This is a genomic window from Litorimonas cladophorae, from assembly GCF_014652455.1.
Taxonomy (GTDB): Bacteria; Pseudomonadota; Alphaproteobacteria; order Caulobacterales; family Maricaulaceae; genus Litorimonas; species Litorimonas cladophorae.
This window is the reverse complement of sequence record NZ_BMYV01000001.1, coordinates 1,038,088-1,153,430: the sequence shown is the minus strand read 5'-3', so window position 1 is coordinate 1,153,430 and position 115,343 is coordinate 1,038,088. Positions and strand designations below refer to the sequence as shown.

Genomic DNA, 115,343 nt, shown 5'->3' with positions numbered 1-115,343 from the left:
AACTTTCCAAAGCCCAACTCAATTGGTCCAAGGTTACCATTAGTCTTGTCGACGAGCGCTGGGTGGACTCTGGTGAGTCAGGGTCGAACGAAGACTTTATCCGAACTAACCTTATTCAAAATGAAGCGAAACACGCGAACTTTTTTGGGCTAAAGACACCCCATTCTACGGTAGCGGAAGGTTTGGCCGCCGCGGAGGCGAGGTTTGAGAAAATTGCAAAGCCTTTTGATGTTTGCGTGATGGGAATGGGCGGCGATGCGCATACTGCGTCATGGTTCCCAAACTCTAAGGGGCTAGAGAATGCTTTGTCTTCGAATAATGAAGATATTCTTTGTGAAATTGATGCCACGGGTTGCCCCGTGGCAGGGGAGCATCCCTCCCGTATTTCGTTGACTTTGAGCGCCGTTCTTGGCTCGCATACTATAATATTATTTATCCCGAGCGCTGAGAAACGCGCTGTGTTTGCGTCAGCGGGTGACCGCCCCGTATTGGACGCCCCAGTCAAAGCCCTGCTTCAGGCAGGTGACAAATTACATGTCTTCACGAGCCCTGAATTATGACCCACGCCGTTATCAAAGACATCACCGCCCGTATTACGGAACGATCCAAAAAAAGCAGGGCAGGCTATTTAGCCGCCTGTGAAATGCAAATGCGGGAGGGGCCGCGCCGAAGACGTTTGTCCGAAGGGAATATCGCACATGCGTCTGCTGGTTGCGCTGTCTTAGAGAAGGCAGAATTGCTGGGCGCAAAGTGGGCAAATATCGGCATAGTGACCGCTTATAATGATATGTTATCTGCGCATGCGCCTTTCGAAAAGTTCCCTGAATTGATCCGTCATGCCGCGCGCCGCAATGGAGCAACAGCGCAAGTTGCGGGCGGTGTTCCAGCTATGTGTGACGGTGTCACTCAAGGGCGTGACGGGATGGAATTATCGCTATTTTCACGGGATAACATCGCTCAAGGTGCGGCCATCGCGCTGTCACACGATATGTTTGACGCTGCGATCCATTTGGGAGTGTGTGACAAAATCGTTCCTGGTTTGATGATCGCCGCTTTGCGATTTGGCTGGATCCCGCAAATTTTTGCGCCGGCTGGGCCGATGCCGTCGGGTATTCCTAACCCAGAAAAAGCGCGGGTCCGCCAAGCATTTGCTGCCGGCGAAGCGACGCGCGAAGAGCTTCTGGCAGCTGAGGCAGCGAGTTACCACGCGCCCGGGACATGTACGTTTTATGGCACCGCCAACACGAACCAAATGCTGATGGAAGTCATGGGCATGCAGCTGCCCGGATCAAGTTTCGTGCATCCTAACACGCCGCTGCGTGACGCGTTAACGGCGCAGACTGTACGCCGAGCAACACAGATCACGAATATGGCTCAAGGTGATGACGCGGCGTTCACGCCCGCCTGCAAGGTGATTTCCGAAAAGAGCATTGTGAATGGCATTGTCGGATTGATGGCCACGGGTGGATCGACCAACTTGACAATTCATATGGCTGCGATTGCTCGATCTGCTGGAATTATTATAAATTGGGATGACTACGCCGCGATCAGCGCCGCCGTTCCACTGATCTGTAAAATTTATCCAAACGGAATTATGGACGTTAATCACTTCCATGCAGCGGGTGGTATGGCCTTCCTAATCGGAGAACTTCTGAGTGAAGGATTACTGCAAGGCGATGTGACAACAATTGCTGGTGGCGATGGATTGCACGCCTATACAAAAGAGCCTGTCAAAAACATGCATTTGGAAGTCGACAGTGTGATCTGGCGCGACGGTCCAACGAAAAGTCTGGACCCCGAAATCCTTACCACTGTGAAAGAGCCTGTTCGTGAAGATGGAGGCCTTGCCTTGATGGAAGGCAATTTAGGCCGCGCTGTTATGAAAATTTCTGCGGTCAAGCGTGAGAATTGGTTCGTGGAGGCTCCAGCGATTGTGATTGACGATCAAAATGAGCTGATAGAGATGCACAAAGCGGGCGAGTTGGAGCGTGACTTCGTTGTTGTTTTAAGGTTCCAAGGACCGCGTGCGAATGGCATGCCTGAGCTACATAAATTGACCCCTATTTTAGGTCTGCAACAGGATAAAGGCTTTAAGGTCGCCATGGTCACGGATGGGCGAATGTCTGGTGCTTCTGGCAAAGTTCCGGCTGCAATACATCTTCACCCTGAGGCCCTGATGGGCGGTCCGATTGCACAGGTGCAAACGGGAGACGTTGTTCGCTTGGACCCAGCTAATCACACAGTTGAAGTTGTTGGGACGGACCTAGCGGGTCGGGATCTGGCGACCCAGCCATCGCAGCCTCAATTGGCTGCGCTGGGCATGAATATGTTTGCCGCCCAACGTGCCATCGCGACTGATGCGGAAAGCGGGGCTTCGACGCTGGGCGATATGCCGTGGTTCATCTGATGCAAATGCCAGAGCCGCAAACCGTCGACCTTTCACAAGAACTAACATTGGTTGGCGATGTCGGTGGCACAAACTGCCGACTAGCTCTGGCGCAGCGCACAGCTTCAGGGAACATCGAATTACATCATTCAGAACGTTACGCCGTTGCAGAATATGAGCATTTCAATGACGTCGTCGCGAGTTATTTGAAAAAATACGACATCCGTGCCCAGCGGGGGGCCTTTGCGTTTGCGGGTCCAAAATTTGATGACGAAATCCGCATGACAAACATCAATTGGATCGTTTCTGAGGATGAGTTGCGCCGGACCTTCGCCTTGGAGACTGCGGTTGTTTTGAATGATTTTGTGGCTATGGCAAATGGCGCGACGGTTATTCCAGATGATGGTTTTGACGTCCTTATTCCCGGTAAGGTGAACTATAACAAACCTGTGTCGGTACTTGGGCCAGGAACAGGAATGGGGTTATCCTGTATATTGCCTGGTCGGCCGTTGAGGATAATCCCAACCGAAGGTGGCCATACAGCGTTCGCACCAGGAGATGAATTGGAGCGTGACGTCCTGAGATATTGGGCTAATCGAATGCCCTTCGTTTCTGCTGAGTCGCTGATTTCAGGTCCAGGACTCGAACGATTGCACACGGCGATTTGTGCGATCATGGATAAACCGTCCAATGACTTAACTGCTCCAGAAGTTGTCACAGCAGCTCAACTGGACAAAACCTCTACGGCGCGAATTACCGTGACACAATTCTGTTCAATGCTAGGCGGGTTTGCAGGCAATGCCGCAGTAACCCAAGGCGCATCTGGCGGCGTGGTGATTGGTGGTGGTGTGTCTCGGCATATTGCGCCCTTCATTCAATCTTCAGATTTCATTGAGCGTTTTAAGAACAGAGGGCCAGGAAGCTGGTATGTTAAAGATATCCCTGTGCGTCTGATCCGCGCTGACTTTGTGCCTCTTTATGGCGCTGCTGCTATGGTTCTTGATGCTCCAAATTAAAGGTGTTGCTATGCTTAGATTGACCACGACCATGACATGTGTCGCGACGCTTTTGATGGCCTGTAATAGCGCCCCCTCCACTCCCACTACTGTTCTTGACACTCAGATTGAAACCTTGGGGTATGTTGAATCATCGCGTCCTGATCTCATTCAATCCTCTGCCCAAATAGAAAATTTAGGCGGGAATTTTGGCTGGTCTGAAGGCCCTGTTTGGGTAGAAAAACTGGAGGCTGTTCTTTTCACAGATGTTCCTGGAAACACGATTTGGAAGTATAAAGACGGGGAGGGGCTGACGACTTATATGTCCCCCTCCGGCGCGACGCCGCCTCTACCCGAGTACACATCTAGTCCGGGTGCGAATGGTCTGATCTTGTTAGATACGGACACCTTAATCGTACCAGATCATGGAAATCGGACATTGTGGCGTCAAAACATAACGACGAAAGACCGTACGGTCTTAGCCGATAATTTTCAGGGGAAGCGATTAAACAGCCCCAATGATGCCGCTTTGCATAGCTCAGGCATAATCTTTTTTACGGACCCGCCTTATGGGTTGAAGGGGCAAGATAGCGATGCGGCCAAAGAACTCAATTTTAATGGTGTGTTTGCATTGTATCCAAATGGAAGCCTTCAGCTTATCGATGACAGTCTGGCGCGTCCAAATGGCGTCATTTTATCTCCAGATGAAAGAACGCTTTATGTTGCGAATTCTGATCCAGCGACAGCGAACTGGACGGCCTATGATGTTGGTGTGGGCGGCGGGGTCTCAAATCCAAGGGTCATCGCCGAAGCCTTTGAAGAGCTAGCTGCTGGATTGAGAGGAAACCCAGACGGCATGGCAATGGCCGCAGACGGCACTATTTTCGCCACGGGGCCTGGTGGTGTCTGGTTGTTATCTCCAACAGGCGAAAAACTGGGCGTTATTTCGACAGGGTCATCGATTGCGAATGTGACGTTTGGCGGCGCAGATGGCCGCGACCTGTACATGACATCTCACAAAAATTTGGCGCGAACCCGTACCAACATTAAAGGTCACGGATTTTAAACGCGCCGTGCTTTCCATGCGGACTATCAGCTCAGAAGGGCTCCAGGTCAGTCGGTTAATCCTGAGCCCTGCTCAAATTGAATGTTCGCGAGTCTCGCATAGAGACCGTTTTTAGCTTTAAGTTCAGCGTGGTTTCCGACTTCTACGACTTGGCCGTCTTCTAGGACGACAATTCGGTCAGCGTTCAGAACAGTGGAGAGACGATGGGCAATGACCAAAGTTGTTCGATCTTTGGATGCTGTTTCAAAAGCTTTCTGGACGGCCTGTTCTGATTCAGAATCGAGCGCTGACGTCGCTTCATCTAGCAAGAGAATTGGTGCATCCCGCAAAACAGCGCGAGCAATTGCGATACGTTGACGTTGTCCACCGGATAGCATCGTACCTTGTTCTCCAAGGTCCGTTTCATAGCCGTCTGGTAATGCGACAATAAAGTCATGTGCGTAAGCGGCCCGCGCAGCCTTTTCCACGTCATCGCGCGTCGCACCTATTCGTCCGTAGCTGATGTTCTCATAGGCCGTACCAGAGAAAAGCGGAGCGCTTTGTTGAACCACAGCAATATGCGAGCGCAAGCTCTCTGGATCAAAGTTTCTGACATCAATATCGTCCAAGCGAACTGACCCGTTTTGCACATCATAAAAGCGCAATAGCAGTTGGAAAATGGTCGATTTACCTGCGCCACTCGGTCCGACGATTGCGATCGTTTCGCCAGGTTTAATGTCCAAGTTCAAAGACGTCAGCGCTGGTAAGTCTGGGCGTGTTGGATAACTGAAATCCACATTCTGGAACGATAAATTTCCAGTGACATTGGTCAACGAAACCGGAGACTCTGGTGCTTTGATAAGCGGCTTCTCGTCTAAAATTTCTACTAACCGATCAGCTGCACCCGCAGCTCTTAGCAAATTTGTAAAAGTCTCCGTAAGCGAGCTCGCTCCGGCAATTGCCAGAAAGGCTAAAAGAACAAATGCCCCTATGTCGCCTGCTGTCATTCGACCATTTAAAACCAACCAAGCCCCGTAATTCAAAATTCCAATAATACCGAGCAGGGCAATCGTCATCATGAGCGCTGTGAGCGCCGACTGGACAGTGACACGCTTGCGTTGGGAGTTGAAGCTGGCCTCGATTTCTGCGCCAAATTCTCGACGTTCGAACGCCCCCTGCGTGTAGGCTTGAACCGTTTGGATGCTGCCGAGGGCTTCACCTGCGCGTGCGGAAGCGCCTGCGAGGTGGTCCTGGCTTTCTTTTGAATGTTTCTTGATCTTCTTGCCCGTTAATACAAGCGGCAAAATCATTGCGGGTGCGATTGCGAGCACCATCAAAGCGAGTTTCCATGACAAGAAAAACATCATGATCAAGGCGCCAATGATTTGCGCAATGGAGCGCAGCGCGAAACTGACGGATCCAGTAATAACTGTTTCGACAAGGGTGGTGTCTGTCGTTAGTCGCGAAAGAACTTCACCTGTTCGCACTCTTTCAAAGTATGTGGGGGATAAGAAAGTTAGTCGATCAAAAACGGCTTTTCGCACATCGGCGATGACGCGTTGGCCCAATCGCGTAATGAAGAAAAAGCGGAGAGCGCCCGCCAAAGAGAACAAAATTGCAAATAGTCCCGCGAAAACAAAGTAACGGTTGAGCGAGCCCCCCGCATCAGCGGAAATGTATCCGCAAATTCTTATGGTGGAATCACCGTCGCCAAATCCACAATCGATAATCAACTTAAAAATCCACGGCATCATCAAACTGCCAAGTGCGGACAAGATAAGAAATAACAAGAACGCTGAAAGCTGACCGGGATAGTGACTTATAAACGGCCACAATTTTGCCAGTGGCCGTAACGAACGAGCTTTGCTTCGGCTTGCTTTATCTTGGTCAATCTTTGCGATGAAAGCTGCGCCAGAACTGCGGGATGGGTCTGTTGTAGAATTTGCCATATCACGCGCGCTATCGCACTTTGTTGATCAAGTGTAAAAGGGTCATTGTGCCGTGTGCGGAGTGACTTGCACCCTCTGCCAAACCGCGCCACACGCAGTTTATGCCGACCCCGCTAGACATCTTATCAAACCAATTTGGACACAATGCTTTTCGTCCCGGTCAAGCTGACATTGTCGATCATATCCTAAGCGGGAAAAATGTGCTGGCTGTGATGCCGACAGGCGCGGGCAAATCCATCTGCTATCAAGTGCCAAGTCAATTGTTCGAGGGGCCGACCGTGGTTATCTCGCCGCTCGTGGCTTTAATGGACAACCAAGCGGCGGGTTTGCGCGCGAATGGCGTCTCCGTTGCCTCCATTCATTCGGGCCAATCTCGAGAAGAAAATGTCGCGCAATGGAAAGAGATTGCTAACGGTCGTACGAAATTGCTCTATCTCTCTCCAGAGCGGTTGATGCAGCCTCGTATGTTATCTGCCATGCGTGCCCTCAACCCCGCTCTTTTTGTTGTCGATGAAGCCCATTGTGTATCGAAATGGGGCCCTGCCTTTCGCCCTGAATATGCCGAGCTTAGCCAATTGAAAGACTTATTCCCGAATGCCCGTGTCGCCGCTTTTACGGCGACGGCAGATGAGGCGACACGTAAGGATATTGCTGACCAACTTTTCGGGGGCCAGGGCGAAATTATTGTTCACGGGTTCGATCGTCCAAATTTAAGCCTGACAGTCGCACCGCTGTCGAACCGAACCAATCAACTCCTAGACTGGATGGAAAACCAGCGCGGCGCGTGTGGGATCGTTTACTGCCTGTCACGAAAAAACACAGAGAAGTACGCCCAGATACTTCGCGAGAAAGGCTATAACGCTTTGCCCTATCATGCGGGCCTGTCATCCGAAGATCGGTTTGAGAATCAGGAGCGATTTCTAGCCGAACCTGCCGTCGTCATTGTCGCGACAATCGCTTTTGGGATGGGTATTGATAAGTCGAATGTACGTTTTGTTTATCACCTGAATTTGCCAAGCTCACTTGAGGCCTATTACCAAGAAATTGGCCGAGCAGGGCGTGACGGCGCCCCGTCCGAAACAGGAATGATTTTCGCGTTAGATGACATTCGAATGCGGCGACAATTTATTGCTGATGGAGGCTCCGCTGCCGAGCATCAGACGCTCGAATACCGTAGGCTCGACGCCCTGTTGGGGTATTGCGAAGCTGCGAAATGCCGCCGCCAAATTCTAATGTCCTATTTTGGTGAAACGTCTGAACCTTGCGGAAACTGCGATGTGTGTGAAAATCCGCCAGTGCTTATCGACGCCACTGATGCCGCGAAGGCTCTATTCGGCGCGGTAGAACAGACGGGACAGCGTTTTGGTGCGGGTCACGTGATATCCGTCGCCAGAGGAGACGAGACCGATCGCATTTTACAATTTGGACATCAGGACCTGCCCGCGTTTGGACAAGCGAAACAGCCTAAACCATGGTTTCAGGGTCTTCTGCGGCAAGCCGTCGCCTTACGATATCTCAACGTAAATATGGAGGCCTACGGTCGGTTAGAGCTGCTGCCTAAGGCCCGAGCCGTGTTGGAGGCGGGAGAGTTATTTCTGTGCAAGGATCCGACAGTTAAGCGGTCCGGCGGTAAAAAAGTTATCCGCGCGGCTGACCGATATCAAAGTGATTTAGGTTCAGGCGATAGCGAATTACTGTCTCGATTAAAGGCGCTGCGCATGGATTTTGCGCGGGAGCTTGGCAAACCAGCTTTTGTCGTTTTTTCAGATGCAACATTAATCGATATGGTGGAGCGCAAACCTAAGACGCAGGAGGAGATGTTAGCGGTAAGTGGTGTTGGACCGAGTAAATATGAACGTTTCGGTGAAGCGTTCTTATCTGAGATTGCAGGCTAACTTGTTCCCTCAATGCAGCTGGCTGGTGCGCTGACGGAGTCGACGCCCGCCTTAAAGTCAAAGTCTGGACGCGCTTCTGGCGCATAACGAAACTCAAACACTACGGCTTGTTCCACAGGTGTACCTTCGCGGGCGGCCGTTTTCTTATCAGCGATATAAATAGGCGAGGGGAATCCCGTTGTCTGGCTGCATACCGATTGTCCGCCGGGAATTTGAGCCGCCTCTCCAAACCGCGCGGCACCACTGATGGTGCCACTGCGGTGAACCGAGATGTCTACGTCACCAATTACCCCTTTGGCTTCCACCCCGAACCCTGAGTTTGACGCGACGAGGAATCTCGAAAGCCCCGGCTCGGAGGTTGGAATTTCTACAGCAGTTACGATTGGCCGCACGTCGAAGACAACACGATTCACGATCTGAGCTGCTGCGGGTAAGCTGGCAAGTTCCGCGCAAACTACCGCCATCATGATATATCGTTTTTTACCATTCAGCATGGTTAAAGCTTTGTTACGATTCTTCATGTGGATCACGCTGCAATCGTCATGCCGTTCGCAATAATGGGCTTCTGTTTCTTTCGTGATCGTTCTGCTTGGCCCTGAAACGACAATCCGCTATGTGCCCGCCTATGCAGACGAATTCACAAACAGCGGGCATACTCTTTTCTGGCGGACAAGACTCGGCAACCTGTTTGGCGTGGGCGTTAGAAAAATTTGATCGCGTAGAAACGATTGGTTTCAACTACGGACAGCGTCACGACGTTGAGATGCGATGCCGATTGGAAGTGCGAGTTGCGGTGCGTGAGGAATTCCCAGGTTGGGCAGACCGTCTCGGTGAGGACCACATTATAAATCTAGCCGGTCTGGGACAAATCAGCGAAACTTCCCTCACGCGAGCTGTTGAAATCGGCGTGCATGGAAATGGACTGCCGACAACCTTTGTTCCTGGCCGCAATTTGATTTTTCTCAACTATGCTGCGGCCTTAGGGTGGCGACGTGGTTTCTCCGATCTTGTGGCTGGGATGTGTGAGGCTGACTTCTCGGGCTATCCGGACTGTCGCAAAGAAACTTTAGATACACAGATGCGCGCGATATCGCTGGGACTGGAGCGCGAGTTTACGCTTCATACGCCGCTCATGCATTTGTCAAAGGCAGGTGCGTGGGACCTTGCCGCGCAACTGGGTGGAGATGCCTTGGTCGAGATCGTCCGAACCAAGAGTCATACTTGCTATACAGGTGTCCATAGCGATCTGCACGCTTGGGGTTACGGATGCGGCGAATGCCCAGCTTGCGAATTGCGGGCGCGGGGTTGGGCTGAATATGCGGACGGTGCACCATGACCTATTCAGTCAAAGAAATCTTTTTGACCGTCCAAGGCGAGGGAGTCCGGGCTGGAACTGTATCCGTATTTCTCCGATTTGCCGGCTGTAACTTGTGGAGTGGTTTGGAGCGTGATCGCGCGACCGCTGTCTGTAAATTCTGCGATACAGATTTTGTCAAAACGGACGGCCTAAGCGGCGGGAAATATACCGCCGCAGAATTGTCAGAAAAAGTCCGCTCGCTGTGGCAAGGCCAGGGCGATTTGGTCGGAGAGCCTTGGGTTGTCTGTACGGGTGGAGAACCTCTGTTGCAGCTTGATCAGGCACTGATCAAGGCTATCCACTGCTGTGGGTTTAAAATTGCTGTAGAGACGAATGGAACAATTGCAGCGCCCGAAGGCATTGATTGGCTTTGTGTTTCCCCAAAAGCAAATGCAGAACTTGTCCAAACATCTGGCGATGAATTGAAACTCGTTTTTCCTCAGGACGAGAACATTCCATCTGATTTTACGCACTTAGATTTCGCTAACTTTTGTCTCCAACCTCGTGACGACAGCTATCTCGGCGCAGAAAAAAAGGCGACGCATACCGACGCCGCCTTTCAATATTGTTTAGAAAATCCAATCTGGCGTTTATCAATCCAAACGCACAAGACGATTGGCGTGCCTTAGGTGGTACCAGCACCAGCCGCTGCAAGTTTCTTGCTGAGACGGTTAGAGAAGCGAGAAAACGCTCGGTTTGCATCACTCCATGTCGCGGCTGTCATGCCAGGTCTCTCATTTAATGACGGATAATAGTCGTAACTTGCGGTGCCTAAAACGTCTCCGCCAGCGGAAACAATCTCAACCGAAACCTCCGCGCCGCCTATACCAAAGCTCTGGTAAGATAGAGAAACGTCGTGGCTTAATTGTTCAAAAGTTGGCCGGTTTGGCTTTGCCATTTCGATTGTGACTTTCAGAAGCGTCGGCGCGTCATCCGAAAGCGAAATGTTCCGTTTTGAAAAATCCTGTACCAACTCATCCTGAATATCTTCGATTAAATATTCGATGGCTTTGTCGCCATAACGCCCATTATTTGCAAAGGCCGCATTGAGGCGGGCCCCGGACCCTCTGTGGGATAAACGTTTGGGAAGATGATTTGCGCGATGCGCCAAATCGTCTGAAACGCCAATTTCAAGTTTTAGCGGTCCCGTGATCGTTGTTCCAATATCCGATTTGAAGCCCCGCGCTTCTGCATAGGCGGGTGTAGCGAGTAGGGCCGCGGCTGTTAAACAGGTCAGAAATTTACGCATGGGTCACTCCTTTTCGAAAAAGAGTGTAACACAGTAACGGGGATTTGCCAAAGGCTCGTGTCAGAGCCCCTTTGGAAATTTAGGAAGGTTTGTTCCCGTGCGCGCTAAGCTGCGACGTCGACAAAGACTGAGAGTACATTTTTTGCCGTCTTGAGACTGGCCAACTCTGCGTCGAGACGAGCGGCATTTACATTGCGCGAAACGGTTACAACTTTTCCAGTCAAATCGACAGCTTGCGTGGTGATCGTGAGCACTTTGGATGTTGTGTCCAACGCGGCATCTGTGATCTTAACGGGGACAGATCCTACATAGTAGACGCCTTTGCCGGTTGCCCAGAGGCCTTTTCCGACCATTTTGGTGCCGCCGACGGCTGTCTTGCCGACGAATTTAGTTGCGTGATAGGCCCCTTTAACAGGAGTTGTCACAACCTTGTGGACGCCGCATCCCGACAGCGCAAAGCCTGCGAGTGCAATCACGGTAATCAGCGGGGTTTTGCGCATTCCTAGGATTCCTAATTCTTTTTCTTTGGGGAACATAATCCGAGTTGCCTGAATAAGAGGTGAAGATTTTTAGCTTCACTGCCCTTCGCGACGCCAAGCCCAAATCACAAATACGAAGAAGAAAGCAAACAGAAACAGTCCGGGAGCCAAAGGTGTGCGGCGACTTTGTGTAACCGTATAGGCGTCATGCGCAACAAGTCCAATCCAGTCAGTGCCCGATGTCGCTCTGCCAGAGCTTGGTCGCTGTATCGCGGGTAGGGTGGACGGGTCTGACCCGACGGAAAATACGCCACCGCCTGTCCCAATGGAAAGCGGCTCCAAAATATCAGGGGTTGGCAGCAAATTAGCATATTCTTTCGGATTGAGAGCACCGACCGCCGTTATCGTGGAGATACCGTCATTCGACAAACGATATGCGCCTTGTCCTGAAAGCGGAATTGTCGCGCGATAGAGCCCTGGCGCGACACGGTCCAGCTCGACGCGACTTTGGGTGCCGTCAGGCGCAGTCACATCGACAGGAGCGTCAACATCATCAAGGGATCGGCGCGTGATGATAATGTCATCTCCATCCCTCACTGCCGATAAAATGTCGGCATCCAATTCAGGTTCGCCCATCAACCAATGGGCTGTCCGGCGGAACATTTCGCGATAGGGACCGCCGCCGTTGTGACCTTTCGCCCAAAGCCAAGCTTGATCACTCATCAACATCGCAACCCGTCCTTCGCGAACTTTATCAATCACGAATAAAGGAACGCCATCGGGACCATCCATTAGAACGTCGCCACTAATAGGGTCATTGTCGATCGCGCGATACCACGGGCCCCAAGATTGATCTTCGGTACCGGCAAAATCTGCGGTTATCGGATGTCGGCGGCCCTTCTCATTCAGTTCAGGCCTAAAGGCTCCGGTAAGAATTTCACCCGTCGGCCGAGAGGGTAAAACATTCACCAAAGGCGTTCTATACAGACTGGCTTGGGTCGCAAAAGCAGGACCTGTCGCGAGAAGTAGTGCGCCACCATTTTCAACATAGCGTGTTATATTTTGATAGTATTGCGGCGGAATGGTAGGACGAGATCGGCCTCCGCGTTGAGGTATGGACCGTCGCTCATATTGATCAAAAATGATTAGATCAAATTCGTCGAGGCGCTCTTCAAACAGTTGGCGTGTTGGGAATGGAATTAGCGAAAGCTCATTCTCACGGGCGTTTCTAAACTTGTTACTGCTCGTCAGGATCGTGAATTGAACCAGGTCGAGCGCGGGGTCTGATTTCAGAAGGTTCCGCCATGCGCGACCGCCACTGTGAGGTTCGCCGGTTATAAGCAAAACGCGCAAGCGGTCTCTAACACCTTGAATTTCGGACACGAAGAGGTTGTTATTCAGCGTGAGTTCGCCCTCAACACTTTCCACATTTAGTTCGACGGTGTTACTTCCGCGACGTTCGATTTCTAACGGTACAGAGAGCGCTCGCCCGATGGTAATTGGAAAACGCGCTTTTACGGTACCGTTTAGTTTCAGTTCGATACGAGCGCGCTGGCCTTCATAGCCCGGATCATCGACGAGAATTTCGAATTCTGCTTGTTCTCCAACAACCCCAAATTTAGGCGCTTTCGTTGCAAGGATACGACGATCTCGGGCATCTGCTGCGCCAATAATGAGGCTGTGAAAGGGAACGCCTTCTGGCAGATAGGTTGAAACCGCATCGGTGATATCGTGCGCGCGCCCATCGGTGAGGGCGACTACCCCTGCCAACCGATCGGATGGCGCGGCAGCGAGTGCATCCGTCAGTGCAGCGGCCAGCAATGTGCCATCGTCATTCTGAGGCACGGATATAGAGATTATATCAAGTTGTCCGTCGGCGCGGAATTTTGCCTTTAGGTCGGCCGAAATAGTGTCGCGCGTTTCACTTCGATTACCGAATGTCATGCTATCGCTTTGGTCTTCGATAACAATAACGGTGTCGGGTAGCGTTTTGCGATCTTCCTCTAACGCTTGCGGATTTAAAACGCCGATGAGCAAAAATAGTCCAGCTGTGAGACGCGTGAATTGACTGCGCAATCGCCCTGCGCCAGCGGCAATAGACGCAATGAAAACTAGGATTGCGAGACCATAGATCCATGGCGTTGGAAGCAATGGATCAAATGCGAGATTTCCGAAAAGGTTTTCCACGATTATGGCCCTTCCGGTTCTGGGTTGGTCGAGGTCTCGCCGGGTAAGGGTAGGTTTCCTGCGCCCAAACGCTCAACGAGAGCGGCCGCATGAACTTGATCGGCTTTGTAATTCCCAGACAGGGCGTACATCGCAATATTGACGCCAAATCGTATCGACATTTCCCGTTGACGCGGGATGTCCTTTTCAAGCTCTACCGCGGCGCCATCGGCATTTGTGACGGCCCAACCTGCCGCCCAGTCATTCGACCCGATAATCACGGGAGAAACGCCGTCGCGTCCGCCAGACCCGGCTTCGCCCGCTTGAACATAAACAGGTCCATTCGCCCAGCGTCCGGCGAAGACTTGGAGCAGGTAGAATGATTTTGTAAGTACATGGTCTTCTGGAATTTCGACTAATCGCGGAATGTCTAGACCCTCAGTGACGCGTTGCAGGCCGGGGTGCGGTTGTCCCGCGCGTAAAACACGATCACCTTCGTCGCCCGTGTCGAAAATCACGGTACCACTGGCGGCCATATAGGCATTTATTTTCAGGCGCTCTGCCGGCGTCAGAGCAGGTGTGTCCCGCCTGATAGGCCAATATAGGAACGGGTACATTTCCAAGGCTTCTGCATCGGGGGCGACTCCATGAACGCCGACGGGTTCAATGGTTGTCCGCCCTGTGAGTTGTTCTTTCAAGCCCTCCATGGCCAATCGCGATAGGTCATCTCTACGGGCATCCCCAGTTTCGATATAAGCGAAATGAAGTCCTGTCGCAGCTTCCAAAATACGGTTGTCATCTTGGGCAGACGTATCCGTTGAGACAAACAGACCCATCGCAATAATCACGGCTAAGCCACGCACCGGCCGCAGATAATTAAGCCGTCCCGAAGCGATTAGGGCAAACAATGCGTCTATAGCTAAGGCAAAGAGTGCTAGGCCGAGAAGACGGCCCATGATCGAGGTATCGGAAACCTCACCATAGGCTTGGATACGTGTTCCACTGGGCACAGTAATATCTTTCACGGTTGTGGCGTCCCGAACAACAGGAAGAGCCCGCGTTCGTGTGCCTTGACGATAGGTGCCTGGAGGCGTGTCGGCAGAGGCTGTGGCCGCACCGAACGCCGCACTATCAATTGTGAGCAATCCCGGCGGCGAGCTTTGCAATCGCCCAAATGCATCAAGCTCTCGGTCTAATGTCCAATCTGCAGTCGTCTCCGTCGTTTCCACCGTTCGGCCCTTAGCGAGTGGAAGGAGGCGTTGGAGCATGTCCACATAAAGACCCGAAATCGCGAGATTGGACCAAGCTGGGCCAGCCGTGACATGGAAGAGGACGATGCGACCTTGCCCCAAGGGGGCACTGGTGACGATGGGACTGCCATCCTCTAAACGCGCCCATGTCCGGACATCTGTTTCGATTCCAGGTTCGGCCATGACCTGTTTGGAGACGGTGACATCATCTGGAATGGCCAGGCCTGCAAAAGGTGAGTCTGTTCCGAAGGCCGCTAATTTCTGCGGGGACTCCCAAGCCAATGCGCCGCCAATGGCGCGATCGCCGCCGCGCAAACGCACGGGCAGCAATTCATCTTGGCGTTTCGCCAGTCGCGGTCCGGCAAAACGAATAAGAATGCCACCCTCTTCAACGAAATTGCGGACGGCATCATCGTCACTTCGTTGGCTATCCGGCATTACCAAAATCGAAGGTTGGAGGCTTAACAGCGTATCCTGATCGCCTTCGAACACATCGGCAAAAGGCAGAAGCGCCTGCTTGGCGTAGAATGGCTCCGTCAGCAGCGGGCTAGACGTGTCTGCATTCGCACGCAGAACCCCAACGAGTGGGCGTCCAAAGCTATCGTCGAGAAGTTTGAAGGACGCCGCGGCGCGCAATCCTGAGACCCGCAATCGCGAAACTTTAGACCGCAACTGAGCGGGCAAAACAAATCTAACTGTGGCCAGATCGGCTCCAGGCGAAAACTGCAAAGTTTCAGACGCAATCACACCGCCACCCGCACCTAACGCATCAATCGTGTGCGTGAGGGGCGTCGTTGTAGAAGGGCGATACCAGTCGCTATCAAAGCCTTGAGCGGTTTCACGAATACCGCTGGGCAGTAGGGTAGGTTGCACCTCAGGCGTAAAAAAAATGGAGCCTTCGGGAAAATTAAAGCCATCGTCAACGATCAGACCTGATGACAAAACGTAAGCGTCAGCATCCGCGTAAAATGCAGGATCAACAGCCTCCCGTGTTCCAACATAATTCACGGGTTGCAGAGATTTTAAAGTTTCAAGAGCTTCTCGTGCAGGACGGTAACCAAGAGCTTCGCTTTGCGACGGGATGAGGCTTACGTCTAGATTGTTACGCTGCGCGTCGCGAACAATACGTTCGGCCTCATCAATCATTTCGTCCCAGACAGGCGCTGAAAATACGCTTTGATCAATGAAGATCGCAGGACGTTTTTGCGTTTGGGTCTGAGAGGATTGTAAGATCGGTTGCGCTAGTGCGGCCGCGACTAACGCGACCATCAACAATCGGAAGAGCAGCAGCCACAGGGGCGTTCCTGCGGGTGTTTCTTCTTCGGCGGTGACGCCCTCTAAAATTCGTAAAGGTGGGAAAACTTGGTCACGTGGTCGCGGCGGACTAATCCGCAAAACCCACCAAACGATAGGAAGTGTGAGAAGTCCGAATAGCACGATAGGTGCAAGGAATGTAAATCCCACAAAGCTCATGTTTGGCCACTTAAAGTTTGGTAAAGTGCATTTAGAGCCATCGTGGCAGGTTCATCCGTGCGGTGGCGAATGAGCGTCCAGCCTAGGCGGGAGGCCGTGTTTGCGATTTGCGCGTTGTGATCTGCGAGACGCTTTTGATATTCCTCGCGGGCGGTTTCTGCCCGACCTAGTAAAAACCGTCGTCCGCTAGCTGGTGCACTCATATTAACACGACCTTTATAAGGAAACGCTTCCTCAGCCGGATCGATTATTTGCAGCATAATCCCTGTCACAGGGCGCCCAGACAGGCGCGACAGACGCCTGCGCCAGTCTTCGACGGGATCGAGAAAGTCAGACGCAATAACCAAGCGGGAGTGCGCCGCAATATCGGCATCCAGCGCGCGTTCATCTGTTTGATCCCGCATCATGGCCTCGGCCAGCCGTTCATATCCGACGCGGCCTGATCTCGCGCGGTCTTGTAAACCGATGAGCGCACAACGCTCGCCTGCCTTCATCAGCAGATTCGCGATTGCGAGGCTTAACACACGTCCGCGATCGGCTTTTGTGGGGAGGGTTTTGTCACTCCCCCACTCCATCCCGGGGCGTGTGTCGGGCCAGAGGTAGACTGTATTGGCGGCTTCCCATTCATTGTCGCGTACAAAGACTTGGTCGCCGCGTGCGGACCTGCGCCAGTCAATCTGGCTGGCAGCGTCAGTTGTTTGGTAATTTCTATATTGCCAGAAAGTTTCGCCTTGCCCTGCGCGTCGCCGACCATGCACACCCGATGCAACAACTGCTGCAACACGCTCTGCTTCGGCGAGTAGCGCGGGGTAACCCTGTGAAAGGGACAGGGCCTGTGTACGAATATCGCGGTGTCGGGCGAGACGCGCCATCTTAGCGGATGCGGTCTTTCAGTGTTTCAATGACGCTTTCTACAGATTGCCCATCAGCTCGTGCCGCAAAGTTCAACGCCATGCGATGTTTTAAGACAGGTTGAGCCAGCGCCAGAACGTCATCAATAGATGGCGACAAACGTCCGTCAATCAGTGCGCGCGCGCGGGAAGCCAGCATGAGGGCTTGTCCGGCGCGCGGTCCTGGACCCCAACTCACTTGGTTGCGAACGCTTTCGATTTCGCTTTGCGCGGGTCGGGCATTTCGGACAAGCGATAGAATGGCCTCGAGCACATTTTCGCCGACAGGCAATTTTCTAACCAAGGCTTGCATCTCGATTAGCTGTTTCGGCGTAATAGCCTTCTTCGCTTTGGCGTCACTCGCTCCCGTCGTGCGCACTAAAATATCGCGTTCCGTTTCGAGCGTTGGAAAATTGACGTCGATGCGCAATAAAAAGCGGTCGAGTTGAGCTTCTGGAAGGGGATAGGTGCCCTCTTGCTCTATTGGGTTTTGGGTTGCGAGCACATGAAACGGTTTTGGCAAGCTGTGCGGAACACCCGCAATCGTCACCATTTTTTCTTGCATAGCTTGGAGAAGGGCAGATTGTGTGCGCGGGCTAGCACGGTTGATCTCGTCTGCCATCAGTAGCTGCGTGAAGACAGGGCCGGGAATGAACCGAAATTCGCGTTTGCCTTTGGCCGTTTCTTCGAGGACTTCTGAGCCCAGAATGTCCCCAGGCATCAAGTCAGGTGTGAATTGAACACGTTTTTCATCAAGTCCCAAGACTGTGCCAAGCGTCTCCACGAGCAGTGTCTTCGCCAACCCAGGTACGCCGACGAGAAGGGCATGCCCCCCTGATAGGATCGCTGTAATAGCCAGCTCGACCACTTGATCTTGGCCATAAACAACCGAGCCGATGTTCTCCCGCGCCGTGCGAAGGCGCTCGCTGGCCACCCCTGCGGCATTTTCTATTGTGGCGGTAATGTCTTGCATCGAATTGGTGGCCTGTGAATAGTGTTCGGGACTCATTTAAACACCCGCATGAAAGCTGATAAAACCATTGTCCACCCCAAACACCTTAAATGGCGGTAAGTCGCAGTTCTCTCTCAAAGATTTGATGGACGCCTTGGCCGACACCTCCGACGATCGCCGGCCTGTTGAGCGCTGGAATCCCGAGTTTTGTGGGGAGATCGATATTGTCATCAAACGCGATGGATCATGGTGGCATGAAGGATCCAAAATCACGCGCAAGGGCATGGTCGAACTCTTTGCCTCTGTTTTGCGTAAGGACGAGGACGGCGTGACCTATTTGGTGACACCCGCGGAAAAGCTGTCCATTACCGTTGAACGCGCTCATTTTATCGCGGTTCGTGTTGACGCGAAAGGTAAGGGTGAAGCGCAGAGGTTATTTTTCACGACAAATCTGGGTGATGTCGTCGAGGCTGGAAAGGACACGCCAATTCGAGTTGAGACGGATCCTGTCACAGGCGAGCCTGACCCGTACGTGGGTGTCTGGGGGCGGCTAGAAGCGGCATTATCCCGACCTGTATTTTATGAGCTTGTAAATTTGGCCGTCGAACGAGAGACTGACGATGGTCCGCAATTAGGCGTTTGGGCAGGCGGTGTTTTCTTCCCACTTGGTCCTGCTGGGTCTCATGACCTTTGATGCGGAACTGACGGGCGTCCGCCGAGCGCTTCTACCGCTTTCTATAACCGATGGAACCGACGAGGTTAAACGCGACGGTCAGCGTGTTGCCGCTGTATTATGTCCGCTGGTCATGAGGTCAGAATGGCAGGTGGTTCTGACTCAACGTCCTGAAACAATGCCATCTCATCCCGGGCAGATCGCGTTTCCTGGTGGAAAGGCGGAAGACGACGAGGCGATCGCTCAGACCGCACTTCGTGAAACGGAAGAGGAAATCGGCGTGGCAAACGCTCATATTGAACTTCTGGGGCGTTTACCGAGTTTCAACGCTGTCAGCCAGTACCGCATTACGCCATTTGTTGGGATTATCGACCCCAATGCCACCATAACGCCCGACCCACGGGAGGTCGAGAGCGTCTTTGAAGTGCCCTTGTCGTTTCTAATGAATAAAGCCAACCACGTCCGCAGAGAGGTCTTTTTTGACGACCAAACACATGTGCTTTTCGATATGCCCTATGATGAACCTGACGGTACGCATCGAAATATTTGGGGAATGACAGCCATGACTTTATATCGCCTTTGGCAACGCGGGTTTGAAGAGGGTTCTGATTGATGAATAGAAGGTATTTCTTATGGGGATCAGCCGCTCTGTCGGCCTGCGGCCCTCGCGTTAAAATGGCTGAAACGCCAGCGTCAACTCATGTGAAGCGCATAGCCATCACGATGGATGACTTTAATCAAAATTTTGACATAGGTCTCAGCCTAGCCGCGCGGAATCAAAATATTCTCGCGGCCTTTGATGCCGTCAACCACAAGGCGGCTGGCTTTGTGACGGGATCATTTGTCGATACATCCTGGGGTAAGGCCGTGCTTTCGAGTTGGCGAGAGGGAGGACATCTGATTGAGAACCACACGTGGTCGCACACGCATGCGAATGAGACGACTTCATTTTCCTATCTTGCGGATATTGATCGAAACAGTGAGTTTTTAGCGGCGCAGGGATTTGCGTCCGAATACTTTCGGTTCCCGTTTCTAGACGATGGCAAAGACCGCGCGACACAAGAAGCTTTGTTCGCAGGGCTTAAATTTGCGGGACTTTTGAACGCGCCGGTCACTTTTGACACCGTGGATTGGTACACAAGTAGCCGTCTCGAAGCGCGTCTGCGGGAAGACCCCAATACGGACCTGACGCCTTACCGTGATTATTATGTGAACATGTGTGTTAGGCTTGCCAATCATTGGGACAATGCTGCCCAAGCCCTTGGCTATATCAATTTACCGCACCTCACACTTATGCATCACAATATTCTCAACGGATTATTTTTGAAGGATGTTCTGCTGGCGCTTAAAGATGATGGATGGGCGTTTGTAGATGCGCGTGATGCACTAAGCATGAAATCTTACCATGATGTTCCACCCGAACCGACAAATGGACGAAATTGGCTGACGCTCAAAAGATTAGAGAGTGGCCTCGACCTTGCGCCTTATCCGCAAAAATACAGCAATTTCGGTCGAGCGACCATGGACGCCTTGGGTCTTTAGAGTAAAGCGCAATGATGAAACTCGATCCGAAGCAATTTCCATGGATGCGCGATGCAGCCATAAACGCACTCTTCGATGCGATGCCCGAAGGCAGCCTGCGTTTTGTCGGCGGGTGCGTGCGCAATGCACTCTGGGGTGCGCCTGTGGCCGATACAGATTTGGCATGCCAGTTAGAACCCACAGAGGTGATCGCCGCCCTAAATCACGCCGGCATTCGCAATATTCCAACAGGCATTGAACATGGCACAGTAACCGCTGTGATCGCAGGGCAGCCGTATGAGATTACAAGTTTGCGCCGCGACGTAGAAACGGACGGCCGCCGCGCGACAGTATCATATACGACCATATGGTCTGAGGACGCGCAGCGCCGCGATCTGACGATTAACGCCCTTTATGCCGATTGGGATGGCGTTGTGTATGATCCTACTGGGTTGGGCCTAGAGGACATTCAAACGCGCAAGTTTCGTTTTGTAGGCGAAGCGGCAGCGCGCGTCCAAGAAGACTATTTGCGTATACTTCGCTTCTTTCGATTTTTAGCTTGGTATGGGGGGCAAGAGAAGGTCGACGCCGCGTCCCTAAAAGCGTGTCGCGAGCATCAAGCCGGATTGAAAAAATTGTCCTCCGAACGAGTTTGGATGGAGGTGAAAAACTTACTCTCCGCACCAAACCCAATTCGGGCCTGTCACATCATGTTGACGAATGGGATTTTGGAAACGATTTTGCCCGAAGCTAATAATGTTGACGGTCTGGAAGCCATCATCCGGTTAGAAGCGCGCGAGGGATTAAAGCCCGATCCGCTATTGCGCCTCATGGCCATGAGCCCGCGCGAACCTTTGCAAATGGCTTTACTCACTAAGCGTTTGAAGATGAGCAAGTCAGAGACAAATCGCCTGCGCGGATGGGCTGATGACGGGGCGCAATTGTCAACAGATATGCCGGAACGCGATCGGCTGGCCGCCATTTACCGATCAGGTAAACAGGTCATTTTGGACCGATCGCGTTTGCGTGCGGCCGGCGAAAGTGATCCGATCCAATCTTCGCGGTGGATGGTTTTGGCGGATTTAGCGATGGGGTGGCAGCCCCCCAAATTTCCGATCACAGGGAAAGATCTAGCGCAAGCTGGAGTTCCCAAAGGCCCCGCCATGGGCAAAGCCATGCGGGCTCTTGAAGCGCTTTGGGTGCGGTCTGGCTTCTCAACTGAAAAACCGCAGCTTCTCGCTGCGTTGAAATTTATGGGTTACTAATGTCAAATCTCACACTTTATATCGGCAATTACAACTACTCGTCATGGTCGCTGCGGGCCTGGCAAATTCTCCGGAAAACGGAGTTGCCGTTTCAATCTGTCATGATTGATTTGGATGTTCCGGGCTACAAAGATAAACTTTTGCAAATCAGCGATGCAGGGACGGTTCCCGCCTTGGACGTTAATGGGGCCGTTATCCCGGACAGTTTGGCCATAGCGGAATTTTGCGCAAAAGCTGTACCTAATTTGTGGCCAAAGGACGAAGCGCTTTGGGCCGAGGCGAAGGCTGTCGTGCAGAAAATGCATACTGGATTTGAAGCTATTCGCCGCGAAGCCCCGATGAACCTGCGGCGCCGGACCCAGGGTGTCATGCCTGCCGACTGCCTTGTAGAGGCGGCTGAGATCTCTGACATGTGGGACGAACTATTGGGCCGTCACGATGGACCATTTCTATTTAACGAATGGACAATAGCGGACGCATTTTACCTACCTGTCGCGACCCGCTTTGAGAGCTACGGACTGCCACGAACAACGCGTTCAGACGTCTATATTTCCGAACTGATGAGCGATCCGCACTATTTGGAATGGGAAGCTCTTGCGTTCACCGAAGCGCATATTTTGCCCGAAACAGATGCCGTGAATAGCTAGGGCTCACGTGTTTCGCAGGCTCGCCTATTTTATCATTGCGCGAACCTGAATTTCTGCGGTCGTATCGATTGGAACATCTCCGCCTGAATATCGAATGACGCAAGACGTTACGGCGCAATCTGTGTTAGGCGCTGGAAGGGGAGGAGACCCGAATGCGCCGCCGGAGAACCCAGTCGTCGTTGCAGAAACAAATTTCAAATTTTCTGGAAGCGTATCGCTGATATCGACATCCTCGGCGTCCGCGGTTGCTGCTGCCGAGTTTGTAACCGTGATTTTGTAAAGCACTTCATTTCCAGGTGTCATGTAAAGCCCTAGTGCGCCAGGATCATAAACTTCGACGGTTTTCACTGCGCTCAGATCAGCCACTTTTGCAGGACACATCGTGATCCGCTGGAGCGATATGATTTGCACGGCCAATGTCGCGGTTGTTCCGCTGTTACCGTAAGTGTATCCGACTGTATCGACGGGTGAGGTGAAACTGATAAGGACGTTACCATCGCTTGAGCCTGTTGCGGAGCCTGCTGTTCCGAGAATTGTGTTTCCCGTACTGGTATTGGCTGAACCGGTCGTGATTATGGGGGTGACGTCGGTTCCATTAAACGATCCGCTGACCGTGATACGGTCTGCCCATTCAAAGCCGCTACCATCCGTACCGTTGTCGACGTCTCGGATTTCGAACTCTAATTGGTCAACGCCTTCTCCGAGGGTTCCAACCGTAAACTCGACGTCCACCGTCTCGCCGGTATTGTCCATTTGAACATATTGCAAGACACCAAAATCAGCGCTTCCGTTGGCGAATTGATCCTCGGATGCGGGCGTTGCAAATGTTGCCCCGCCATATGTTCTTGGGATGAAGCGTGTAGTGGCGCCGTCGATTACAAAGTTCATCTCGCGCCCTTCTACAGTGTAGTCTTCCGTAAGCTCGCCCGTTGTCCAGCCGCGTACTGGATCGGTCCTGTCCGTCCAGTTTAATGCAAACTGGTCAGCGGTGGGGCAGGTCAATTGAGATATGAAAAGCGGCGGCGTAGGTGACACTGTAAGCGTGTCATCGTCATCTTCCGTTGTGGAATTATTGCCTGGCGTGGAATCAGGGTCTACCACAGAGCTTGTTTTTATTTCGGCTGTTGTCACGTAACTGCCGCTGGGGTTTGTCAACGTGTTTATTACTGTTTGCACATTTGCACCGCTGGCGACTGTAGATGAAATCGTGACGATTTTTGTGACGGGGTCATAAGTGCCAGGCCCCGTATGAGATATATAGGACAGGCCCGTTGGCAGAGCGACTTCCGCCGTCATGGCCGAGGATATCGGGCCCGCGTTATTGATCTGGGCGGTAAGGTTAAATGATGAGTTTTGTTCCGGCGCTGGGTTTGACGTCGACAGCGCAAGGGACAGGTCGGCGGAAGGCGCCGAGAAAATAAGCTCCCCGCGTATAAAACTTCCCTCTTCTGTCCCGGCACCGTCGCAAATAATCATCTGCCAGGTGCCATTTGGATCCGTACCATTAAAACTGCTAAGCACTCCCGCGGTGCTAGGTCTCACAGTGAATTGATAGGGGGCTATTGCTGTATTGTTCGCAACGTCATGCGAGCCTGTGTTCACTGTTGGCGTTGCCTGATCACTTAGACGGATATTGTAATTATCGTCATTCCCAGCGCCAGAGGTGTCAGACACGAGCAGCGTAACCTGATCGGCGATTCCGCTGGGCGGTCGTAAAATCAACCGAATATCACCTCGCCAAGTGTGAGAAGCGATGAAACCTACGTCCAGATCTGCTACGTTTGGTTCGCCAGCGACAGTAAAACTGCGAACGAGGTTGCCAGTGGTTATCGTTGCACCAAAATCTGGAGCGCCTGCACAAGCGGTCGCATTACCGATAGCGCCTGTTGTGGTATTGGTAAATGTACCCGCATGTGCGGTTGTGGCGTTCAGCGTCGCCACCGACACCAAAGCGAGATACTTCCAAACATGACTCAGCTTTAAATTCATTTTCCCGGAAAACTCGCTTCTACCCACAATCCCACCGCATCATATGCAGCGCGTCGTTTTGAAAGTGTTAAAGCCGCAGGCTTTAAGCAGTGATCTGGCTACTCGACGTCTGGAACTCTCGCGACCGAAGACCGTCGCATAATTTTAGCTGGAATTCGCGCTTTTGAGGGCTTTGCCTTATTGGCCTGCCCAGGGGGTGTGTCGACGGATTTATTGCCGCGGCGATCGGCGGACACGTAAATACCGCCTTTCTGATCAGGTCCGCACATAATGGTTGTAAACGCGGCTTGGTCCGAACGGGGTGTCTCATTGGGGACTTCCCACACCTTCAATCCACTACGCTGTACCACGGGGGTGCCAAACAGCTCCGAAAATTTGGCGTCAATCTTCATCGCTTCGGTTTGATCGATCGAACTTTGCAGTTTGATGTAATCTGACGTTTTTGTAGACGCTGAGAAATCTGACAGCAAATCAAATGCGGTTTGCGCCGGTTCCACCGCGTGAGCGGATGCGGCCGTAGACACGGCTATGAAGGCGGTCAGCAGAAATTTACGCATAGTTTTTACTCGAATAGGGTTCATTCCGAGACTATGACGATTGGACGTTAAAATCGCCTAAACGTTGAATTTGAACAACATGATGTCGCCGTCTTTAACGATATATTCCTTGCCCTCTTGGCGGACTTTACCGGCTTCTTTTGCGCCTGCTTCGCCGTTATTGGCGACGTAGTCTTCATAGGCCGTAGTTTCTGCGCGGATGAAGCCTTTTTCGAAATCGCCATGAATGACGCCCGCACATTTTGGCGCTGTCCAGCCGTCTTGGAATGTCCAAGCGCGGGCTTCTTTGGGTCCGACGGTAAAATATGTTTTTAGGCCCAGTAGCGTGAAACCTGAACGGATAAGGCGGTTCAACCCTGGTTCCGTTAGGCCGATCGCGTCTAGGTATTCGGCTTGTTCTTCATCTTCCAAAACGGCCATTTCGGATTCGATCTGAGCTGAAATCACGACGGCTTGCGCGCCTTCAGATTCGGCGTGGGCCAAAACTTTGGCCGAGAAGTCATTGCCTGTGGCGGCGCTGTCTTCGTCAACATTGGCGACGTAGAGGACAGGCTTGGACGTCAGCAATTGTAGCATGCGCCAGGCTTTCGCGTCATCTGGATCGATTTCCAATGTGCGCGCAGGCTTCCCGTCTTCCAGAACGGCAATCGCCATTTCGATCAAGCGGATGGTTTGCTGGGCGTCTTTATCATTCTGCTTAAGCTTTTTTTCCAGACCTGGCTTGCGCTTTTCAAGGCTTTCCAAATCGGCCAGCATCAATTCTGTTTCGATCGTCTCAAAATCCGACATCGGATCGATACGGCCTTCGACATGGGTGATGTCGTCATCTTCGAAACAGCGCAAAACGTAGACGATAGCGTCTGTTTCGCGGATATTGGCAAGGAATTGGTTGCCCATGCCTTCGCCTTGGGACGCGCCCTTAACGAGGCCCGCAATATCGACAAAGTTCATCCGAGCGGGAATGATGGACGCCGAGCCGCCAATCTTGGCAATAATGTCCAAACGCGGCTCTGGCACGGCGACGTCGCCGACATTGGGCTCGATTGTACAGAACGGATAATTGGCCGCTTGAGCATTGGCTGTTTTGGTCAGCGCATTGAAGAGTGTGGACTTACCGACATTTGGCAGACCCACGATACCGCATTTGAAACCCATCAGGTTCTCCTTTTCGACGCCCGCACATACGGATTGATCAGATTCAGTGCAAGACGTCGTGAGGGCTAGATTGCAGAGATTTTGCCCTTGTTTTTTGGTCGGGTTCTTTCAATATTTTCTCATGGAAACCAAAATTGTCGATATTTCCGATCCACAGGTCCAAGAACTCGTCGAACTTCATCTCACGGGAATGATGGATAATTCGCCGCCGGGACATGTGTTCGCGCTGGATAGTTCGGGTTTGGCAGACCCGCGCGTTACGTTATTTGGGGCGTGGGACGACGAGGTTTTATTGGGTATTGGCGCGCTTAAATTAGTCTCGGATACTGTGGGCGAAGTCAAATCTATGCGTGTTCGTCCAGACGCAATAGGGCGTGGTATTGGTAAAGCCATTTTGGAAGCGATCATTTCCGAAGCGACCGCTTGCGGCTTTAAACGATTGAGCCTTGAAACAGGGTCAGGTGCGGGCTTCGACGCGGCTATCGGGCTCTATGTCAAACGGGGTTTTGAACGCGGTGATGCGTTTGGCGAATATACAGCGTCGGATTTCAATCAATTTTTCCACTTAGATCTTTAGTCTCCGCCTCATCTCGGCCAAATTGCCCCATACCCAAGGTGTCGATACAGTCGTATGAAGGTGTATGACACCTGAAACACTTGTCAGAAATCATCTTTGCTTGCGGGTTTGGCTGCAACGGATTGCGCTGCCGACGATGGTGGTGCTGATCGGATTTCTTGTTGCGTTTTCGATGATATCAGACGCGCCGCGCTTTCGCGATCACAACGCGACGATTGTTGGGTTTTTCGCTTTTTACTTTGTGCTGGTGCGCGGGGGTCACATGTTGATGATCCGATCGATGCATCAAGATATGATGCGTAAATATGAACCCGCCTATCGGTATGAATTGGCCGCGGTGGACCCGATCTTATTTCGTAAGCGGACGCTGGGTTTCACGCTCGCGCAGATCAAACGTCGAATTTTGGAGGACGCCCGCCGCCCGAATGGAGAGCGTTCCAAATACGGGTAAACAAGCGACATCGTTCACAGCCGCTCTCCCGTCTCTTGGGGCGTCTGCCAAAATGCGTGTCCGAAGAAATGGGACTGTCCGCGTGGTTGATATTCGCGATGGAATACCAGAATAGAAATGTTGTTTTACGCGAAAATCAGGAGTCGGGTTGTCATGCCAACTCGCCACGCGGCAGCGGTTTTTGATGAAGCGGCCAGTCATAAACCCCCGAGTTCAGACACTTGGACTGACGGGTCGGCTCTCACTTCAAAAGCCCCGGCACAGTCGAATGTCTCACCATTCAATGCTCAGGCCCACCGTCCTTCAAACCGGCAAGCGAGGCCCCGCCTGTCCCATGTCCGAAAGAACCTAACAAACTTATCATAGGATTTGGCGACGGGGATACGATTGTATGAAAAGGCTTTGTTACAAGGGTTTAGCACACAGAAACGACGGGAAAGACTTTCAAAACCGCCCATTTCATTCTCGTCGTCGCACCCCTGTCTTGACTTAACATACCCCTGTGGCACTCCCGCCCTATGGATGAGACACCTGAAAATACAGTCATGCAAGATTGGGCGGAGATCGAAGCGCTTTTCCCGACGCGGGGGGCTCTGCGTCCCAGCAAGTCGTGGACAAATGGGATCAGTACCCGTGCTGGCGTGGGCCGATTGTCGCGTATGTTGGACAATCGCGGTGCAGGGCCTTTGGCCGCCAAATTGGACCAGATGGATGACGCGCGCGTCAAAGCCTTGCGGACCATCGCTGCCGTGAATTTAGAACAAGCCGCACAAGGGTTTCGTGTCTCCTTGGTCGCCAATGTCACTGTGCCTGTTCTGATTTTAACGATCTTGAACCAGCTGACAGAGCAGGGGATCGGGCATTTCCTCAAATCTGCTTATGGCGAAGCCGCGCTATATGGATTGATTGCGGGGTTTTTGACAACGGTCCTCTTAGTTGGGCTTATGATAGCGTTCACGCTTGCCAGTCTAAACCAAGCCCGCGATATTCGCCACATCATCGATCTGCAAGCCGCCGAGAGAGGCATTTATTTTGGACTGGAAGATGCGGGCGACATGACGAGTGTCTAGGTTTTGCGGTTGCCGCATGAAATTATGGACCTGTTTAGCTTCACCTGCTAACGCGCCCCTATGCACATGAAGGCCTTACGAATACGAATTATTGGCCCGGTCGGCCAAACCCTACTCAAATAGGGTCACCGTCCGGGAACACGCTTCTCTTCGCCTTCAAATTCCTCTCTTATATGAGACATCCATGACAGATTCTAATTCAACAGCGCGCGACTACCGCGAGACGCTGTTCTTGCCCAAAACTGATTTCCCGATGCGGGCCGGATTGCCCAAAGCCGAGCCAAAATGGCTGGAGCGGTGGGACAAGCTCGATCTCTATGGCAAGCAACGCGCCGCCGAAAATGCCAAAGGCCAATGGACGCTGCATGACGGTCCGCCATATGCCAACGGTCACATTCACATGGGCACAACACTGAACAAGGTGCACAAAGACATCATCAACCGCAGTCAGCAAATGGCGGGTCATAACGCGAATTATGTTCCGGGTTGGGATTGTCATGGCCTGCCGATTGAATGGAAAGTCGAAGAAGAATTCCGCGCCAAAGGCCGCAGCAAAGACGATGTCCCCGCCAGCGAATTTCGCGCGCGATGTCGCGAATATGCCGCCCATTGGGTCGATATCCAAAAGGCCGAATTTAAACGCCTTGGCGTGATCGGCGATTGGGAAAACCCCTATCTAACGATGCGTCCAGAATCAGAGGCGCGTATCTGTGCCGAGCTGCTGAAAATCGCTCGCACAGGTCAACTCTATCGCGGATCAAAACCAATCATGTGGAGCCCTGTTGAGCAGACCGCTTTGGCTGAGGCCGAAGTTGAATATGCGGATCGTCGGGCGACGGCGATTTATGTGAAGTTTCCAGTTCGAGAAAGAAGGGGAAGAGCTGTCGACGCTAATATTATCGATAAGATTGTCGGGAACTCGGAGAGTCTTGATCAAGACGAACAAGGCTATGTCGATGCGTTGAAAAACTTCATTTCCTCCGGTCAAGGTCAAATGGAAACGGGCGGAGAGTTCTTACAAGATGCAGAGTTTTCCATTGTTATCTGGACGACTACGCCTTGGACAATTCCGGCCAACCGGGCTGTCAGCTATTCTGCAAAAATCAAATATGGCCTCTATGAAGTCGTCGAAATGGAGGAGAGCGAGTTTGAGCCTTGGTCAAAACCTGGTGATAAACTCATGGTGGCGGACGATCTTTGGACCACCGTCGCAAAAGCGGGTTTGATTAAATCTGCCAAACGCCTTGATGACGTCAATCCTGAAGGTTTAGTTCTCGATCACCCGCTCAAAAATATGACGGACTCCGAAGGCAAATACGACTTCCCCGTTCCACTTCTTGAAGGCTCACACGTCACCGCCGACGCAGGTACGGGATTTGTCCATACGGCGCCATCGCATGGTGAGGATGACTATATCGTTTGGACGTCAAACCAGATGAAACTCGAAGGGCTGGGTATCGACCCTGTCGTGCCAATGACGCTCGACGATAAAGGATGTTACACCGACATCATGCCGACGCGGTTCCAAGGTCTGGATGTTATTCGTACCTCTGGCAAAAAACGTGGCCAAGACGGTAAAGCCAATGGGGAAGTCCTGAAAGCGCTGGTCGAATGTGGGAACTTGCTCGCGCGGGGTGTATTGACCTTGCGTGACGCCCATAGCTGGCGATCCAAAGCGCCTGTCATTCGCCGCGCCACGCCGCAATGGTTCATCTCTATGTCCAAAGCGGGCTTGCGCGATAAAGCGATGGCCGCGATTGAAGAGACACAATTCTGGCCGCCACGTGCCAAGAACCGCTTGTCCACTATGGTTGCGGATCGTCCCGACTGGCTGATTTCTCGCCAACGCGCCTGGGGCGTACCGATCACGCTAATGGTCCACAAAGACGGGGCGTTGCACACCGAACGTGCCGATGCCGACGCGATTGACGCGCGTATCCTCGCCGCTGTCGAAAAAGACGGCGTTGACGGCTGGTTTGACACGGATGCGTCTGTCTTTCTCGGTGAAGATGCGAGTGATTGGGAAAAGGTCACTGACATTCTCGACGTGTGGTTCGACTCGGGCTGTACGCATGCTTTCTGTTTGAAGGAACGCGATGATCTGCCTGATCGCGCCGATCTATACCTCGAAGGCTCCGACCAACATCGCGGGTGGTTCCAATCGAGCCTCCTTGAGAGCTGCGCAGTTTATGGCGAAGCACCCTATAAAGGCGTCATGACCGATGGGTTCGTCGTCGATAAAAACGGCATGAAGATGGGCAAATCCCTCGGCAATGCTGTCAGCCCCGAAGACATCAACAAGCAATATGGCGCAGAAATCCTGCGCCTCTGGGTCGCGTCCTCTGACACAACGAATGATCTAAAAATTGGTGATGAGATCATCAAAACCAATGTCGATGCATACCGCAAACTGCGGAATACATTGCGCTATATGATTGGCGCATTGGATGGTTATTCCGATGCGGACGCCGTGTCTTATGATGACATGCCTGCGCTCGAAAAATGGGTCCTACATCGCCTGTCTGACCTAACAGAGCAGCATAAAGGCTGGGTCGCAGATCACGACCATAAGCGGATTTTCAGCACGCTATTTAATTTCTGCACGACGGATCTGTCGTCCTTCTATTTCGATATTCGCAAAGACGCGCTCTATTGTGATCCGCTGGACAGCACCCGCCGCCGGGCCTGCCGCACTGTTATGAATGAGATTTTCCTGCGCTTGACCACATGGCTTGCCCCGATCATGTGCTTCACCATGGAAGAAGTCTGGCAAGCTCGCTTCCCATCCGAGGATGGCTCTGTGCATTTGGAAGTCTTCCGCGACGCTCCAGCCGCGTGGCAGAATCAGGCGATTGCGGAGGCGATGACCGGCATTCAAACCTTCCGCGACCAAGCCTTCGATTCCATCGAAACGTTACGCCGTGAAGGAGTGATTAAATCCTCGCTCGAAGCCAGTATTCGGGCCAGCAAGTCTTGCCTGTCCGACGAAATGGCCGCCTTGGGCCTGACGGATGCCACAGATTACACTGACCCCGCGAATCCATCCGACGTCTTGGCAGATTACCTGATCGTGTCGAAATGCCAGCTATCGGTGGATAGTGACGACATGTTGGTCACGGATTTGAAAGCCGCCAAAGGCTGGACGAAATGCGACCGCAGTTGGAAATATTTCCAAGGCGAGGGCGATATCACCCCGCGTGATGCCGCTGCAGTCGCCGCCTTTGACGGCTAGTAAATTATCGTTTTTCGATAATTATATTGACGTGCTTAGGTTTCTTTCCTATATCGAATATCGATAAAGGAGAGACTTATGTCGTTTAAAACATTGATTGGAGCCGCCAGTGCCATGGCCGTTCTATTGACTGCCCCTTCTGTCTTTGCGCATGACGTAGAGGTTGAAGTCGAAGAATCCTATGACCTCAAAGGGTTCGACAAAATCACCATCGAGGGTGTCTACCATCTGGACGTGAAGGTCGGCGACGGCTTTTCCGTCGAAACCTCAGGCACCAAAAAAGACATGGATAAAATACATGTCTATGTCGAAAATGGTGCCCTCGTTTTGGGCCGCAAAGACAATGAAGGTCGCAAAAACAATAATAATCACGGCGTGAATGCAGTCGTGACCCTTCCGAGCCTTAAGGCGATGGAAATTGCGGGTGTCGTCTCTGGCGATGTTTCTCGCATTGACACCGATGAGTTCGAGTTGGAGTTCGCAGGCGTGGGAGAATTAGACTTGAGCGGAAAATGCGGCGATCTCGTCATTGATATGGCGGGAATTGGCGAGTTGGACGCGAAAGACCTTAAATGCCGTGACGTCGAAGTGAACTTAGCCGGAATGGGCGAAGCTTCGGTCTATGCCTCTGACCGCGTCGACGCGAATGCGGCAGGCATGGGACAGATCGACGTATACGGTAATCCAGATGTCGTGCAAAAGTCCTCAGCCTTCTTATCCAAGGTCCACATTCGCTAGCGCGATTTCGTTCCTTTTTTAGACGTAAAACGCGCCTGCTTTCGTCGGGTGCGTTTGGCTGCGACTTTCCCGTGGAGTGGCTTGCCCCGCATCAAAAGGCTCGCATCATTCAAGGCCCAAATATCGACGTCGCCGTTCAAAATCCCTTCGCCTAAATCTATTGCAGTTTGCAAGACGGGCAGTGGCGTATTTTTCCATGCAGGCGGTTTTATAACGTCGCGCCAAAATTGTCCGACCGCATTGTCTAAGAGAATGCGCCCAAAACAATGGTTGCGATAAACAGGCCAACCCTGATGCAGATCAGCGGCATCGGGGAGGGTCCGTTCAACCAAAATGCGCCAAGCTTGCCTGATCTCGATCTCATCCGTGTCGGCGTCTTCAAAATCGAAGGCCAGGCTCTCCACAGAAGGCGAGGTATCTGAGGACGTTGTTAAAAACTCTGCGCTGCGTTTATGTCGATAAGGGCGGGCCATGTCGCCTCTATTGGTTGGTTTTCCTTGGATGAAAAGCGGAGAGTCAGGTGAAAATTCAGCATAGGTTAATGATAATTAAGCCTATGGTGCCTCTATTCGGCCCTTAACTTGCTTATAGGGAAGGCTGTAACTGGACTTTGTGGGAGCCTCACATGAAACCTACCTTTAAAAACGCCTTAAATTCGGCTTTAGCCTCTATATGCATCGCGGGATTTTCCGCGCCTGCTTTTGCGCAATCTGCAGACATCAGCCCGATTCTTCTGATCGAGTCTGGGCCTAGCGATAATGCGCAATATCGCCGTATGGTCTTCGTTAAATACCTGGCTGGAAACTATGTCAGTGTGAATTATCGCGCTTACAACCGCGCAGAATTCACCCAAGTTCCAAATACAACACCAACCGATGTGATCGCGGCCTGTGCAAATGGCGCGGCATCTACCCTGTCTGAAATTCGTGCTTTTGAGCGGGCAGAAGCCAAACGCGAGGCGCGCGGGCAAGCGCCTGAAATCAAGCGCTTTTGCATAAAGAATGTTTCAAATTGGGAAGGCGGTGGTCGATCCACTTACCTCGATCCAATCTTTAATGGCATGCCGCATGCGGCGACTTTGAACAACTAAGCTAACCCTTCACGTTCTGAAACTGATTTTGAGCCCGGGCTTTGTCTCGGGCTTTCTATTTTTTCATTTGACTACATCTGTGGTCTTTAATACGACTACATGTGTAATCGATAATCCAGTCGATATCTAAGGATCCGTAGTGAAAGCAAAGATTAGCCAATCTGAACTGGACGTGATGAATGTCCTCTGGCGCGAATCGCCGCTGGGTGCGTCTGAAGTTGCGACGCGATTGGCGACCAAGAAAGATTGGTCCGATCGAACCGTGAAAACGCTGTTATCGCGTTTGGTTGAGAAGGGCGCTTTGTCAACGGAACTGGATGGACGACGTTTCCTCTACACGCCCGCCATCAGTCGGGACAGTTACGCTGGCCCCGCAACCCGCAAATTTGCGGAACGTTTATTTGGCGGCCGCGCCGCGCCATTGGTTGCGCATTTGGCCGAAGGTAACGGTCTAACGGATGAAGATATTGCCGAAATCGAAGCGCTTTTGGAAAAGCTGAAAAAATGATCAGCGCCCTGTCAGACACCGAACCCTTTGTTCGCTGGCTCGTCGAGACGGGGCTGGTCGTGAGCCTTTTGATCTTTGGCATCCTTCTGATCCGTCGGCCCTTTGCACGTTGGTTTGGGGCCAATGCGACCTATGCTTTGTGGAGCCTGCCGCTCATTCGAATGTGCCTACCTGTTTTGGCTATCCCTGAAAGCTGGGTGCCGGCTGCGTTTCGTCCAGCTGCCCAGCCTGCGGCGGCGGTTGATTTGGCAGCGGGCTTACCTAGAACGGTCGGTCAATCCCGTCCAGAGGATCTGACGCCCTTCTTATCGGATGCCTCAGTTTTTCAGGGGTCAGCCTTTCAGGGGAGTGATGTTTCGATCTTGATGGTAATCTTGGGCCTCTGGGCAAGTGTGGCGGTGCTGTGGTTGGGCTATCAGCTTTATCAGCAGCGGCAGTTCAAATTGCGTTTATTCGCCAATAGTGACGTCACCAGTGCTGCGCTTCTCGCAGAAGTAAAGTCGGCAGCAACGCGCGTATCGCTTTCAAAATCCCCAGACGTGCGCATCTCTCATCAGAATGTTGGACCGCTGATCACGGGTGTATTCAATCCCGTGGTGGTCCTGCCCAAAAGTTTTGAGACTGATTTCAACCCGCAGCAACGTAACTTCGCGCTGATCCATGAATTGTCGCATTTAAAGCGCAAAGATTTATGGGTGGCCTGCGGGGTCCTGATGTTTCGTGCGGTGAATTGGCCGAACCCCTTGGTTCATTTCGCGTCTCACCGATTGCGCGCCGATCAAGAAGCCGCATGTGATGCCTATGTGGTCAAAGTGACTGGGCAAGCCACGACCCATTCCTATGCCGAGACATTGGTTAAAGCGGCCCGCCAAACGACTGGAAATAGCGGCAAACTTGGCCAATTGGCTTTATCCTTGGCGGACACACAGGCCGGTGCCGACACTGAAATTTCGAATGGAGACGAAATATGACTAAAGGAGACGAAGAATGAAAAATTGGCTGAACTTCGGGGTGTCTGATCCCCTGACATTGGGCATGGCTCATCCTATCGCCGATCGCTTGGAAACATTGGGTCGTGCCAGACCTGTGACCAAGCGGAGCCGAGCGATGGCCTTGGGCCTGATCGGGGCGGTGGCAATGCTCACCGCGCCGATCACAATAGCGGCTGACCACCCAGACAAAATTATGGGCTTCGATATACATATCGACGGTGAGGCGATGAAAGGTCAAAGCTACGAAATCATCGATGAAGACGGAGAGAAGAAGGCCTATCGCATTCTTGAAGGCGGCGAGCGCCAGCAAGTTGACTTGGAGATGAAAGAGGACGGGTCCTACCAGCTGACCTATGAAGACGGTCAAACCGTTGACATTCCCAACATCGATTTAGACGGATTGGACAGTCTAAAGTCTCTGGAAGGACTGAAAGCCTTAGAGGGGCTAAAAGGGTTAGAGGGATTAAGCGCTCTCAGCAGCTTGGAAGGGCTGAGCGAATTAAAAGGCGTCAGCCGCATTATCCTCAAAAACGGTGAATTCGAAAGTCCTGACTTTCCCGAAAATGTCAAAATCATTGTGGGGAATAAAACGATAGACGTTGCCGGCGACGGTGGCACCCTTGACGGTGACAGTCGTGCGAAAATTCAGGAATTTATCCGGGGCGCAATGACGGGCCGCCTCTCGGATGAGGATGGCGGCTTTGAATGGATTGATGAGCTTAAGTTTGGTGAAAACGGCGATGTGCGACGGTTTATTTTAGACCGTAAGGATGGAGCTGTTCTAAACGACACAATTATATCCGGGTCGTCAGTTGACGCGTTTAGCTTCGGTCCAGCCCCCGAATTTTACGAGGATGTAGACGCCGAAATTGAAGCGCTGATGGCCGACAGTTCTGTCGATATTCGAACCCGCAAAGCCAAAGCGCGCCGCATGAAAGCAGGTGCCTTACAGGCGGAATTCCGTCGCAATAATCCGGCGGCAACCGCTGCGCAAAAGGTTGAAAATTGTATCGCCATTCTTGATCGATTGAACAGGGACTATCGCTATCACAATCAAACTGATCGGGGCGAGTCGGCGCAGGCCAAATGTGAACGTTCGAACGTCTCTGTTCGTTCGTCCTTTGTCTTCTCCTCAACTGACGAAACGGAATAGTTAAAACTGAGAATCCGAACTTGGTCCTGTCATCGCTGGATGTGATTACAATAGGTCAAGATTCTGCGCCCGCCCCTTTGAACCCCGGGGCGGGTGCTCCTATGTTGTGTGCATGAAAAAATTATTGCCCTCTCTTCTTGCCGCAACGGCGCTTCTGACATCGCCATCCGCGTCGGCAGATCAGGTCACGCGAGTCGTTCCAAGTTCCCAAGTCGAAGTTCAGCTGTCCTATTCGCCCGTTGTCAAACAAGCCGCGCCAGCGGTGGTCAATATTTTCACGTCTCGAACTGTGCAAACTCGTGGTCGGTCGTCCTTTTTTGATCAGATGTTTGGGATGCAGCGCGCCCCGCGTAGCCGCGTTGAAAACTCCCTGGGCTCGGGTGTAATCGTTCGCAGCAACGGCATTATTGTGACGAACGCCCATGTCGTCAAAGGCGCGGATGAGCTGAAGGTCGTCTTAAATGACCGTCGCGAATTTGAAGCGAAAGTTATCGCGCAAGACGAAGAAACCGATCTCGCCGTTTTGCGGATTGATACACAGGGTGAGCAAATGCCAACTTTGCTTGTGGGTGGCGAAACCGAGCCAGAAATTGGCGATATCGTTCTGGCTATCGGCAATCCCTTTGGCGTGGGTCAGACCGTGACGTCGGGCATAATTTCGGCGCTGGGTCGAACAAATGTATCTGATATTTCCAGCGCTATTCAAACCGATGCAGCCGTTAATCCTGGCAATTCCGGGGGCGCTTTGGTCAATCTCAAGGGTGAGTTGATTGGCGTGAATACCGCCATTTTTTCACGCTCAGGTGGATCAAATGGGATTGGTTTCGCCATTCCGTCTGAGCTTGTTGAACGGGCGATCGACTCGGCCCTCTCTGAAGGTCGAATAGTGCGCCCTTGGATTGGCGCACGTACGAATAGTGTCGATGCGACCATGGCGGCCGCCTTGGGGCTGGACCGTGCACGCGGCGCGGTGATCAACGAGATCTTGATCGGCGGTCCGGCTGAAAAAGCAGGCTTAGATAAAGGCGACGTTATCTTGTCTGTTGGCGGAACCGATATCAATGACGACAGTGGTTTGCGGTTTAAGCTTGCGACACTGCGACGGGATGAAGTTACGCGTGTTGAATATGTGCGTAATGGGGCCAATCGTGTCGCGCGCGTCCGTGTGGATACACCGCAAGAATCTCCAAAGCGCGACGAACGGGCGCTGGAAGGCGTGCATCCGTTTAACGGTGCAGTGGTCGTCAATATGAGCCCTGCCTTGGGCGAAGAGCTGGGCTTTGATCCCTATTTGTCGGGCGTCATGGTGTTGAAGGTCCGTCGTGGGTCGGCGGCAAATTATAATCGTCTCCGTCCGGGGGACTTTATTCTGAACGTCAATGACAGCGATATATCTTCGACGCGGCAGCTTGAATCCCTGTTGAAATCTGAGCCTTTTGACACAGTTTGGGACGTCCAAGTTGACCGTGATGGTCGTATTGGCGCGCTGCCCATCCGCTATTTGCCACCGCAAGATTAAAAGGGGCTCTCGCCACGTGAGGGCGCTGACGCCAAGGTGAACACTGCGCAGCGCCGACATTGGGGCCCCTTTTAGGTTGGCCTAGCGCCGCCCCGCGGGTAGGACGCGCTCATGAGTTCATTTTTGACAGTTGCGTTGGGCGGCGCCTTGGGTGCCAGTGCCAGACACGGTATTGGCCTTGCGGCATCGCGTTGGTTTGGTGCGGGCTTTCCGGTCGGGACCTTGTTCTGTAACGTTTTGGGTGGGTTGCTAATGGGCCTTCTTGTGGGTTGGCTCATTCGCGACACGCCGGATCATGCAGATACCATACGTCTGTTTGCGGGTGTCGGCATTCTAGGTGGATTTACAACGTTTTCAGCCTTTTCATTGGAGGCGATGCGCATGATCGAAATGAAGGCTTATGGGCCGTTTATTGGATATGTTAGCGCGTCTGTCCTCTTATCTATCCTCGCCGTTGCACTCGGCTTAATTCTAATGCGGGGGACGGCATGAGCGGCGTTCAGAAAATTACGATTCCAGATCATGATGCGGGCGGACGACTTGATCGTTGGTTCAGACGTCAGTTTCCACATATCCCGCATGGGAAAGTCGAAAAGCTGTTGCGAAAGGGCGAAATTCGTCTGGATGGCAAACGTGCAAAAGGCAATGTGCGGATTGAGGGCGGTCAAATTGTGCGCGTGCCGCCGCTGCCTGATCCATCGGATATGGAAGGTCCGCCACCCATCCCTGCTGCTGACGCAGAACTAATCCGCTCGCTTGTCATTTACGAGGATGAGGAGCTAATTGCGTTGAACAAGCCTGCTGGCTTGGCTGTGCAGGGCGGTACAAAGACGGCCCGTCACGTTGATGGCATGTTGCCCGCCTTGGGCGAAGGCTGTCGCTTGGTCCATCGTCTTGATCGCGACACGTCTGGCGTTCTTGTCATTGCCAAAACGGCGGCGGCGGCCAAATGGGCGGGGCGGGCGTTTCAAAGCCGTCGCGCCGAAAAAATCTACTGGGGCATTACCAATGGTGTGCCGCGTCCGATCTCAGGCGAGATTAAAGGTTATATGGCCAAAGGCCGTTTGGACAATCGCTTTGGCAATGTGAACGAAGGCAAAGAGGTCATGATGGCTGTGCGTCACGGTCACGAGGGCGCAAAACATGCGCGGACACTTTATGACGTGCGCAGCCAAGCTGGGCAAAAGGCCGCTTGGGTCGCCATGATGCCCTTGACGGGGCGAACCCATCAATTGCGTTTGCATATGCAGCTCCTTGGCGCACCAATTGCTGGTGACCCGCGATATTTGACCGATCGACCCGCACCAGGCGGCTTGGCACATCGCCTTCATCTTCATGCACGCTCTTTAGAGCTTCCGCGTGAAGGGAAGCCCCCGCTTAAATTCACGGCTGAAATGCCTCCACATATGAAGAACGCTTTCATGACGCTCGGGTTTGATCCCAGCAATGACGTTGTCGACTGGGAAGACTTGATGTGAGCAAGGGCCGACTGAATAAGCGTTTTTACGAGTCTGTCACCGTCGACAAAATTGTCGAAGATGATGCGATTGCTTGGCGGGTGTTGCTGGATGGACGGCAAATTCGGACGCCCGGTAAACTTCTTCTGACTTTCCCAACGAAGACCTTGGCGCAGCGTGTGGCTGGGGAGTGGGAAGCCCAAGACGAACGTATCAATCCGAGCCTGATGCCACTGACCCGTTTATTCAACGTGGCCACCGAACAAACGCCAAGCCGACGTGAAGATTTGTTCGCCGAAGCGCGGCGATATGCGGCGACAGACCTAATTAGTTACCGCGCTCCAAACCCTCGTATTCTTAAGGAACGCCAAAGCGCGGCGTGGGACGTTTGGCAGGATTGGGCGGCAGCGCAGGGCATAACCCTAAATGTAACTGACGCTTTGCAAGCTATCGATCAACCTGAGGGGAGTTTGGACGCTGTCGAGGCATTCGCACGACAGCTTGATGATGTGCGACTGACGCTCTTTGTGCATTTGATCGCGGTTTACGGGTCGGTCGTCTTATCCTTAGCGGTTCTCAAGGGGGTGCTATCTGCTGAGGCCGCATTCGATATTTCACGCGTCGACGCCGATTATCAGATTGAACTCTGGGGCGAAGATGAACAGCAAGCCGACATCACGAATGCGCTGCGGGCCGAAACAATAGCCTTGGGCGGAATTTTGGAGATCTTATAATGGCTTCACCTGTAACAGTCACAGAACGTCCTGGTGGAAAATACACGCTGGATGTCGAAAATGGTCGGCATAAATTATATGCGGATGAACCGCTGAGTTATGGCAGCGCCGATTTAGGACCTTCACCGTTTGAATATCTTTGCGCCTCTTTGGGCAGTTGCACCGCTATCACCTTGCGCATGTATGCGGGACGTAAAAAATGGGACGTTGAGAATATCTCCGTCACAGTCACACATAGCTTGCGCAAAACGACCGATAACGAAACGCACAACGTCTTTAAGCGGGTGCTGTTTGTAAGAGGTGATTTAGACGCGGATGCGCGAAGCCGTTTGGTCGAAATCGCCAATAAATGCCCAGTTCACAAAATCATGGAACATGGGAACATCATTGAAACGACGCTGGGCGAAGTCTGAGCGATCGCATACCATAATCGGAGAATATGATGGGTACTGATCTTTTATTTTCCGTTTTCGTTTTTTTAGCTGCCGCTTGCGTTCTGGTTCCGATTTCCAAACTGACCGGATTAGGGTCAGTGATTGGGTATCTTATCGCGGGTGTATTGATCGGACCTCACGTTCTGGGCTTGATCGCAGAACCTGAGACCATCCTGCATTTTTCTGAATTTGGCGTCGTGATGATGCTGTTCCTCATCGGTTTAGAACTCCAGCCTAAGGCGTTATGGGAGATGCGAACGCGCCTGTTAGGGCTGGGGGGCATCCAAGTCTTTGCGACAGTTGTCGCGATTACAGCGATCGCAATAGCCCTCGATGTACCTACGGCTGAAGCCATTGTGATCGGCATGGCCTTAGCATTGTCTTCCACCGCGATTGCCATTCAAATCATGCAAGACCGATCAATTATGGGGCACCCTGAGGGAAGATCCGGGTTTTCGGTTCTTTTGTTCCAAGATGTTATTGTCATTGCGATGATCGCGGCGCTGCCGCTTCTCGCGGTTTGGGGGGCAGGGGTCGACCTTGGACAAGAGGCGTCACAGGTTCCGAGTTATGCAGGCGATCATGGCGGGGCGTCCGACCATGGGGCTGTGTCTGGCGGCATTCCAAAGCCCGAGGGTATGTGGTTACCTGTCGCCATTTTCGCGGTGTTTGGCGGGATGGTCCTTTCTGGGCGGCTGCTGTTGCGACCCGTATTTCGCTTGATTGCACGTTCAAAGGTCCGCGAAACCTTTACCGCGATTGCTTTGCTGCTGGTGGTTGGCGCCGCACTGCTGATGAATTGGCTGGGCCTGTCCTCAGCTTTAGGGGCCTTTATCGCAGGAGTCGTCTTAGCCGATAGTGAATATCGCCATCAGTTAGAATCCGACATTGAACCCTTCAAAGCCTTGCTACTTGGGCTGTTTTTCATCAGCGTGGGTATGAGTTTAAACTTCGAAACGCTTGCCCAATATCCGTTGGAAATTTTGGGCGTTGTGAGCGGCTTGCTCATTCTGAAATTTGCGATTTTATTCGCAATCGGCACAATATTTAAATTGGATTTGTCGCCTAGGATCCTTTTCGCGGTGCTTCTCTGTCAGGCAGGGGAGTTCGGGTTCGTTTTGTTCCAGTTTGCGATTTCCGAGGGTGTTCTGCGTCCTGAAACAGGCGGTTTCCTCAATGCTGTCGTTGCGATCTCCATGGCGCTGACGCCGATCCTTGTGCTGGCTTATGACAAATTGATCGCGCCGCGATTGCGCACAGCGGCCACGACAGGTGAGGGGCCGCAGAACCATCAAAACCCTGTGCTGATTTTAGGGTTCGGGCGGGTCGGTCAGATCGTCGGTCGCTTGCTACAGACCCAAAATATCGGAACAACCATTATCGATAAAGACGGCGACCACATTGAATTTCTAAAGCAATTTGGTCACAGGGTTTACTATGGTGACGGGACGGATATGGACCTCCTGCGCATCGCCGGCGCCGATGACGCGCGAATTGTGGTTGTCGCGATGGATGACCGCGAGGCCGTGACGACGGCGGTGAAGGCGATCAAGCATAGCTTTCCGCATCTTAAAATTCTCGCACGCGCGCGGGGTCGAACGCATCTTTTCGATCTGTTGGCCGAAGAGGTTGATTACGTTGAACGAGAAACAATTCGTGGGGCGCTGGCGATGGGCGAGAAGGCTCTAACGCTCTTGGATTTCGATGATATCCGTTCCGCGCGTCTGGCCAAAGATTTCCTGGCCTTGGATTTTAAGATGGCGGAGGAGACCTACGAAATGCGCGACGATATCGCGGCTCTGGCAGAGCGCTCTGACAGGCACCGTGCATTGCTCATGGATACGCTCAATAAAACGCAAGACGCGGCTCAAGATACAGGGGGTTAACCGCGGCATTTTCGTCGCGGAGCGGGTCGATACAGGTCGTAGGGCTTGCGCCGCGCGAATTGGGCGGTAAACCGCGACTATGCCAAATTTAATCAAACTTCTGTTTTCCCCCAGTGGACGTATCGGACGCCGAGATTATCTGATCGGTATAGTCGGGCTTGTCGTGATTTTCAGCGGTTATGGTTTACTGATTAATGCGCTGGGCGGTTCTATGGCGGGTTTCTTTGCCGTATTGGCCTTTCCATTTGTGATTTTGCAGATCGCCTATAGTGTTTATGGTAAACGCCTGCACGACATTGGTCGGACACTTTGGCCCGTCACTGGCCTCATTTGCGCGATGCTCGCAGCCATGATCATTGTCATGCTCGTATATGGTGGAGCCGAATATTTTGCCGCCTTTAGCGAATATACTCAGGATAATCCGCCACCCCCAGAAGTCGTAGAACGCCTTAACGCCGAATTTGGACCGCGACAAAAGCAAGGTGAAGCCATCTTGAGCTTCACAATTGTGGCGCTTTTAGCGGGATTCACGCTCTGGTTAGGGCTCGCAAAACCCGATGCAGATACAAATCGCTACGGCGCCCCAATATCGAAATAGGTTCGATTTTTCTTGCTTTTTTGTAAGATTACGTCAATCTCTTATTGCTAAACAATAAGAGGGAGAGATTCTTATGGGTAACCTACTATTTTCACCATCGGGCCGTATTGGTCCCGCCGCCTTCATGAAAGGCATGATGGTCCTTGCCGCCATCAGTGCAATTATATCTTTGACTGGCTTGTTCAGTTTTCAAATATCTCAGCTTTTGGGCTACGTATCGTTTTTACTAATTATTCCGTCTTTCTTCTTACTGATCAAGCGTAGCCATGATGCAGGAAAATCAGGTTGGATGAGTATCGTTTGGTTCCTGCTGTGGCTTGTAATCGTGATCGTTATTTCAATGATCCTTGGCGCGGTGATGCCAGGTGCCGCCGAAGCTGAAATGAAGCTCGCGATGGAAGCCCGTATGGCAGGTGCTACAGGCTTTGGAGAGATTATGGAGATCACCAAAGAGATCACCGACGAGTTTGGCCCCGCTCTCGCAAAGCAAGCTGCTATCCCTAGCGCTATTGCTAGTCTTGTTGCGACAGGTATAGCTGCCTTCTTGATCAATATGTTCAACAAATCAGATGCGCATGACAACCAATTCGGTCCAGCGACAACGGGCGACTCCTAGGTCGCACTTTGAAAAATGATTGCGAAAGGCCCGCCATTCGGTGGGCCTTTTTTTGCGGAAAAATTTGTGATCAGCTTTATCAGCTTGGCCTAGGATTTTGTTGGGCTGAAAATACGCTCAAAGCTGGATTTTAGCGCAACGTCCAATTCTTCCATCGACACGTCACGCCCCAAAGACGCCAGACTCGCCACGCCATGTTCGCGAATGCCGCAGGGCACGATTCCGTCAAAATGCGAGAGGTCAGGGTTCAGATTAATACTGATCCCATGAAAGCTCACCCATTTTTTCAAACGAACGCCGATCGCTGCGATTTTCTCTTCGCGCCCGTCAGGTCTGACAATCCAAACACCGACGCGCCCGCACCGCCGCTCTGCGGATACATCAAACTCCGCCAATGCGTCGATAATCCATTGCTCTAAACCGCGTACAAATGCAGACACATCGCGCCCCCGTTTGCGCAGGTCCAGCATGGCGTAGCCGACGCGTTGTCCAGGCCCGTGATAGGTGTATTGCCCGCCACGGCCAATCTTGTGAACCTCAAACCGATCAGGAGCTACAAGGTCCGCGGGGTTGGCGGATGTCCCAGCTGTATAAAGCGGTGGATGCTCAAGCAGCCAAACCAGTTCATCCGCGTCCCCCGCCGCAATCGCAGCGGCGCGGGTTTGCATACGCTCATGTGCAAATGGGTAAGGGACACGGTCTGACGCGACCTCCCAAACAACGGGGTCGGAGCTGTAAATCGAATTGGTTATTTGAAGAGGTCCAATTCATCGAATTCTTTTTCCAATACGGCACGCGCCTCTGGGATTTCCGAAATTCGCTTCACTTCTGTGATCAACTGGCTTTGCTTTTCTAACATGGCAGGCATCTTCTTTAGCATCGCAATGCTCGCCTTCATGTCGGACATATCCTGATTTTGGAAGGCTTCGAGCGTTGCGTTTAGACGTGGAATTGTTGCGCGGACGTCTGCGATAGCGGCCTCAGCTGTCGGGCCATCGACGACCTTTTTCAAGACGACGGTGATTTCTTCAGCCTCGTCTCCGAAATAATCGATCAGCTCACCCACGTCTTTCGTCGACACTTCATTCGCCGCCTTGGCCTGTATCTTCTCGGCTTTCGCCTTAACGGCGGCCGGACCTTCTGCTTCGAGTGTCGTGGTCTCACTGCACGCTGCCAGGAGTAACGTGCCGCATAGGGCAGGGATCAGAAATAGCGCTTTCATGGGACAGCTCCAAGTTTGTGTTGGGACCGTGTATAAGCCGAATTTTACGGGCGACATAGGATGAATTTCCGGATGGATGTTGACAGAGCCGCTATCCGGCAGCCCATCGCCAAAGGTGCACAGAGCTCGCGATTTGGGGTGATCTAAACAGTTTGCAGTGTCTTGGTATTTTTCGCTTCACATTTGGTGCGGGGCTGTCTATTGCGCGCCAACCTTAATGTGCGGCCGTGGCGGAATTGGTAGACGCGCAGCGTTGAGGTCGCTGTGGGGTAACACCCGTGGAAGTTCGAGTCTTCTCGGCCGCACCAAATTTCTTCTGACAATGGACACGTAAGTCCTTGTAATTGTTTAGGTTTCCTGTGGAAACTTGTAACTACTTTTACTTGTTTTCGTGTCCTGATGCACAAATTGGTACACAATCTGTACCACAAATGAGTGCACCTAACCTCTAACCCCAAGAGGTGCGGCCATCGGGAGAACGCCCATGAAAACGATACGCCGCCCTAACCAATACCTAAAACTTCGCGGGGAGGTCTGGTACTATGTCCGCCGCGTTCCAAACCTTGTAGCTAGTCAAATGGGCCAGACGATTATTTCGCGCTCGCTTGAAACTGATAGTGTGAGTCTGGCTCGGAAGCGCCGTGATATGTGCGTAGAGGCCGACAACGCCAAATGGCACAAGCTGAATCCATCCACTTTCACGCGCCCCAGTGTTGACCGCTCCCTGCGCCAAGCCCGTCAGGATGCAAGCGCGATGGGCTTCACCTACAAGCCCGTAGAAGAGCTAACAGAACCTCACAACTATGAAGAGCTGGCATATCGTTTATTGCACCTAGAGGCGCTACAGACCCGCCAGAGAGTAGATATAGAGCGCGCCGCACCCGTGCTGATTGGCACGGTGAAACCCGATAAAGTGACGATTACCAAAGCACTCGAAATATACTTAACCGAGATTGCCTTGGACGAGGTCGCGGGGAAATCGCCAGAGCAACGCGCCACATACGAGAAGGTAAAGCGGCGCGCCGTGGCTAACTTTGTGAAGCTCAATGGCGACGTCGATATGCGCAAGATTGACCGCGAGCACGGACGCAAGGTCTATAAATTTTGGGCTGACAAGGTGTATCCCAAGAACGGGGCAAAGCCGTTAAGCGGAAGCAGCGCCAATAGAGACTTGGGCAATCTGCGCAAGCTTTACCGAATGTATTTTGAACATGTGGGCGAGGAAGACCGCCAAAACCCGTTCCGAAATTTGCGCTTTTCGGCCAAGAAGATGAAGCAAGTGAAACCGTTTACGAATAGCTTTGTGCGCGAAAGCATCATGAAACCGAATGTCTTTGAAGGGCTAAAACGCGAGGCCGCTTTGCTTTGTTTGGCCCTAATCGAGACAGGGTGCAGGCCCAGCGAACTGGCGAATATCTTGCCAGAAAACATCCGTCTGGACGATGAAGTGCCGCATATTCGCATCCGTTCAACGGCTGAAAGGCAACTGAAATCAGAGGCATCAATTCGAGAAATTCCGCTTTTAGGCATAAGCCTAGAGGCTATGAAACACGCCCGCGACGGCTTCCCACACTACCGAGATCGCGGCTATTTACTTTCGCAAACGCTGCAAAAGGCGTTCAAATCGCGCGGCCTTTTGCCGAGTTCTAACCACCGCATTTACAGCTTTCGGCACAGCTTTGAGAAGAGAATGTTGGAGGCAGGGCTGGACTACGGCTTGCGCTGCACCCTCATGGGACACCGAAACCCACGCCCTTATTACGGCGATGGAGGCTCGCTAAGGTACCGCAGAGACGAGCTGCAAAAGATAACCCATCCCGTCACACCAGAGCTACTCGCGGGCTTTCCTTTTGTTGCTAGTGCATAATCTGCGAATTCCCTTTCGCCTTAGGGTAAAGGTAGTTAACTTACGCAAGCGCGCCAGTAATCAAGCAATATCGGTGACAACTTGGGTCGTAAAATCGTCCACCCAGTAGCGGTTGAGGGTAACCGCCCGACGCGCCTTACTAAATCAAACTACAGCAAGAGACCTATGAAACCATCACTATACTTAATCGCAAACTGTCCTGCTGGATGCCTCTTTATTATGCCAAAACCATCAGGGGAATGGCTGGAGGATGATATTGCACACTATAAAACGGTGGGGCTTACTGATGTTGTTTCTTTGCTGCGAAGTGATGAAATAGATGAGCTAAACCTATTGGATGAAGAGTTTTTTTTGCGCCAAAGCTAACATTGGTTTTACTCGACTTCCGATACGTGATCGCGGCTTGCCTGATCTGAATTTACTTAAACAGTTAGCACTTAAATCAGCGGAGCTTTTGAAAAATGAAGCGAGTTTAGCAATACATTGCCGCGCGGGAATTGGTCGAGCGGGTTTGTTATCGTGCTGCATATTACAAGAGCTAGGAATGGATGCTGCGGAAGCAATCAAGAGCGTAAGTGATGCTCGTGGCGTGACTGTTCCTGATACTGTGGAGCAACGAGAATTCATTTTAAACTACATGAAGCAATAAAATTCATAGTGTTCTTTTGCCGCTATCGCGGCAAGCACGGCGCGCCTGCCTGCACTCGTGTGGGCGGCTCCAGCAGTCCCGCCGTGCGGTTCTATCCGTAAGAGTTTAGTTTGCCGAGAGTGCGTTTTGGAGGCGGTTTTCACGCCCGCGACGGCTCTCCAACTCGCGGTCGAGGCAGTCAAAAGCTGGCCAGTATTCATCACCCAAAGTTTCAACAAGTTGGGCCGCTATTCGGCGGGCATGTGTGAGGTCGGAAAATGAAAGCAGGCGGGGTGTAGCTGTTTTTGTCATGCCCAAACTATAGCATTTTGATTAGAAAATATCATTCGAAAAGCTGGTGGAAGTTCGAAGTTTGCGGGACTTCTAGAAGTTGCGCGATAGGTGCGATGGAGGCAGGGCGCGGGTGGAAGGCGCGGAAGGCAAGATAAAAGGGGGTGGTGTCATCCCCATGCTAACGCATTGTCTGCACATCGTTTTTCGTGACACCACTGCCAAGAGGCCTGGTGTCACCGTTTTGGCGTTATTCCTTGCTATGCTTAGGAAAAATGGGGGTGACACCTTGCATGAGGCCTACGCATTATCTCGGGTTACAACTGTAATTTATGAGAAAATACTTTCGTCTGGCACTGGTTTTGACGCAAATTTGGTTGATAAATGTTCTATATTTGTTCACAGTAAAATTTGTGGGATTGTGAGAAATCAAACCTTGTCAAAAGGGTCAAATCGCAGTCTTTTACAATTGGGAGAAAAACATGGCCAATCGCCTTACATCAATTGAGCTTTTTGCTGGCGCTGCTGGACTTGGCCTTGGGGCTAAACAGTCGGGCGTTGACCCTGTCGCAGTCGTCGAGTGGAATAAAGATTGTCGCAATACAATCGCTCTCAATCGTGACGGTGCAGATGGAACGCTGAAAGCTTGGCCCAAAAAGATTGGCCGTGATGTTAGGGAAGAAGATTTTAGCGAGTTTGAAGGTAATGTTGACCTCGTTACAGGAGGGCCGCCTTGTCAGCCATTTTCGATGGGGGGAAAACACCAAGCGCACGCTGATAACCGTGATATGTTTCCAGAGGCAGTGCGGGCAGTACGGCAGACGAGACCTAAGGCATTTATTTTTGAGAATGTCAGAGGTCTAACACGTGAATCATTTCAGCCCTATTTTGAATACATCACACTCCAGATGCGTCATCCGCAACTGACTGCCAAAGAGGGTGAAGATTGGGCGGAGCATCTTGCCAGGCTTCAAAGCCACCATACGGGTCATTCTGATAATGCCGATGATTACCGCGTTGTGACACAAGTATTAAACGCAGCCGACTATGGTGTGCCGCAGCAAAGACACAGGGTTTTCTTTGTGGGGTTCAGAGCCGACCTAGGAATAAATTGGCACTTCCCTCACGCGACACACAGTAAGCATGCGTTATTGGTTGATATTGCGAGCGGTGCATATGAAGAGCGACACGGCCTTGCTAAGGGACAGCTCGCACTGTCCCCTCAAATTTCTAAGTCAGTAGAGCGTATGCGTGAGCGTGACCTCGAACCCAATTCTTTAGCCGCTTGGCAAACTGTCAGAGAGGCTTTGAATGATTTGCCTAATCCAACACAGAAAGCGCACTCCAGTATCTTGAACCATAAGCTACAAAAAGGCGCTCGCAGTTATCCTGGCCATACTGGCTCACCGCTCGACTTACCTGCCAAGGCTCTTAAGGCGGGAGTTCACGGCGTTCCTGGTGGTGAGAATATGCTTAGGTATGCAAATGGTAAGGTTCGTTATTTTACTGTTCGTGAAAGTGCACGTTTGCAAACCTTTCCTGACAATTTTGAAATCTCTGGAACATGGTCGGAGGCTATGCGCCAACTCGGCAACGCAGTCCCTGTTAAATTGGGCGCGGCTGTGACTTCAAGCGTCAGCACTGCATTAGCTGAGGCAAATACCTAAAATGAGTGGTGGGATTCAACAGCCTGGTTTCAGACAATTTGAATTTGCATTGACAGATGCGCTCATTGCGCAGTTGATCACCTGCCTCGACGGAATGAAAACAGCAGAATTGACACCAAAAATCACTGCAGGAATCCCAAATGGTCAGGGCGTCTATCAGCTCTTTTTAGATGGCAATTTAGTTTATATCGGCAAAACTGATAATGAGGCTGGTTTGCAAAGACGCCTGTTACGCCACGCTAACCTTGTTCTATCGCGCAGCAACTTAACAGGCGGTCGCGTGACATTTAAAGCCGTTCAAGTTCTGGTGTTCTCGGCAATGGAACTGGAAAGTATGCTGATTAAGCATTACATGGTCGATGGAAAAGTGCCACCTTGGAACAATAGCGGATTTGGTTCTAACGACCCAGGACGTCAGCGCGACACGACCAAGTACAAACCTGACCATTTTAATGTTCTTTATCCAATATGTTTGAATGGCCTTGTAGCCACTCCGCTCTCAGCCGGGTTGACAGTAAAAGAAGCGGTTAAACTTTTAAAAAGCGAACTGCCTTTCCTCTTACGGTTTGAAGGAAAGAAACCAAACGTGTCAGACTTGGAAGCCACAGTTTTGACAACTGATATTTCGGGTTTGAGCGTAAGCGATACTTTGAAGGCCTTGATCGCGTTGTTGCCTGCTGGATGGCAGGCAACTCACCTTCCTGGATATATTATTCTGTATAAAGAGGCGCAAAGTTACGCCCACGGCAAGATTATTGCCCGAAGTTAGCTTTTGCTTATTTGGTTCAATAAACTTAAAATCTACCAAGGCTTACACACAGGTTGTCTTTCGGCGGTTTAGTGCAAAGCGGCCATTGGCTAAATTGTTTATTGCCCTTAATTGAAATATGGAGGCAGCACCTCTATCTACAACCATAAGCATAGTCGATTCAATGGTGACAGACTTTTGTGTTAACGTGGATTCTAATATGCATATTGAGAGTATAACTCTGAGAAATTTTCGTTGTTTTGGGAATACCCCAGAAGAATGTACCTTTGAAAAAGACCTAACAGTTTTCGTAGGGTCAAACGGCGCAGGTAAGACGACGATCATAAAGGCCTTGCAACGGCTATTCGGCACCAATTCTCATGACAGGCGATTAACACGGGAAGATGTCCATTTTGGGCCTAAGGAGATTGCGGGCGTCGCTCCGGTAGAGCAACCAACTGACGAAGCCACTCAGCCCACCTTATCATATGTTTCTTCAAAGGAGATCATGATTGACGTAACTTTGGCTTTCCCAGAGTTGTTAGGAGACGGAAGTAACTTAGATTCCATCCCGGATGTATTCAACGCAATGTCAACTGCGGGCGTCGGTGAGCCTCTTAAGGCTAGAATTAGGCTGGAGGCCAAGTGGACCTGTGGGCTAGATGAAGATGACATCGAACAGAAAATTTACTGGATAACTACCTTAGACCCAGTTCCGTTTGGCGAGGAGGACATAGCCAAGATTCCAATGTCGTCTAATCAAAGACAACGTATCCAACTTAGATATTTACCTGCAACTCGCGATGGTGCCGCGATCGTAAGAACCGCTCTGAAAGAACTTTTGAATTGGCTCGAAAAGTTTGGTGACTGGGAAGGTGGCAGGAAACCGATGGAAACCCAATGGAAGGATTTGCAAGGTTTGTTTGACTCCATGCCTGCTATCAAAGCTGTCACAGACCAGTTGTCAGATTACTGGACGCAATTGTTTGATGGGAAACACTTACAATCTGCTAAATTAACGGTTTTATCAAGGGAAATCCAAAAAGCACTACGTGACTTGACTCTATCTTTAGGGCCGGGGCCAGCAGGTAAAGACCACGCTATTGATGAACTGAGTGAGGGGCAGGCCTCGCTGTTTTATATAGCGTTAGTCGCCACTTTGCTGAAAATGGATAGCGCACTGGAAAAAGGCCCAAAGTCAGGGTTCAAAGAGATTGCGATGCTTCGGCCATGGTTCACTATCATTGCTCTTGAGGAACCTGAAAATCACTTAGCGCCATTTTACTTATCGAGAATGATAAATTTAATGAAGAGCTTAGCCTCTCATGATAAGGCCATGGGCATCTTAACATCCCATTCGGCAAGTGCTTTGGCGAGGGTTGAGCCCACCCAAGTGAGGCATGTAAGGCAGGATATAGAGAAACAAGTTTCGTGCATTAAGCCTATAAAATTGCCCGTCACAACCGATGTTGCAAATAAGTTTATTTATGAAGCAGTGAAGAGCCACCCAGAGTTATACTTTGCTAAATTGGTGATTTTGGGAGAGGGGCGATCCGAAGAAATTGTTATCCCTAAGCTCGCTAAGGCGTTTCATAAAGACTTAGAGCTTGACCCTGCATTCGTTTCATTCGTCCCATTGGGAGGGCGTCATGTAAATCATTTTTGGAAATTGCTTTTTGACCTTCAAACTCCTTTTGTAACCTTGCTTGATTATGATCTGGGCCGTTACCAAGCGGGGCATTATCGATTGAAGTATGCTGTCGATCAACTTGAGCAAAATGGCATAACTCACCCGTCCTTTGTGAAGCCAACGGATGCTCAAGCTTGGAAGAACTTGATTGTCCAAAATAAAACTGAAGCGGAAGCGTGGTGGAATTGGCTGCAAGAGAACAACGTCTATTTTTCTTCGCCGTTAGACCTAGATATGATGATGCTGTCCGCCTATCCTAGTGCTTACAGTGGCATTGCATCATTACCAACCCCTTTACCTCCCGGTGGTTATGACAAAAGTGTGTTTGGCGAAAGTGGAGAGGGGGTGCAGGCATATCCCCCAAACCTAGTTCCAACACCAACAGAGTTGGCCATCTACGACGCACTTTTTAAAAAAGGCAGCAAACCTGTGGCGCATATCGAAGCTTTGTCGACTCTGACCGATCAGCAAGTCAAGGATGGATGTCCGCCCCCCTTGAAGACCTTATTCGAGCGTTGCGCGCAAATTTTGAATATCGCTTTGGACGTGCCATTAGTCGTTGACAATCAATCATGATAACGGCGGGCGAGGAATGGACCCCTGCGGACGGAATGCAGCTAGATGCAGCCACTATGAATGCTGTAAAAGGGCAAATGAATGCAGCAATACTTGCAGGGCCGGGAGCCGGTAAAACTGAACTATTAGCTCAACGTGCATCGTTCTTATTGGAGACAAATACTTGCGTCTCGCCTCGTAAAATACTGGCTATTTGCTTTAAAAGAGATGCCGCTACAAATTTGAAAGAACGAGTTGAGAAGCGTGTTGGTGAAGGTTTGAGCGATAGGCTTGACAGTAAAACTTTTGATGCATTTGCTAAAGGCATAGTAGATCGATTTGGCGGAAGTCTGCCTGAATGGTGCAGACCTTCTCGTGACTATCAGATAATGTTTCCAAGTTGGAGAGATTGGTCAGATTTTGGCAATCATTTAAGTCTAGACCCGCCCTTTAGTGAGGAACGGTTTAACGGGGAACAAATTAAAAATTTACATGCTAAGTTTGGCCGTGCCTGTGGGACTTTGCCATTAGTACGACCCGAACCAGAAAATGGCGCACAAGCCGCATCAATTCAGTGGTGGACGAGTTGTATGGATTCTAATCCTTCCAAATTAACTTTTGGAATGATTTCAACTCTTGCGGCCACAATCATCCATCATAATCCGTCTATCAAAGCAGCTTTGCAACAAACCTATTCAAATGTATTCTTGGACGAATTCCAGGATACTACGCCATTACAATATGCACTTTTAAAAGAAGCATTTTGTGGTTCTACGTCCAACCTTACAGCTGTTGGCGACATAAAACAGATGATTATGGTTTTTGCGGGCGCAACGCCATATCGCTTCCAAGAATTCATTAAAGACTTCGCCGCACAGTCAATTCCGCTGACAACTAATTTTCGTTCAAATAGGAGAATAGTTGCGATCATCAACTCGATGGCCCGTATAATTGAACCAACGGCAATGGAAGTGACATGTGCGCGTGTGTCTGACGACCTACCCGAAATAACGGATAGTATAATCAATTTTGACAATAAGGAGACGCAGTCCAAATCATTGGCAACATTTATCGCCAAGCAAACTCAAGAAGGTCAAAACCCGTTAAATCAGAATGACTTCATATTGCTCGTAAGGCAAAAAGCCAACGAATTTGAACCTGACCTTAAAGAAGAATTTGAGAAATCTGGATTAACTCTCAGGAACGAAGCGCGCACTTTCAACGGTATATCCATTCAAGACTTTATGAGTGAACCTCTTGCAGAGCTTGTAGGTGCATTAACTCAGATGGCGGTGGGCGACCGAGACGACTCTCCTTATCAGCGAGTACTAAACCTTATTGGTGTTCCAATGGGATTGCGTATGGGCAGGGAAGCGACAGATTACCAAATTGAACAGTCCGTGAGATCCTCGGTAAAACTCTTTAAGGGCTTTGTCGCTGGTAAATTGCCTAGGGAAGTCGATTTTAGTGAGGTTTTGGAAAACTTAGTCGAATGTTTTGGAGAGGATAACGTTCGTCGTATGTCGAGCGAGTACGCAAACCTTGAAAGATATCGAGAAATTAAGCTAGCCATAAGTGAGTACCTAACTGAATGCGGCCAGAAACCTGTTTCATGGATAGATGTGATAAATGAGTATAGGGGTAAAAACCAAGTTCGCCTGATGACCGTTCATAAAAGTAAGGGCCTAGAGGCTCATACGATAATTTTCTTGGAGTTACAGGATAGCTCGTTTTTCTATAAAGCAAATATGGAAGAGGAAAGGCTCGCTTTTTTCGTCGCCGTATCAAGGGCGCGCGAACGATTGTTTATTACTACGACTTCCAGTGTCCGGTCAAATACTAAACCGCTATTCGATATGTTGGCTGCAGCAGGCGTTGTTGCTAGTTAACCCGAGCGTATCCTAATGGGAGCGCTGGTGATGGGTTGAAGCCTACTCTTAAGTTATTTACATCCTATCCACTGCTACACATTTCATTCCCACATTGCATAACAAATGCCTTGCGCATGGCCATAAGTCATTGTATTCATTGAAAATAATGAAGAGATTTCAGTCTTCTCGGCCGCACCATTTTCCTAGTAATGCTAATGGCTTAAGCCATTGTCTGCACATTGTTTTAGGTATGCACAGGCATGTTTGAGTGTGCACACTAATATTCTTTCTTTAATTTTTCGGTTTGCACAAAGTGCAAAGGAGCTCGGTTTTCTTAGATATCCCGTTTTTATGTAAGGCCGAAGGTCAGAGGAAATTTACAGGCTCTGAATCGTGTTCAGTCGTGTCGAAAGCTAATGAAGAAGTCGGGTTAACTGGATGTTTTCTGATTGCCGGACTGAAGAACTGACAGGCTGTGATAGTCTCAGTCTCGGAGCGTTGATGTAGATACCTGCGTCAGCGCAAATAACGCCATAGACTTGTGCAGCTTGATAAGTTGAGCGCGTGTTGGCTGTTCCCAAAAGCCACGGCAGGATTGATTGGCATTTCTCTTTGTTCCCAGCTTGAGCATGGGCGAGGGCGGCTATGATGCTCAGTTCATGGCGCGTGATGCGCATAGTTCCTGACTCGGATATTTTGATCGTTCGTCTCCCAGTATTTCCCATTTGATGGCAAAAGGTCATCAAGGCTGACAGGGCACGCTTTCCAACTGTTGAGCCTTCTGCCTGCCTAACGGCTTTGTTGTTTGCTACGAAAGCTCGCTCAAAACCGTGTTTGAGTTTGCAGCAATGACCCCGTCCAGATGCGATGGCTCTAAAGCCCCATAGGGAAAACCCGCCTCCAAACCCCAAGTCAGTAATCGACATATTTTCAATGAATGGTGACATCTTTTTCCCTTTTTGCACTTGCGAGTCATTCTTATTTACACTAATGACCGCCTAACACTAGTTGCAAGTAATTCGCAACTGCAGAAACTATGTTGATAAGGATGAGACGATGAACTCCAAATGCGCAGTACTATTAGGGACGGCACTCGCCACAACGTGTGGTCTGCCAACGTCAGCATTTGCCCAAGATACAGATGAAGACGTCATTGTCGTAACGGGGCAGGTTTCAACCTTCGGTGCGGTCAAATCAGAGATACCTATTTTGGAAACGGCGCGCTCTGTCAGTGTTATTACGGATGAGGACTTCATCGATATTGGCGCGCTAACGCTCGACGATACGCTTGGGTATACCGCTGGGGTTGTTGGCGACACATTTGGTTTTTCAACACGCGGCGACTTCCCGCGTGTCCGTGGGCTAGATGTCCCAGAGTATCTTGATAACGTGCAAGTCCTCTTTGGGTTTTACAATAATGCGCGTTCTGATGTTTATACGTTGGAGCAAGTCGAAGTTCTAAAGGGGCCAGCATCTGTTCTGTATGGCTCAGGTTCCCCCGGCGGCATATTAAACACGGTATCGAAGCGCGCGTCTAAAGAGGCTCTTGGCGGCGAGGTCGTTTTCGATATTGGGACGAATGACCGCTACCAATTGGCAGGTGATTACGGCGTCGATTTGTCAGGCGACGGGTCCATTACGGGGCGTTTAGTTGGCGTCTATAGAGATGGCGGTACTCAGGTCGATTTTGTGAATGATGATGCGATAATTTTTGCGCCATCCGTCACATTCGAGAGTGAACGCTCGCGCATTACCGCGTTGGTGAATTATACAAACCGCGAAAGCGACACAGCGCATCAGTTTCTTCCTCTTTCTGTAACGGGATGCCAGTCTGGCGATGTCTCAATTAGTGAAACCAATGTGTGTGCGAATGCCCCCACTGATTCCGTCGGCGAAAGTCTCTATGTGGGTGACCCCAACTTCAACACCTACGATACAGAGAGCGTCTCCGCGACGCTCTTCGTCGAACATAAAATCAACGAGAGCCTGACATTCGAGGCAACTGCGCGCGCACGAGATAACTCTGCTGACTATAAACAAACATGGGTTGCGTTCTTAGGAGCGGGAAACCCTCGCGTTTTATCCAATGGTGATGCGGCGGCGCGCTCTTGGTATGATGCGCCAGCATCCTCCACCCAGTTCGCGATTGATACTCGCATGAGGGCGAAATTTGAGACAGGCGCGTTACAGCATGAGGTTCTTGGCGGAATAAATCGACAAGACGTTAGCACTGACCAAGCCGCCTCATATCTTTACGCATTGCCCACGACCTTTAATCTCTTCAACCCTGTTTACGACGGTTCTGAAATCCCAACAGATACGATTTTTGATGCCGCAAGAGGGGCTACTTCTAGTGATATCGAATTCACTGGTTTTTACTTGAACGATTACATCAGTGTCGGTGACTTAGAGCTGACAGCAGGAATTCGTTTCGATGACCTGAAAAACAACGACGGGACGACCACCCAAAACGACAATGCCGTCTCGCTAAGTTTTGGGGCGCTTTACAAAACAAAGTTCGGTCTTAACCCGTATGTCAATTATGCTGAGTCATTTGAGCCTGTCATTGGTAATGACGGTGTGACGGGTGATGCTCTTGAGCCGCAAGAGGGCGAGCAGTTTGAAGTTGGCCTGAAATACAAAGCGCCTGATCTGCCAATCTACTTCACAGCAGCTTACTTCGATATCGAGCAAAGCAATCTCGCAAACCCCGCAGGTCTCCCGAATGCAGCATCTCAACAAGAGGGCGTTTCGAACGTTCAGGGTTTCGAATTTGAGGGCCGGGCGTTCCTTGGGGACTTTGATGTTCGGGGTAGTTTCAGTACGCTGGACACAGAAGATCCGAATGGTCTTAAGTTCTCATCAATTCCAGAAACACAAGCGGCCGCTTGGGTTGGGTGGAACGCTTCATCCGGAGCGCTAAAAGGTATCCGTCTAGGCGCGGGTGTTCGTTACTTCGGTGGCAACGAGAGCGAAGGCGAAGCGTTCCTTGCCGCCAATAGTTTTGCGCCGACGCCTATTCTAGTTGAGACGAATGGTGCGACATTGGTTGATGGTCTTATTGGCTATGATTTTGAAAAAATCAGTCTGACGCTTAACGCCCGAAACCTTCTCAATGAAAATTACTTCGGCACCTGTTTGACGCGTGGTGATTGTTTTCCTGGCGAGTCCCGCAGCGTTGTCGCCCGCGCAGCCTACCGTTTTTAATTCCCTTAGACTGGTGGCTTTCTCAAATCAGAGGAGGCCGCCCCTTTTTTTATGACCTTATTCGAATTTATACATGGTGTAATCGGCACTGGTCTGAGTGGGCTAGGAGTGTTCGGGCTTTATCGCGCTTGGCGGTCAGCCCAAAAGCGAACCCTGCTAGTTTGGGGGTGTTGGCTCGCCATTGCCTTAGCCTTAATCCTCTGGACATTCTCAGGCGGTAAAGACCGAGGTGTCGCGCTTGGCGTAATGGTCTTCATCATTCAGGCGCTAGGCTTGATCGCTTACCAAGCTTCAAAGGATCGCAAGCCGGCGAAGCCACCAAAGCCCGTTAAACGCCGTGTGCAGGCTAAACTCAAACTGAACAGCCACGTAATTGCGAAACGTATTGGTTTGGCTCTGTGGGTTAGCCTTGGCTGCGGAGCGCTCGCGTTCTTGGTGGCGATGGGCCTTCACGAGGTGTTTTGGCAATCTGGCGTGCACGCATCCAATGCGTTGGTCATTGCGCTGTTCTTGTTTCCAATCCTTTGGGCGGGATTGAGCGCACTGTCTCTCACATCACAAAACAAGACCCTTAAGCTTGTCATGTGCCTAGGGTTAGCACTGCCCAGCCTTGCAATCATCATGATCGGAAATTGAGATTACTATGCTCGACGCAACGCTTACTGAAATCCCGAAAGTTCCGGTTCAATCCTTGGTCAAGAGAGCATTGTCTGCGCATGCCACGCTTGGCATAGCGATCTCCGCCGTACTCTACATCATTTGCCTCTCGGGGACCGTGAGTGTCTTTAAAGATGAAATTCACCGCATCGAGCAACGCGGCGAGCCTAGCGTCAGTTTTCTTTCACCTGCAGCAGCCCAAGTGACAGCTGCCAATGGGATGCTTGCCGAGCCAGAGACAGCGCATCTCTATATTCATATGCCAACCGCGCAATATGACCGCGCGATAGTCGAGACAGACAATAAGGAGACCTATGTCAATGCGGAGGGGGTAATGTCTGGCAAGGCAGCGCACCCGTGGAGCAATTTCCTGATTGATCTACATTATTACCTGCATCTTCCAAAATCCTTTGGCATGATCGTGGTGGCCATCTTTGGCGTTTTCTTATTCGCGATGTCGATAACGGGTTTCATTGCGCATCCTCGCGTTTTCAAAGACGCATTCGCATTTCGGCGGTCCAAGTCGGAACAGATCAAACAGGTCGACTTGCACAATCGCTTGAGTGTTTGGACCGCGCCGTTTCACATCTCAAATTCTCTGAGTGGCGCAATGATTGGCTTGGCCGTATTTTCAATCGCTGCGCTGGCCCCGTTAAAATATGACGGAGATAGGGAGGCTGTCTATTCGCCCGTCTACGGGGCCGAGCCTGTCGTAGATGCAGCGGTCGCGCCCTTAGCACGTATAGACCTCGCACTCGAATATATGGCTGAACAGCATCCCGACAAGCCAGTCGTATATGTGATATTGCACGACCCTCAGACAGCTGGACAATATTTGCAAATCATGGCGGCGCATCCGCGTCGTTTGATCTATGCTGAAAAGTATAATTTTAACGGGCAGGGCGACTTCCTTGATACGACAGGTTCTGCAGATGGCACCATTGGCCAGCAGGTTGCTGATTCTGTTTACAAGGTTCACTTCGGACAGTTTGGGGGAATGCCCGTAAAAATAGCATTTGGTTTCTTCGGGATATGCCTCATGTTCATCATATCGGCAGGTATGAATATCTATTTCCTAAAACGCCGCAATAAAGGCCGCGCGGCGGACGGATTACAAGGTGCCTGGAAAGGTTTCATCTGGGGCGCACCCATACTCTTATTCGGCACATTTGTCGCAGTAGGTTTTTATCCCGCGTTGGCGGGGTATTTGGCTGTAATCTTCTGGATTGGATTGGTAATTAGTGGGCTAGCAGGAGCGTTGACAGCTCTTCGTTGAGTGCAATAGCCCAATGCGTACCTATGTTAGCCGTCGCCAAAACGCCAGGCTGTAAAGCCGCTTGATAACGCGAGGAAACGGGCCGTGTGCTTCAATTTGAGGGGGCATTGCGCTGGGCCCTATAGGCCTAATTTCAGTCCAACAAAATTTCATTGAGACTAAAGTCTAAGGTATATTTCCTTGACCCGCTTATGGTTAGTGGTGAAACTTTGCGTATGAAAGCTCATCTCTTTATTGCTTCAGGACTGCTGATCGCTGCGATATTTTTCGTGCGCGGCCTTGAAGCGTTGAGCGAGCCTGGGTTGGGTCTACGCGAAGTTTACATTGTTGGCGGGTTTTTGCTTGCAGGCTTCTTAATCCATGCGGGTTTGAAAGAACGCAAAGCGCGTCACTAGGTCTTAGACTAAAGTCTCCCTACCTTTCCATTTCCAATTTGGCAGTGTCGATGCGAGTTAAACTCACAACGCTCGCGATTCATAATTTTCGCGAACTAAATGCAATAAATGCAAAAAGGGGAGGTAGATTTGGAACCAACAAATACACATGACGCAGCAGGGTATTGGAAGGCCACCTTACGGCTTACCATATCGCTGTTGGTCGTATGGTTTCTCGTGTCCTACGGCGCGGGTATCATATTTCGAGAGGCGCTAGATAATTTCTCTATCGGTGGCGCACCGCTGGGTTTCTGGTTCGCCCAGAACGGCGCAATATATGTCTTCTTAGCGCTCATCGTGGTCTATTGCCGCAAGATGACCCAATACGAGAAGAAATTCGGGATTGAGGGGTGAATCATGGTTGATCCTTGGACAATTTTTTGGGTCGTCCTGACCTTTGGTATTTATATTGGCATCGCAATTTGGGCTAAAGCCGGTTCGACGGAAGAGTTTTACGTCGCCGGTCATGATGTTCACCCGACCATAAACGGAATGGCCACAGCAGCGGATTGGATGTCCGCCGCGTCATTCCTCTCTATGGCAGGCCTGATCGCGTTTCTTGGCTATGGCGGTTCCGTCTACCTTATGGGTTGGACCGGCGGTTATGTGCTGTTGGCCTTGCTCCTCGCGCCATATCTGAGAGAGTTTGGCAAATTTACGGTGCCGGACTTTGTGGGAGATCGCTATTACTCCAAGGTCGCGCGCGTTATCGCAGTTGTCTGTGCGTTATTTGTCTCCTTCACGTATATTGCGGGGCAAATGAAGGGTGTCGGCGTGGCCTTTTCGGGCTTCCTCGGCGTTTCATACAACGCGGGTATTCTGATCGGTATGGCAATTGTCTTCGTCTACGCTGTTATGGGCGGAATGAAGGGCATTACATATACGCAAGTAGCGCAATATGTGGTGCTGATCTTTGCCTATACGGTCCCAGCAATCTTTATGTCTCTTGCGATTACGGGCAATCCTATTCCGCAGCTAGGTTTCATTGGGAACGCCGCTGGTACCGACGTCAGCATGCTCAATCAGCTCAATACGGTCGTCACCGATCTAGGCTTTACTGAGTATACGTCGACGACGAAATCCAAGTTAGATGTCTTCTGTATTACAGCGGCCTTGATGTTTGGTACGGCGGGTCTGCCGCATGTTATCATTCGTTTTTTCACGGTGAGTTCAGCGCAAGCCGCGCGTAAATCTGCCGGGTGGGCGTTGATGTTCATTGCGCTGCTTTACACAGTTGCACCTGCTGTTGGCGCCTTCGCGCGGATGAACTTCGTCGATACTGTCAATGAAGCTGTCTATATCACGGACGCCGAAAACTATGACCAACGTGCCGCTGAAATTTTAGCGGATGGTAAAAAGCCTGTTCCAGAATGGTATAAAAGCTGGGAAAAAACAGGTCTTCTTAAATATGATGATCTGAACGGTGATGGCGTAATGCAATATCGTGGTCCAGATGCACCAGATGGGATTAAGAACGAAGTCGTTCCAAACCGCGACATCTTTGTGCTTGCTAATCCGCAGATTGCTAAGCTTCCAAACTGGGTTGTCGGCCTTGTTGTCGCAGGTGGTCTTGCTGCTGCGCTTTCAACAGCGGCGGGTCTCCTTATGGTGATTAGTTCGGCGGTCAGTCATGATCTGATGAAGCGAACCTTTAAGCCAGATATGTCAGAGAAAGAAGAGATGAGGGTGGCACGAATAGCGGCCGCAGTGGCCGTAGTCTGTGCCGGACTGACCGGGATATACGCCTCGCAACTGCCCTTTGTAGCGCAGGTGGTCGCCTTCGCCTTCGGACTGGCTGCGGCCTCTCTGTTTCCCGTCATATTCCTAGGTATCTTTTGGAAGCGGATGAATCGTGAAGGTGCCATTGCGACCATGCTTGTCGGTATCATCACGACTTCGATGTACATCGTGTACTTTAAGTTCATGGGCGGTACGGCAGCAGGCTGGTGGTTCGGCGTCTCGCCAGAAGGCATTGGTTTTGCCTTCATGTGGCTCTCGACGGCAGTAGGTGTTGTCGTGTCTCTGATGACAACCGCTCCCCCACAGGAAATCCAAGATCTCGTTCAGGATATTCGTATCCCGGGTCAACGGAAATCCCATGGCATGGCAGAGGGCGGCATGGCTCCCGCCGAATAGGCGTCCTCCAAAAACGCCAACTAACTGCCCGCGTCTCCGAGAGGCGCGGCCTTTTTTTTAGCGTACGACTATCGGCGACATTGCCATCATACCCATTAATGCACATAGTCGAGGTGTAAGGATCAACTATGCCCGTATGGCTCATAATCGCCGTGACAACGGCCTATGTATTGGGGCTGTTTTTTTTATTGCCTGGAAAGGTGATCAGGACGCTCAGCATGGTTCAGCCACATCTTGATGGGCGGAAAGAACTTCTTCCATTCCGCCAGTCGACAGCCTGTGACCCGCAACATTGATGATATCATCGGTTCTGGACATGATGGATATATATCCGTCGTCATCGATGAACCCCGCATCGGCCGTTTCATAATAGCCTGGAAATGTCGATAAGTAGCTCTCTTTAAAGCGCTCATTTTTCTTCCAAAGTGTGGGGAGACAGCCTGGAGGTAATGGCAATTTTATCCAAATCGCACCCAGCTCATTTGGACCTAATTCTGTGCCGTCTTCGGCAAGAATTTGAACGTCGTATCCTGGCATGGCCAGACACGGCGATCCGTATTTCACGGGCAACTTTTCTATCTCCATAGGATTTGATGCGATTGGCCAGCCCGTCTCGGTTTGCCACCAATTATCGATGACCGGAACGTAAAGTTTGCTTTCTGCCCATTGTATGGTGTCGGGGGCCGCGCGTTCACCCGCAAGAAACAACGTCTTCAAGGAAGAAATATCATAAAGCTCGAGATGCTTTCCTCCGGGGTCTTGTTTCTTAATCGCGCGAAGGGCTGTGGGCGCGGTGAATAAAGTGGATACTTTGTGTTCTTCTATAACGCGCCAAAACGTACCCGCATCAGGCGTTCCCACAGGTTTGCCTTCAAACAAAATTGTTGTGCAACCTTGGAGAAGGGGACCGTAAACGATGTAACTATGCCCCACGACCCATCCGACATCCGATGCCGACCAATAGACTTCACCAGGGTCGGTGTTGTAAATATTCCCCATACTCCATTTGAGCGCCACCCTATGTCCACCATTGTCGCGGACCACACCTTTGGGTTCTCCCGTCGTGCCAGACGTATAGAGTATATATATAATGGATCGGTCGCTTTTACCGCCACACAGTCAGGACGAGTGTCTACCGTAGGCGCGGCAGAGACAACGGTCTGCCAACTTTTGTCGCGCATTTTATCGAGAGCAGCGGTGCATTCCGGTCGTTGATATATGATAAAATGATCAGGTTTGTGATCGGCAATATCAATTGCTTCATCCAAAAGGGGTCTATAGGCAATCGTACGCTTTGGTTCTAATCCGCAAGAGGCGTTCATTATGACTTTCGGCTTTGCATCATCAATGCGTGTGGCGAGCTCTTTAGGCACGAAACCCCCAAAAACAACAGAATGAATAGCGCCGATGCGCGCGCAGGCCAGCATTGCAAAGGCGGCCTCTGGGATCATGGGGAGGTAAATGATGACGCGATCACCTTTTACGACCCCTAAGTCTCGTAAAACCCATGCGAGCGCGGTGACTTTATCGAAGAGTTGGTTGTAGCTGTAGGTGAGCTTTCGGCCCGACATAGGGCTGTCATAGATGAGGGCGGCCTGGTCACCGCGTCCCGCAATAATATGACGGTCCAAACAATTGTAACAAGTATTACCAATCGCATCAGGGAACCAACGCTCATACACCCCACAGTCAGGATCGAAGCTTTGCGACGGCGAGGTGATCCAATCAATTTCCTTAGCAGCATTCAACCAGAAATTATCCGAATCCGATTGCCAATCTGAATAAACGTCTTTGTAGTTTTCCATGAGCTCTACCCGATAGTTATACTTCTCCTAAGTTTATACAGTCTGGGAGAAGGACGCCTTGAGACTTTCGGACTATACGGTTTTCAGATGATACGTCCGTGGACAGGATAGCCTTCGCTTTTTCGGATCCTGTACTTTCGATAAAGAATTTTGACTTTGGGACGGGTAAATTGTGTGACTTATCTGAAGGCGTTCCGCGCGAAAGATATGGCGGTATCTTGCTCTTTATAGCTTGCACCGCGACAATAAAGATAATGCAGACGCCGTACTTACTGTCTATAGCAGTCGCGATGCTGAATCGTGTGACTCGAGACACCGCACATCTCTGTGCGAGACTGTTTATTTGCTTGCAGCTCTTGTTGCCGAGCGCACTTTCATATGCAGCGCCCAGCAATCTGCATCTCTCTTCGTTACTATGCTCGCCCTCAGGTCAAACAGTAAGCCCGAGCGCCGCTTTAGCGCTTAAAGAGCTGGCTGAATTGCTGGGGGAAGAAAGTGGCGACGAAGAGCCAAACAGCGGTCAGTGTGATAAATGCACGCTGTCATCTGTTGGGCTTCCATCGCCAGCGCACATCGCTGTCACGCGTATTTCACGGACGCAGTCTACGATTTATGCGGCCTTTGAGATTGGCCTCGTTGAAAAGGCTCAGGGGCCACCCACGGGGTCCAGAGCGCCACCAATCTTCCTCTAAAGTAACTTCCATCCTGCGCGTTTCTGCGCAGCCTTAGGGCTATGTGCCCACTTTAGACCTGAAGAGAATATAATGAAATCCCAACGTATATGCTGCCTCTTATTGGGGGCGGCCACAATTGCATTGGCTATGCCTGCCAATGCTCAACTCTCCGAATCTGCACTTGAAGATGTGATTATCATGACCGGGAAGCGGTCCGATGACGTAAATGAAAGGAAAATTTCGCCTGATAGAGCGCCCTTACAAGGCGGCGATATTACATATCTGACGGCGCGCACGCCTGGTGGTGCGCGCATCGGTAATGGTGAGCTTTCAGGACAAATGCAATATCGCGGTCTTTTTGGCGAAAGGTTAAACCTGCGCGTCGATGGCCAAGGTTTTGCGTCTGGTGGACCAAACCTCATGGACCCTGTTTATCACTATGCGCCCGCGCCTCTGGTTGATACCGTTGTCATTGATCGCGGCGTAAGTCCTGTGTCCAAAGGGCCGGGACTAGGCGGCGGGGCGGACGCCATCTTTAAGCGTGTTGATTATAAAGAGTTAAAAAAAGCTGAGCTGGGCTATGACCTTATGATCGGAGGACGGAGTGTTAATAGCAGCGTCTCTGTTGGCGGTGTCATCGGTGCGTCAACAGAGGTTTGGCGTTTCAACGTCTTAGGCGCGTATGAAGAGGCGACCGATACAAAATTTGGTAACGGAACAATTGGCGGCACAGCTTTTGAGCGCGCAGTCTATGGCCTCTCGGCCGGAGTGAAAACAGATCTGGGCGCGTTTTCGTTCGACCTAAGGCGACAGAATACGGACCCATCGGGTAACCCGCCATTCCCAATGGATATTCAATATTTTGACACTGATTTTGCGAGGGTTGGCTATGAAAATGGTTTAGGCGAAATTCAGTTCAAGGCGAATATTAATTACAGCAATGTCGCTCATTTAATGGACAACTTCTCTCTTCGCCCTGCGCCTGCCGCCATGGGCCAGCGTGCGACCTTTGCAGATGCCAAGACGTTTGGCGGCGATGTATCTGTTGCATTTGATCGCTTCGGCGGGCGTTTGTCTTTCGGTGTTGACGTCCAAGAATCTGAGCATGATGTGGTGATAACGAACCCCAATTCTGCCGCCTTTTCGGTCACGCCCTTTCCAGACATTGCTATGAACCGCATTGGCGGTTTTGGGCAATGGGACGGTGCGACAGGCAGAATCAACATGCAGTTAGGCTTGCGGCTTGATAAGCATAGCTACAGCGCGGGTGAGGCGACCCTTGGGGTCACGCTACCTATCGGACCTCGGGGTCTTGCTGCGGCTTTTAACAGCGCGGAGCGTTCAGGAGACGGCACGACGCTTGACGCTGTCCTGCGCCTATGGACGCCCCGTAAGGCGGGCATAAGCTGGCGGGCGACACTTGCCCATAAACAACAAATGCCAGGCTATATACAGCGTTATGGCTGGCTGCCAATTAATGCCAGCGGTGGTCTAGCCGATGGTAATATCTATGTCGGCAATCTCAATCTTGAAAAAGAATCAGCCTGGATTGCCGAAGGTGGCTTTGATTATGCAAATGAACGCGCCTATTTTCGGCCCACCGCATATATTCGATCTATAGACGATTTTATTCAGGGCACCCCCTTTGACGAGACCGTCGGCGTTATAAACAGCGCTGTCGAGATGATTGCGTCTGTGAACGGTGATGCGACACCGCTGCGTTGGCGCAATGTTGATGCGCATTTAATTGGGATCGATATGGATACGGGCTTTAATGTTCACGGTCCAATCCGCGTTGACGCTGTTGCGAATTATGTCAAAGGCACGCGGCGTGATATTGAGGACAATCTTTACCGCATTTCGTCGCCTAATCTAACCGTTGGTATGTCTTATAAAGGTGAAAATTGGTCCGCGACAATAGAGGGGCGCGCTCACGCAAAACAAAACAATGTCTCCCTTACCAATAGCGAAAAACGGACGGCCGGATATTCTTTACTGAGCTTCTATGGGGATTGGCAGATCAAAGATGGCGTAAAGTTATCTGGAGGTATTGAGAACGTCTTAAACAAAACCTACGCCGATCACCTCTCAGGTTACAACCGCAATGGATTCAGCGATGTCCCAGTCGGGGAACGTATCCCCGGCGCAGGGCGTGGTGTTTTTCTTCGGCTGAGCTATGTGAGATAGGCCCTAAGAAAATGGCGCGGCCAGGTCCGGGCCATTTTTTCGATGTTTGAATTATTCGCCTTATTGACCTCGCCAAACTAGCCAAAGTGGGATCCATATCAGTGTCAAGGTCGTCATGCCCTTGATGCACTGATATGTTATCCAGACCCAAAAAAGTTCTTTTTTATGGTCTTTGATATAGCGAATGGCTCTCATGGGATTAAAGCGAGACTGAGATAATCGTTCGCTCATTTCACGTCCTCAAGAAAAGTTTTATAATTGCCCCGACGATCGTGATTGTGACGAAGCCAAGTGCCCAAAGGGCGACAAACCATAGGAGTTCCTTTGGTCCCGTCTTTTCAATATGGGTGTCTTTTTCTTCCAGAAATTTAAACTTAAGCATTAGTGGTACCCCGCTTCAGGATCGACCTTTCCTCTGAAGACCCAGTAGGCATAGGCCGTATACGCCAAGATCATTGGAAGAAGAATGAGCGCGCCAACGAGCATAAACATGAGGCTCTTATCCGGCGCTGCCGCTTCCGCGATAGTGACGGCGCGCGGCACGATATAGGGGGAGATGCCAATCCCCAATCCAGCAAAACACAAAAGAAATATGCCTATTGTTGCCAAGAATGGAACGTTGTCTTTGCGTTTGATTATGCCCCATCCGAGCACGACAGCCAAAATGAAGACTAATGTCGGTACCGGCAGAACAAAGAGAAGCTGCGGAAATGTAAACCACCTCTCAGCGATTTCGGGTGAGAGAAATGGCGTCCAAAGACTTACAATTCCCATAAAGGCTAAGGTCGCAATCGCCATGGGTTTGGCAATAGCATAAGCTCTGTCCCTCAGAATGCCCTCGGTCTTCATAACGAGCCATGTGGTGCCTAAGAGCGCGTAACCCGCAGTGAGCGCGACGCCACACATCAATGAAAAAGGTGTGAACCAATCCCACCAGCCGCCCGCATACGCACGGCCTTCAACGTCTATGCCTTGCACGAAGGCCCCTAGGACAATTCCTTGGCTAAAGGTTGCAAGAAGTGATCCAAAGAAGAATGAGCGGTCCCACGTCTTCTCATGGGCTTTGTCACGCCACCGATATTCAAATGCGACTCCGCGGAATACCAAGGCTAAAATCATAACGATAAAGGGTGCGTATAGCGCAGGTAGAACGATAGCATATGCTAAGGGAAAGGCTGCAAGCAGACCCCCGCCGCCCAAAACAAGCCAAGTTTCGTTTCCGTCCCAAACGGGTGCAACAGAATTCATGGCAACGTCGCGACATTTATCTGTTTCCAAAAATGGGAACACTAAGCCGATACCGAGATCAAAACCGTCGAGAATAACATAGATGAAAATAGCTAATGCCAAGAGGCCAGCCCAGATTGTTGGTAGTTCAAACATAGCGTCTCTCCTATTCCTCAGGGTTCATAGCATCGGGGTCCAGTGAAGCTGCGGGCGTTATACCCGCAGTTCGCGTGACAGTGCCCGGCAGTTTATCGAGGTGGCCAGGTGTCTTGCTCATCATTTTGATAATGTAATAAGTTCCCGCTCCAAAGAGAGCGAAATAGACAATGATGAAAGCCAAAAGCGAGGCTGCAACTGCGGGGGCTTCTACAGGTGCAATGGACTCGCTGGTCCGGAGTAAGCCGTAGACTGTAAAAGGTTGGCGACCGACTTCGGTCGTGACCCATCCCGCCAGAACTGCGACGAAACCGCTTGGTCCCATGATCAGGGCAAATCTGTGAAATAGTTTGGCTTCGTAAAGTCGTTTGCGCAACCGCAAGAACAGGCTGGTCACGCCGACGAGTAACATCATCATGCCAATACCGACCATAATTCTAAAGCTCCAGAAGACGATGGCCACAGGCGGTTGATCTGCACGAGGAATGGTATCTAAACCCGCGAGCGGCGCGTTTAAATCATGCTTGAGGATAAGCGATGAGGCTTTTGGAATACCGATCGCATATTTGAGCTTTTGGTTTTCTTGGTCCGGAATGCCGAACAAATAGAGCGGGGCGCCATGATCATGACTTTTAAAATGACCTTCCATCGCCATGACTTTCGCGGGTTGGTGCTCAAGCGTGTTAATGCCGTGAAAATCACCCGCAATGATTTGCAGAGGGGCTACAATCGCGGCCATCCACATCGCCATTGAGAACATCTTTTGAGCCTCCTTGTTCGACTTGTCTTTGAGCAGATGCCAAGCGCCGACAGCGCCGACAACAAATGCTGTCGTCAGGTAGGCCGCGAGCACCATATGTGTCAGACGATAAGGGAAACTTGGATTAAATATAATCTCCATCCAGTTTTCGGGGACGAACTGGCCTACCTCATTGATCGAAAATCCCGCAGGCGTTTGCATCCAGCTGTTCACTGACAAGATCCAAGTGGCCGATATTAAAGTTCCGAATGCGACCATGATCGTCGCCATGAAATGTAGCCGTTTAGAGACTCGCCCCATACCGAATAACATGATGCCTAAGAATCCAGCCTCTAGGAAAAAGGCCGTCAAAACCTCATAGGCCATGAGCGGTCCAATCACTGGTCCGGCTTTGTCCGAAAAGACACTCCAATTTGTCCCAAATTGATAAGCCATCACAATGCCAGAGACGACCCCCATACCAAAAGCGACGGCGAAGATTTTCCGCCAATATTTAAATAACTTTAGATAGGTGTTGTTTCCAGTTTTCAGCCACAGGCCTTCCAGCACCATCAGGTAGCTGGCAAGGCCAATCGAGAAGGCTGGGAATATGATATGGAAAGAAACCGTAAAGGCAAATTGAGCTCTTGCTAGGTTTATGGCGAGTTCGCTGACTGAGGGGTCCATGTCAAAATCTCTATTTTAAAGAGTGTGTGGGGGAGTAAGTTAGAAATTGTTTTTATAAATTTTTAGGCTTCATAATTCGCGCCCGATGCCGTCCATGCTGCATAGGAGCCGTAGTAAACGTCGATGTCAGTGATACCAGCTTGTTGCAGTCGTGAGGCTGCGACCGTTGCTCGCGCGCCACTTCCGCACATGACTGTAACAGGTCCGACGAACGTCAACGCCTGAGGATCTTGAAGAATTTCGCCCACGTAGCAATGTTGCGCAGTCCTTATATGCGCAGTCTGAAATTCGTCTAGTGAACGGACATCCAATAATGTCCAAACCTCGTCGGATTGCAGTCGATGAAGAACTGTTTCGGTGTCAATGATGGGCACCGAAGATATCTGAGCACCACCGGCGGCGATTCCGACCATATTCTTGGAAAAGCCAACAATATTTGAATACCCAATACGGTTTAAATGACGCGCGGCGTCGGATGCCTCCTGCTCCGCGTCACATATTAATCCAATCGTATCGCTCTCGTTCATCATCCAGCCTGCGAATGAAGAAATCATGGCAACAGGCAAACTGATGGAGCCTGGAATATGCGCGGCCAAGAAGCTCGAGACAGGACGCACATCAATCAAGTGTTTTGGAGCCTTATTCCGCAAAGTGTCGTAGCTGAGTGCTGGTAGATTTGGCGAAGGATCTAATGCCGCGGCTCCAAAAACATTCCGGCGTTCCATTGTCTTGAAATAGGGCGGCTTGTAATGATGCTCAGTCAATTTGGCTTTAATGAATTTATCGCGAGTTTCTATCTTAAGGCGGTCATTGTTTCTTCGCTCATGTCCAATTGTTGAAAACTCTCTGTCGGCCATTCCCGCACCGCAGACGGAGCCAGCACCATGCGCGGGATAAAGAATAGCTTGATCGCCCAATGCCAAGAGCTTTTGTAGACTATCGTAAAGCATGCCCGCCATTTCTTCGGCGCGCTCGGGGTAAAAGTCTGCTCTGCCGACATCTCCAACAAAAAGCGTGTCGCCCGTAAAAACTCCAGCGGCGCCGTCTTCGTGGGATAAGTCATACAAAGCGATTGAGATCGAGTCATCCGTGTGACCGGGCGTTTCCAAAATCTTGAGCTTTAGGTTGCCCGCAAAGATTTCTTCGCCTTCAAGGACTGTGCGAGCATAGTCAATCGGTTGCTGAGGGTTAGGTCCGTGTAAAGCCTCAGCTCCTGTTTTCGCTGCCAAAGCATAAGCGCCAGAAATGAAGTCTTCATTTCGATGGGTTTCGATTACGGTTTGAATCTGACAATGGTTGGCCCGTGCAATCTCCATATATTTAGTTATGTCGAGTTGCGGGTCGATCACGACGGCGCTCCCGCTATCGCCAACTATATATGAGAAATGAGCAAGCCCATCTGTCTTGATTTTTTCGATAAACATAAATTTATAAACCTCTACTTTTTGTGTAGACCTGCTCGCCCATTAGACGATTTCTTTTTACTAAGTCGAAGACGCCGTCAGACGCGTGTGCCAGCCAGCTAAGATCAGTCGATTTCGGGGGCATCAGAGATGGAACTCAATTTCGGTATCGAAAGCATTGCCACATATTTTTTTAATAGCGTCATGCTGGCTTAAGAATACTTCGCCTGTCAGGTCATGCAGCAGATGTGATTTTTGCAATTTATCCATGACAGGGCCTTTTACCTCAGAGAGATGAAAGGAGATTTTGGCAGATTTGAGCCGTTCATTAATCGCTTCAAGGCTTTCCAAAGCGCTCAGATCAATATCGTTCACCGCGGAGCACATCAGGATGACGTGCTCGACCTTTTTATTTTCCAGCGCGCGTTCGTAAATTGCGTCCTCCAAGAAACGCGCATTGGCAAAGTAAAGCGACTCGTCCACGCGCATTGTAATAACCCGCGGGCTTGTGACCACATCATGACGCTCTACGTTCCTAAAATGCTCCGTATCGCGAACTTGTCCGACTATCGCATAATGAGGGCGGGAGGACCGATATAAAAACATCGCGACGGAGATAATGACGCCGGCCATGACGCCAGCTTCTACGCCAATAGCGAGGGTCAGCAATATCGTTGCGAGCATTGCCGCAAAGTCACTTTTAGAATAATTCCACGCCTGCTTGATATCCGGGATGTTCACAAGCGAAAGAACGGCAACGATGATCGTTGCGGCAAGTGTTGCGATAGGAAGTGAGAACAGTAGCGGCGTCAAAAATAAGGTCGCTAACGCAATGCCGATAGCCGTGAAACCGCCAGCGGCGGGTGTTTCTGCACCCGCATCGAAGTTAACTGCGGAGCGCGCAAAACCACCTGTCACGGAATAACCACCTGAAAAGGCGGACGCGATATTTGACGCGCCAAGAGCAATCAATTCTTGATCTGGTTCGATACGTTGACGTTTCTTAGCGGCGAGCGTTTGGGCAACGGAAACGGATTCCACAAACCCAATAATAGCGATGATGACGGACGATCCTAAGAGGCTTATCCAGAGGCCCATGTCAAATTCAGGCGCGGCAATAGGCGGCAAACCTTTAGGTATATCACCCACAATTTTTACGCCCTTATCGGCAAGATCCAAAACGATCACGGCCAGTATCGACACCACGACTGCGATAACGGGGCCAATGCGCGTTCCGATACCTGCAAGCTTTTCAGATAAGCCGACTTTGATTAGTAGAGGTTTTAAGTTTCCGCGAACCCAAAACAAGAACGCGGTTGATAGCGCGCCAATAATGAGCGTAGGAACATTCGTGTTAGGAACTTGCGAAATCAGGGATTGCCCGATTTCCAATAAATTGTGCCCTGTAACCTTCACGCCTAAAATATGTTTGAGTTGGCTAACCGCAATCAGAATACCTGAGGCGGTAATAAAACCCGAAATTACGGGGTGGCTTAGAAAATTCGCGATGAAGCCCAATTTGAACAGGCCCATGACCAGCAGCATAATGCCCGAAATGAGGGCCAACAGGATGGCGACGGCTAGGTACTCGGGAGAGCCTTGAGCTGCCATTTTACCAGCCGCTGCGGCTGTCATTAATGAGATGACAGCAACGGGACCGACAGCAAGTGTCTTACTTGTGCCAAAAATAGCATAGGCGACGAGGGGCAGTATACTGGCGTAGAGTCCGACTTGGGGCGGCAGGCCTGCGAGTAGAGCGTAGGCCAACGACTGCGGGATGAGCATAATTGTAACAATGATGGCAGCGATGCCATCATTGACAAATGTCTCGCCTTTATATGTGCGACCCCAATCCAAAATTGGGAAATAATTGGAAATTTTCATAGACATCGTCGTCCCGCTTGGCGCGTTAAATAATCGCCTGAAACTAATCTAAGGTAATTTCGGGTTTTGCGAGAAACTCTTTACCTTTGAGCATTTGGTTCCAATATACGCTAGGCAAGAGGTGATCCTTCATGAACCATGCAGCCCGCGTGGCCTTTGTTCCGTTGATCATCCAGACGGGCACAGATGGTAATAATTTTCCACCATAGCCGAACTCAGCGAGTACAACTTTCCCTTTTTCGACTGTTAAAGGGCATGCGCCATATCCGTCATAATTGGCACGCGAGTTGTTCCCCTCCATTTGGAAAATGATATTTGAGGCAACAATTGGCGCTTGTTTACGTGCCGCGGCCATCGTCTTGGCATTAGGTGTCGATCCTGCATCACCCAGTCCGTAAATGTTGGCGTATTTATTATGCTGTAAAGTGTGCTGATCGACATCGACCCAACCAGCATCATTCGCAAGCGGGCTGGATTTGATGAAATCTGGAGCCGATTGCGGCGGACAGACATGAAGCATATCGAACTCGCGCTCCACTTGGCTTTTTTTGCCATCGGCATCTGTCTTCTCAAACCAGGCTGTTTGCTTGGGACCGTCAACTTTCACGAGGGTCTCGCCAAAATTAAGTTCGGCATTATAGCGTTTCACATATTCCATGAGCGCAGGGACAAAGGCTTTGACGCCGAAGATGGCGCCGCCCGTGTTGCAAAATTTGATATTGATCTTGTCCAATACGCCGGTGCGTAGCCAATGGTCGCCCGAGAGATACATGGCCTTTTGCGGCGCGCCCGCGCATTTAATCGGCATTGGGGGTTGCGTGAAAATTGCGGTGCCTGATTTTAAGCCCTGCACGAGCTTCCATGTATAGGGCGCGAGATCATATCTGTAGTTGGAGGTGACGCCATTCTGACCCAGTGTCTCAGTCAGGCCTTCAATTTTTTCAAAGTCGAGCTGCAGACCCGGTGCCGTGACCAACATCTCATATCCAACGTTTCGCCCATCCGCGAGGGTCACCGCGTTATTGTCGGGATCAAAGGTCGCGACCGAGGCTTTAATCCACTTAACGCCTTTGGGCATAAGTTCCTTCATCCTACGGCGCGTTTTCTCGGGCTTGAAAACGCCGCCGCCAACCATCGTCCAGCCTGGCTGATAAAAATGCTCGTCTCTCGGTTCAATAATCGCAATGTCGAGCGAAGGCTTTCGTTTAAGTAAACTGGCTGCTGTTGCAATGCCTGCAGATCCGCCGCCAACAATAACGATTTCATGCGATAGATTTGGAGCGTTCACCCCCGGCATATTCGCCCCCTTTTCCTCTACGGTTTTTGTATTTTGATTGTTGGTGGTTGTGAGGACTGATTTCATTTCCGATAAATCATAGCCAGCGCTCGACGCTATTTTGATGATGGCATCGGCGGGAAGACGTCCTTTTTGCGACTTGGCCCAAAGCGTTGTTGAGCGCGTACCTGTGCGGCAAAACGCTAGAACTGGACCTTCGCTATTTGTCATGACAGTTGCAAAATCAGCAACATTAGCATCGGTCATTCCGCCTGGGTTCACCGGAATGTAATGGTAGCTTAGGCCAAGCTCTTTGGCGCGTTTAGCTAAAGTTTCTGAACGCGGTTGTCCTTTCGTTTCACCGTCGGGGCGGTTGTTAATAATGGTCTTTATCCCATCAGCTGCGATCAGTTTGAGGTCAGCAAGCTTGATTTGTTCCGAAACAGAGAGGGACTCGTGGAGAGGTTTGAGATTCATGACAGTGGCCTAAACAGAATTAAGGGGGATTTTGAGATAGCGGACACCATTCTCTTCCGGTTCGGGCAGCTCACCAGCCCGCATGTTTACCTGAATAGAGGGCAATATAAGCTTTGGCATGCTAAGTGTTTTATCGCGCTCTGTGCGCATTTTGATAAACGCGTCGCGCGTGACGGATGTGTTCAAGTGAATATTGCTTTTCTTTTGATCACCGACCGTAGTCTCCCAAGCATAGTAGTCTCGTCCTTTTGCCTTGTAATCATGGCAAAGAAACATGCGGGTCTCGTCAGGCAATTCATAAAGCTTTTGAACCGAGTCATAGAGGGTTCCTGCGTCACCGCCCGGAAAGTCGCAGCGGGCTGAGCCATAATCGGGCATAAAAAGCGTGTCGCCAACAAAAACGGCATCGCCAACGTGATAAGCGACGCAAGCGGGGGTATGTCCTGGCACGTAAATGATTTCAGCATCAAGGTTGCCAATTTTGAATCTTTCATTGTCTTTGAACAAACGCCCAAATTGGCTCCCGTCTTGCTTAAATTCCTCACCGGTGTTGAACAATCCGCCAAACACCTTCTGAATATCGGGAATATGCTCCCCAATCGCGATTACGCCGCCAATTTGCTTTTGCAGGTAAGGTGCGGCTGAGAAATGATCGGCATGGGCATGCGTTTCCAAAATCCATTGCACGGTCAAACCGCTGGTCTTGATGAAATCAATGACCTCATCCGCAGACGTCGTTTTCGTTCGTCCTGAGCTGGCGTCATAATCCAAAACAGAATCGATAATTGCGCAGGACTTAGTTTCAGGATCTGCAACGATATAGGTGACGGTATTTGTGGGCTCGTCAAAAAAGGAAATGACTTCTGGTTTGTGTGCCATGACTAAACTCCTTGTTTTTTGGTGGAGGCGAAAACGCTGTAGCCGCGATCTTCTGAAGAGGGCGATCCGGATTTTGTGAATTTGGGACGGGGGTTGAAGGCAATCGCTTTTTGGCCCTTCGTGCCTCTTGCTGGGACGCCTAGTTTTTGACGATTTCGCGACCCGCCACCACTTGCTTCGCAAATAGCTTCGATTAAATTGCGCATGGGGGAGCTTGTTAGAGAGTAAAAAACGACTTTTGACTGGCGGCGAGGGGAAATTATCTCCGCATCGCGAAGATGACCAAGTTCACGCGAGAGGGTCGGCTGACGTATTCCCAACTCTTCCTCAATATCGCCGACGGATAGTTCGCCCTCTAAGAGGCGGCAAACAATCATTAAACGATTAGGGTTGGACAGTAATTTGAGTTGGGCCGCGACCTGCGGGGCCTTTGCTATCATGTCCTCGCTAAAGCTCATGAGGTCACCTCATCCTGCTCACCTGTGTCATTTGCAACTTTGCGAAAATACCATGCCTGACCATCGTGTGCTTTAATGGCATCGTTAAAAAGGCAGGGCGCATTGTACAAAACCTCACCGCCCGGCTGCCATTCCGCGGGAATGGCCACGCTCTCTCGTTCAGAAAGCTGGAGGCCTTTCAAGAGGCGCAAAAGTTCATTTACCGAGCGACCGACGGTTAAGGGATAATGCGTAAGGGCTTTCAATATACCGTTGGGGTCAATGATGAACACTGACCTCACCGTTGCCGTGCTCGAAGACCTTTCGTGGATCATGCCGTATGCGGTGGACACGGCCATGGAGACATCTTCGATCACAGGAAACGTGATTTTGACATCAAATTTTGCCTCAATGCTCTCCAGCCATGCAATGTGGGAATACACACTGTCGACGGACAGGCCAATCAAAGCGCAATTTAACGCTTCAAATTCCGGCAACGCGTTCTGAAAAGCAATAAATTCAGAGGTGCAAACGGGTGTGAAGTCGGCGGGGTGTGAGAACAGGACCACCCATTGCCCTCGATAATCCTCGAGAGCGCACGTGCCTAGCGTTGTCCGTGCGGTAAATAATGGGGCAGGCTCGTCGAGCTTAGGTCCCACGTTCGCACTTGGAGCCATACCATCAAAAGGGGCGCGATTTTCAGGTAATGTCACAATGTTCTCCAACGGCTAGTCATATTTCTCCGCTTCTATAAAATACATTATACAAAATCAATAATAAAATTACGTAAAGTGTATATTGACTAAATTCTTTCCACGTCTTAATTGGAGCTGACAATTAGATCGTATCGGTAGCTGAAAAAGGAATTTTACAATGAGTTTGCGTATTGGAGACGTCGCTCCCAATTTTACCGTGGAGACGACAACTGGTGAGATCGATTTTCACGATTGGATTGGCGATAGTTGGTGCTTTTTCTTTTCTCATCCAGCCGATTTTACGCCTGTTTGCACGACTGAAATGGGCCGTACGGCTCAGCTCGCGGACGAATTTGCTAAACGCAACACCAAACCCCTCGGCCTCTCAACTGATGGCGTTAAAGAGCATTTGGCGTGGATTGATGATGTCAATGACACGCAAAATACGACGCTGATATTTCCTATCGTGGCGGATGCAGACACCAAAATTGCGCAACTTTTCGATATGATCCATCCAAATGAAAGCGATACAGCGGCTGTTCGATCGGTGTTTATTATTGACCCTGACAAGAAGGTTCGTTTGACAATGACCTATCCTATGAGCGTCGGGCGAAACTTCGATGAAATTTTACGTGTGATTGATGCGTTACAAGCTGGCGACAAGAATGGGATTGCGACGCCAGCTGATTGGAAAGTCGGCGACAAAGTTATTATTCCCCCGTCTGTCTCAAATGAGGATGCGGTTAAAAAGTTTCCGCAAGGCTTCGACGAAATCCGGCCCTATCTGCGGTATACATCCATCAGCTAACCCCCCTTACAACTAGGCTTCCCCTGACATTTTCCTCTCTGTCAGGGGGCATTTTTTAGGACAACAAATGGAAAATTTTACGCCATATTCAGCCGCCATTGGCGGGGCCATGATCGGGCTGTCAGCCGTTTGGCTTATGGCCAGTGCTGGTCGCATTGCCGGTATTAGTGGTATTTTGGGCGGTGCGCTCAACGCGGACAAAGGTGATAAATCATGGAGGTGGACCTTTCTTGCGGGACTGATACTCGCCCCATTGATTGTTGGTTTCTTTCAACCCTCACGTCTTGAGATAGAATTTCCAACAACGGGGCCGTTGTTAATACTGGCTGCCGTGCTTGTCGGTGTCGGCACGCAATTAGGAAACGGCTGTACGAGCGGGCATGGTGTTTGCGGGAATGCGCGACTGTCCATGCGATCCCTGCTAGCGACGCTCACTTTTATGACCACCGGTATTGTCACGGTCCTCATTATGCGCAGCTTTGGAGGGTTGTAAGATGCGGCTTCCCGTTTCGACTTTCATCGCAGGCCTCTTATTTGGCGGGGGTCTAACAGTGTCCCAAATGGTCAACCCTGAAAAAGTTATCTCATTCTTGGATATCACAGGGAATTGGGATCCAAGTCTTGCATTCGTGATGGGCGGGGCGCTTCTCGTGACCCTTGTCGGTTATCGTATTGTACTTAAGCGCAGCGAACCTCTTTTTGATGAAAAATTTCGTCTGCCAACTCGCAAAGATATCGATGCGCCGCTTCTCGTCGGGGCGGCTCTGTTCGGCGCTGGGTGGGGGCTTGCAGGTCTTTGCCCAGGTCCTGCCTTGGCGGGTGCGAGTTTTGCGGGTCTGAACGCCTATATTTTTGTCGGGACGATGATCGCTACGATCTTCACATATAGATTCCTCAAAGCGAGAACATAATGGTCAGAATCCCCGTGTTTTCTTTGCTGGGTGCGGCAGTTATCTTGGCTGCATGTGCTCCGTCAGGTTTAATGTCGTAAACCCTATCTGCGCCTTGTCAAAAAAAAGAAGCGCTCCGGAGACAGCATTCTCTGATCTTTCTAACTTCAGTTAAGGTTCCCCAGATTTTATTAAAAACTCCTTGCATATAGCAATATTCTCGTCAGAAGCTTGAGGTTGCAATATATTGGGAGCGACAATGACGCGCAGCTTTTTTTCGGGTAATCAGAAAGCATTGAGTGGGTATAAAGCCCGCCTGAGTGGAGTGAGCCTAGCGGCCCTTGCGCTTCTGGGGATTGCAGGGCCAGCGAATGCGCAGGACGTTGGCGTGGAGGTTGTCCCGGATGGTTTCCAAGCTGCTAATTCAATCAAAGATTTCAAGAGCATCACATCCCTAGCTGACGGAACTGTCGAAGTCCTATTGGCAAGCGGTGAAACGGTATCCTTTGCGGCGGCGGAAGTCGCCATCGTCGGCGGACAAGTTTTTGTCGCAGAAGCCGCGATTGCTGCTGCTGGCCTCACAATCGGGTCTGCTGCGATCAGTACGGTTGCGATTGCAGCGGCTGGTGCCGCTGCAGCAGGCACCGGTGCCTTCGCATTGTCGAAAGGTGAGAGTAATGATGCTCCTATTTTCTCTTCCCCGTTAACGACGACAGCTTCAGAAAACCAAACTTCCGCTTTCACAGCGACTGCAACAGACGCCGATAATGACTCTCTGACCTATACGCTCTCAGGCACAGACGCAGGTCTCTTCACAATCAATGGATCGACGGGTGTCGTTACGTTTAATGGTGCGCCCGATTTCGAATCACCAGCCGATGCGAATGGGGACAACACTTACACCGTGACAGTAACGGCCTCAGACGGCGCTGAACAAGTCTCCCAGACTGTCAACATTTCAGTGACCGACGAAAATGAAACGCCTGTCATTTCCGTGGTGGAGGCTACTACCGTCGACGAGAATCAAACTGCTGCTTTCACGGCCACCGCGACCGATGTTGATGGCGATGCGCTGAGCTATGCTCTGTCGGGCGCCGATGCCGCGCTGTTTGCCATTGATGCGGCGACAGGTGTTGTCACCTTTATCGACACCCCAGATTTTGAAGCGCCTGCCGATGCGGATGGTGACAATGTCTATGATGTAACCGTCACCGCAACGGATGGGACACTCTCAACGTCACAAGATGTGGCGATCACGGTTGCAGATGTGAACGAAGCGCCTGTTGTCACCAGTGGTCCAGCTTTCACAGCTGCCGAGAATCAAACCGCTGCTTTCACTGCCAGCGCCACAGATGTTGACGGCGATGCGCTGAGCTATGCTCTGTCCGGCGCCGACGCGGCCCTCTTTGCCATTGATGCGGCGACAGGTGTTGTTACCTTTATCGACACCCCAGATTTTGAAGCGCCTGCCGATGCAGATGGCGACAATGTCTATGATGTAACCGTCACCGCAACGGATGGTGAGTTGTCGAGCTCTCAAGACGTGGCGATTACAGTCACCGATGTGAACGAAGCGCCTGTTGTCACCAGTGGTCCAGCTTTCACAGCTGCCGAGAATCAAACCGCTGCTTTCACCGCCACCGCGACCGATGTTGATGGCGATGCGCTGAGCTATGCTCTGTCCGGCGCCGACGCGGCCCTCTTTGCCATTGATGCGGCGGCAGGTGTTGTCACCTTTATCGAGACCCCAGACTTTGAAGCGCCTGCCGATGCAGATGGTGACAATGTCTATGATGTAACCGTCACCGCGACAGATGGTGAATTAATTAACATTGAAGCCGTCTCCATCTCTGTAGCGGACGTTGACGACACAGCCCCAGATGCGCCCATTATTCTCTCCGTAGGTTTGGTCAACATCTTCACGGCCAGTGAAAACGGCGATGGCGGCTCTGTACAATTCTTGCCGGCCATAACAGGTACGGCAGAGGCTGGTTCAACCGTTGAAATTTTCGATGGGACCACCTCATTGGGGACAGCGATAGCCGATACAGATGGGGCCTACTTCCTCTCCACATCAAGCGCGAGCCTTAGGGGAGATACATTGTCTGCTACAGCGACGGATGCGGCCGGAAACTTATCTGAAGCTGCAATTCTCGCGGAGCAATATGGGTATAATCCTGGGGGGTATTTCGAAGAGAATTCTGCGCCGTTTGTCCTTGAAGACGGCATTGGGGAGGATAGCGGATTTATCGTCTTGCAGATCGACGGACAAAACTTTGCGCCAATCGTCTCAGATGCGGGCGATGTGAACAATGACGGCTTTGACGATATTCTGGTCGGTATTGGTGAAGCGGATGCCAATGGTGAAGACTCAGGTTTAGTTGCTGTTGTTTTCGGCGGGGAGGGCGGCTTTGGAACTTCGGTCGATGGAGTTTCAACCATCAATCTTGATACGTTGGCAGCCGAGGACGGGTTTTTGGTAGCAGGGGAAGCCGGTGGTGATTACCTTCGCCCCGTTTCGTCGGCTGGTGATTTTAATGGTGACGGAATTGATGACTTTGTGATCGGTGCGACGGGTGTAGACCTGTTCGCTCCAAATGCGGGTGCCTCTTACATCATTTTCGGTCAAGAGGGTGACTTTGCCGAAACGGATGAAACCGGTCAACAAATCATCGACTTATCCGCTCTAACGCCGGCGCAGGGACTTGTATTTGTGGGCGGTGAAGACTCTGGTCGACTGGGATATGACGTGTCTGATGCTGGAGACGTTAATGGGGACGGCATCGCAGACCTCCTCCTCTCCGATACAGATTATCTTTCAGACGGTGGCGTTTTTGTCGTCTATGGTACGACTGAGACGCTTGGCGAAACCGCGGCAGATGGACGGCACGTTGTAGACTTATCAAACCTTACGGCAGATCAAGGTTTTCTCGTCACAAATGCTTCATCAGGGTACTTTCTTGGATTCACAGTCGCCGCGGTTGGCGATATTAATTCTGACGGCATAGATGATTTTGGTTTGAGTGATCCAACGGGCCAGGGCGCAGCTTATGTGATCTTTGGTAGTCCTGACGGTTCGGGCACGCCAGACAGTTCAGGCTTATCCGTTCTTTCCCTCGCAGAACTTTCTGCGTCTGAAGGAATTCAAATTATTGGCACGGACGCTAGCCCTACAACTGTTGGCATATCCGTGGCTGGCATTGGTGATTTCAACGGCGATGGGTTTAATGATGTTTTGGTCGGTGCCTCCGACTCATTTGGGAGTGGAACTGGCGAAGCCTACGTTATCTTTGGCGATGAAACAGGATTTGGGTCAGATGACGGCGAAGGGGGATTATTATTAGATGTCTCGACGCTTACAGCTGATCAGGGCGTTCTTTTGAGCGGCCTTCCTGGGAGTTTTGCGGGTTTCCGAGCCGAAGGTATTGGGGATTTTAATAATGACGGATTCGCCGACGTCATCATAACATCCGCGAATTTAAGTTTCTCCACGATTATATTCGGCGGTGACGAAGTCGGGGCCTTAAATGACGACGGCCAATCGGTGGTGAATTTAGGCGATCTTGGCGCGCTAGAGGGTCTAACACTCGTCGGAAACCGTCTAGGAGATGGCCTTTCGGCGGCTGGGGATGTCAATGGCGACGGTGTTGACGATGTAGTTGTTGGCTTATTCGGACAACCCAACGGGTCTGCTTCAGCACTCGTTTTATTTGGCGGACAGCAATTCGAAGGGCTCAGCGAAACACTCGCTTTTGTTGATGAAAATACAACGTCTGCATTTGTGGCGACGTCTCTTGGAGAGGGGACAAGCTATTTGCTTGAAGGCGAGGATGCAGAACTTTTCTCAATAAACCAAGACACTGGTCTCGTCAGCTTCATTGTCGCACCAGATTTTGAAGCAATCTTCAACACAGAAAGCTTAAACGGCGTGCTTGCGGACGCGGATACGGTCGAAGACTTGGAAGCTCTCGGCTATAATGTTTCCGTGGTGGCGATAAATGGCGATTTTGTAACCCATCAGGATGCCTATGTCACAGTCACAGATGTCAATGAATTCGCCCCCTCTATAAATGCGGCGGCAGACTTGGCCAGTTCAAACGGTTTGTTTGCTTTCCGAGCGGCGGATGAAGATGGATCTTACATCAGCATTTCTGGTTTCGAAATTGATGAGAATGGGATCAAGATTCCAACTTTCGCTGAAAACCTCACTTTTGAGATCGTGGGCGGTGCGGATGCTGATCTCTTTGTTGTGGCAAACTCATTTGGGGCCCAATTTTATACGGGATTGATTGGTTTCGCAGATTTGTTCGGTATCGACGCGCCTACGGATGCAAATGGCGACGGTGTTTACGAGGTTGAGATTGCCGTTTCTGATGGCGATTTCACAACCACGCAGATGTTTAATCTGAACTTGGTTGAGGGCGGGGAGAGTCCTGTCTTCACGAGCGACATATCGTTCAACGTCGATGAATTTGAAGGGGAAGCATCTTTTCAAATTAGCGCTATCGATCCAGAGGGTGCGGATATTCTTTATTCAATTATCTCTCCTGACGAGGGTGACGCTAGCTTGTTTTCGATCGATTTGTTGACAGGCGAGCTGATGCTGAATGACGCTTTGTCTTTCTCTACGCCGCTCGACGCTAATCTCGACAATGTTTACAATGTTACGATTGCTGCATTCGACGGGACAAACTTCACGCTTGAAACATTTGACATTGCTGTAACCAACCTCGAATTTGCGCCGACCGTCCCAGTGGGGGCCACGGACCGCAATATTTCTGAAAACAATATAGCTGGCTATGGTGAAGTTATTGTTGCGACGGATCTCGACTTTGATGTTGTGTCGGCAACTATCACAGGGGGCGCAGATGCAGCGTTCTTTTCAGTAACGCCTGAGTACACCACGTCTTTTGGAGAAACAGGTTTCGACCTTAGGATAAATCAATCTTTTGATTTTGAGGCGCCAGACGACTCTGATGCTGACAATGTTTACGAGGTGGAGATCACATTCTCTGACGGATTAAATGAGACTGTGGAATTGATACAGTTTACGGTTTTGGATCTGTTCGAGAGCGCAAATGCGCCAATTTTCTCTACTCCGAATTCGGTAATTGTTGAGGAGGGGCAGACCACGGTCCTGACAATCAATGCGGATGACGCCGATGGAGAAACGCTAACATATTCTCTTGCTAATTCGCAAAATGACGCAAACTTTTTTGACCTCGACTCGGCGACGGGCGAGCTAAGCTTTGCCTATCCCATTGATTTCAATCAGCCGGATAGTTCCTACGACAACATCTACACAATTGACGTTATCGCCGATGACGGTTCGTTTAATCAAACGGTTCAAACAATTACCATTGAAGTTATTGATGTCGACGTTGCCCCGACGATAGACGTGCAAACAGAGATCGTTATTGACGAAAATGAACTGGGTTCATTTACCGTGTCTGCAAGAGAGAGTTTTGACGATCAGCTAATTACTTTGACTTTGCAGGGTGGGGATGAGGCGGCCTTTGGTCTCGTCAACGGTTATACTTCGTTGGGCTACGCCAGCGGGCAAATCGAGTTTCAACCTGTAGACTTCGAAAATCCAACTGATGGTGACGGTGATAATGTTTACACCGTTGACGTGGTAGCTTCTGATGGTGTGAACACTGTTAGGGAGACAATTACGGTCACGGTCCGTGATGTTTTCGAAAGCGAGAATGCACCTGTCTTCACATCCGTTAACGCCGTCGTTGTGGATGAAGGACCAGGGACTGTCCTGACTGTCGTTGCAACAGATGCAGATGGCGAGATACCGACTTATTCGATTACGGGCGGCGAAAATCAGTTCGTATTCGACATAGATGATCAAACGGGTGAGCTAGGGTTCAGTCGCGTTGTAGCTTTTGATCCGATTGGTGATAACACCTACGAAGTTGAAGTAACGGCTGACGATGGTTCCTCAAACCAAACGACCCAGACTATCACCGTTGAGCTTTTAAATGCTGACGTCGCACCTGAGTTCTTTTCCAACGGCCAGACCGACGCGACAATATTCGAGAATGATATGTCGGCGCCATTATCTTTCCAAGTGCGTGATAATTATGACAATGCACAGCTAACTATCTCACTGGAAGGTAATGATGCCGATTTATTCGAGATTCAATTCTCCAGTAATAGCGGCGGATACGCAGCTGGGGCACTCAACTTTATAATTCCACCTGACTTCGAAATGCCGCGCGATGCGAATGGTGATAATGTTTACGAATTAGCTGTTGTCGCGTCGGATGGCGTCAATGTCGTGACGCAAACCTATAGCGTGACTGTGGAAGACCTCTTCGAAAGCGCGAATGCGCCAATCTTTTCGACACCAACGTCTCTGACCGTTGATGAGGCTCAGGCTTTTATTGCCTCTATTAATGCAGATGACGCAGATGGGGAGGCCGTTGCTTACTCAATTACGGGTGGGGCGAGTTCCTATCTGTTCGGAATTGACAGCGAAACTGGTGATCTAAACTTCATATATACCCCGCCTGAATTTAATCCATATTTTCCGGAGAGTAATATTTATGAGGTCGAAATTACGGCTGATGATGGGTCGCAAAACCAGACCGCTCAGATTTTCACGATCGAGGTTTTGGATGTAAACCTTGTTCCGACTCTTACGATACCAGACTTCGTCACAATTATTGAAAATGAAACCTATTCCACTTTTGTGTCTGCGAGTGATCGAGATAGCGATTCACTACTGCAGCTGTCCCTTGGCGGTGCGGATGCAGACCTCTTTTCCCTGACGATTTTTACGGATTATAATGGGTATTCTACCGCTCAATTGGAACTGATTTCGCCATTGGACTTTGAGACCCCATTGGATGCCGATGGTGACAATGTCTACGAGTTGGAAATTTCCGTTACTGATGGTGTGAATATTGTCACGGATACGATTTCGCTCACTGTAGAAGATCTCTTCGAAACTTTGAATGCGCCGGTCTTTACCACGCCGACAGTTCTTTCCGTTGATGAGGGCCAAGACAGCATTTCAACGATTAATGCGACGGATGCCGATGGTGAGCTTCCGATTTATTCCATCACGGGTGGAGAAGACGGATTCAGATTTGCGGTCGACCCTGTTACGGGCGAACTTTCGTTTAGCCAACAAACGAGGTTTAATCAGCCTGACAACAGCTATAACGATAATTTCTATACTGTCGAAGTGACCGCCGACGATGGGTCGGGTAACCAAACAAGCCAATCTATAACTGTTGAGGTCTTAGATGTAGATGTGGCTCCGACGCTCTCGGTTCCCGAAACAAGAGTCGTCGATGAGAATGAGAGTTTATCATTTTCAGTGACGGCCCGTGAGGATTATGACCGCCAAGTGCTTACCCTATCGCTAGGGGGAGACGACGCTGAATTCTTCACTTTGACTGGCGGTTATAATTATTCTGGTTATGCTTTTAGCTCTGTAGAACTGATCGCGCCATTAGACTTTGAGACCCCCTTGGACGCCGACGGCGACAATGTTTATGAGATAGAGGTTATCGTTACTGACGGCGTTAACATCGTCACGGAAATAGTTTCTATTACTGTAGCCGATGTATTTGAGTCTGCTAACGCACCCGTCTTTACGACGGCCACAACCTCCATAGTTGAAGAGACGAACACATTTGTACTTACTGTTAGTGCAGATGATCTGGACGGGGAAACGCCGACATATTCTGTTACGGGCGGCGAGGATCAGTATTTTTTCTACGTCGATTCCTATACTGGCGAATTGAATTTCTATAATCCGCCTCGGTTTAATCAAGCCGACGACTTTGCGGATAATGTCTATACAGTCGAAGTGACGGCTGATGACGGGTCAGGCAATCAGACCACACAGACGATCACGATTGAGGTCACTGATATTGATGTTGCGCCAACAGTTAGCGTCTCTCCAACTTACTCGGGAGATGAGAACGAGAGTTTGTCGTTCTTCGTTTCTGGTCGGGATTTCGATCTAGACTCTGTTACACTCAGTTTGGGTGGTGAGGATGCCGCAGCTTTTGAATTGATTAATAGCTTTGGGTATGATGGGTATTCTCAGGGTACGATTGAATTCATTGGACTTCCCGATTTTGAAAATCCGACAGACTCTGATGGTGACAATATCTACATCCTAGAGGTGTCTGCGTCTGATGGGACTAGCGTTACGACTGAGACCATCGCGGTAACTGTGCGGGATGTATTTGAAAGTGCCAACGCACCTGTCTTTGTGAGCCCGAATTCACTCGTCGTGGATGAAGTCCGCGAAATAGATCTTGATGGAGCTTATGACTTTTTCGTAACTCAGGTGAGTGCGACCGATGTTGACGGTGAAACTCCGACATATTCTCTGCCATATGATCCCCAGACCGCTGGCTTCTATATCGATTATCGGACGGGCGAAGTCTCCCATAGCGGGCCACTTTTATTCGATAACGCGGGTGAACCAGGCGACAATATCTTTAATTTGTTGATCCTGGCTGATGATGGCACTGGAAATGTCACCGAGCAGATTTTGTCTGTCGAAGTCGCAGATGTGAATTTCGCACCTTTCCTGGATCGCTTGGGACAAACAGAGTCGGACGATATTTTCGTTCCGGAAAACCAAGTTCTGACGACGTCCTTTAGCTATTCCGATTATCCTGATTTTGATGACTTAACTGTAACCTTAGGCGGAGAGGACGCATCCGCGTTCGATTTTTCCGCTGTATCTTCAAGCCCAGGTTTTATTACAGGGCACCTAAATCTTGTCTCGCCACTTGATTTCGAGTCGCCAACAGATAGCGATGGTGACGGAGTCTATCTAGTAGAACTAATTGTTTCAGATGGCGTGAACACTTTTGTGGATAGCATTGCGGTCACCGTTACCGATGTCTTAGAAATCGGTGCACCACCAGCGTTCGTAACACCAAGAGCGCTGTCGATAGATGAGGGAATAGCCGTCGTTGGGCTTATAGAAGCGACAGACGTGGATGGGGATGAAATCTCTTATGAAATCACGGCTGGCGGTGATGACCGGTTTGAATTCTCACTTGGCGGTATCGATGGGAACGAGCTATCATTCAATTTTGCACCTGAATTCGATTTCTTAAATGATTTTAATGGTGACGGCGTTTTTGAAGTCGAAATCTCAGCATTCGATGGCGATAATACAACGACGCAACTTTTCGAAATTACGATAAATGACGTGAACTTCACGCCAACATTATCCGTATCAGACGGGTTCACCTATGAGAACGAAGTCGATCCGGCGCTCTTTGTAAACGGTAGTGATTATCGCGATTTCAATGACGTCTTAACCTTGTCGCTTTCTGGCCCTGATGCTTTGCTATTCCAGTTCGTGAATTCATATACCTATCCTGGCACCGTTGAGGCGAGGATTGAGTTCGTCGCCGCACCAGACTTTGAGCTGCCTTTGGATGCGGATGGTGACAATGTTTACGAATTGACGGTTGAGCTTTCCGATGGGGTCAATACCGTTAGCGATAACTTATCGATAACGGTGGGTGATCTCGACGACTCACCGATAAGTGCAAACGCTCCCGTATTTGTTACAGAACCTTCTCTTTCTATCGATGAGGGGCAAACCACGGTGACCTCTTTGTTTGCGACGGATGCCGACGGTGACAACGTGACTTTCGAGATTACGGGTGGTGACGATAACATTGAGTTTGCATTGATCGGACCTGATGCTGACACGCTGGCTTTTGCTTATACGACAGATGCCACATTCTTGACCGACGCCAATTCCGATGGCGAGTATGAAGTCGAGGTAACGGCTTCGGATGGCGGTAACACTACTACGCAAACCTTCTTTGTACGCGTGAACGACGTGAATACACCGCCTGACTTAACTGTAAATAATGGCACTACTCCCGAAGGCGATGTTTTCACTGGTTCAGTCATTGCTGCCGATGATTTCAACGACTTCGGTGACACGTTGACGATCAGCCTCAGCGGCGACGACGCGGCATTCTTTACAGTCGCGACGAGCTTAGACGGCCCTGGTTCATTTTTTGGTGACATTGAATTTGTCGTAGCCCCAGATTTTGAAACGCCCCTCGATGCAAATGGTGACAATGTCTATGACGTCACAGTCGAGGTATTTGATGGTTTGAATACGGTAACGCAGGACATCACGATCACTGTGGATGATATGCCAGAGGATGAGAGTGGAACTGTTAAAACGGGTGATCCTGCGCTCTCAAGTTTTAGCGTAGAAGACGATGATGTGATTGATCTGACAGCAAATGGCCTCGAAACCTTTACTGCCGAAGAAATATTTCCCGCTGAACTGGTCTTCAAGAATGCGCCTACCGCTGAGATAGGGCCGGAACAGGCGTTATTTGAACAAGATATCAACGCTATGGAGATGCAATTCATTGCTGACCTGCTTATGGTTCAAGACAGCGGGGCCGCAATAGACGGATAATCGTGCCTAAATCAGGGTCATGATTGTCTATTGGGTGAAAGTTTACGGGGTTATTTGTGACATTTAGAGTGCTGAATAATGTCGCAAGGCTGGTTTTACTTATCGCATTGGTTTGCCCGCTATCTGCCGGGGCGCAGGATCAAGACGAGTTTGAGCCTGTCGTCCTGACGGGTCAAACATCCTCCACAAGCTCGTGCCTCTCATTCAAAACGGCGCTTCGTTTGGCGGCCGCAAATAACCCAAGCGTCTCCATAGCGCAGTCGGATTTGGAAGCCGCGCGGGCAGGGCTTACGGAAGCCAAGTCATTGCGCCGCCCGCAGATATCCGTTTTTACCCGATCAGGTATCGGGGATGAAGGGCTCGTGAACTCAGCGATTGAAAACCAAATCGGTTTGCGAGCTTCGCAACGTGTTTTTGATTTCGGGGATTCCCGTTTAGCGAAAGAGGCGGCCAAACAAGAGATATTAGCGAAAGAAAGCCTCGTCCTGAGCGCGGAGGCACGGGCAAGACTTGAGGCAGGTTTAGCATACATAGATTGGCTGGATGCATCAGAGCGCTTGATGGCGACGGTTGAACGCGCCGATTATTTCTCCCAAGAACTCTCCGCATTAGAAATTGCGCTTGAGTCCGGAGGTGCCACCCGTTCCGAGGTGGCCGAGATTTCAGCCGAAGGTGCGGATGCTGAAGCTGATCGTTATGAGCTGGAGTTTGAACAGCAGCAGGCGATTTCGCGCCTTCGAATTTCCACACGCTCTGATGGCCTCCCGTGTCCAGATGCACGCGCAAGTGTAGAAAAAGGTGTTGATGTTCTGTCGGGCGGACAAACATCGCAAACATACCTAAGCGATGCGCTTGTCGGCAACGCTCAGGTTCAAGCTCTGACTCGCACTGCGAGTAAACTTGACCTGGAAGCCGAACGCCAAAGTCGGTCGCGCCTGCCGGTGATAGAAATAGTCGGGATTAGCTCTCTGACAACGGACCGTCGTTTTGACGGCTTAGAGGCAAGGGAGCGGATTGGTTTTGATGCTTCAGTACCGATCTTCACGGGCTCAGCCCTTTCAGCGCGAACAAATCGTGCGCGTGCCGAGGCGCGCCGCGCGGAATTTCGGGCCGATGAGGAACGTAAAATGCTGGAGGAACAAGTTACCTCAACGCATAGAAGAGCGTTATTGCTCAGCGCACAGCTGGGGCGGCGCCAAGCTGTTATCGAATTCCGAACTGTCGAATTTGACGCCGCGCAAACGGGGTATGAAAATAATATCCGCACTTTGCCAGAAATGGTCGACATTCGATTGGCTTTGGAAGAAGCGCGATTAGCGGAGATACGTACGCGCCATAATTATTTCCGGCAGGGTCTGACCTTAAAGAGTCTTACAGGGGCCCTCCAATGAGCACCGAAACGTTTTCTAATAAAACTGGTACAGTTGACTGGGCGCTAAATAAGTCATCGGTGAAACCATACATCGTTGTGACGCTCCTGTTCTCACTCGTGGTAAATTTACTGATGCTGGTGTCACCGCTTTATATGCTTCAAGTGTATGATCGCGTGTTGTCATCTGGTTCGGTAGAGACTCTGATTATGGTGAGTATTGCCGCTATCGGGTTGTTGAGCGTCTACGGCTTCGCAGAAGCGGCGCGGCGGAAGACACTGGCGTTGATGTCTGAGCAAATTCAAAACGAGTATGGCCCAGTTGTCTTCATGTCCAGTTTTCGCGATGAAAATTCCCCTCAACTTCTGCCGAAAAAGCTGGCGGATTTGTCGACGGTACAAAACTTCCTGCGACACGGCTTGTTGTTACCGTTTTTTGATTTGCCCTTCACGCCCCTTTTTCTGCTGGCGATGTTCCTAGTTCATCCCATTATCGGATGGATCGGAGTTATTGGGGGACTTGTACTGATTTTGATTACCGTTTTTACCGAGCTATCTTCACGCAAATCGGTCGAGGAGGCAATGCAGGCAGAAACTGTGGCGAATAATTTTGCAAATGAGATTAGCCGTAACCGCTCTGTCATCTCCAGCTTGGGGATGGTGACACCGCTTTTGTCGAACTGGATGTCTTATAGAAAACAGTCGAGTAAGATGACTATGGATGGCTTGGGTCGCTCAACGTTTTTCAGTGCTCAGGCGAAGGGTCTTCGTCAAATGCTTCAAGTCGCGGCTTTGGGCGTAGGGGGCTTTCTGGTTCTGCAATTGGAAATGTCTGCAGGCGCAATCATCGCAGGCTCTATCTTAATGGGGCGTGCTCTAGCGCCAATTGATCAAGCTCTGGGCGCGTGGCGTCAACTCATTCGTGCGCGTAGCGCATGGTTTAGTCTAGAAGATACTATGGCACGATCTGGCGCGTCTGACGGGGATTTCACGCCGATGCTGCGGCCAGACGCCGACTTATCGATAGAAAGCTTGATGATTGCAAGTCCCGGATCGGACGCGGCGCTCCTGCCAAAGTTCAACGTCAACCTTAAAGCGGGCGCGTCGATCGCAATTCTGGGCCCTAGTGGCTCTGGAAAGACCTCCTTGTTACAAACGATAGTCGGGGCGTGGGAGCCATTAGACGGGCGTGTAAGGCTCGGAGGCCGAGACATGCACAACTGGGATGCTGGTGACCGAGGGAAATATATTGGCTATGCGCCACAAGATGTCGAGCTTTTGCCCGGAACGATCGCGCAAAACATTAGTCGTTTCTCGGATGGTACGCCAGAAGACATAATGGGCGCCGCGCAAAAAGCTGGGTTTCACGATATGATTTTGCGACTGCCTGAAGGTTACGACACGCGTGTCGGGCCAGGTGGAAGCCATCTCTCGCAGGGACAACAAAAGGGGGTCGGGTTAGCGAGAGCTATATACCGCGACCCGGTTCTTCTCGTATTAGACGAACCTGGTACCAATCTTGATCGTGCCTCATTATTAGGCCTACAACGCGGTCTCGCAGAGATGAAATCGAATGGTAACATCCTAATTTTTGCAACGCATGATATGCGGCTTTTATCCTTGGCCGATAATGTGCTCTTGCTCGATAACCGGTCCCTGAAAATGGTCTCAACACAAGACTATATGGCGACCATGGCGCACCCACGACAGATCGCGACGAGCGCAAAAGAGGGGGCCGCGTAATGGTGTCGTCGTCTGATATCTATTCTATGCTCTGGAAAAGTAAAACCATCAAATTGGGTGCCCTAATTTGTACATTTGCCTTTGGTGGATTTCTTGTTTGGGCTAGTTTAGCCCCTCTCGCAGAAGGCGTGATCGTTTATGGGACGGTCGCCGTCGAAAATAATCGGAAAACGATTCAACATCTCGAAGGCGGGATCATTCAGGAGATCCTTGTCCGAGAAGGCGACGTTGTTGAGACAGGCGCGCCGCTTATGATTTTGACAGATGTCAGTGTCGCCGCAGGGCGTGACCAAATCGCAAAAGAGCTTGCAAATGCAGAGGCGACAATCGATCGTCTCGAGGCGCTTTTATCGAACAAATCTAAATTGATTTTTCGCGATTTGGAGCAGGATATTGTCCCAGAAAATGTGTTGATGACAACGCGCTCTAGGCAACACGAATTTTTTGCACAGCAAAGAGGCAAAATCAAAGCTGATATCGACGTCTTGGAAAGCCGACGTGCAGGTTTATTGCAACGCGCTGAAAACCATGAGGCACAGATCGAAAGCACACGTAGAGCCAGAGATTTGGTGCAAGCCGACGTTGAGCGTAGTCAAAAATTGCTGGAGCAACGCCTTATCCGCGCACTTGATCTTTCTGGATTGGAACGTGATGAGGCCAGACTCAGTTCAGATCTTGCTCGCTTGAAGTCTGAGCAGAACACAGCCGTTGCGCAGGCCGACGAAATTACCCAGCAAATCATACAGACGCGAGCTCAGTTTACAGAACAACTAAGTGCTGATTTGGTAGCGGCTCGTGCCGAGATATTGAGCAATCGGGAGAGACTGATCTCTGCGCAAGATGTGGTCAATCGTACCATTCTTTACGCACCGCAGTCGGGTGAAATTCTCAATTTAGCGTTTTCAAATGCGGGCGCTGTCGTGCGGCCTGGAGAAACTATTCTAGAAATTGTTCCTGACAATCAGGATTTGATCGCGACGGCCGAAATACAGCCTTCTGACCGAGACTCAGTCTATGAAGGTTTGTCTGTGGAAGCGCGTCTCTCTGGCCTCAAGGCTTGGGATTCACCGCTTCTCGCCGGCACGATTTCCGATATTAGCGCGGACCTGAAAACTTCAGCCGATGGACGGTATTCATATTATGAAGCGCAAATCACGATCGGGGAAGAAAAGCTCGGAGAATTGACCACACCGTTGCTTCCAGGAATGCCTATCGAGGCCTTTATCTTTTCCGGAGAGAAGCGAACTTTCCTCGAGTATCTTCTGGAACCGGTAAACGCGACGATGCGCAAAGCGGCCCGGGAATAATGGCCGGTAGGCTTTCCTGAAACGGGACATATGTCCCGCTTCATGCCTCGGGGAATAGCGGTTTTTCGCTCTTTTCCATTTCACTAGACTCTACGAAAAGACTACAATCTAAACTTCGTCTCATCTAGGACCAGATCCGTTGCAAAAATTTCAAATTGGCATTGAGCCCGACACGGTGATTGGTCAGGTGCCACGCCGCGTTTTGCGGTGGAAAACCACACTTGCGGTCGCTTTGGGTGTATGCCTTTTCATCGGGTCTCTGTTTGTGATCTGGCGTCAGATTCAGACGGTATCCTATGGTGAAACGGTACAGGCGTTGGGTCAGTTAACCTTCACGACGCTGGCCATTTCTTTTGTTTTGATGATTCTCGGATTCGGGATAGCCAGTTTTGAGGACGCCACTGGCGCTCCTGAGCCCTCAAGGATGTCTCGCTCCAGACGCATAGCTTTGGCATTTGTGGCGAATGCAGTTTCCAACATCACCACTATGGGCTCCCTCGCAGGTCCAGACCTTCGAGATCGACTTTTTAGTGCTTGGTCAATGACACCTCTTGATTTGGCAAGATTGGGCCAACGTAATCAACTCTCGATTTTTATGAGCGGAATAGCGCTTTTGGTTCTGTCCTTAATCGTGGCTCAAGGTGAGATCAGTTCTGAATTGAAAGTCAATTCATTCATCGTTTACGTTGTCTGCATGATTTTAAGCGCGACCTCTGTCGCAATCTCAAGGCGGCGTTTGAGTTTTGAAGAGCCGTCCCTTGCGGGGGTTATGTCAAGTTCCTTTGGAATATCGCTCCTGCTTGGATTGGCAAAATGGCTGGCTGCCGCAGGGGCTCTATATGTCTGCCTTGGGAACGGAATCGGTAATAGTCTTTCTTGGTTTCTCGCTGGGTTTGTCATCGCCCATAGCCTTGGCCGGTTGAGCGGGTTGCCGGGCGGTATTGGGGTTTTTGAGGCCACTTGTTTTGTTTTATTTGTAAACACCAACCCAGTCGACCTGATGGTTGCCCTGATCGCTTACCGTGGCCTTTACTTCTTTACGCCGCTTATCTTATCAGCTGTCATAACGGGCTTTATGAAAGCGCGTCCTTTTACAGGGCAAGTCGCGCGTGGCAGTACGAAAGTTCTAGATGTCTTCGAACTTATTGCCCCGCCTCTGTATGCCGTTCTGATTTTTCTAACGGGCGGCGCAATGCTTATCTCTGCGGCGACGCCTAACTCGTTTGCGAGCCTCCCGTTTTTAGGCGCGGGGTTTAGTCTCGCTGTCACGGAATTCTCTCATTTGACGGCCAGTTTTATCGGTAGTCTCTTGTTGATCGTCGCAATGGGCCTAAGGCGGCGACTTAAAAATGCTTGGTCGCTCGCGGTCATTTTTCTATTTGCGGGCGCTATTTTCACCCTGTTGAAAGGCGCTGATCCCAAAGGCGCATTTGTTCTATTTGTGCTTTGCTTCAGTCTTTTCACGTCCAAGGGTGCCTTCTACCGAAAAGGGAGCATTCGCGACATTCCGCTCAGCTTGCCGCGGTTAGGCGTTATTTTAACAACCATTGGGTTTGCCATTTGGATCGGTTTTTTTAGCTATCTGGACCAGCCCTATAAGGCTGATCTTTGGTGGCAGTTTGGGCTGGAAAGTGACGTCTCTCGATTTTTCCGTGCCTTTGTCTTAATTGGCACTCTCTTCGCTTTTTATGGCTTTTGGCGGTTGTTACAGCCCGCACCAAACCTGAGACGCGCCGCATCAGATGACAGTTTGATGGACAGGGTAGGTGCGGTCCTACAGACGGCCGAGAAGGTTGGAAGTGATGCAAACCTTGCTTTGATGGGCGATAAGCAATTTCTGTTTTCAGAGAGTGGAAAATCCTTTCTGATGTATGGTGTTAAGGGGCGGACTTGGGTCGTGATGGGAAACCCTGTTGGCTTGGCAGCCGAGCGCAAAGAGTTGATTTGGACATTCCGTCAGCTGGCGGATCAGTGGGATGCTTGGCCCTGTTTTTACGCGGTGCGCGGTGATGATCTGACCGATTTCATAGATGCGGGCTTAGCTTTGCAGAAAATCGGCGAGCTGGCCCTGATTTCGCTAAATGACTTCACCATGGAGGGTAAAAAGCGGAGTGAGTTAAGAAATTCCAAAAGCCGCGCCCTCCGTGAGGGTTGTGCGTTTGAGATCCTGTATCCTTCGGTGGATAGCGACGATATGGATCGCCTTGAAAGGGTATCTCAAAACTGGCTCGAAACTCATCAAGGGAAAGAGAAGCAGTTTTCGTTGGGTAGGTTTGATCGGGATGTTCTCAGTCGTCAACCTGTCGCCGTTGTGCGTCGCGCAGGTGAGATCATCGCTTTCGCTAACTTATGGACAACCCATTGCAAGACGGAAGTATCCATCGATTTGATGCGCTATAAGGACGTTAAAATTAACGGATTGATGGACTACTTGTTCACCGAAATCATTTCGTGGGCCAAAGCTGAAGGTTACGGTCGCTTCAGTCTCGGCATGGCACCCTTGGCTGGTTTAGAGGGGGATAAACTTGCACCCTTTATGACGAAACTTGGCGCTTTAATTTTTGAACATGGCGGGCGGTTTTACGGATTCAAAGGCCTTCGAGCGTTTAAGCAGAAGTTCACGCCAGAATGGGAGCCTGTTTACATCGCGGCCCCAAGCCAACTCACCATGCCTGTGGCGCTTGGGAATTTAGCGCTATTGAGCAGTGGCGGTATCCTCGGCATTATTCAGAAATAAGGGTGTGGTGCGCCCCTCTCAGCCGGACGATTTCATGATGGCGAAAAACAGACCGTCCATATCTTTATTTAGATCATGTCCACCCGGTAGGCTTATGAATTCGAGGTTTTTGTGAGGTTTGAGATACGCCCGCGCACCGACATAGTCATCCTCTCCGTAGACGTATAGGACAGGTTTTACTTCCGATAATTGCTGGATTTCAGGTGCTGTCGCTTTTGCCTTTTCCGTCGGTTTGTGAAACCAACTTCTGAAGAAAAATTTGAAATCGGCTTGTGCCGGTGGAGCGATTAAAATCACCTTTTCAATATGCTCTTTGAGCCGGGGTGAGAGTAGATTTAGAGCAAAAGGTAGGGTGCCAGCCCCAAAGGAGTATCCGACGAAGGTGAATTGAGCCGTAGGCACACGCTTCAAACGCCGTCGCATATAGCGTTGCAGGTCTTTGGACATGTGTTGGGGAGATCTTTTGTCCCAAAAATACGCGATCGCTTTCACGCGTGCCGCTGCATAGCCAGCCCCCGCGAATCTGACGGCCAACGCTTTCGCGATAGGGTTGAGAAGGCCGTCACCACTGATGATGCAGACGAAACGATCGGTTTCAGTCGTCTGCGTGCGGTGCAATGTAAATTTCATCGATAATTGACCTAGAGAGAGGATTGTCGTGGCGGTCTGCTAACGACGGCGACGCTTCAAATTATATCAGACATTCGGCGTCCACCTATCTCTTTTTTGAGTGCATTCGCTTTCCCGTGAGTATTTTTTCATAAGCGTTAAAAAAAAGCTTGCAGGTTTTTTATTTCTGCTTTAGCGCGCCGTTTGACGATAAAGCGAGCTACAGCGAGCCCTGAACAGTCAGCTTTTTAGCGTGATTGAATGGGAAATCTGTCAGCCGTGATGGTGCCTCAAGTATCATCTAATAGCCGCCGGTAGCGTCTTAGTTTGTTTGCGTACCACCTTTTCACAAAGGGGACGTTCGGGAATTGAGAGTTAGTGGTATGGCCAAGGCCTTGCATCACAGACTTAAGCCTACATCCATCTCACTGCAGGCGCAGTTGGGAGAGGTCTTCCTGTCGTCTAAACATCAAGATTGTCAGGCCGCTATCGCGGAACTCAGTAGTGAGGTGCGGGCTTAAGCTCGCCGACCCAACCTCGCCGCTGACAATCTCACTCCTGATTTTGTCATTTCCTAGAATTTGACCCGTTATTTTTTGAACCGGGCTCTTCGGAAATTCCAATCATGTTGAATACCTATCTCGCTGCTTCAACCGCTCCGTCTGTCGAGCAACCTACGCAACTCCAACCTTACGGATTGCCGACCTATGTTACTGCATCAGACGCTATCGCCGACTTTCGCGGTGACGACCAAATCTATGTGCTTTACCCACGGAAAATTGAGCGGGCTGCGCGGACATTCGTGTCAGGTTTCCCAGGTGAAGTGATGTATGCGGTGAAGGCGAATCCGCATCCGTCTTTGCTCAAAATTCTATGGGACGAGGGTGTCCGTGATTTTGACGTGGCTTCGATCCGCGAGATTGAATTAGTTCGGGATCTATTACCCGCAGCGAAATTATTCTTGATGCATCCGATCAAGTCCCGCGCCACAATTGCTCGGGCATATGAATTGGGCGTCCGAGATTTCTCTTTCGATCACGCGGATGAGGTTCAGAAAATTTTGGACTCCACTGAAGATGCAACAGATCTAAGTTTGCACCTGCGCTTGGCTTTGCCAAAGGGTGATGCAGTGATGCCTTTGTCAGGTAAATTTGGAGCGGACTACGACACCGCTGTCAGCTTACTGATCTCAGCACGCGCGGTTGCGGCGAAGCTGGGCATTTGTTTTCACGTTGGATCTCAATGCCTGGCCATCAATAATTATGACAGAGCCATCGCGTTTGCTCGCCGGGTCGTCGATGCAGCAGGCGTCAAAGTGGATTCCATTGATGTGGGAGGGGGCTTTCCCGTTGCTTATCCAGAAATGCCAATTCCCCCAATGTCGGACTACTTTGACGCAATCGGACAAAGCGTGAAAGCTCACGGGTTCGACGCAATTGCCGTTTACGGCGAGCCAGGTCGGGCGCTGTGTGCCGAAGGCGGCTCAACTCTGACACGCGTGGAGCTTCGAAAAGGCTCAGACCTATATCTCAATGATGGAACTTATGGATCATTATTCGACGCAGGTCAGTTTGGCTGGAAGTTTCCAGTCAAACTCCTCAGAAATCGTCCGCCTGCACCTTGCGCAAACACCATCGGATTCCGCTTTTTCGGCCCCACATGCGACAGTTCTGACACAATGATCGGCCCTTTCCACCTTCCTGCAGATACTTGCGAAGGTGATTGGATCGAGGTCGGACACTTGGGCGCATATGGTCAAGCTCTTGCCACTCAATTTAACGGATTTCACTCACAACACACCGTCATTCTGTTGGATGACTGAAGGTAATATCATGACAAAAAATACAAAAGCACAATTGCTCTCCAATGTAGTGGAGCATTTCGACATTACGAAAATTGACGCCCGCCCAATTATTGAAGCGATGGGCAAAATGTCTTTCACGGCGCGTGATCTGGGTCGGGCGACAGACATTTTTAAACAGGCTGTGAACGATCCCGAATGCTCCGTCATTCTTACGTTAGCAGGGTCAACATCTGCGGGCGGATGTATGCATGTTTACCGAGATCTCGTGAAATACGGTATGGTCGACGCGATCGTCTCAACGGGCGCATCCATTGTCGACATGGATTTCTTTGAAGCCCTTGGGTACAAGCATTATCAAGCTGATAGCCAAGTTGATGACAATGAATTGCGCGATCTTTACATCGATCGGATCTATGACACCTATATTGACGAAGAAGAGCTGCAAGCTTGTGACCATGTCATTAAAGACATCACAGACAGCCTAGAGCGACGCCCCTATTCTTCTCGGGAATTTATCTGGGAAATGGGTAAATGGCTGAAAACGCATGCGGTTAAAAAGGGTAGCCTGATTGAGACATGCTACGACTATAACGTCCCGATTTTCGTCCCTGCGTTTTCGGATTGCTCGGCCGGGTTCGGCTTGGTGAAACATCAGGTCGAAAACCCTGGTAATTACCTTTCCATCGATAGCGTTGCAGACTTCCGTGAATTGACTGACGTCAAGATTAAGGCTGGCTCAACCGGCTTGCTGATGATTGGTGGAGGTGTTCCAAAGAACTTCGTCCAAGACACAGTCGTCTGTGCGGAAATCCTTGGTGTAGAAGCTGAAATGCATAAATATGCGGTCCAGATTTCTGTTGCCGATGTTCGTGATGGCGCGTGTTCGTCTTCAACACTCAAAGAAGCGGCAAGTTGGGGCAAAGTACAAACGACGCTCGAGCAAATGGTGTTTGCAGAGGCAGGTTCTGTCGTGCCATTGCTCGCGTCTGACGCCTATCACTCTTGCGATTGGAAAAACCGTCCACGTCGCGAATATGCAAAGATGTTCGCGAAATGAAAGCGCCATTCCCCCTCTTGAAATCTGAAGATGGCTTCCTCTCCTTGGGAGAGGCGCATTCCGTTTCTTATGAAGAAGCTGGTGCGGTTATCATCCCCTTTGGTTTAGAGGCTTCGGTCTCGTACGGCGGCGGGACAGAAGCCGGGCCAGCAGCTATGATCGCCGCTAGTCACGAAGTTGAGCTCTTCGACGAGGATCTCTGGTGTGAACCGATTGAACGCTATGGCCTTGTGACTGCGCGAGAGCCTGTGATCGATAACTCTGACATTGAAACGACGCTGAAGACGCTCGAAGCGATGACAACTGCGGTGTTGAAAGACGGGAAATTTCCACTCGTTTTTGGCGGAGAGCATTCGATAACGCCAGGCGCTATTCGGCCTTTCTTGAAGGAATTCGATGACCTAATCATTCTGCACTTTGATGCTCACGCTGATCTTCGCGATGGATATGAAGGAGAACATTTTTCGCATGCGGCGGCTATTCGGCGCGTGCTGGATCACCCGACTGTCGCGATTGTATCTTGCGGAATTCGTAATATCTCGAAAGAAGAGATCCCGTTTTACGAGGCGAACAAGCACCGCATCACAATTCATTGGGGCAAAGATCGCGCTAAATGGAATGCGGATGAAATCGTTGCACCGTTAAAAGGGCGCCCGATTTACCTCACTTTTGATTTGGACGGTTTCGATAGCTCGCTCATGCCGTCCACAGGGACGCCTGAACCGGGTGGTTTATTCTGGGAAGATGCCATGGCGATTATCAAAGCGGCCTCTGAAATCGGAACAATCGTGGGTGCAGACATTAATGAGCTGGCGCCGATAAAAAAACTTCATGGGCCAGACTTCTTGGCGGCCAAATTGGCATATAAAATTATGAATTACGCATTGGGCCGGGCTTAATTTATGGCGCAGACACGCGAGAGCGCGCAGCTCACTATTCGTCTTGCAAACATTCAGGATGTGAAAGGCATCGCCGCGCTAGTCGACCGGGCGTACCCTAATATGTCCACATATGCAGTTGGCGTATTGCGCGGACAGATTTCCAATTTTCCAGAAGGGCAATTTGTCGTCGAGTATGAGAGCGAGATCGTGGGCTATGCCGCCAGCATCATGGTGCGCGAAGACATCGCGCTTGCCCCTCACAACTGGTCTGGCATCACCGGCGGTGGCTATGGGTCCTCCCATAACCCAAATGGCGATTGGCTTTATGGCATGGAGGTCTGCGTTGACCCTGAACGCCGGCGCTTGCGAATTGGTGAACGTCTTTATGATGCCCGTAAGTCTTTAGTAGAGGACTTGGAACTCAAGGGCATCGTTTTTGGAGGGCGTCTACCGGGATGGGCGAAACGCAAAAAAGCGTTCCCTGATCCACTGGACTATCTCAATGCAGTTAAGGAGCGCAAAGTCAACGACCCTGTCGTGAACTTCCAATTTCGACAAGGTTTTGACGTGCTTGGTATTCTCGAAAACTACTTGCCTACCGATAAAGCGTCAGGCGGTTTTGCGGCGCATATGATATGGCGAAATGCCTATGCTGTGGAGAGCCGTGATAGTGTTCATTCCGAGACGGCGCAGAAGGATATTGTCCGCGTTGCCACGGTTCAATTGCAAATGCGGAAAGTCACGAGCTTCGACGACTTCATGAGCAGCGTCGAATATTTCGTCGATAGTGTCTCGGCCTATAAATCTGATTTCGCGGTTTTTCCTGAGCTTTTCACATTGCCGCTCCTGGCGCTGGCCGAAACGCGCCTACCGCCATCTGCCGCGATTGAAAAGCTAACCGAGTATACGCCGCGTTTCATCGAAGCGATGCGTAAACTGGCCGTCAGCTACAATATTAACATCATTGGTGGGTCTCATCCGACCCGAGCCGATGATGGGGATATTCAAAACATCGCTTATGTTTTTCTGCGGGACGGGTCCGTTCACGCGCAGGAGAAAATTCACCCAACCCCGAATGAGCGCCATTATTGGAACATTAAGGGCGGAGACGAGGTCAGTACAATTGACACCGACTGTGGTCCTATCGGTATCTTGATTTGTTATGACAGCGAATTTCCTGAACTCGCGCGGCGAATGGCTGATGAAGGCGCTCGAATTCTGTTTGTCCCATTCTGCACGGATAATCGCCAAGGCTATTTACGCGTCCGTTATTGTTCGCAAGCCCGCGCGATTGAAAACCAGTGCTATGTTGTGATGTCAGGCAATGTCGGGAACCTGCCAGGCGTTGAGAACATGGACGTGAATTATGCAGAAAGTTGCATTCTCACACCATGCGATTTCCCATTTGCGAGAGATGGCATCGCTGCCGAGTGCTCAGAAAACGTTGAAACCGTGGCCATCGCGGATTTAGATCTAACAGATCTATCTTGGGCGCGGGCCAATGGGACCGTCCGAAATCTACGAGATCGACGTTTCGACCTCTATCAAACCCATTGGTCCGACCAATAATATGGCGGCGACGGCGCGATCAAAGTCGATAAGGATTTTGCGAATATTTAGCTTCGGTCTGTGCTTGATTATCCTGCTTAGCTTTCTGGCGCAATATTTCGCCTGAGGCAGCCAAATGGGCAGGGGGTTCGAACAAGGTGTCCGTTTCAGAATTGAAACCCGTGCGCCCAGCCTTGCCATAATGGCGCTGAGGCGTTAAGTAATTAACATGTTAACTAGCGAGCAGATTCAACTTTCCGCGCGGATGCACCACGCCGCTGAAAAGGCTAGGAAGCCGTTTGCTGCATTTTCGCAAACCTATCCTAATATGACAATTGAGGATGGCTATGCGGTTCAGGCCGCGTGGATAAAGATAAAAGAGGGTGAAGGACGCAAAGTTATCGGGCGTAAAGTCGGGTTAACGTCCCGCGCCATGCAAGAGGCCATGAAGATTGATGAGCCAGATTTTGGGACGCTTCTTGATGATATGTTGTTCGAAAATGGCGCGATATTGCCAGCGTCAGATTTCATAGATCCGCGTGTCGAGGTCGAAATCACCTTTGTGCTGAAACAGGATTTGTTCGGTGATGACCTGAGCGTCGAAGATGTGTTGGACGCGACAGATTACATCGTACCTTCATTGGAATTAATCGCTGCCCGCAGCCATCGTGTCGATCCTGAGACAGGCTACACCCGCAAAGTTTATGATACCATCTCCGACAATGCAGCAAATGCAGGCATCATAGTTGGGAGTCAAAAGTTTGACCCGCGAGACGTCGACCTGCGATGGGCCGGTGCTATTTTATATCGAAATGACATCGTCGAAGAGACGGGATTGGGGGCTGGTATTTTGGACCATCCCGCACGTGGTCTTATCTGGCTAGCAAAACGGTTTGCGCCGCATGGCGTTAAGCTAGACGCAGGTCAGTATATCATGTCGGGTAGTTTCACGCGGCCAGTTATGGCGAGCGCAGGTGACAACTTCAAAGCCGACTTTGGTCCACTTGGGTGTGTATCGTTGGGCTTCTCATGAGCCTTTATTATGTTCAAAAACTTCTGTTCAATTTGAACCGAGACACGGCGGTCCAAGCGCAATTTAAAACAGACCTTGAGGGTCTTCTTGCGGAATACAGCCTGACGCCTGAAGAGCAAGATTGGTTAAGGAATGGCGACGTTGGAGAGCTGTACATTCACGGCGTGAATGGACAAATACTGATGCATTATGCCGCCTTTATCGGACTGGAATGGGATGAGTATATTCAGGCCATGAAGGACGGATTGTCCGTCCACGGTCAAGTCCGTGACGGTATTTACCGCGCGGTTGATGGCGGAGAAGGCGGAGCAGTTTAATGGCACTCGTATTTGCAGGTATTTGCTCACATGCGCCTGGAATTACAGGCCGCGCGGAACGTGCTGACCCCGCCGTGCGCGACGCTTTCTACGCACAGCTAGACCGAATGCGAAAAGCGATTGAAGACAGCGGCGCGGAAGCGTTGGTCGTTATCGCCGCAGAGCATTTCGCGAACTTTTTCATGAACAACATGCCCGCTTATGCCATGGGCATGGGTGAGGAATATGAGGGTCCAATTGAAGACCCAGAATGGCTCGGCATTCCCCGCACAAAGATCCCGGGAAATCCTGATTTATCCCGACGAATTATCACAGAAGTGATGCAGAGCATCGATGTTGCTTATGCTGAAGAATGGAAAATGGACCATGGGATTATGGTTCCGCTGCATTTCCTGACGCCAAACTATGACATGGATATAATTCCGGTAAATATTAACTGCCAAGGTCCGCCCTTAACACCACTCCATCGTGTGTGGGAATTCGGTCGAGCGCTGCGTCGCGCCTGTGATGAAATGCCTGAAAAAATTGCGGTCATAGGAACCGGCGGGATCAGTCATTGGCCCGCTACACCAAATAGCGGCAAAATTGTCGAAGAGTGGGACCGCGAGTATCTGGATGCTTGGGTAGCGAATGATAAAGAAAAGCTGCTGTCGTATACGGATGAGGACACGCTGAAAGATGCAGGGCAGGGCGGATTTGAGATTCGAACCCTGACCGCAATCAGTGGGCTTTGTGAAGGCGCGAAGGGTGATCTTTGGTTTTATGAACCTATTCCGATATTTTCCGTCGGGTGTACCGCCGCGGTTATGGCTATCTAATCGGAGAGGTCGTTGAGTAACTGGTAGAGGGTTTTTAGTTTCTTTGCGCCAAGTTTGGCTTCAATTTTTTTATATTCTGCCTCGCTGAGAGGGGACATCATTTGATGAACTGCGCGACCTTTGTGGTCCAGTCGAATAAGCTTCCGTCGGTTATCGCCTTCGACCATGGAGCTGGTCACAAACTCGCGTTCCTCCAATGCCTTTAAAATGCGCGTCAGGCTCGGCATCAGCAGCAGGGTTTTGTCCGCGAGCGCCGAGACCTCAAGGCCAGGTTTTCCGTAGAGCGCTCGGATGACGCGCCATTGTTGTTCCGTGATGTCATGCAAACGCAGAAGCGGACGAAAATGTCCCATGACAGTCTCGCGCGCCCGTAAAAGTGCCATGGGTAAGTTTTTTTGAAATGCTCTAAGTTCGGAGTCCATCATGCAAATCTTAGCCTAAACGACTTCGTCTCTAACTTCATTGCGCAAGGTACCGATGCCAGGGCAGGTCACTTCAACGACATCGCCAGGCACCAAATATTTGGGCGGATCAAAGCGAGCGCCTGCACCGTTGGGTGTACCAGTTGCGATTACATCACCGGCTTTGAGTCGGGCAAATTTAGATAAATATTCGATCTGGAATTCGATGGGAAACATCATATTTGAGGTATGGTCGTCTTGGCGGAGTTCACCGTTGACGCGGGTTTGAATTTGCAAATCTTTAAGATCTATATCGTCAGTAAGCGGCACCATCCATGGGCCCAATGCTCCAGATTTTTCGAAGTTCTTGCCTTGTGTCACATTAAATTTGGCGTGGCGTACCCAATCGCGCAGGGTGCCCTCATTCATAACGCAGAGCCCTGCAATGTGATCGCGTGCATTTTCACGTTTAATGCGACGACCCTCTTTCCCGATGATCACAACAATTTCGCCCTCATAATCAAGCTGATGGGATTCAGGTGGGCGTTCAATGTACTGGCCATGTCCGACAAAACTCTCACGCGATCGCATGAAGACAGATGGATTTTTTGGGGCTTCTGAACCGTCCTTATACTCAGCATTTCGGTTGGCATAATTGACGCCAATGCAGAAGTATTTTTCCGCTGTTGTGATGGGCGGCAAAAGCGTCACGTCGGCAAGATTGATCGTTCCTTTTCCACTTTCGACGGCCGTTTTCGCGGCGTCTAATCGGTCTGATTTCAACACACTATGCAGGTCGCTGAAATTGGCTGTAAGGTCGACGATTTTGCTTTCATGCGAAGACGTAATCCCCCCGAAACGTTGCTGCTCATCTTGTAGGAAAGTGACGAATTTCATTTTGGATCCTTGACATTTTCGAGGTGCAATGTACTTAACATGTTAAATAAAAGGGTCAAGGAGATTTCGTGCCACATATTATTGTTGAGCATTCAAAGGGGATCGCAAAGACCCTTTATATCCAGCGTTTGTTGGGACACCTCCATGAAGCGGCCATGGCTATGCCTGCGCTGCCAACAGGGGGTATCCGTACGCGGGCACAATCCTTCGAACGATACCGCGTCGGTGACGGCGTTTTGGGTCGTGAATTTATCTATATTACCGTTCGGATCGGGCAGGGCCGCGAAGACGCGACCAAACGTGAGATTGGCGATGTGTTGTTTAAAGTCCTAACTGATTTTACCAAAGAGCATTTCGATGCGGGAAATCCGTTGTCTCTGGGATTGGAGCTTCAGGAGATTAAGAAAGACTGGACCTGGAAGAAAAACAATATTCACGACATCATTAAAGGCACGTCCAATGGCTAAAGTGACATTTAAAAAAACCGATCTTGAGAAACGGGTTGCTAAAGCCCGCAAACATATGGCGCGGTTCCGCAAGGAACCATTAGGTCATTTCATCAATGGAAGATTGGTGAAGGGTAAATCGAAAGAGACATTCGAAAACATTACGCCTGTCGATAATTCTCGGTTAGGTGATATCTGGTCGGGAACAGCCGCAGATATCGACGCGGCTGCAAATGCGGCGCATAAAGCTTTTCTCGGCGGCTGGCGCGATTTGGATGGCGCTAAACGCCGCGAAATTATGTACGCAATCGCCGACGGAATTGAAGCCCGAGCGGATGAAATCGCGATGATCGAGTCCATGGATACGGGTCAACCGATCCGTTTCATGCAAAAGGCCGCCATTCGTGGCGCTGCGAACTTTCGGTTTTTCGGTGACAAAGCTGTCGAAGCAGGCAAGGGTCTGAGCTTACCCGCTGAACACCACCATAACTTTACAACACGGCATCCTCTGGGCGCTGTCGGTGTCATTACGCCGTGGAATACACCCTTCATGCTGTCCACCTGGAAGATTGCTCCGGCGCTGGCGAGTGGCTGTACAGTCGTTCAAAAACCGGCTGAATTCTCGCCCTACACTGCAATGTTATTGTGCGAGATCGCATATGAGGCGGGCTTGCCAAAAGGCGTGTTGAATGTGGTCAATGGCTTAGGAGAGAGTGCGGGCAAAGCCCTAACCGAGCATGAGCACATTAAGGCGATTGCCTTTGTTGGGGAGAGCTCAACCGGCTCCCACATCCAACGCCAAGCTGCGCCGACCCTGAAACGGTTGCACTTGGAACTCGGCGGGAAAAATCCCTGCATTGTGTTCGACGATGCGGATATGGAGCGCGCGCTGGACGCGGCGGTCTTTATGCAATTTTCGCTGAATGGAGAACGCTGCACATCGTCGACGCGCCTATTAGTACAAGACTCGATTTATGATAGCTTCACAGCGAAAGTTGCCGCGCGGATTAGAAGGATCAATGTCGGACATCCGCTTGATCCCAACACCGAAATTGGTCCGCTGATCCACCCGACCCACCATGAGAAAGTCATGAGTTATTTCGAAATAGCTAAAGAAGACGGTGCGACGGTCGCGGTTGGCGGCGCGCGCAAGGGCAAAGAAGGGTGTTACGTTAAGCCAACGCTATTCACGAATGCGACGAACGATATGAGGATTGCACAGGAAGAAATTTTCGGCCCCGTTCTCACCGCTATTCCTTTCAAAGATGAAGCCGAGGCTATCAAGATCGCCAATGATACGGAATATGGTCTGACGGGTTATGTCTGGACCGAAAATTCTGCCAAAGGGATGCGCGTCGCTAGAGAGTTGGAAGCCGGTATGATCTGGATTAATTCAGAAAATAACCGTCATTTGCCAGCGCCGTTCGGCGGTATGAAAGCCTCAGGCATCGGGCGAGACGGCGGGGATTGGTCCTTTGATTTTTATATGGAAACAAAGAACACCTGTATCGCGTATGGTACGCATAGCATTCCGAAACTAGGCACGTAATCGCGAGACATCTTATGGCATTTGCATCCACCAATCCCGCCACAGGCGAAGTCGAAGCGACATTTGACAATATCTCTGAATCCCAAATCGAGGACGCTCTGGTTGCGTCTTGGGCGGCGCATAAAACCCTCAAGTCTTGGTCTATGGAAGACCGTAAAGCCGCCATGCATCGTATCGCAGATATCCTTGAAGATGAGGCGGATCGTCTCGGCGCTATCATTACGCTCGAAATGGGTAAGACGCTGAAATCCGCAATTGGCGAAGTTAAAAAATGCGCGATGGGGTGCCGCTACTATGCGGACCACGCCGAAAGCATGATGGCCGATGAGGTTGTCGAGGCCACGGATGCACAGACATATAAGAAATACCTGCCGCTGGGGCCGATCATGGTTGTGATGCCGTGGAATTATCCGTTGTGGCAAGTTTACCGCTTCGTCGCGCCTGCGCTGATGGCGGGCAATACGGGGTTATTAAAACATGCGTCAAACGTGCCGCAATGTTCACTGTCGGTCGAAGATGTGGTCCGTCGCGCTGGCTTCCCTGAGGGTTCGTTGCAGAGTATGTTTATCACCACCGATCAGGTCGGTGATATTTTGCGGGATGATCGGGTTCGCGGCGCTACCCTCACGGGCTCAGAAGGTGCAGGATCGTCCGTGGCGTCAATCTGTGGGGAAGTGATTAAACCAACAGTTCTTGAGCTTGGCGGCTCTGATGCTTTCATCGTGATGCCTAGCGCCGATCTCGATAAAGCCGTCGAGGTCGCCGTCACAGCGCGGACGCAGAATTGCGGGCAGTCCTGTATCGCGGGCAAACGGTTTATTATACACGCCGATATTTACGACGAATTCAAAGCCAAATTCAAAGTAGGGTTTGAAGCCCTCGTGGTTGGTGATCCAAACAGTCCCGCAACAGATATTGGACCTATGGTGACGGAGTCCGCACGGGATGAAATTGCGAAGCAAGTCGAAAATGCGATTAAAGATGGCGCGGCGCGCGTGACAGGCGCCGAAGTCATTGACGGCCCCGGATTTTTCTATCGACCTGGGATTTTGGAGCATATCCAACAGTCATCAAACGCCTACCATGAAGAGATTTTCGGGCCTGTCGCATTGTTATTTAAAGTTCACTCTATTGAAGAGGCGATTGAACTTGCCAATGACAGTCCATTTGGACTGGGCTCGTCGATTTTCACCCAAGACTCCGACGAGCAAGCGTTCGCGATTAATGAGATCGAAGCTGGTGCGACCTTCGTCAATTCTATGACGGCGTCCCATCCCGCCTTACCGTTTGGTGGCGTCAAGCGTTCGGGGTATGGTCGGGAATTGGCCGCAGAAGGTCTTCGGGCCTTCTGCAACATCAAGACCGTCTCTATCTCTTAAGACAGCGAAGTTTAATCGTAACGCGGGTTTTAATTTCCGCGTTTCGCAGCTTCGATATCTGCGATCTTGTCGGCATTTCCGATAAAGACGGGTGTTTTTTGATGCAGGTCGGTCACGGGCACATCCAACAAAGATTGGTCACCATCTGTCGAGGCTCCACCCATCGCGCGAATCAAAAACGACATTGGGATCGCTTCATAGACGAGGCGCAAATGGCCCCTTTCATACCCCTTACGATTGGCTGCGGGGTAAGCGAAAATACCCCCTTGCAAGAGCAAGCGTTTTAGGTCCGACACCATAGAAGCAAACCATCGCATATTATACGGTTTGACCGTTCCATTTTTCGTATCAAGCAGTGAGAGATAGTGATCTTGTAACCACTGATCCCAAACCAATTGGTTTGCACCATTAATGGCCAGAATGTCTGCACTTGGCATGGCGTCTGGCAGAGCGATGATCTCCCATGTGCCTGCATCTTGATCGAAAAGACCTTTATAAACGTCAGGTCCGTCGGCAAAATAAGCCTCTAAGTTCATGCCGAAAACGAAGAATCCGCCACTAATAATATTTTGGCCATTAAAGTCCTTGGCGACTTCCGCATTTTCAAAGACCCCAAAAATCGCACCAGAGGGAATCCCAATCAATGCGGCCTTTGACCCATCCAGCGGGTCCAGCGCGATGGAGTAAGGCCCGTCGGATAATTTGCTTAGGCCAGGACGCTCTTCGGAGACGACATAGCGGACGTGGTTGTCTTGGCTTAGGGTTTTGAAGAAAGCTTCATCGGCGATGATGTCGAGTTCGATCTGTTCATCGCCTGACTCATTTCCGCTTGCCGCGAATTTTAACCCTGAGCCTTTTTTCAATTCGGCATAGATGGCTTCACCCGCTGAAAATAGAGCGGCGTAAATACCATCCAGTTCGGAATTACGGCTATTGAATGAGAGAGACATGAAGGAGCTTTCGTAAGATATGGGGGCTCACTAGGCGATGCGCGCCCAAATTCCAATACGGAAGGCGCGGCGGACCTACTTCTTTTGGAGTAAATCCAACGCTGCGAGGACTGTAGCTTCCGTTCCCAATGTGATGGAAGGTTCAGGTTCGACCTTAAAAAAGGGTGAGTGATGGGACGGGGCATCTTCTACGTCTTTTTCGGGTGTTCCGCCGACCCAGAAATAGACGCCTTTGACGCCTGTTTCAGGTGTGATGAAATAGGAGAAGTCTTCCGCCCCCATGCCTTGGCGAGGCTGGCTGAACAGCGTGCCATTTGGTAGCTTCTCCTCAAAAACGGAAATGACCCGCTCCGCTGTGGCGCGATCGTTAATCGTGGGAGGCGTCGTTTGTGTCTTGGATCGAATGACTTCGGGCATCAATTCTTCCGGAACATCCAATGAGATCGCGACGCCCTCGACAACACGGTCGATACCGTCCAGCAACTGCTTGCGAATTTTGGGGCTATCAGAACGGACGGTCAGTTGCATCTTCACTTCATCCGAAATGATATTGTGTTTGTTTCCGCCATGAATCGATCCAACGGTGATCACACCTGGTTCGAGAGGCGCTATAGATCGTGAGACGACAGATTGTAGAGAGACAACAATCTGTGAGGCGACAAGAACAGGATCGATGCCTTTATGAGGTGACGCGCCATGAGCGCCGACACCTTTGACAATTATGTCGACACTGTCAGAGCTGGACATTGCAATGCCTTGGGCAACTTCAACGCGGCCTGAGGGAATGCCTGCCGAAACATGAAATCCGAGCGCGTAATCTGGTTTTGGAAAACGGGTATAGAGGCCGTCTTCCAACATCGCTCGTGCACCGGAAATCAACTCCTCTGCGGGTTGTCCTATCAGTACAAGCGTGCCTGACCATCGATCTTTCCGCGCCGCCATTTGCCGTGCAGCGCCGACGAGAGAGGTAATATGCACATCATGCCCACAAGCGTGCATCACAGGCTTCTCAACGCCATCCCTGTCGATTTGCAGGGCAGTTGAGGCGTATGACAGTCCGCTATCTTCTTTGACGGGTAGGCCATCCATGTCTGCGCGAATCATGACAGTCGGTCCTGCCCCATTTTTCATGACCGCAACGATACCTGTTCCGCCGACGCCTTCGGTGACGTCATAACCAAAAGCTTTAATTTCGCTCGCCAGCCGCGTTGCAGTCTTGCTCTCTAAAAACGACAGTTCTGGGTTTTGGTGAAAATGGGTAAAAAGGGATTCGAGATTGGCGTTATAATCGGCCGCGATATCTTTGCGCAATGTGTCATCCGCAAAGGCTGTGACTGGCAATGTTGCCGCGGTAAGAAGGAAACCCAATGTGATTGATTTAAACGCCATGTCCGACCCCTGAGTGTTTAATATACTAAGCTACGATGCGCGTAGTGGCGCCGCGAGTAAAGTCTATCAACGACATTCGCCCTAAAATTTCCCAATTTTTACTTTGAACCATTGTTGTGGCAGTTTTTAAGAAAACAAATAAGGGGCCGATTAACGCGTGCCTGACAGCCTGTAACAGCAGCCATCGGGTTGCCATTGCGCGGACGTCCCACAGATCAGGCATTGCATAAATGGGTAGGTCCCCATTTTGAAACTTTAGTTTTTACGGGGCTTGAGAGCGTAGGCGCTTGGGTTGATCGGTTCGAAGGCAAAGAAAAACCCGACTTCGAAAAGTCGGGCCAGATGTTTAAAACAGGTTTGGAAGCGCCAATGAAATTTGCGGAACAAATGTGATCAGCAAAAGCGCTGCGACGAGGGCCAGATAAAATGGCCAAATCGTTTTGATCGCCTGTTCGACCGGGATTTTCCCCACCGCAGCCCCAACAAAGAGAACCGCGCCGACGGGCGGTGTCACCAATCCGATACCCAAGTTAATCATCATAATGATCCCGAAGTGCACAGGATCAACACCCACTGCCATTACGACAGGCAGCAGGATTGGCGTCATGATCACGATTAGCGGTGACATATCCATAAAGGTGCCAAGTACCAATAAAATGACATTGACGATCAATAAGACCGCTATCGGATTATCTGTGACCGATGTGATCAGGCTCGCCAGTTGTGTGGGTGCCTCAAGAATGGCGAGGGCGTATCCAAAAGCTGTGGCCGAGGCGATGATGAGCATCACCATCGCTGTGATCTTCACAGACTCTTTCGCCGATTTGAACAGCGTTTTCAGACCGAGCGTGCGGTAGATAAAGAAGCCAATCAGCATTGTGTAAATTACGGCGATAGATGAGCTTTCGGTCGCCGTGAAAATGCCAGACAAAATGCCGCCCATGATAATGATCGCCGTCATCAAACCGGGAATCGCAAACACAATCGCTTTGGCAAACGCGCGCCAGCCTGGGAATTTACCGCCTGGATAACCGCGCTTAATCGCGACGCGCCATGCCACGAACATGAGGAGGCCCGCTGTCAACACACCGGGGACAACGCCTGCAAGGAACAGATCCCCAATCGAGACACCAATCCCGGATGCCGCAGAATAGATAATCATATTATGCGACGGCGGAATAAGGAGGCCAACAATCGCGGCGGTAACCGTCACGTTAACCGCATAATCACCGTCATATCCGCGTTCTTTCATCAGAGGCATCAAAGTCGAGCCCATAGCCGAAGCGCTAGCAATCGCAGAGCCAGAAACGGCGCCAAAAAGGGAAGATGCGCCAACATTGACCATACCAAGACCGCCACGTGGACGTCCGAATGTACCTTCGGCAATCTGGACAAGGCGTTCGGCAATCCCCGATCGATACATCAGGTCGCCGGCAAAAATGAAGAATGGAATGGCCATGAGCGAGAAGACGCTGACCCCCGCCGCCATGCGCTGAAAGGCAACAACAAGTGGAATGTCGAGAACAACAAATGTCGCCATTGCGGAACCTAGAAGGGCGTAGGCAACGGGTACACCCATCATCAGAAGAACGACCAGAACAACTAATAGGACAAGAATTTCCATTATGCGTCTCCCTCTTCAGTTTCGACCCCGAACGCTGACATTTCGCCAATTTTGGCTTTTTCAGCTGGGTCATCAAAGATGCGTTCCAAAGAAAAAATAGTCGTCAATGCGCCCGCGATCGGGATTGCGAGATAGGCCATACCGCGAGGAATACCCAAGGACGGAATAACGTGGCTCCAAGTTCGAACGACAAGTTCGCCGCCCCACCAAAGCATTGCGAGGCCACAAAAGCCTACAACGGCGTTGGAGGCGATCCGCATTTTCTTTCGTGTGGATTTAGACACCATATTTTCGACCGCGATAATGCGGATATGGAACCCATCGCGAACGCCGGCCGCGCCGCCCAGAAAGATAAACCAAATCATCAGTGTCAATGCGCTTTGCTCGGCCCAAGATGGACTGGAGCCCAAAACGTAACGGCCAAAAACTTGCCAGCCAACAATGAAGGTCATCATCAGCAACGCAATGCCAGAAACAATGAGAAGGACGTCAGCCGCTTTGTGCGTGACGCGTGCGAGCGTATTATCGGACATTATAGCTCCATGGACTGGATAGATTTCACGAGCGCTTTCTGTTTGTCAGAGACGATATAACGCTCCCAAACAGGTTTCATCAAATCGCTAAAGGCGGATTGATCTTCAACCTCATTGGCTTCGACGCCTGCAGCCAAAAGCTCAGTCCGTGCTGAATTAACGCGCGCGTCCCAGAGGTCGCGCATCATCGGCACGGAGTCTCTGGCGGATTGCTTGACGATTTCTTGGTCGGCTTTGGATAATTTATTCCAACGGCTGAGTGACATGACGAGGATTTCAGGCGCCATAACATGGCGGGTGAGGCTGTAATAAGGGGCCGCTTCGAAATGGCGTCCTGTTTGATAGGACGGCCAATTATTCTCCGCGCCGTCGATCACGCCTTGGACAAGGGATTGATAGACTTCCCCCAGAGACATCGGTGTAGGATCGGCATCGAGCGCTTTGATCATTGATACATAAAGGTCAGAGTTCTGAACACGAATCTTCATGCCCTTCATGTCAGAAGGCTTCAGGATAGGGCGTTTCGTATTGTAAAAACTTCGTTCGCCTGAATCGTAGAAACAGAGGCCTACCAATCCATGTGGTTGAAGTGCATCCAAGATCATCTGTCCGGGAGCGCCATCCATCGCGCCGCGCATATGGGCCGTGGAGCGGAAAAGGAAGGGAAGGGCGGGGATGATCGTCAAAGGCTCAAACGTATTAAGCGGCGCGATAGCGATACGGTCAATATCAAGTCCGCCAAAGGTTGTGATCTCAAGCGTGTCACGTTCAGAGCCTAGCTGTCCGCCTGCGAACATTTTGATGCTGAGGCGTCCGTCGGTCCGCTCACTCATGAGCTTGCCCATATATTTCACGGCCTCAACCGTTGGGAATCCGTCGGGCAAAATATCGGCCGCCAGAAGTGGTCGGTTGACATCGGCCGCTCCGCACCCTGTCAGCAGAGCGGCGGCGCCACCAGCTGCAAGGACTTGGCGTCGGTTCGCCATTGGCAATTTAAATTTGGGATTAAGTTTTGACGGAGTAGTGGTCATGACACGGTCCAGATTTTTAATTAATTATATGCGTGGCCGAAACCACTCAGCCGCGCAAGAGTACGCCAGAATAAAAATGGGTAGGTAGTTGTTTTAGAGACTAACGCGATAGCCAGCCTCCATCGACAGGAAGCGTAATGCCTTGCACATAGTCGGATCCTGCAGAGGCCAAAAATACAACAGCGCCACTCAAATCGGAAGGCTCTCCCCAGCGTTCACTCGGGATACGCCTCAAGATTTCGCTGTTACGCTTTTCGTCGGCTTGAAGAGCTGCGGTGTTATTTGTGGCAAAATAGCCCGGGGCGATTGCATTGACGTTGATGCCGTGCTGTGCCCATTCATTCGCGAGGGCTTTCGTCAGCCCTCCAACAGCACTTTTGGACGCCGTGTAAGAAGGCACCCGAATGCCGCCTTGAAAAGTCAACATAGACGCAATGTTGATGATCTTACCCGTTTTTTTCTCGTCAACGAGATGCCGAGCAAAGGCTTGGGACAGAAAAAATAATGTCCGCAGATTTACGTTCATTACCGAGTCCCATTCCTCGGGTGTAAATTCGATCGCTTCGTTTCGTTTAATAATGCCTGCATTGTTCACAAGGATGTCGACGGAACCAAATGTGGCGGCGGCTTCGGCAACAATGCCAGCGACGTTGTCCGCACTACCTAGATCTGTCAGGATTGAGTGAGATTTGACCCCTAGCTTCGCGATTTCGATGAGGGTTTCAGTCGGTTCGGACCGTCCGATCAAAACTATATTTGCGCCAGCTCCCGCAAGTGCGAGGGCCATGCCCTGCCCAAGACCCGTATTGGCCCCGGTAACAAGTGCGACTTTACCTGAAAGATCGAACATAGAGGACACTATTGAAGCTGGCAGATATCGCAGACATTGAGATCGGTGTAATCTAAGTTTTCACCGCCCATACCCCAGATAAAGGAGTAAGCTTTCGTTCCCGACCCCATGTGGATCGACCAAGGCGGGGAAATCACAGCTTCCTCATTTTCCATCACAATGTGACGAATTTTGTCCTCTTCACCCATAAAGTGAAAAAGACGGGCGTTTTCATCGAGGTCGAAATAGAAATAAACTTCAGAGCGGCGATCATGAAGATGCGGTGGCATCGTATTCCACACACTGCCTTCGCTAAGTATGGTGAGACCTAGTAGAAGCTGGCAAGACTTGGCCGTTGTCGGGACAATATATTGATAGATGATCCGCTCATTACTTTCAGCCAGTGAACCGCGCTCCAGCGGAACGGCTTGATCGATTGAAATTTTGACTACCTCATATGCTTTGTGAGCAGGTGTCGAAAGTAGGTAGTATTTAGCAGGGTTGGAGGCATCATCTGACGCGAAGACGACGTCATCGCTGCCCATTGGAATGTAAAGACCGTCAAGTTTATTGAGATTATGGGTCGTCCCATCAATCGTAACCGTACCGGAACCGCCACCCACGTTAATTACGCCCAGTTCGCGACGTTCTAGGAAAGGGTGACCTTCGGCAGACGCCGGAACGGTTTGTGCCGGAAGTTTGATCGACTTTGAAACAGGGGCCACACCACCAATGACGAAACGCTCATTGTGCGAATAGCTCATGTTGATCTCGCCCGCTTTAAACAAATCAGGCACGACATAGCGATCACGCAGTTGCTCATTGCTCACGCCATCCATCATGTCTGGATGGGTCGCATGATATGTTTTGTTAAACACAAATCTCTCCCGCACTTTTTCGTCTGTTTACGGTAACCGGTGTCATTTTAAAGGGCTATTTGTAATTTTATTCTTGTTTCATCGTATTTCTGAAACGGGCGCGGTTGTCGACTCGCGTATAATAAGGTCGAGCTCGACGATTTGTGGAACGGTGCGCTGTTGGGCAGGGGGCATCTTATCTGAGTCGATTAAAAGCGTAGCTACGTCGAAACCTAAATCCCGAATAGGAAACCTGACAGACGTCATAGGCGGCCAAATGCGGGAAACGATTGGGGTGTCGTCAAATCCTACAACGGAAAGGTCTTGCGGGATCCGCAAGCCTGCCTTTCTCGCGGCAACGTAAACGCCA

General features: G+C 50.7%; 96 protein-coding genes, 1 tRNA gene and 1 pseudogene (2 of these 98 only partly in view). 62 read left to right on the top strand and 36 right to left on the bottom strand.

Features of this window, described 5'->3' with window-relative positions; genetic code table 11:
- The 4 genes in view from pgl to IE073_RS05455 are tightly spaced (at most 10 nt apart) and all read left to right on the top strand, a layout consistent with a single transcriptional unit that may run on beyond the window.
- Positions 1 to 560 carry the 3' portion of a 6-phosphogluconolactonase gene (gene pgl, locus IE073_RS05470; RefSeq protein WP_189582361.1) on the top strand. It extends 151 nt beyond the left edge of the window, so only the last 560 of its 711 coding nucleotides appear in the window; its start codon lies off the left edge, out of view; the stop codon is at positions 558 to 560.
- Complete coding sequence (gene edd, locus IE073_RS05465; protein WP_189582358.1) at positions 557 to 2,407, top strand: phosphogluconate dehydratase; 1,851 nt, start codon at positions 557 to 559, stop codon at positions 2,405 to 2,407. The genes pgl and edd overlap by 4 nt, the downstream gene beginning before the upstream one ends.
- Positions 2,395 to 3,402 carry a glucokinase gene (locus IE073_RS05460; RefSeq protein WP_189582355.1) on the top strand — a complete coding sequence of 336 codons (1,008 nt, stop codon included), beginning with the start codon at positions 2,395 to 2,397 and terminating at the stop codon, positions 3,400 to 3,402. The genes edd and IE073_RS05460 overlap by 13 nt, the downstream gene beginning before the upstream one ends.
- 10 nt (positions 3,403 to 3,412) lie before the next feature.
- Positions 3,413 to 4,447 carry an SMP-30/gluconolactonase/LRE family protein gene (locus tag IE073_RS05455; RefSeq protein ID WP_189582352.1) on the top strand — a complete coding sequence of 345 codons (1,035 nt, stop codon included), beginning with the start codon at positions 3,413 to 3,415 and terminating at the stop codon, positions 4,445 to 4,447.
- 47 nt (positions 4,448 to 4,494) lie between these two features.
- Here IE073_RS05455 and IE073_RS05450 read toward each other — a convergent pair whose 3' ends face one another.
- Entirely contained in the window at positions 4,495 to 6,375 is a 1,881-nt protein-coding gene (locus tag IE073_RS05450; RefSeq protein WP_189582349.1) for an ABC transporter transmembrane domain-containing protein, read from the bottom strand.
- A gap of 101 nt (positions 6,376 to 6,476) precedes the next feature.
- Between IE073_RS05450 and recQ the strand changes: the two genes are divergently transcribed.
- Positions 6,477 to 8,270: a DNA helicase RecQ gene (gene recQ / locus IE073_RS05445; RefSeq protein ID WP_189582345.1), complete on the top strand. Its 1,794-nt coding sequence runs from the start codon at positions 6,477 to 6,479 to the stop codon at positions 8,268 to 8,270.
- On the opposite strand, the gene IE073_RS05440 is transcribed toward recQ, so the two are convergent.
- Positions 8,267 to 8,791: a hypothetical protein gene (locus tag IE073_RS05440; protein ID WP_189582342.1), complete on the bottom strand. Its 525-nt coding sequence runs from the start codon at positions 8,789 to 8,791 to the stop codon at positions 8,267 to 8,269. The two genes, recQ and IE073_RS05440, sit on opposite strands and share 4 nt — an antisense overlap.
- Before the next feature lie 104 nt (positions 8,792 to 8,895).
- On the opposite strand from IE073_RS05440, the gene queC reads away from it, so the two are divergent.
- Entirely contained in the window at positions 8,896 to 9,606 is a 711-nt protein-coding gene (queC, locus tag IE073_RS05435) for a 7-cyano-7-deazaguanine synthase QueC (RefSeq protein WP_189582340.1), read from the top strand.
- Complete coding sequence (gene queE, locus IE073_RS05430) at positions 9,603 to 10,256, top strand: 7-carboxy-7-deazaguanine synthase (RefSeq protein ID WP_189582337.1); 654 nt, start codon at positions 9,603 to 9,605, stop codon at positions 10,254 to 10,256. Before queC ends, queE begins: the two co-directional genes overlap by 4 nt.
- Here queE and IE073_RS05425 read toward each other — a convergent pair.
- The 6 genes from IE073_RS05425 to IE073_RS05400 all read right to left on the bottom strand — a co-directional run bounded on the left by IE073_RS05425 (position 10,253) and on the right by IE073_RS05400 (position 18,143).
- Positions 10,253 to 10,876, bottom strand: a complete 624-nt coding sequence (locus tag IE073_RS05425) for a hypothetical protein (protein WP_189582335.1) — start codon at positions 10,874 to 10,876, stop codon at positions 10,253 to 10,255. The genes queE and IE073_RS05425 overlap by 4 nt on opposite strands.
- Before the next feature lie 104 nt (positions 10,877 to 10,980).
- Positions 10,981 to 11,376, bottom strand: a complete 396-nt coding sequence (locus IE073_RS05420) for a hypothetical protein (protein WP_189582332.1) — start codon at positions 11,374 to 11,376, stop codon at positions 10,981 to 10,983.
- Positions 11,377 to 11,451: 75 nt separating this feature from the next.
- Positions 11,452 to 13,542: a hypothetical protein gene (locus tag IE073_RS05415; protein WP_189582328.1), complete on the bottom strand. Its 2,091-nt coding sequence runs from the start codon at positions 13,540 to 13,542 to the stop codon at positions 11,452 to 11,454.
- A gap of 2 nt (positions 13,543 to 13,544) precedes the next feature.
- The gene (locus IE073_RS05410; protein ID WP_189582325.1) at positions 13,545 to 16,244 is read right to left on the bottom strand and encodes a DUF4159 domain-containing protein; all 2,700 of its coding nucleotides are present in this window, start codon (positions 16,242 to 16,244) and stop codon (positions 13,545 to 13,547) included.
- Positions 16,241 to 17,116: a DUF58 domain-containing protein gene (locus IE073_RS05405; RefSeq protein ID WP_189582322.1), complete on the bottom strand. Its 876-nt coding sequence runs from the start codon at positions 17,114 to 17,116 to the stop codon at positions 16,241 to 16,243. Before IE073_RS05405 ends, IE073_RS05410 begins: the two co-directional genes overlap by 4 nt.
- Position 17,117: 1 nt before the next feature.
- Positions 17,118 to 18,143, bottom strand: coding sequence for an AAA family ATPase (locus tag IE073_RS05400; protein WP_233349833.1), 1,026 nt, complete (start codon positions 18,141 to 18,143; stop codon positions 17,118 to 17,120).
- Positions 18,144 to 18,174: 31 nt separating this feature from the next.
- On the opposite strand from IE073_RS05400, the gene IE073_RS05395 reads away from it, so the two are divergent.
- The 5 genes from IE073_RS05395 (at position 18,175) to IE073_RS05375 (ending at position 22,192) form a co-directional block, all read left to right on the top strand.
- Positions 18,175 to 18,780, top strand: coding sequence for a DUF1285 domain-containing protein (locus IE073_RS05395; RefSeq protein ID WP_233349831.1), 606 nt, complete (start codon positions 18,175 to 18,177; stop codon positions 18,778 to 18,780).
- A complete protein-coding gene (locus IE073_RS05390) occupies positions 18,770 to 19,372 on the top strand; it encodes a CoA pyrophosphatase (protein WP_189582319.1) in 603 nt (200 codons plus the stop codon). The genes IE073_RS05395 and IE073_RS05390 overlap by 11 nt, the downstream gene beginning before the upstream one ends.
- A 62-nt stretch (positions 19,373 to 19,434) precedes the next feature.
- Positions 19,435 to 20,301: a polysaccharide deacetylase family protein gene (locus tag IE073_RS05385; RefSeq protein WP_189582316.1), complete on the top strand. Its 867-nt coding sequence runs from the start codon at positions 19,435 to 19,437 to the stop codon at positions 20,299 to 20,301.
- A gap of 11 nt (positions 20,302 to 20,312) precedes the next feature.
- Positions 20,313 to 21,545 carry a CCA tRNA nucleotidyltransferase gene (locus IE073_RS05380; protein WP_189582313.1) on the top strand — a complete coding sequence of 411 codons (1,233 nt, stop codon included), beginning with the start codon at positions 20,313 to 20,315 and terminating at the stop codon, positions 21,543 to 21,545.
- Complete coding sequence (locus tag IE073_RS05375; protein WP_189582310.1) at positions 21,545 to 22,192, top strand: glutathione S-transferase N-terminal domain-containing protein; 648 nt, start codon at positions 21,545 to 21,547, stop codon at positions 22,190 to 22,192. The genes IE073_RS05380 and IE073_RS05375 overlap by 1 nt, the downstream gene beginning before the upstream one ends.
- A gap of 24 nt (positions 22,193 to 22,216) precedes the next feature.
- Here the strand turns inward: IE073_RS05375 and IE073_RS05370 are convergent, their stop codons facing one another.
- The 3 genes from IE073_RS05370 to ychF form a co-directional block, all read right to left on the bottom strand.
- The gene (locus IE073_RS05370; RefSeq protein WP_189582307.1) at positions 22,217 to 24,181 is read right to left on the bottom strand and encodes a DUF11 domain-containing protein; all 1,965 of its coding nucleotides are present in this window, start codon (positions 24,179 to 24,181) and stop codon (positions 22,217 to 22,219) included.
- A 98-nt stretch (positions 24,182 to 24,279) separates the two neighbouring features.
- Complete coding sequence (locus IE073_RS05365; protein ID WP_189582304.1) at positions 24,280 to 24,738, bottom strand: hypothetical protein; 459 nt, start codon at positions 24,736 to 24,738, stop codon at positions 24,280 to 24,282.
- A 57-nt stretch (positions 24,739 to 24,795) separates the two neighbouring features.
- Positions 24,796 to 25,893 carry a redox-regulated ATPase YchF gene (ychF, locus tag IE073_RS05360; RefSeq protein WP_189582301.1) on the bottom strand — a complete coding sequence of 366 codons (1,098 nt, stop codon included), beginning with the start codon at positions 25,891 to 25,893 and terminating at the stop codon, positions 24,796 to 24,798.
- 121 nt (positions 25,894 to 26,014) lie between these two features.
- On the opposite strand from ychF, the gene IE073_RS05355 reads away from it, so the two are divergent.
- From IE073_RS05355 to IE073_RS05335, 5 genes are all read left to right on the top strand, one after another.
- Positions 26,015 to 26,470, top strand: coding sequence for a GNAT family N-acetyltransferase (locus IE073_RS05355; RefSeq protein WP_189582298.1), 456 nt, complete (start codon positions 26,015 to 26,017; stop codon positions 26,468 to 26,470).
- 64 nt (positions 26,471 to 26,534) lie between these two features.
- Positions 26,535 to 26,921, top strand: coding sequence for a hypothetical protein (locus IE073_RS05350; protein WP_189582295.1), 387 nt, complete (start codon positions 26,535 to 26,537; stop codon positions 26,919 to 26,921).
- A gap of 518 nt (positions 26,922 to 27,439) precedes the next feature.
- Positions 27,440 to 27,991, top strand: coding sequence for a hypothetical protein (locus tag IE073_RS05345; protein ID WP_189582292.1), 552 nt, complete (start codon positions 27,440 to 27,442; stop codon positions 27,989 to 27,991).
- Positions 27,992 to 28,175: 184 nt separating this feature from the next.
- Positions 28,176 to 31,223: an isoleucine--tRNA ligase gene (ileS, locus tag IE073_RS05340; RefSeq protein ID WP_189582289.1), complete on the top strand. Its 3,048-nt coding sequence runs from the start codon at positions 28,176 to 28,178 to the stop codon at positions 31,221 to 31,223.
- A gap of 78 nt (positions 31,224 to 31,301) precedes the next feature.
- Positions 31,302 to 31,961: a head GIN domain-containing protein gene (locus tag IE073_RS05335; RefSeq protein ID WP_189582286.1), complete on the top strand. Its 660-nt coding sequence runs from the start codon at positions 31,302 to 31,304 to the stop codon at positions 31,959 to 31,961.
- Here IE073_RS05335 and IE073_RS05330 read toward each other — a convergent pair.
- On the bottom strand, positions 31,958 to 32,434 hold the full coding sequence (locus IE073_RS05330) for a hypothetical protein (RefSeq protein WP_189582283.1): 477 nt from the start codon (positions 32,432 to 32,434) through the stop codon (positions 31,958 to 31,960). The two genes, IE073_RS05335 and IE073_RS05330, sit on opposite strands and share 4 nt — an antisense overlap.
- A 152-nt stretch (positions 32,435 to 32,586) precedes the next feature.
- Here IE073_RS05330 and IE073_RS05325 point away from each other — a divergent pair, with 152 nt between their 5' ends.
- The 12 genes from IE073_RS05325 to IE073_RS05270 all read left to right on the top strand — a co-directional run bounded on the left by IE073_RS05325 (position 32,587) and on the right by IE073_RS05270 (position 42,948).
- Entirely contained in the window at positions 32,587 to 33,051 is a 465-nt protein-coding gene (locus tag IE073_RS05325; RefSeq protein ID WP_189582280.1) for a hypothetical protein, read from the top strand.
- Between the two features lie 139 nt (positions 33,052 to 33,190).
- The gene (locus IE073_RS05320) at positions 33,191 to 33,559 is read left to right on the top strand and encodes a BlaI/MecI/CopY family transcriptional regulator (RefSeq protein ID WP_189582277.1); all 369 of its coding nucleotides are present in this window, start codon (positions 33,191 to 33,193) and stop codon (positions 33,557 to 33,559) included.
- A complete protein-coding gene (locus tag IE073_RS05315) occupies positions 33,556 to 34,530 on the top strand; it encodes a M56 family metallopeptidase (RefSeq protein ID WP_189582274.1) in 975 nt (324 codons plus the stop codon). Before IE073_RS05320 ends, IE073_RS05315 begins: the two co-directional genes overlap by 4 nt.
- A gap of 16 nt (positions 34,531 to 34,546) precedes the next feature.
- Positions 34,547 to 35,704, top strand: a complete 1,158-nt coding sequence (locus IE073_RS05310; RefSeq protein WP_189582271.1) for a hypothetical protein — start codon at positions 34,547 to 34,549, stop codon at positions 35,702 to 35,704.
- A 112-nt stretch (positions 35,705 to 35,816) separates the two neighbouring features.
- Positions 35,817 to 37,223: a Do family serine endopeptidase gene (locus tag IE073_RS05305; protein ID WP_189582268.1), complete on the top strand. Its 1,407-nt coding sequence runs from the start codon at positions 35,817 to 35,819 to the stop codon at positions 37,221 to 37,223.
- Positions 37,224 to 37,334: 111 nt separating this feature from the next.
- On the top strand, positions 37,335 to 37,715 hold the full coding sequence (locus IE073_RS05300; protein WP_189582265.1) for a fluoride efflux transporter FluC: 381 nt from the start codon (positions 37,335 to 37,337) through the stop codon (positions 37,713 to 37,715).
- Complete coding sequence (locus tag IE073_RS05295; RefSeq protein WP_189582262.1) at positions 37,712 to 38,701, top strand: RluA family pseudouridine synthase; 990 nt, start codon at positions 37,712 to 37,714, stop codon at positions 38,699 to 38,701. The genes IE073_RS05300 and IE073_RS05295 overlap by 4 nt, the downstream gene beginning before the upstream one ends.
- Complete coding sequence (locus tag IE073_RS05290) at positions 38,698 to 39,414, top strand: ATP12 family chaperone protein (RefSeq protein WP_189582260.1); 717 nt, start codon at positions 38,698 to 38,700, stop codon at positions 39,412 to 39,414. The genes IE073_RS05295 and IE073_RS05290 overlap by 4 nt, the downstream gene beginning before the upstream one ends.
- On the top strand, positions 39,414 to 39,827 hold the full coding sequence (locus tag IE073_RS05285; RefSeq protein WP_189582257.1) for an OsmC family protein: 414 nt from the start codon (positions 39,414 to 39,416) through the stop codon (positions 39,825 to 39,827). Before IE073_RS05290 ends, IE073_RS05285 begins: the two co-directional genes overlap by 1 nt.
- Positions 39,828 to 39,853: 26 nt before the next feature.
- The gene (locus IE073_RS05280) at positions 39,854 to 41,734 is read left to right on the top strand and encodes a monovalent cation:proton antiporter-2 (CPA2) family protein (RefSeq protein ID WP_189582254.1); all 1,881 of its coding nucleotides are present in this window, start codon (positions 39,854 to 39,856) and stop codon (positions 41,732 to 41,734) included.
- A 79-nt stretch (positions 41,735 to 41,813) separates the two neighbouring features.
- Positions 41,814 to 42,332 carry a DUF805 domain-containing protein gene (locus IE073_RS05275; protein ID WP_189582251.1) on the top strand — a complete coding sequence of 173 codons (519 nt, stop codon included), beginning with the start codon at positions 41,814 to 41,816 and terminating at the stop codon, positions 42,330 to 42,332.
- 73 nt (positions 42,333 to 42,405) lie between these two features.
- Positions 42,406 to 42,948, top strand: coding sequence for a DUF805 domain-containing protein (locus tag IE073_RS05270; RefSeq protein ID WP_189582248.1), 543 nt, complete (start codon positions 42,406 to 42,408; stop codon positions 42,946 to 42,948).
- Positions 42,949 to 43,037: 89 nt separating this feature from the next.
- On the opposite strand, the gene lipB is transcribed toward IE073_RS05270, so the two are convergent.
- Complete coding sequence (gene lipB / locus IE073_RS05265; protein ID WP_189583837.1) at positions 43,038 to 43,715, bottom strand: lipoyl(octanoyl) transferase LipB; 678 nt, start codon at positions 43,713 to 43,715, stop codon at positions 43,038 to 43,040.
- Positions 43,697 to 44,170: a hypothetical protein gene (locus tag IE073_RS05260; protein ID WP_189582245.1), complete on the bottom strand. Its 474-nt coding sequence runs from the start codon at positions 44,168 to 44,170 to the stop codon at positions 43,697 to 43,699. The genes lipB and IE073_RS05260 overlap by 19 nt, the downstream gene beginning before the upstream one ends.
- A 221-nt stretch (positions 44,171 to 44,391) precedes the next feature.
- Between IE073_RS05260 and IE073_RS05255 the strand changes: the two genes are divergently transcribed.
- The 4 genes from IE073_RS05255 (at position 44,392) to IE073_RS05240 (ending at position 46,686) form a co-directional block, all read left to right on the top strand.
- Positions 44,392 to 44,478, top strand: a tRNA-Leu gene (locus IE073_RS05255).
- Between the two features lie 176 nt (positions 44,479 to 44,654).
- Positions 44,655 to 46,037, top strand: a complete 1,383-nt coding sequence (locus IE073_RS05250; protein ID WP_189582242.1) for a site-specific integrase — start codon at positions 44,655 to 44,657, stop codon at positions 46,035 to 46,037.
- A gap of 165 nt (positions 46,038 to 46,202) precedes the next feature.
- Positions 46,203 to 46,403, top strand: coding sequence for a hypothetical protein (locus tag IE073_RS05245; RefSeq protein WP_189582238.1), 201 nt, complete (start codon positions 46,203 to 46,205; stop codon positions 46,401 to 46,403).
- Complete coding sequence (locus tag IE073_RS05240) at positions 46,375 to 46,686, top strand: protein-tyrosine phosphatase family protein (protein WP_189582235.1); 312 nt, start codon at positions 46,375 to 46,377, stop codon at positions 46,684 to 46,686. The genes IE073_RS05245 and IE073_RS05240 overlap by 29 nt, the downstream gene beginning before the upstream one ends.
- 105 nt (positions 46,687 to 46,791) lie before the next feature.
- On the opposite strand, the gene IE073_RS05235 is transcribed toward IE073_RS05240, so the two are convergent.
- On the bottom strand, positions 46,792 to 46,977 hold the full coding sequence (locus IE073_RS05235) for a hypothetical protein (RefSeq protein ID WP_189582232.1): 186 nt from the start codon (positions 46,975 to 46,977) through the stop codon (positions 46,792 to 46,794).
- A gap of 461 nt (positions 46,978 to 47,438) precedes the next feature.
- On the opposite strand from IE073_RS05235, the gene IE073_RS05230 reads away from it, so the two are divergent.
- From IE073_RS05230 to IE073_RS05215, 4 genes are all read left to right on the top strand, one after another.
- Positions 47,439 to 48,623, top strand: a complete 1,185-nt coding sequence (locus IE073_RS05230; protein ID WP_189582229.1) for a DNA cytosine methyltransferase — start codon at positions 47,439 to 47,441, stop codon at positions 48,621 to 48,623.
- Between the two features lies 1 nt (position 48,624).
- On the top strand, positions 48,625 to 49,392 hold the full coding sequence (locus IE073_RS05225) for a GIY-YIG nuclease family protein (RefSeq protein WP_189582226.1): 768 nt from the start codon (positions 48,625 to 48,627) through the stop codon (positions 49,390 to 49,392).
- Between the two features lie 199 nt (positions 49,393 to 49,591).
- Positions 49,592 to 51,637: an ATP-dependent nuclease gene (locus IE073_RS05220; RefSeq protein WP_189582223.1), complete on the top strand. Its 2,046-nt coding sequence runs from the start codon at positions 49,592 to 49,594 to the stop codon at positions 51,635 to 51,637.
- A 56-nt stretch (positions 51,638 to 51,693) separates the two neighbouring features.
- Positions 51,694 to 53,505, top strand: a complete 1,812-nt coding sequence (locus IE073_RS05215) for a UvrD-helicase domain-containing protein (RefSeq protein WP_233349829.1) — start codon at positions 51,694 to 51,696, stop codon at positions 53,503 to 53,505.
- Between the two features lie 395 nt (positions 53,506 to 53,900).
- Here IE073_RS05215 and IE073_RS05210 read toward each other — a convergent pair whose 3' ends face one another.
- Entirely contained in the window at positions 53,901 to 54,434 is a 534-nt protein-coding gene (locus IE073_RS05210; protein WP_189582217.1) for a hypothetical protein, read from the bottom strand.
- Positions 54,435 to 54,543: 109 nt separating this feature from the next.
- On the opposite strand from IE073_RS05210, the gene IE073_RS05205 reads away from it, so the two are divergent.
- The 6 genes from IE073_RS05205 to IE073_RS05180 all read left to right on the top strand — a co-directional run bounded on the left by IE073_RS05205 (position 54,544) and on the right by IE073_RS05180 (position 61,197).
- A complete protein-coding gene (locus tag IE073_RS05205; RefSeq protein ID WP_189582214.1) occupies positions 54,544 to 56,694 on the top strand; it encodes a TonB-dependent siderophore receptor in 2,151 nt (716 codons plus the stop codon).
- A gap of 51 nt (positions 56,695 to 56,745) precedes the next feature.
- Entirely contained in the window at positions 56,746 to 57,330 is a 585-nt protein-coding gene (locus tag IE073_RS05200; protein WP_189582211.1) for a hypothetical protein, read from the top strand.
- 7 nt (positions 57,331 to 57,337) lie between these two features.
- Positions 57,338 to 58,627, top strand: coding sequence for a PepSY-associated TM helix domain-containing protein (locus IE073_RS05195; protein WP_189582208.1), 1,290 nt, complete (start codon positions 57,338 to 57,340; stop codon positions 58,625 to 58,627).
- Between the two features lie 215 nt (positions 58,628 to 58,842).
- The gene (locus tag IE073_RS05190) at positions 58,843 to 59,022 is read left to right on the top strand and encodes a hypothetical protein (protein WP_233349828.1); all 180 of its coding nucleotides are present in this window, start codon (positions 58,843 to 58,845) and stop codon (positions 59,020 to 59,022) included.
- 108 nt (positions 59,023 to 59,130) lie between these two features.
- On the top strand, positions 59,131 to 59,415 hold the full coding sequence (locus IE073_RS05185) for a DUF4212 domain-containing protein (RefSeq protein ID WP_189582202.1): 285 nt from the start codon (positions 59,131 to 59,133) through the stop codon (positions 59,413 to 59,415).
- On the top strand, positions 59,416 to 61,197 hold the full coding sequence (locus tag IE073_RS05180; RefSeq protein WP_373298701.1) for a sodium:solute symporter family protein: 1,782 nt from the start codon (positions 59,416 to 59,418) through the stop codon (positions 61,195 to 61,197). It abuts the gene before it with no gap.
- A 222-nt stretch (positions 61,198 to 61,419) separates the two neighbouring features.
- Here IE073_RS05180 and IE073_RS14285 read toward each other — a convergent pair.
- Positions 61,420 to 63,002: pseudogene (locus IE073_RS14285) on the bottom strand (AMP-binding protein); the annotation flags it as partial.
- A gap of 764 nt (positions 63,003 to 63,766) precedes the next feature.
- On the opposite strand from IE073_RS14285, the gene IE073_RS05170 reads away from it, so the two are divergent.
- A complete protein-coding gene (locus tag IE073_RS05170; protein WP_189582196.1) occupies positions 63,767 to 65,863 on the top strand; it encodes a TonB-dependent receptor domain-containing protein in 2,097 nt (698 codons plus the stop codon).
- 381 nt (positions 65,864 to 66,244) lie between these two features.
- On the opposite strand, the gene cydB is transcribed toward IE073_RS05170, so the two are convergent.
- The 8 genes from cydB to IE073_RS05130 form a co-directional block, all read right to left on the bottom strand.
- Positions 66,245 to 67,246, bottom strand: a complete 1,002-nt coding sequence (gene cydB / locus IE073_RS05165; RefSeq protein WP_189582193.1) for a cytochrome d ubiquinol oxidase subunit II — start codon at positions 67,244 to 67,246, stop codon at positions 66,245 to 66,247.
- 10 nt (positions 67,247 to 67,256) lie between these two features.
- Entirely contained in the window at positions 67,257 to 68,672 is a 1,416-nt protein-coding gene (locus IE073_RS05160) for a cytochrome ubiquinol oxidase subunit I (protein WP_189582189.1), read from the bottom strand.
- A gap of 62 nt (positions 68,673 to 68,734) precedes the next feature.
- A complete protein-coding gene (locus IE073_RS05155; RefSeq protein ID WP_189582187.1) occupies positions 68,735 to 70,096 on the bottom strand; it encodes an MBL fold metallo-hydrolase in 1,362 nt (453 codons plus the stop codon).
- A 123-nt stretch (positions 70,097 to 70,219) separates the two neighbouring features.
- The gene (locus IE073_RS05150; RefSeq protein WP_189583834.1) at positions 70,220 to 71,959 is read right to left on the bottom strand and encodes a SulP family inorganic anion transporter; all 1,740 of its coding nucleotides are present in this window, start codon (positions 71,957 to 71,959) and stop codon (positions 70,220 to 70,222) included.
- 43 nt (positions 71,960 to 72,002) lie between these two features.
- On the bottom strand, positions 72,003 to 73,712 hold the full coding sequence (locus tag IE073_RS05145; RefSeq protein WP_189582184.1) for a bifunctional protein tyrosine phosphatase family protein/NAD(P)/FAD-dependent oxidoreductase: 1,710 nt from the start codon (positions 73,710 to 73,712) through the stop codon (positions 72,003 to 72,005).
- A 9-nt stretch (positions 73,713 to 73,721) separates the two neighbouring features.
- A complete protein-coding gene (locus tag IE073_RS05140) occupies positions 73,722 to 74,591 on the bottom strand; it encodes an MBL fold metallo-hydrolase (protein ID WP_189582181.1) in 870 nt (289 codons plus the stop codon).
- 2 nt (positions 74,592 to 74,593) lie between these two features.
- Positions 74,594 to 75,049: an ArsR/SmtB family transcription factor gene (locus IE073_RS05135; RefSeq protein ID WP_189582178.1), complete on the bottom strand. Its 456-nt coding sequence runs from the start codon at positions 75,047 to 75,049 to the stop codon at positions 74,594 to 74,596.
- A complete protein-coding gene (locus IE073_RS05130) occupies positions 75,046 to 75,705 on the bottom strand; it encodes a peroxiredoxin (protein WP_189583831.1) in 660 nt (219 codons plus the stop codon). Before IE073_RS05130 ends, IE073_RS05135 begins: the two co-directional genes overlap by 4 nt.
- Before the next feature lie 196 nt (positions 75,706 to 75,901).
- Here IE073_RS05130 and IE073_RS05125 point away from each other — a divergent pair, with 196 nt between their 5' ends.
- The 8 genes from IE073_RS05125 to mprF all read left to right on the top strand — a co-directional run bounded on the left by IE073_RS05125 (position 75,902) and on the right by mprF (position 95,021).
- Positions 75,902 to 76,531 (top strand): peroxiredoxin, encoded by a 630-nt coding sequence (locus IE073_RS05125; RefSeq protein ID WP_189582175.1) that lies wholly within the window; start codon positions 75,902 to 75,904, stop codon positions 76,529 to 76,531.
- A 67-nt stretch (positions 76,532 to 76,598) separates the two neighbouring features.
- The gene (locus IE073_RS05120) at positions 76,599 to 77,024 is read left to right on the top strand and encodes a YeeE/YedE family protein (protein ID WP_189582171.1); all 426 of its coding nucleotides are present in this window, start codon (positions 76,599 to 76,601) and stop codon (positions 77,022 to 77,024) included.
- A gap of 1 nt (position 77,025) precedes the next feature.
- Complete coding sequence (locus IE073_RS05115; RefSeq protein ID WP_189582168.1) at positions 77,026 to 77,442, top strand: DUF6691 family protein; 417 nt, start codon at positions 77,026 to 77,028, stop codon at positions 77,440 to 77,442.
- Positions 77,443 to 77,680: 238 nt separating this feature from the next.
- Positions 77,681 to 87,865 carry a cadherin domain-containing protein gene (locus tag IE073_RS05110; RefSeq protein ID WP_189582165.1) on the top strand — a complete coding sequence of 3,395 codons (10,185 nt, stop codon included), beginning with the start codon at positions 77,681 to 77,683 and terminating at the stop codon, positions 87,863 to 87,865.
- A gap of 56 nt (positions 87,866 to 87,921) precedes the next feature.
- Complete coding sequence (locus tag IE073_RS05105; protein WP_189582162.1) at positions 87,922 to 89,256, top strand: TolC family protein; 1,335 nt, start codon at positions 87,922 to 87,924, stop codon at positions 89,254 to 89,256.
- Positions 89,253 to 90,977: a type I secretion system permease/ATPase gene (locus IE073_RS05100; RefSeq protein ID WP_189582159.1), complete on the top strand. Its 1,725-nt coding sequence runs from the start codon at positions 89,253 to 89,255 to the stop codon at positions 90,975 to 90,977. Before IE073_RS05105 ends, IE073_RS05100 begins: the two co-directional genes overlap by 4 nt.
- Positions 90,977 to 92,284: an HlyD family type I secretion periplasmic adaptor subunit gene (locus IE073_RS05095; protein ID WP_189582155.1), complete on the top strand. Its 1,308-nt coding sequence runs from the start codon at positions 90,977 to 90,979 to the stop codon at positions 92,282 to 92,284. Before IE073_RS05100 ends, IE073_RS05095 begins: the two co-directional genes overlap by 1 nt.
- Positions 92,285 to 92,423: 139 nt before the next feature.
- Positions 92,424 to 95,021 (top strand): bifunctional lysylphosphatidylglycerol flippase/synthetase MprF, encoded by a 2,598-nt coding sequence (gene mprF, locus IE073_RS05090; protein ID WP_189582152.1) that lies wholly within the window; start codon positions 92,424 to 92,426, stop codon positions 95,019 to 95,021.
- An 18-nt stretch (positions 95,022 to 95,039) separates the two neighbouring features.
- On the opposite strand, the gene IE073_RS05085 is transcribed toward mprF, so the two are convergent.
- Positions 95,040 to 95,651: an AcvB/VirJ family lysyl-phosphatidylglycerol hydrolase gene (locus IE073_RS05085; RefSeq protein ID WP_189582149.1), complete on the bottom strand. Its 612-nt coding sequence runs from the start codon at positions 95,649 to 95,651 to the stop codon at positions 95,040 to 95,042.
- Positions 95,652 to 96,255: 604 nt separating this feature from the next.
- On the opposite strand from IE073_RS05085, the gene IE073_RS05080 reads away from it, so the two are divergent.
- The 7 genes from IE073_RS05080 (at position 96,256) to IE073_RS05050 (ending at position 103,088) form a co-directional block, all read left to right on the top strand.
- The gene (locus IE073_RS05080; RefSeq protein WP_189582147.1) at positions 96,256 to 97,452 is read left to right on the top strand and encodes a type III PLP-dependent enzyme; all 1,197 of its coding nucleotides are present in this window, start codon (positions 96,256 to 96,258) and stop codon (positions 97,450 to 97,452) included.
- A gap of 10 nt (positions 97,453 to 97,462) precedes the next feature.
- Positions 97,463 to 98,491, top strand: a complete 1,029-nt coding sequence (locus IE073_RS05075) for a 1,9-bis(guanidino)-5-aza-nonane synthase (RefSeq protein ID WP_189582143.1) — start codon at positions 97,463 to 97,465, stop codon at positions 98,489 to 98,491.
- On the top strand, positions 98,488 to 99,390 hold the full coding sequence (gene speB, locus IE073_RS05070) for an agmatinase (RefSeq protein WP_189582140.1): 903 nt from the start codon (positions 98,488 to 98,490) through the stop codon (positions 99,388 to 99,390). Before IE073_RS05075 ends, speB begins: the two co-directional genes overlap by 4 nt.
- A 3-nt stretch (positions 99,391 to 99,393) precedes the next feature.
- The gene (locus tag IE073_RS05065; protein ID WP_189582137.1) at positions 99,394 to 100,941 is read left to right on the top strand and encodes a bifunctional GNAT family N-acetyltransferase/carbon-nitrogen hydrolase family protein; all 1,548 of its coding nucleotides are present in this window, start codon (positions 99,394 to 99,396) and stop codon (positions 100,939 to 100,941) included.
- Positions 100,942 to 101,149: 208 nt separating this feature from the next.
- On the top strand, positions 101,150 to 101,953 hold the full coding sequence (gene hpaH / locus IE073_RS05060) for a 2-oxo-hept-4-ene-1,7-dioate hydratase (protein ID WP_189582134.1): 804 nt from the start codon (positions 101,150 to 101,152) through the stop codon (positions 101,951 to 101,953).
- The gene (locus tag IE073_RS05055; protein WP_189582131.1) at positions 101,950 to 102,270 is read left to right on the top strand and encodes an aromatic ring-opening dioxygenase subunit LigA; all 321 of its coding nucleotides are present in this window, start codon (positions 101,950 to 101,952) and stop codon (positions 102,268 to 102,270) included. The genes hpaH and IE073_RS05055 overlap by 4 nt, the downstream gene beginning before the upstream one ends.
- A complete protein-coding gene (locus tag IE073_RS05050; protein ID WP_189582128.1) occupies positions 102,270 to 103,088 on the top strand; it encodes a DODA-type extradiol aromatic ring-opening family dioxygenase in 819 nt (272 codons plus the stop codon). The genes IE073_RS05055 and IE073_RS05050 overlap by 1 nt, the downstream gene beginning before the upstream one ends.
- On the opposite strand, the gene hpaR is transcribed toward IE073_RS05050, so the two are convergent.
- Both hpaR and IE073_RS05040 read right to left on the bottom strand, forming a co-directional pair.
- Positions 103,085 to 103,471, bottom strand: coding sequence for a homoprotocatechuate degradation operon regulator HpaR (gene hpaR, locus IE073_RS05045; protein WP_189582125.1), 387 nt, complete (start codon positions 103,469 to 103,471; stop codon positions 103,085 to 103,087). The genes IE073_RS05050 and hpaR overlap by 4 nt on opposite strands.
- 54 nt (positions 103,472 to 103,525) lie before the next feature.
- Entirely contained in the window at positions 103,526 to 104,386 is an 861-nt protein-coding gene (locus tag IE073_RS05040; RefSeq protein ID WP_189582122.1) for a fumarylacetoacetate hydrolase family protein, read from the bottom strand.
- A gap of 68 nt (positions 104,387 to 104,454) precedes the next feature.
- Here IE073_RS05040 and IE073_RS05035 point away from each other — a divergent pair, with 68 nt between their 5' ends.
- Genes IE073_RS05035 through IE073_RS05025 form a run of 3 tightly spaced genes read left to right on the top strand, consistent with a single transcriptional unit; the run spans position 104,455 to position 107,760 of the window.
- Positions 104,455 to 104,853, top strand: a complete 399-nt coding sequence (locus tag IE073_RS05035) for a 5-carboxymethyl-2-hydroxymuconate Delta-isomerase (protein ID WP_189582119.1) — start codon at positions 104,455 to 104,457, stop codon at positions 104,851 to 104,853.
- The gene (hpaE, locus tag IE073_RS05030) at positions 104,846 to 106,381 is read left to right on the top strand and encodes a 5-carboxymethyl-2-hydroxymuconate semialdehyde dehydrogenase (protein WP_189582116.1); all 1,536 of its coding nucleotides are present in this window, start codon (positions 104,846 to 104,848) and stop codon (positions 106,379 to 106,381) included. Before IE073_RS05035 ends, hpaE begins: the two co-directional genes overlap by 8 nt.
- Before the next feature lie 14 nt (positions 106,382 to 106,395).
- On the top strand, positions 106,396 to 107,760 hold the full coding sequence (locus IE073_RS05025; RefSeq protein ID WP_189582114.1) for an NAD-dependent succinate-semialdehyde dehydrogenase: 1,365 nt from the start codon (positions 106,396 to 106,398) through the stop codon (positions 107,758 to 107,760).
- Positions 107,761 to 107,789: 29 nt separating this feature from the next.
- Here the strand turns inward: IE073_RS05025 and IE073_RS05020 are convergent, their stop codons facing one another.
- The 8 genes from IE073_RS05020 to IE073_RS04985 all read right to left on the bottom strand — a co-directional run.
- A complete protein-coding gene (locus tag IE073_RS05020) occupies positions 107,790 to 108,710 on the bottom strand; it encodes an FIG domain-containing protein (RefSeq protein ID WP_189582111.1) in 921 nt (306 codons plus the stop codon).
- A 75-nt stretch (positions 108,711 to 108,785) separates the two neighbouring features.
- A complete protein-coding gene (locus IE073_RS05015) occupies positions 108,786 to 110,099 on the bottom strand; it encodes an amidohydrolase (protein ID WP_189582108.1) in 1,314 nt (437 codons plus the stop codon).
- A gap of 346 nt (positions 110,100 to 110,445) precedes the next feature.
- Complete coding sequence (locus IE073_RS05010) at positions 110,446 to 111,723, bottom strand: TRAP transporter large permease (RefSeq protein ID WP_189582105.1); 1,278 nt, start codon at positions 111,721 to 111,723, stop codon at positions 110,446 to 110,448.
- A complete protein-coding gene (locus tag IE073_RS05005) occupies positions 111,723 to 112,256 on the bottom strand; it encodes a TRAP transporter small permease (protein ID WP_189582102.1) in 534 nt (177 codons plus the stop codon). Before IE073_RS05005 ends, IE073_RS05010 begins: the two co-directional genes overlap by 1 nt.
- The gene (locus IE073_RS05000; protein WP_189583828.1) at positions 112,256 to 113,242 is read right to left on the bottom strand and encodes a TRAP transporter substrate-binding protein; all 987 of its coding nucleotides are present in this window, start codon (positions 113,240 to 113,242) and stop codon (positions 112,256 to 112,258) included. Before IE073_RS05000 ends, IE073_RS05005 begins: the two co-directional genes overlap by 1 nt.
- 145 nt (positions 113,243 to 113,387) lie before the next feature.
- A complete protein-coding gene (kduD, locus tag IE073_RS04995; RefSeq protein WP_267905563.1) occupies positions 113,388 to 114,137 on the bottom strand; it encodes a 2-dehydro-3-deoxy-D-gluconate 5-dehydrogenase KduD in 750 nt (249 codons plus the stop codon).
- Between the two features lie 8 nt (positions 114,138 to 114,145).
- Positions 114,146 to 114,994: a 5-dehydro-4-deoxy-D-glucuronate isomerase gene (gene kduI, locus IE073_RS04990; protein WP_189582096.1), complete on the bottom strand. Its 849-nt coding sequence runs from the start codon at positions 114,992 to 114,994 to the stop codon at positions 114,146 to 114,148.
- A 78-nt stretch (positions 114,995 to 115,072) separates the two neighbouring features.
- Positions 115,073 to 115,343, bottom strand: the final stretch of a protein-coding gene (locus IE073_RS04985; RefSeq protein WP_189582093.1) for a LacI family DNA-binding transcriptional regulator. 779 nt of this gene lie beyond the right edge of the window; the window shows 271 of its 1,050 coding nt (coding positions 780-1,050); its start codon lies off the right edge, out of view; its stop codon occupies positions 115,073 to 115,075.

Excerpts from the sequence above, each read along its gene's own strand:
- ileS (WP_189582289.1), top strand. The coding sequence starts at position 28,176 with ATGACAGATTCTAATTCAACAGCGCGCGACTACCGCGAGACGCTGTTC.
- IE073_RS05155 (WP_189582187.1), bottom strand. The coding sequence starts at position 70,096 with ATGTTTATCGAAAAAATCAAGACAGATGGGCTTGCTCATTTCTCATAT.
- IE073_RS05215 (WP_233349829.1), top strand. The coding sequence starts at position 51,694 with ATGAATGCTGTAAAAGGGCAAATGAATGCAGCAATACTTGCAGGGCCG.
- IE073_RS05015 (WP_189582108.1), bottom strand. The coding sequence starts at position 110,099 with ATGGCGTTTAAATCAATCACATTGGGTTTCCTTCTTACCGCGGCAACA.
- IE073_RS05325 (WP_189582280.1), top strand. The coding sequence starts at position 32,587 with ATGAAACCTACCTTTAAAAACGCCTTAAATTCGGCTTTAGCCTCTATA.
- IE073_RS05245 (WP_189582238.1), top strand. The coding sequence starts at position 46,203 with ATGAAACCATCACTATACTTAATCGCAAACTGTCCTGCTGGATGCCTC.
- IE073_RS05195 (WP_189582208.1), top strand. The coding sequence starts at position 57,338 with ATGCTCGACGCAACGCTTACTGAAATCCCGAAAGTTCCGGTTCAATCC.
- IE073_RS05230 (WP_189582229.1), top strand. The coding sequence starts at position 47,439 with ATGGCCAATCGCCTTACATCAATTGAGCTTTTTGCTGGCGCTGCTGGA.
- IE073_RS05220 (WP_189582223.1), top strand. The coding sequence starts at position 49,592 with ATGCATATTGAGAGTATAACTCTGAGAAATTTTCGTTGTTTTGGGAAT.
- IE073_RS05335 (WP_189582286.1), top strand. The coding sequence starts at position 31,302 with ATGTCGTTTAAAACATTGATTGGAGCCGCCAGTGCCATGGCCGTTCTA.
- IE073_RS05240 (WP_189582235.1), top strand. The coding sequence starts at position 46,375 with ATGAAGAGTTTTTTTTGCGCCAAAGCTAACATTGGTTTTACTCGACTT.
- IE073_RS05050 (WP_189582128.1), top strand. The coding sequence starts at position 102,270 with ATGGCACTCGTATTTGCAGGTATTTGCTCACATGCGCCTGGAATTACA.
- edd (WP_189582358.1), top strand. The coding sequence starts at position 557 with ATGACCCACGCCGTTATCAAAGACATCACCGCCCGTATTACGGAACGA.
- IE073_RS05040 (WP_189582122.1), bottom strand. The coding sequence starts at position 104,386 with ATGAAATTCGTCACTTTCCTACAAGATGAGCAGCAACGTTTCGGGGGG.
- IE073_RS05095 (WP_189582155.1), top strand. The coding sequence starts at position 90,977 with ATGGTGTCGTCGTCTGATATCTATTCTATGCTCTGGAAAAGTAAAACC.
- ychF (WP_189582301.1), bottom strand. The coding sequence starts at position 25,893 with ATGGGTTTCAAATGCGGTATCGTGGGTCTGCCAAATGTCGGTAAGTCC.
- IE073_RS05005 (WP_189582102.1), bottom strand. The coding sequence starts at position 112,256 with ATGTCCGATAATACGCTCGCACGCGTCACGCACAAAGCGGCTGACGTC.
- IE073_RS05390 (WP_189582319.1), top strand. The coding sequence starts at position 18,770 with ATGACCTTTGATGCGGAACTGACGGGCGTCCGCCGAGCGCTTCTACCG.
- IE073_RS05080 (WP_189582147.1), top strand. The coding sequence starts at position 96,256 with ATGTTGAATACCTATCTCGCTGCTTCAACCGCTCCGTCTGTCGAGCAA.
- kduD (WP_267905563.1), bottom strand. The coding sequence starts at position 114,137 with ATGTTCGATCTTTCAGGTAAAGTCGCACTTGTTACCGGGGCCAATACG.
- IE073_RS05135 (WP_189582178.1), bottom strand. The coding sequence starts at position 75,049 with ATGAGCTTTAGCGAGGACATGATAGCAAAGGCCCCGCAGGTCGCGGCC.
- IE073_RS05200 (WP_189582211.1), top strand. The coding sequence starts at position 56,746 with ATGACCTTATTCGAATTTATACATGGTGTAATCGGCACTGGTCTGAGT.
- IE073_RS05285 (WP_189582257.1), top strand. The coding sequence starts at position 39,414 with ATGGCTTCACCTGTAACAGTCACAGAACGTCCTGGTGGAAAATACACG.
- queE (WP_189582337.1), top strand. The coding sequence starts at position 9,603 with ATGACCTATTCAGTCAAAGAAATCTTTTTGACCGTCCAAGGCGAGGGA.
- IE073_RS05420 (WP_189582332.1), bottom strand. The coding sequence starts at position 11,376 with ATGCGCAAAACCCCGCTGATTACCGTGATTGCACTCGCAGGCTTTGCG.
- IE073_RS05400 (WP_233349833.1), bottom strand. The coding sequence starts at position 18,143 with ATGAGTCCCGAACACTATTCACAGGCCACCAATTCGATGCAAGACATT.
- IE073_RS05075 (WP_189582143.1), top strand. The coding sequence starts at position 97,463 with ATGACAAAAAATACAAAAGCACAATTGCTCTCCAATGTAGTGGAGCAT.
- IE073_RS05020 (WP_189582111.1), bottom strand. The coding sequence starts at position 108,710 with ATGTCTCTCTCATTCAATAGCCGTAATTCCGAACTGGATGGTATTTAC.
- IE073_RS05205 (WP_189582214.1), top strand. The coding sequence starts at position 54,544 with ATGAACTCCAAATGCGCAGTACTATTAGGGACGGCACTCGCCACAACG.
- IE073_RS05115 (WP_189582168.1), top strand. The coding sequence starts at position 77,026 with ATGCGGCTTCCCGTTTCGACTTTCATCGCAGGCCTCTTATTTGGCGGG.
- IE073_RS05160 (WP_189582189.1), bottom strand. The coding sequence starts at position 68,672 with ATGGACCCCTCAGTCAGCGAACTCGCCATAAACCTAGCAAGAGCTCAA.
- IE073_RS05365 (WP_189582304.1), bottom strand. The coding sequence starts at position 24,738 with ATGCGTAAATTTCTGCTGACCGCCTTCATAGCCGTGTCTACGGCCGCA.
- IE073_RS05130 (WP_189583831.1), bottom strand. The coding sequence starts at position 75,705 with ATGGCTCCAAGTGCGAACGTGGGACCTAAGCTCGACGAGCCTGCCCCA.
- IE073_RS05025 (WP_189582114.1), top strand. The coding sequence starts at position 106,396 with ATGGCATTTGCATCCACCAATCCCGCCACAGGCGAAGTCGAAGCGACA.
- IE073_RS05225 (WP_189582226.1), top strand. The coding sequence starts at position 48,625 with ATGAGTGGTGGGATTCAACAGCCTGGTTTCAGACAATTTGAATTTGCA.
- IE073_RS05355 (WP_189582298.1), top strand. The coding sequence starts at position 26,015 with ATGGAAACCAAAATTGTCGATATTTCCGATCCACAGGTCCAAGAACTC.
- queC (WP_189582340.1), top strand. The coding sequence starts at position 8,896 with ATGCAGACGAATTCACAAACAGCGGGCATACTCTTTTCTGGCGGACAA.
- IE073_RS05310 (WP_189582271.1), top strand. The coding sequence starts at position 34,547 with ATGAAAAATTGGCTGAACTTCGGGGTGTCTGATCCCCTGACATTGGGC.
- IE073_RS05100 (WP_189582159.1), top strand. The coding sequence starts at position 89,253 with ATGAGCACCGAAACGTTTTCTAATAAAACTGGTACAGTTGACTGGGCG.
- IE073_RS05170 (WP_189582196.1), top strand. The coding sequence starts at position 63,767 with ATGAAATCCCAACGTATATGCTGCCTCTTATTGGGGGCGGCCACAATT.
- IE073_RS05385 (WP_189582316.1), top strand. The coding sequence starts at position 19,435 with ATGGCTGAAACGCCAGCGTCAACTCATGTGAAGCGCATAGCCATCACG.
- IE073_RS05280 (WP_189582254.1), top strand. The coding sequence starts at position 39,854 with ATGATGGGTACTGATCTTTTATTTTCCGTTTTCGTTTTTTTAGCTGCC.
- IE073_RS05350 (WP_189582295.1), top strand. The coding sequence starts at position 26,535 with ATGACACCTGAAACACTTGTCAGAAATCATCTTTGCTTGCGGGTTTGG.
- speB (WP_189582140.1), top strand. The coding sequence starts at position 98,488 with ATGAAAGCGCCATTCCCCCTCTTGAAATCTGAAGATGGCTTCCTCTCC.
- IE073_RS05140 (WP_189582181.1), bottom strand. The coding sequence starts at position 74,591 with ATGGCACACAAACCAGAAGTCATTTCCTTTTTTGACGAGCCCACAAAT.
- IE073_RS05120 (WP_189582171.1), top strand. The coding sequence starts at position 76,599 with ATGGAAAATTTTACGCCATATTCAGCCGCCATTGGCGGGGCCATGATC.
- IE073_RS05375 (WP_189582310.1), top strand. The coding sequence starts at position 21,545 with ATGTCAAATCTCACACTTTATATCGGCAATTACAACTACTCGTCATGG.
- IE073_RS05425 (WP_189582335.1), bottom strand. The coding sequence starts at position 10,876 with ATGCGTAAATTTCTGACCTGTTTAACAGCCGCGGCCCTACTCGCTACA.
- IE073_RS05110 (WP_189582165.1), top strand. The coding sequence starts at position 77,681 with ATGACGCGCAGCTTTTTTTCGGGTAATCAGAAAGCATTGAGTGGGTAT.
- IE073_RS05330 (WP_189582283.1), bottom strand. The coding sequence starts at position 32,434 with ATGGCCCGCCCTTATCGACATAAACGCAGCGCAGAGTTTTTAACAACG.
- IE073_RS05055 (WP_189582131.1), top strand. The coding sequence starts at position 101,950 with ATGAGCCTTTATTATGTTCAAAAACTTCTGTTCAATTTGAACCGAGAC.
- IE073_RS05440 (WP_189582342.1), bottom strand. The coding sequence starts at position 8,791 with ATGAAGAATCGTAACAAAGCTTTAACCATGCTGAATGGTAAAAAACGA.
- IE073_RS05065 (WP_189582137.1), top strand. The coding sequence starts at position 99,394 with ATGGCGCAGACACGCGAGAGCGCGCAGCTCACTATTCGTCTTGCAAAC.
- IE073_RS05185 (WP_189582202.1), top strand. The coding sequence starts at position 59,131 with ATGCAAAAAGGGGAGGTAGATTTGGAACCAACAAATACACATGACGCA.
- IE073_RS05250 (WP_189582242.1), top strand. The coding sequence starts at position 44,655 with ATGAAAACGATACGCCGCCCTAACCAATACCTAAAACTTCGCGGGGAG.
- IE073_RS05000 (WP_189583828.1), bottom strand. The coding sequence starts at position 113,242 with ATGGCGAACCGACGCCAAGTCCTTGCAGCTGGTGGCGCCGCCGCTCTG.
- IE073_RS05235 (WP_189582232.1), bottom strand. The coding sequence starts at position 46,977 with ATGACAAAAACAGCTACACCCCGCCTGCTTTCATTTTCCGACCTCACA.
- IE073_RS05260 (WP_189582245.1), bottom strand. The coding sequence starts at position 44,170 with ATGAAAGCGCTATTTCTGATCCCTGCCCTATGCGGCACGTTACTCCTG.
- IE073_RS05305 (WP_189582268.1), top strand. The coding sequence starts at position 35,817 with ATGAAAAAATTATTGCCCTCTCTTCTTGCCGCAACGGCGCTTCTGACA.
- IE073_RS05345 (WP_189582292.1), top strand. The coding sequence starts at position 27,440 with ATGGATGAGACACCTGAAAATACAGTCATGCAAGATTGGGCGGAGATC.
- IE073_RS05455 (WP_189582352.1), top strand. The coding sequence starts at position 3,413 with ATGCTTAGATTGACCACGACCATGACATGTGTCGCGACGCTTTTGATG.
- IE073_RS05450 (WP_189582349.1), bottom strand. The coding sequence starts at position 6,375 with ATGGCAAATTCTACAACAGACCCATCCCGCAGTTCTGGCGCAGCTTTC.
- IE073_RS05085 (WP_189582149.1), bottom strand. The coding sequence starts at position 95,651 with ATGAAATTTACATTGCACCGCACGCAGACGACTGAAACCGATCGTTTC.
- IE073_RS05295 (WP_189582262.1), top strand. The coding sequence starts at position 37,712 with ATGAGCGGCGTTCAGAAAATTACGATTCCAGATCATGATGCGGGCGGA.
- hpaH (WP_189582134.1), top strand. The coding sequence starts at position 101,150 with ATGTTAACTAGCGAGCAGATTCAACTTTCCGCGCGGATGCACCACGCC.
- IE073_RS05210 (WP_189582217.1), bottom strand. The coding sequence starts at position 54,434 with ATGTCACCATTCATTGAAAATATGTCGATTACTGACTTGGGGTTTGGA.
- IE073_RS05275 (WP_189582251.1), top strand. The coding sequence starts at position 41,814 with ATGCCAAATTTAATCAAACTTCTGTTTTCCCCCAGTGGACGTATCGGA.
- IE073_RS05300 (WP_189582265.1), top strand. The coding sequence starts at position 37,335 with ATGAGTTCATTTTTGACAGTTGCGTTGGGCGGCGCCTTGGGTGCCAGT.
- recQ (WP_189582345.1), top strand. The coding sequence starts at position 6,477 with ATGCCGACCCCGCTAGACATCTTATCAAACCAATTTGGACACAATGCT.
- IE073_RS05370 (WP_189582307.1), bottom strand. The coding sequence starts at position 24,181 with ATGAATTTAAAGCTGAGTCATGTTTGGAAGTATCTCGCTTTGGTGTCG.
- IE073_RS05010 (WP_189582105.1), bottom strand. The coding sequence starts at position 111,723 with ATGGAAATTCTTGTCCTATTAGTTGTTCTGGTCGTTCTTCTGATGATG.
- IE073_RS05410 (WP_189582325.1), bottom strand. The coding sequence starts at position 16,244 with ATGAGCTTTGTGGGATTTACATTCCTTGCACCTATCGTGCTATTCGGA.
- IE073_RS05125 (WP_189582175.1), top strand. The coding sequence starts at position 75,902 with ATGAGTTTGCGTATTGGAGACGTCGCTCCCAATTTTACCGTGGAGACG.
- IE073_RS05315 (WP_189582274.1), top strand. The coding sequence starts at position 33,556 with ATGATCAGCGCCCTGTCAGACACCGAACCCTTTGTTCGCTGGCTCGTC.
- IE073_RS05190 (WP_233349828.1), top strand. The coding sequence starts at position 58,843 with ATGAAAGCTCATCTCTTTATTGCTTCAGGACTGCTGATCGCTGCGATA.
- hpaE (WP_189582116.1), top strand. The coding sequence starts at position 104,846 with ATGGCTAAAGTGACATTTAAAAAAACCGATCTTGAGAAACGGGTTGCT.
- IE073_RS05380 (WP_189582313.1), top strand. The coding sequence starts at position 20,313 with ATGATGAAACTCGATCCGAAGCAATTTCCATGGATGCGCGATGCAGCC.
- hpaR (WP_189582125.1), bottom strand. The coding sequence starts at position 103,471 with ATGGCACTTTTACGGGCGCGCGAGACTGTCATGGGACATTTTCGTCCG.
- IE073_RS05145 (WP_189582184.1), bottom strand. The coding sequence starts at position 73,712 with ATGAATCTCAAACCTCTCCACGAGTCCCTCTCTGTTTCGGAACAAATC.
- IE073_RS05150 (WP_189583834.1), bottom strand. The coding sequence starts at position 71,959 with ATGAAAATTTCCAATTATTTCCCAATTTTGGATTGGGGTCGCACATAT.
- IE073_RS05270 (WP_189582248.1), top strand. The coding sequence starts at position 42,406 with ATGGGTAACCTACTATTTTCACCATCGGGCCGTATTGGTCCCGCCGCC.
- IE073_RS05405 (WP_189582322.1), bottom strand. The coding sequence starts at position 17,116 with ATGGCGCGTCTCGCCCGACACCGCGATATTCGTACACAGGCCCTGTCC.
- cydB (WP_189582193.1), bottom strand. The coding sequence starts at position 67,246 with ATGTTTGAACTACCAACAATCTGGGCTGGCCTCTTGGCATTAGCTATT.